Consider the following 115,343-nt stretch of genomic DNA (forward strand, 5'->3'; position numbering starts at 1 on the left):
AGCTACCGGCGAGAAAGAAACGAACAATGGAAATGCCGAAGCGATGTATTTAATGTTCCGGCTAACCGGAGAGGAAAAATGGTTTGAGCAATCCGCGGAGAAAGGATATTCCTTTGCGCAGTACTACCTGGCAAATGGTTACCGTGGTGGTAAAGGATTTTTTTCCATCAAACAGAGCGGAAGTTATTGAGCAGCTGATGAAAGCATCAGCTGAAGGTGGCTACCCTCTTGGAATGATGGGATGTGTAGAAGCTCTCGCATCAAAAAAGTACCAGCAAGGCTTGGCGTTGTTTTTAAGCCGGGTACCCGCCTCGGTCATTTGACGGTTGGCAGATCTTACAACGCTCATCGAATCAATAAATTTCTGCTCTTCAGAAGCCGCAGCCATGAACAAACGAAAAAAAAACTTCAGTGAATATCAGTACAACAAGTTTCTGAAAGAACATGACGAGGTGATTTTTTTTCAGACCAATACCTTTCAGTCTGACTCACCCGAAGAAGAGGCGACAATTCGTTCAGCGCATTTCAAACAGTTGGCATTGGACAATGCTTTTAGCCGCTTACACGGCAGGTGAGGAAATCGCCTCTCTAATACCGATGCTTGAAGTTCTCATAGAAAAATACGAAGCCAGGCAAGCCAGACTAGCGGAGCACCAGAAAAATCCCGACATATCGCCGCTCGCGATAGACGATTAGCCCGACGAATTTGAAGAATGCGTGCACGTTATCGGCTTCTGCGTTCTGCTACATCGCATTGATTTACTTCAGCGTTTTGTCCTGCTGATAGACCGTGCAGGTTATGCCGGCGACGATACGCTCTATGAAGATCTGCTGATAAAGGTGTTGCCAAACAGACACGATGTGGACCAATGGTTTCATGACGTCTATTCACATTTGATTCGGGCCATTTACGCAGTGAGCAAAGAGGACGCTACCAATTTTCTTAAAAAGTACTGCAAACAATGGTATCCCGCTTTCAAGCAAGCGCCTTGGTATGACAGTCATTTACAAGGCAAGGATGGGAATTACGCCGGTTACTGGGCGGTAGAAGCGGGAGCTATCGCCTTTTTGTACGACATCGACATCGATCACCGGGTTTATCCCAAAGATCTAGTTGAATACGCCCGAAGCCAGAAAGCCTTGAATGTATTGCGCTCGGGGATTTAGCTTTAAAACCTGCCTCATAGGAGGCAGGCGTATTCCAACAGGTATCAGACTGGCGCCTTCCAGCCCAACATCTGCTGCTGCGCCACCTGCAACAGGTCAAACCCATCCTGCGTCAGCAGATACAGCGCATGGGTAATGTGTGGAATGTCCTGGACATCACCGTTCTTGAAACACTGGCAATGCAGCGTTTCCAGCAAGTTGCTGGAGGCGCGGATGCGCTGTATAGCCGCTTCGAGAATGTCTTGGGGATTGGCCTGGGTGTCGATGACCAGAGGGTTTGAATCGGTAACGCTGCTTTTGATTGAGCGATAGCGATCGGGAAAGGGATTTATCGTTGGCATAGTAATTACTCGAGCATTAATTAGTAATCGCCAGCACCGTGACCAAACGATGGAGGCGGCTGTGTACAGGCTTGGTCAACCGCTAACACTCAAAACGGCTCGCCCGAAAGCGTCCTGCACACAGCCACCATTACAACGCACTACAAGACGTAGAAGTCCGCAGCGCGAATGATGGCACATATATGTGCAGTGTTAATCAGGTGACCAAACCTGCTCGCTGATTTTGCAGCGAAGCCAAAACAATAATCGCTAACCCCCACCTACCGAAATAAGACAAGGCGTCTGACTCTGTAGGAACACGCCTAACCTCCTGCAGCTTTTTTTTCCCACATGAAACCTCTGTCAGAAACCGCTCTAAGACAGACGGCATTCAGTCGCGTTAACCATCGCTTAACCCCGCGGTCCAACGCTGTACTCGACCGCACGCCCTCAGACTTTTCTGACGCCCAGTGCGGCAGGTTCGACCTCATCGCGTCGAGCTGACTTCAAGCCTGCACCGGAGAACATCCATGAACATGCGCACCCTGTTGCTCACCACCGCCCTCGCCTGCACCGCATTCGCCGGTCTGGCCCAGGCCGCCGATACTTCAACCTCCCAGGCTGTGCCGTACGAATACGGCATGCCGCTGCACGTGGGCAAAGTCATTGCGTTGACCGAACCTTCGACCATGGACTGCAAAGTCGTGAAGGCCGACATGAAGTACGTCGATAGCGCCACGGGCAAACCTTCAGAAATCACCTATCGGAAATTGTCTGACGCGTGCAGTTATCAGAACTGACAGAAGGCTCTGATTCGGCACTTTGCGGTAGGCGTGTGAGGGTTCTGGCGCTATGCTCTGGGGCGCCTCCCTCACTGCCGCAAGGATTCGCCATGCAGTTATCGTTTCGTGCGTTGTCGACGTTCACCGCCGCGCTGTGCTTTGTGCTGGCGCTCATATGGGGTTTGATGCCGGACCGCTTGTTGGCGATCTGGAGTATTGAATATTCGTCGGTGGCCGGATTTGTCGCGCGGCGTAGCGCAGTCTTGTTTGCGGCGTTGGGGGTGATGTTTTATCTGGTTCGCAACGAGGCGCCGTCCGCTACTCGCAGTGCGCTAAGCAACGGTTTTATTGTCGGCTGTTGGGGGCTCGCGGCACTGGGCTTCGGCGAATGGCTCAATGGCCATGCCGGGCCAGGTATTTTGCTGGCGGTGGGCGTGGAACTGGCGCTGGGCCTGGGATTTTTCCAGACCCGGCGCGCGTCGGAAGCGTTCGAAACGGCGGGTTAAAGCGCTTTTCGATCCAGATGCAAGGGCTCGACGGCCGCCCGGTGCTGCATGTCTGAACGAAGCTCGGCAATCAGGTCATTGATTTCCCGACAGCCATTCAATTGTTTGGCATTTATACCCGTCACCAATAGATCGAGCTGATCGGTATGGGTGTCGGCATAGACCTTCACCGTCATCGACAGGTCGGGCGACAGCGTGCATTGACAGCGTTTCGGTAGAAAACTGCTTTCAATGATGTTGCGTAGTTCCAGGGCAGAAAGAAACATGGCGACCCTCTCCTTAATGTGAGACTGCCAATCAAAATAATCATCGATCAGTGCTGAAATCACCCGTTGGTCTTCCGTGCGGGCCTGCAACATTTCATTAACTGACCGTTCTCTCGTAGCAACGCTGACTCATAAGTTCGTTGGTCAACTTAAAGACAGCTACAGCATAAAACATGCCCAAGATTTCGCTCGGCACCTCGTCGGCAAATCAAAGGTTTAGCAACGGTGCCAGTAAAGTGCCTCATGCAAGATGCAAGAAAGCTTGTTTGAAGCACTGCAATTTGCAGACAGCGGGCGACGGGTTTGCATAAGCCACGCATGCCAGTAAAAATGCGTTCCAACCAATTCAGTATCCGCTGACCCTAACGACACGCAAGGAGGCATCATGGGTTCTTTGACCTCAATCACTACCGTCGGGCTAATAGTTGCCGGGCTGTCGTGCACTGCACACGCAGCGAAACTCGAAGAGATTGCGCCGTTCCCCAAGGCCGACAGCGGCTTTACCCGCCAAGTCATTCATCTCGCACCACAAACCGGGGAAGACAGTTATCAGGTCGAGATTCTGGCCGGCAAGACTCTGAATGTGGACTGCAACCGTCAGCGCCTGGGCGGGATTCTTGAAGAGAAGAATCTGGAGGGCTGGGGTTATCCGTTTTATCGGCTGGAAAAAGTGATTGGCCCGATGAGCACGATGATGGCGTGCCCTGATGGCAAGACTAAAAAGGACTTCGTCCCGGTGGTCGGTGACGGGTTTATGTTGCGTTACAACAGTAAGCTGCCAATCGTGTTGTATGTGCCGAAGGACGTTGAGGTTCGTTATCGGATCTGGTCAGCGTCGAGCACGATTGAAAAAGCAGCCCAGGAATAATCCAATGCCGCCAGTTCCGACACAAAACCTTGTGGGAGTGAGCTTGCTCGCGATGACGGACTGACATTCAACTTTGATGTTGGCTGACAGATCGCTATCGCGAGCAAGCTCCCACAAGGGGATCTCGGTGCTCCACCCCTCAATGTTCGGCATTAACCACAGGAGCTGCCTTTTGATTACCTGCCACGTCAAATATGTCATCGATCCCTACCAACTCAGCGAGTTCGAAGCCTACGCCCAGGCTTGGCTCGGGATCGTCGAACGCTTGGGTGGAACCCACCACGGGTATTTCCTGCCGTCCGAGGGCGCAAGCAATATCGCTTACTGCCTGTTCAGTTTTCCTTCACTAGCGGACTACGAAAGCTACCGCCACATCGCGATGACCGACCCGGAAAGTACCGCACTGGTGACCTCGCTGGTCGAGAAAAAGTTTATCGTCAGCTACGAGCGCACGTTCCTGCGCCCGATGTTGCCCTGACACCCCCTCATGCCGGGGCGCCGCAGGCTGCGGCGCGCTCGGCAACATGCCGCAAACTGTCGAAATTGATGTTGGCGCCCGAGTCGATGGCCACATAGGTCTGACCTAGGGCGCCAGTTTGCACCACATACTTCTTGATCCCGGCCACAGCCAAGGCGCCGGACGGTTCCGTGATCGAGCGGGTGTCGTCGTAGATGTTCTTGATCGCGGCGCAGAGTTCGTCATTGCTGACCGTGAGCACCTCGTCGACACAAAACCGGCAGACCTCGAAACCGTAAGCTCCGATCTGCGCCACTGCCACGCCATCGGCGAAAGTGCCTACATTGGGCAAAACCACCCGCTCACCAGCCTGCAACGCTGCCGCCAGACACGCGGAATGCTCCGACTCGACACCGATGATGCGCACCTCTGGCCGCAGGTATTTAACGTACGCCGCGATGCCGGCGATCAAGCCACCGCCGCCCACCGGGACGAAAATCGCATCCAGAGGTCCTTGGTGTTGGCGGAGGATTTCCATGGCGACGGTGCCCTGCCCGGCAATCACATCCGGGTCGTCGAAGGGCGAGACAAAGGTGCGGCCGGTTTGCTTGGCCAGGCTCAAGGCGTATTCCAGCGCAAACGGAAAACTCTCGCCATGTAGTACCGCTTCCGCGCCGCGACTGCGTACACCGAGTACTTTCAGTTCCGGCGTTGTGCTCGGCATGACGATGGTCGCGGCAATCCCCAACTGACGGGCCGCATGAGCCACGCCCTGGGCATGATTGCCAGCGGAAGCGGTGATCACCCCGCGCGCCTTTTGCTCAGCGCTGAGCTGCACTAATTTGTTGTAGGCGCCACGGATCTTGAAGGAGAAAGTCGGTTGCAGGTCCTCGCGTTTGAGCAGGATCTGATTGCCCAACGCCTCGGACAACGCCGGCGCCGGTTGCAACGGCGTGCGCACTGCCAGCTCGTACACCGGCGCGGCGAGGATTTTTTTCACGTAGTGCTCAAGCAAGGTTTGCTGGGCGGTGGTGCTGTTCATATCCATCTCCTGTCATACCCACCCGGCGTAGGAGCTGCCGAAGGCTGCGATCTTTTGATCTTAAAAAGCAAAGATCGCAGCCTTCGGCAGCTCCTACGCCGGGTGGTGTTTGGTTCGTAACCCAGGAGACAGAAAGTAAAAACCCGCCTCTAGGGCGGGTTGGGTGCTGCAGTCGTGAGCTAGCCCGCCAAATAAGGAATGGCGGTAATAATGCTTGGCTGGCAGCGCAATACGGTGGAAGTCATGACTGGAAATTAGCCGGGCGCCGGGGGCAAGTCAATGGTCAATTTCGCAGGGTCTCTGTAGGCTGGCAATTCCGCTCATTGTTCCAAGGAAGGAAAAACCATGAAGTCTGTCGCCCTACCCCTGATTGCCTTGATCGCGTTTGCCAGCTACACCGTCTCGGTAATGCTGGCGGCTGAACAGTCGTTGATTGAGTTTGGGATCAGCCTGATGTCGCGACCGGATACGGCGCAGGTGGTGATTGATCTTTATCTGCTGGCCACCCTCGCGGGCATCTGGATGTTCCGCGACGCCCGTCAACGTGGCCAGTCCGCATGGTCGGTCATTCCTTATTTATTGCTCACCGCCATTTTCGTTTCCATCGGGCCGTTGTTGTATTTGGTGGTTCGGGGGTTGCGGGATCGCAAGGGCTCGGTCAGATCCGCTCAAGAGGTCTGATCTGGGATTTGTTGTGATGGTGAGATCGTTTTCGCGAGCAAGCCCGCTTCCACATTGTTGGAATGCATTTCAATGTGGGGCTTGCTCGCGAAGGCTATCCAACAGTCACCACCGTCACTTCGCCAATCGCCTGAGCCCCAACACCATGACCCCGGCGCCCAGCATCATCGCGGTCAGGAACAACGGATACGAAACCCACCACGGCGTCCCGGCCGTCATCATGCTGAACTCGGACATGCCGCCAATGCTCGCAATCAAATTCAACGGCAAAAACACCACGTTGATCAGCGTCAGTTTGCGCAGCAAGTTGTTCATGCTGTTGTTCATCAGGTTGCCCCGGGCGTCGATCAGCCCGGAGAACACCGTGGAATAGATTTCCGCCTGTTTGTAGCACTGGTTGTTTTCAATGATCAGGTCATCGATCAGGCTGATGGACTCGGCGCTGAAGTGTTCCTTTTCCGCGTGGTTGCGCAACCGGGTCAGTACCGCGCCGTTGCTGTGGATGGCGTTGATGTAATAGATCAGGCTTTCGCTGAGGTTGAACATTTGGATCAGGTGCTGGTTTTCCATCGAGGCGTTGAATTTCTGCTGCAACTCCCGGGCAACCAGTTTGATCACCTTCAGGTGGCCCAGGTAGTGATGGATGTTGTTGAACAGTAAATCCAGCAACACATCCAGCGGAGTGTTGAGCCGCTGGCGGGTGCCGAGCCCGTGCAGCGGCGAATCGTCGGTGGCGATCACCAGCAAGCGGCCAGGCGAAAACAGCAAGCCGCAGGACGAGACCTCGAAGGCCAGGCTACCGGCGCCGGAATAGTTTTCCGGGCGTTTCCAGATCAGGAACAGGTTGTCGGGGTGAAACTCAATGCGCGACACCTCGTCAGGGTCCAGGGCCGAAGCCAGTGCGTGTTCATCGAGCTTGAAATGACTGTGCAGTAAGTCCCGCTCGGCGGCATCGGGGTTGCTGAACAACATCACGTCGGCGTCCAGTCGTTCAACTGCGTGCAGGACGCCGTGGGTCAGTTGAAAGCTCTTGATCATCGGCCAGTCACCAGGCCTGGCCGCGACGTTTGAGCTCCAGGCGACGGACGAACTCTTCCAGCACCAGCGAGTACAAATCGTCCTGCAAATAGGCGTCTTCGATGCCGGCGTCCATGTTCGGGTTGTCGTTGACCTCGATCACCACCACTTTGTCGCCGGACTGCTTGAGGTCGACGCCGTAGAGACCGTCGCCAATCAGGTTCGCGGTTTTCACCGCCAACTCCACCACCGCGCGCGGCGCTTCGTGGACCGCCAGGGTCCGGCATTCGCCGTTGATGTCCTGGCCCTTGGCCTTGTGGTTGTAGATCTGCCAATGGCCCTTGGACATGAAGTACTGACAGGCAAAAATCGGTTTGCGGTTGAGCACGCCGATGCGCCAATCGTACTCGGTGTAGAAAAATTCCTGGGCCAGCAACAGCACCGAGTGCTCGAACAATTCGGCGGTGGCCTCCAGCAAGGCTTGCTGGCTTTCGACCTTGATCACGCCTCGGGAGAAACAGCCGTCGGGGATTTTCAACACCAGCGGAAAGCCCAGACGCTCGCCGACCCGCTCGAAGTCCTCCGGTCGTTCCTTGTAGAGAATTTCGGTGGCGGGCATGCCCAGTTGATGGCTTTTCAGCAGGTCAGTCAGGTAGACCTTGTTGGTGCAACGCAGGATCGACGCCGGGTCGTCCATGACCACCAGCCCTTCGCTCTCGGCTTTCTTGGCGAAGCGGTAGGTATGGTTGTCGACGCTCGTAGTCTCGCGGATCAGCAGCCCGTCGTACTCGGCGATGCGGGCGTAGTCCTTGCGCTCGATCAGCTCGACGTCGATGCCCAGGGTTTTGCCGACCCGCACGAAGTTATCAAGGGCCTTGGCGTTGGAGGGTGGCAACGCTTCTTGCGGGTCATGCAGAATTGCAAGGTCATAACGGGCCAATCGCCGGGAACGCGGCACACGCCAGATCTTGCGACTGAAACTGTCCAGGGAGTTGGCAAACTGATCTTCCTGATCTTCGCGCAACTTATGAAGGGCACCGGACTTTATACCTTCGATGTGCCAGCCGTTAGTTCTTCTGAACTCAACTAGCAATATCGGGCATGGGAATACTTCAAATAACTGTCGCGCCAAATCCTGCAAGGGCTCGATATTAGTCTTGCCAAAATACAGGGTTAACGTAAAGCCTTCGGTATCGCTGTAAAGATGATTGCTGAGGGCTTTTTCCAAAGGTTTATCCAAGTCGTCCAGTGCCAGGCCGTACAACGATTTACGCGTCAACTCGCTGATGGTCCGCACCGACGGAATCACCTTGTGCCCCCGGGCTTCGGCGAGCAACGAGCAGTAGTAACCGTGCCCCAGGTACTTGTAGCTGCGGCACAGGTTGATCACCTGAACCCGTTTGCCCTGCTCGTTATCACGGGTTTGTTCCAGATATTCCTGGGCCGTGACGATGTCTTCGCTGGGAAAGTAGGACGCCCAGTCTTCCTTGCGTTCGACGATGATAATCAACTGACTTGAAGTTCTGACTGCGTCATTTAAATAAGTTGCCGCCGGCAAACTTTGCTCGGATACTTCGCGCCAATGACCTTGCACCGCTGACATAGTGATTGATCCGTTGGAGAACAAGACCTTTCCTATTAAGCACGAACCTTTTCGAAAGTCCCGTTTCGTTACGCAACTTTTACGGCGGTCATATGAATCCTGTCTTTCGCTTGGCGGTAGTTGAAGACTTACCGGCGCTGCTTAAACTTGAAGAGCAGTGCTTTACCACGGACCGACTCACCAGTCGCAGTTTTCAGTGGATGATCACCAAGGCCCACGGGCAATTGCTGGTGGCTGAGCACGAGGGTGTGCTGCTGGGTTATGCGGTGGTGTTGTTCCATCGCGGCACGTCGCTGGCGCGACTGTATTCGATTGCCATTGCGTTCAGTGCCCGGGGCAACGGTTTGGGTAAACAGTTGCTGGAGCGCGTCGAAGCCTGTGCCGTTGAACACGACTGCGCTTACCTGCGGCTCGAGGTGCGTACCGACAATCCGGCGGCAATTGCCTTGTATGAACGCAACGGCTACCGGCGTTTCGCGTTGATTCACGATTATTACCAGGACCACGCCGACGCGCTGCGACTGGAGAAACGCATTCTCCAGCACCGCGACTCGCGCAATATTCAGGTGCCTTGGTATCGTCAGACCACCGACTTCACCTGCGGCCCGGCCTGTTTGCTGATGGCCATGGGCGCATTGCAACAGGGACGATTGCTGGAGCGGCGGGAGGAACTGCAAATATGGCGCGAGGCGACGACGGTATTCATGACCTCCGGTCACGGCGGTTGCAGCCCGCAAGGGTTGGCGTTGGCGGCGTGGCGGCGGGGTTTTCGGGTGCGGTTGGAGCTGAGTATGGCTGGGCCGCTATTTCTCGATGGCGTGCGCGATGAGCATAAAAAGGACGTAATGCGTTTGGTTCACGAAGAATTCACCGCGCAGTTACAGGACACCGATGTGGAGCGGGTGATCGGTGTGCCGCTGGACTTGCCACGGTTGCTGGACGCTGGCGGTCAGCCGCTGGTGTTGATCAGCAGCTATCGGCTGACCCGCTCGAAAGCGCCACATTGGGTGATCGTCACCGATTGCGACGATGAATTCGTTTACCTGCACGACCCGGATGTGGATCACAGCCAGCATCGCCAACCGATGGATTGCCAGCATTTGCCGGTGAGCCATGGGGAGTTTGAGAAGATGTGCTGTTTTGGGCGGGGGAAATTGCGGGCGGCGGTGGTTTTGTATGCCCGGAGATAGGACATGTTAAGAGCAAGATCAACAGATCGCAGCCTTCGGCAGCTCCTACATGATCAGCGTGCTTCTGTAGGAGCTGCCGAAGGCTGCGATCTTTGCTCTTTGCCTATTTCAAGCCGACCTTATACAGCGCCCCATCCTCCTCATCCGTCAACACATACAAATACCCGTCCGGCCCTTGCCGCACGTCGCGAATCCGCGCCTTGAGTTCACCCAGCAAGCGTTCTTCATGCACCACCTTGTCGCCGTCAAACTGCAGGCGAATCAGTTCCTGACTGGCCAGTGCCCCAATAAACACATTGTGCTGCCAAGGCTTGAAACGATCGGCGTCGTAAAACGCCATGCCGCTGATGGCCGGCGAGACTTCCCAGACATGATGCGGCGGTACGGTGCCTTCGGCGGTCTTGCCCTTGGCTTCCGGGATGGGCTGGCCGGAATAGTTGATGCCGTTGGTTGCCAGCGGCCAGCCATAATTTTTGCCGCGCTCGATCACGTTGATCTCGTCGCCACCCTTGGGACCGTGCTCGTTCTCCCAAATCGTGCCGCTCCATGGATTAAGCGCCAGACCTTGCGGGTTGCGATGGCCGTAGGACCAGATCTCCGGGCGGACACCGGCCTGACCGACAAAGGGGTTATCGTCCGGCACTCGGCCGTCGGGGTAGATCCGCACGACTTTGCCTTGCAGCTTGTCGAGGTCCTGGGCGGTCATGCGGTCGTTGTTTTCGCCCAGGGAGATGAACAGATAGCCGTCGCGGTCGAACACCAGCCGCGAGCCAAAATGATTACCGACCGAGAGCTTCGGCTCCTGGCGGAAGATCACCTTGAAATCCTTCAACGTGGTCAGGTCCTCGGACAGGCGCCCGCGCCCCACCGCCGTTCCGGCCTTGTCACCCTCACCACCGCCCTCGGCGTAGGACAGATACACCCTGCGGTCCTGCTTGAAGTCCGGTGACAGCACCACATCGAGCAAACCGCCCTGCCCCTTGGTCCAGACTTTGGGCACGCCGCTGATCGGCGCCGAGCGTTTCCCATCCATGCTAACCACCCGCAGGTTGCCAGGACGTTCGGTCACCAGCATGCCTTGGCGATCAGGGAGAAACGCCAGAGCCCACGGGTGTTCCAGGCCTTGGGTGATCGGCGTAACTTCAAGGGTGCCTTGTTCGCTTTTCAGCTCCTGGGGGGACGCCGCAAAAACAGGTGTTGCGGCGACGATCAATGCGCTGGCGCAGACGGTGGCCAGAAGGGTTTTACGCAACATGCACGCTTCCTTTTGTCGTTCGAATGGCTGACAGAACCTCAGTCCTGCCGTTCAACGGTTGCTGCTGTCCGAGTCCCGAGGCGGTGGGTTGGGAATGAATTTGGGGGGCGCCGTCGGGGCTGACTTGTCTTGGGGATAGCGGTTGCCAACACCGCCGTTTTCCACGGTCGGCGGACGTGGCACGGGGGCGAAGGTCGGTTGCCGGGTGGCCGGTTGCGTGCCTTGCATGCTGTTGGGATTGGCCCGGTGAATCGGGCTGTTGTAGGGGTTGTTATTGCTGCTGCCCGTCGGACTCTGGGCCTGGGCCACTTGGCCGAGCAAACCGCTCAAGGCCAGGGCGGTGCAGCCGAGCGCTAATCTGTTCATGGGGAGCCTCATTGCGGGTGCGGGAATAGAGTCTTGGATGCCACGCTACGCCCGAGGTTCGGATTTGTTAACTGAAACCTCCTTCACAGATGTAACACCCGTTTGCCGCACCGCTGATCCTCCCGCCAGGCCTGGGCGCAAGCCGCTGAAACTTTTGCGCCGGGCCGCAGGTCACCTGATCATCACTTGCGAGTAGACGACGATGGCCCGGGCAATCTGGAAAGGCGCAATCAGTTTTGGCTTGGTGCACATCCCTGTGGCACTGGTCTCGGCCACTTCATCCCAAGGAGTAGATTTCGACTGGCTCGACAGCCGCAGCATGGACCCGGTGGGTTACAAACGCGTCAACAAGGTCACCGGTAAGGAAGTCACCAAGGAGCACATCGTCAAAGGCGTGGCCTAAGAAAAGGGCCGCTACGTGGTGCTCAGCGAAGAAGAAATCCGCTCGGCGCACCCGCTCTCGACCCAGACCATCGACATCTTTGCCTTCGTCGACAGCGAACAAATCCCCCTGCAAAACATCGACACACCGGATTACCTGGCGCCGGACAAACGCGGCGGCAAGGTCTACGCGCTGCTGCGTGAAACCCTGAGCAAAACCAACAAGGCCGCCCTCGCCCATGTCGTGCTGCACACCCGCCAGCATCTGGCGGCGTTGATGCCGCTGGAATCGGCCATGGTCCTGGTGATGCTGCGCTGGCCCGCCGAGGTGCGCAGCCTCGATGAGCTGGAACTGGGCAGCGAGGTAACCAAACCCGAGTTGGCCAAGGGTGAACTGGACATGGCCAGGCGTCTGGTCGAAGACATGAGCGCCGACTGGAAACCCGAGGATTACCGCGACAGTTTCGAAGACAAGATCATGGCCTTGGTGGAGAAAAAGGCCCACGAAGGCAAGATCGAGGACGTCGAAAGCAGCGGCGGCGAAGAGGCGCGTAAAACCGCTGATGTGATTGACCTGACCGAATTGCTCAAACGCAGCCTCGGCGGCAAGGGCGCCAGCAAGCCGGCCGCTAAACCGCGCAAAGCCGCCGCCAAACCGGCCCCGGCGAAAAAAGCCACGAAGAGTTCTCGCGGCTGAGTGCCCGCGACACTCGCAGTACAAGGTCGTCCGCCATGGCTAAACCGGTGAGTGAATACACGCGCAAACGCAACTTCGAGATCACCTCGGAGCCGCCCGAATCGGCGCCGGCCAAACGCGCCAAGAAAGCGCCTTCGGCCCTACGTTTCGTGATTCAGAAACACGATGCGCGCAACCTGCATTACGACTTTCGCCTGGAACTCGACGGCACCCTGAAAAGCTGGGCGGTGCCCAAGGGCCCGAGCCTGGACCCGACGCAAAAACGCCTGGCGGTGCATGTTGAGGATCACCCGATCAGTTACGGCACCTTCGAGGGCAGCATTCCCGAGGGCCAGTACGGCGCCGGGGATGTGATTGTCTGGGACCATGGCGTCTGGCAACCGATTGGCGACCCGCAAGCCACCTATAAGGCTGGCAAACTTAAATTCACCTTAATCGGCGAAAAACTGTCCGGTGACTGGGCGTTGGTGCGCACGCACCTGCGCGGCAGCGGCGACAAGGAACAGTGGCTGCTGATCAAGGAAAAGGATCAACAGGCACGTCCCGCCAGTGAGTTTGATGTGGTCGCCGAGCTGCCAAAAAGCGTGTTGAGCGATGCCACCGTGGGCGACAAGACAGAAAGGAAAGCCGCGAAAAAGCCCAAAGCAGTCAAACCCAAACCAACCCGCCTGCCTGAACAGTTCAGCCCGCAACTGGCCACATTGGTGGACAAAGCCCCGGCCGGTGACTGGCGCTATGAAATCAAGTTCGATGGCTATCGAATCCTCGCTCGCATCGACAACGGCGAGGTACGACTACTGACCCGCAACGGCCATGACTGGACTGCCAAGTTGCCATTGCAAGCCAAAGCCCTGGCCGAGATGAAACTCGACGGCAGTTGGCTCGATGGCGAAGTTGTGGTGCTGAACGACAAGGGTTTCCCGGATTTCCAAGGGCTGCAAAACGCCTTTGAGATTGGTCGCTCCGTGGACATCATCTACTTTGTGTTCGACGCGCCATTCCTGCACGGCGTCGATCAGCGCGAACTGCCGGTGGAGGAGCGCCGCGCCGCGTTGAAAAAAGCCCTGGGGCGCAAATCCCGGCAGGTCCTGCGCTTCTCCGAAGCCTTTACGGCCAATCATCAAGACATCGTCGAGAGCGCGTGTGCGTTGTCCCTGGAAGGTGTGATCGGCAAGCGCGCCGGCAGCCCTTATGTCTCAAGGCGTAGCCCCGACTGGATCAAACTTAAATGTCGCTTGCGCCAGGAGTTCGCGATCATCGGTTACACCCAGCCGCAAGGTTCGCGCAGTGGTTTCGGCGCCCTGTTACTGGGTGTGTATGCCGGGGACGACCTGGTGTACGCAGGACGGGTTGGCACCGGGTTCAATCAGGCCAATCTGAAGCTGTTTCATGGGCAATTGCAGAAGATCGAACGCAAAACCTCGCCGCTGGCCAAGCCATTGACAGCCCCTCAGGCCCGGGGCGTGCATTGGGTGGAGCCGACATTGGTGTGCGAGGTGGAATTTGCCGAGTGGACCCGCGAAGGTGTAGTCCGGCAGGCTGCTTTCATCGCCATGCGCTCCGACAAACCGGCGACGGAGATTGTTCGTGAGCAGCCGCAATCCCCCAAGGCGAGCAAACCCGTGAGCGAAAAGAAAACCCGCAGCACTGACAGCACCGTCGCCGGGGTCAAAGTCACGCACCCGGACCGGGTGATCGACAAGGACAGCGGCACACAGAAGCTTGAACTGGTGCAGTTCTACGAACGTATCAGCGAGTGGATTCTGCCGTTTCTGCGCAACCGGCCGGTGTCGCTGTTGCGGGCGCCGGAAGGTGTCGAGGGAGAACAGTTTTTTCAGAAACACGCGGAGCGCTTGGCGATCCCCCACATCAAGCATCTGGACCCGAAACTGGACGTCGGCCACGCGCGGCTCATGGAAATCGACACCCCTGAGGCGCTGATCGGCGCCGCGCAAATGGGCACGATCGAATTGCACACCTGGGGCGCCACCACTGACCGGATCGAAACCCCGGACCTGTTTGTCCTCGACCTAGACCCCGATCCGGCGCTGCCCTGGAAAAGCATGGTCGAAGCCACGCAACTGACCCTTTCGGTGCTGGACGAAATCGGCCTGGAGGCGTTTCTGAAAACCAGCGGCGGCAAAGGCATGCACATCATCGTGCCCCTGGCGCGCAAGGAGGGCTGGGACACGGTCAAGGCATTCGCCAAAGCCATCGCGCAGTTTATGGCGCAGCAGTTGCCGGAGCGGATTACCGCGACCATGGGCCCGAAAAACCGGGTCGGCAGGATCTTCGTCGATTACCTGCGCAATACGCGAGGGGCCAGTACGGTGGCGGCGTATTCGGTTCGGGCACGGCCCGGTTTGCCGGTGTCGGTGCCGATTGCACGGGATGAATTGACGCAGATTCACGGTTCGCAGGAGTGGACCGTGGCCAATGTGCTGGAGCGCTTGGAGGGGTTGAAGGGTGATCCGTGGGCGGGATATGCCAATCGGCAGCGGATTACGGCGAAGATGTGGAAGCAGTTGGGCAGTCAGAAACCGTAGGTGATGTGCTGGATTTACCGGCCTCTTCGCGGGCAAGCCTTGCTCCTACGGGTTTGCGTAACCTGTAGGAGCAAGGCTTGCCCGCGAAGACGCCAGCCGCTTCAACGCAAAAATCAGATCAAAACGAACACGGCCAACAACCCACCAAAAATCGCCCATTTCTCCAGGTAGTACCGGGTGCGGTTGCGCTTTTTAAGCTCTTTGCCGCGCAACCGAACCTTGTAGATTTTGGTGAACAAGCGGTTGATCGCGCCGGTCCTGTCGCCCGCATCGTTCGGCGCGCCCGCCGCCGACATCACGTTACGGCTGAACCAGCGATTGAACGCCGCCGCCCAGCGGTACTTCATCGGCCGCTCGACATCGCAGAACAGGATGATGCGGTTCTGGTCCGTGGTGTTTTCGGCGTAGTGAATGTAAGTCTCGTCGAAAATCACCGCTTCGCCGTCGCGCCAATGGTAGTTCTCACCATCGACGTTGATGTAGCAGCCGGCATCGTTCGGCGTTTCCAGCCCCAGGTGATAGCGGTAGGAACCGGCGTACGGGTCGCGGTGGCGCACCAGTTTGGAGCCCGGCGGCAACTCGGCAAACATCGCAGCCTTGATCGAGCCGATGCTTTTCACCAGTTCGGTGGTGCGCGGGCAGAGTTTTTCGGCTGACGGGTGGCTGTCGCCGTACCACTTCAGGTAGAAGCGCTTCCAGCCGCTCTTGAAGAACGAGTTGAAACCGACGTCATCGTATTGGTTCGAGCGCTTGATCTCCCCGGCCCGCAGCAGGTTCTGGCCTTCGGCGCGGATGTCTTCCCAGTGGGCCTGCAACGGGCTCAGGTCCGGGAAGTCGGCCGGGTTCAGGTAGGGTTTGCCGGGGATTTTGGAGAACATATAAAGGAAGCAATTGACCGGCGCCAGAAACGTCGAGTGGTCGCTCAGTTGGCGGCCCAGTTTGTGACGCACGCGACCGCGTAAATGGACATACGCGATGGAGACAACATAAATAGCGGCAATGATGAGTTTCACGGCAATCGTCACACGTCAGAAGTGAACAAACTGCGCTCGCCGGCCAAGCGGTCTGGCGCAGTGTCTGAATACGAAACAGCGGCCCCGGTGGCACGTCCTTGAGCCCTGGACGTCACTGGCACGGGGTTGATAGATGGCATTTTAGCCACGGTTTGTAACAAATAGTTAGCATCCAGATGTGAAAATCTGTCCGCTGATACCGCCAAAGTGCCCGCGCGGTCTCAACGCCCTATCGTTTAAAGAGCCAGACCAGTACAATCGCCGCCAAACATTACGCGCCCCCCTTGGTTGATGACGGGAATGAACCCCGCCTCAGCGCACTTTCACTCGGGCCAAGCGCTCCATTGCTGCTGTCCACTTATTGCCAGATGGACCTTCCGCTTCTGCCGGGGATGCATTTCCCGTGGTCTGAATACCGGAACCGGGTACTGAATCGGTACCGCCGCACCCCTAGCTACTCTGAATGCTTCGCAGGAAAAACCTTTGATCTCTACAGCTAACATCACGATGCAGTTCGGCGCCAAGCCGCTATTCGAAAACGTTTCGGTCAAATTCGCCGCGGGCAACCGCTACGGCCTGATCGGCGCCAACGGTTGCGGCAAGTCGACTTTCATGAAAATCCTCGGTAATGACCTTGAGCCGTCCGGCGGCCAGGTCATGCTCGAGCCGAACGTGCGTCTGGGTAAGTTGCGCCAGGACCAGTTCGCCTACGAAGAATTCACCGTGATCGACACTGTGATCATGGGTCACGAAGAGCTGTGGAAGGTCAAGGCCGAGCGCGATCGCATCTACTCGCTGCCGGAAATGACTGAAGAAGACGGCATGGCTGTAGCCGAGCTGGAAACCGAGTTCGCCGAAATGGACGGCTACACCGCCGAATCCCGCGCTGGCGAACTGTTGCTGGGCCTGGGTATCGGCATCGAGCAGCACTTCGGCCCGATGAGCGAAGTGTCCCCTGGCTGGAAACTGCGCGTATTGCTGGCTCAGGCGCTGTTCTCCGATCCTGAAGTGCTGTTGCTCGACGAACCGACCAACCACTTGGACATCAACACCATCCGCTGGCTGGAAAACATTCTGACCCAGCGCTCCAGCCTGATGATCATCATCTCTCACGACCGTCACTTCCTGAACAGCGTGTGCACCCACATGGCTGACCTGGATTACGGCGAACTGCGTCTGTTCCCGGGCAACTACGACGAGTACATGACCGTGGCGACCCAGTCCCGCGAGCAACTGCTGTCGGACAACGCCAAGAAGAAAGCGCAGATTTCCGAGCTGCAATCGTTCGTCAGCCGCTTCTCGGCCAACGCCTCGAAAGCCAAGCAGGCCACCTCCCGTGCCAAGGCGATCGACAAGATCCAACTGGCCGAGGTCAAGCCTTCGAGCCGTGTGAGCCCGTTCATTCGTTTCGAACAGAACAAGAAGCTGCACCGCCAGGCGGTCATCGTCGAGCGCATGGCCAAAGGCTTCGACGGCAAGACACTGTTCAAAGACTTCAGCTTCCAGGTTGAAGCTGGCGAACGTGTGGCGATCATCGGCCCGAACGGTATCGGCAAAACCACCCTGCTGCGCACCCTGGTCAACGAACTGACCCCGGATGCCGGCACCGTGAAGTGGACCGACGCCGCCGAACTGGGCTACTACGCCCAGGACCACGCCCACGACTTCGAAGACGACTGCAACCTGTTCGACTGGATGGGCCAATGGACCCAGGGCGGCGAGCAAATCGTTCGTGGCACCCTCGGCCGGATGCTGTTCTCCAACGACGAGATTCTGAAGTCGGTCAAGGTCATCTCCGGTGGTGAGCAAGGTCGCATGCTGTTCGGCAAGCTGATCCTGCAAAAGCCGAACGTGCTGATCATGGACGAACCGACCAACCACTTGGACATGGAATCCATCGAAGCGCTGAACCTGGCGCTGGAGAACTACCCGGGCACGCTGATCTTCGTCAGCCACGACCGTGAGTTCGTATCGTCCCTGGCCACCCGCATTATCGAACTGAGCCCTAGCGGCGTGATCGACTTCAGCGGCACCTACGATGATTACCTGCGTAGCCAAGGCGTTGTTTTCTAAATAGCGGCGGCAACTGGAAAGCCCTGTCCATGTGACGGGGCTTTTTGTTGTTTGAAGATCAAAAGATCGCAGCCTTCGGCAGCTCCTACGATGAAATCCGTACCCTGTAGGAGCTGCCGAAGGCTGCGATCTTTTGATTTTAGTTAGCCTGCTTCCTTTTATTTCCCGCCCACGCCATGATGCAGCTCTCCAACCGCCGCCCGCGAACGAGCCCTTCATGTCTGCGCCGCAACTGCCCCCGCAAAGCTCCATAGCGATCACCCTGCAGATCGTCTCCATCGTTTTCTATACCTTTGTTGCCTTCCTCTGCATCGGCTTGCCGATTGCGGTGTTGCCGGGTTATGTCCACGAGCAATTGGGGTTCAGCGCGATCATCGCGGGGCTGACCATCGGCTGCCAATACCTGGCCACCCTGCTCAGCCGCCCCATGGCCGGGCGCATGTCAGACACCATCGGCACTAAACGGGCGATTGTGTATGGCTTGTCGGGGATTGTGTTGAGTGGCGTGCTGACCTTGATTTCAACGCTGCTGCAAGGTTTTCCGTTGCTGAGCCTGTTGATCCTGATCGCCGGCCGGCTGCTGCTGGGTATCGCCCAAGGCTTGATCGGCGTCGGCACCATTAGCTGGTGCATGGGCCAGGTCGGCGCCGAGCACACGGCGCGTTCGATTTCCTGGAACGGTATTGCCTCCTACGGCGCCATCGCTATCGGTGCGCCACTGGGGGTGGTGATGGTCGCCGAGTACGGGTTTGAAAGCCTCGGGATTGTCCTGTCGGTGCTGGCCTTGGGGGCGCTGTTGCTGATCCGTAATAAGCCGTCGGTGCCGGTGATTCGCGGTGAACGACTGCCGTTCTGGGCCGTGTTCGGGCGCATTGCTCCGTTCGGCGCGAGCCTGAGCCTGGCGTCCATCGGCTACGGCACCCTGACCACGTTTATTACCCTGTATTACCTCAATCGCGGCTGGACCGGCGCGGCGTATTGCCTGACGGTGTTCGGGGTGTGTTTCATTCTGTCGCGGCTGCTGTTTATCTCCGCCATCAGCCGTTTCGGCGGGTTCACTTCGGCGATTGCCTGCATGACCATCGAGACGGTTGGGCTGGTGTTGCTGTGGCTGGCGCCGTCCACCGGTTACGCGTTGATTGGCGCCGGGCTGACCGGGTTCGGCTTGTCGCTGGTGTATCCGGCGCTGGGGGTTGAAGCGATCAAGCAAGTGCCCAACTCCAGTCGAGGCGCGGGGTTGAGTGCTTATGCCGTGTTTTTTGACTTGGCGCTGGCGATTGCCGGGCCGCTGATGGGCGCGGTGGCGTTGAACCTGGGGTATTCGTGGATTTTCTTTAGCGCGGCGTTGTTGTCGGTGACCGGGCTGGGGTTGACCCTGTTACTGAAACGCCGCGCCTTGGCGTGATGCAATGACCCCGTAGGAGCTGCCGAAGGCTGCGATCTGTTGATCTTGAAAGATAAAGTCAAAAGATCGCAGCCTTCGGCAGCTCCTACAGGGGGGGCCATCGTTTTTATTGATCTGCGGTTTGCATCCCGGCCCGACTCGGTTTGCTCAGGGCGTGGGAGAAGAAACGCCCGGCCTCGGAGATCAGGTTGCGGTGAATGTCTTCGCGATCAACGCCGTCGGCATCGGTGCACAGCGCCGGCATGGCGATGATCTGCTCGTCATTGCACGGCGCCATGAACACGAAGTGCCCTGCCCCGGCCAATAATTTGAAATCCGGGGCGATCGGCAGTTTGCGCGCCAGCGCAGCGGCGTTTTTGTCGAAAGCCACCAGTTTGTCGCCGTCGCCGCTGTAGAGCAGCACCGGCACATGCACGTCCGCCAGGGTATGGCGGCCAAACTTCAGGCTCAGCGGCGCCATCAGCAACAAGGCATGCACGCGCGGATCGGCCACCGGCACCAAATCCTCACGGTCAACAATCAACTCGCCCTTGGTGTTACAGGCATCGCGGTCATCCGGGCGTTCCTGGCAATAGCGCCGCAGACGATCCAGGTCTGGCGTGGCGCCGGACAGGATCAACGCAGTTTCGCCACCGGCCGAATAGCCAATCACACCCACCTGGTCGGCATCGACAAAAGGCGCCAGCATCGAGTCGCCCAGTGTGGCAGTAATCGCCTCGGAGATTTGCAACGGCCGCCCGTACAGGTTACTCAATGTACCGAGACGGCTGTGATCCTTGGAGTTGTCACCGGGGTGGATCACTGCGACCACCACAAAGCCTTTACGGGCCAGGGACGTGGCGAGGTCGTGCAACGCCAGCGGAGTGCCGACGTTGCCATGGGACAACATCAACATCGGGAAGCGCCCGATCGCGACTTTAGTGTCTTCACCGGCCTCGACGGTGTAACCCTCGAGTTTGCTGGTGTGCTCCTGGTCGCTGGACGGGTAAAAAGCGATGGCGCGCATCGGCTGCAGATCCAGAGGATCGAGGAACGTCATCTCGTGATAGCCAACGCTCGAATAGAGATTCGGCGCAGGCCTGGCTTGCACCGTATTCAGGCTGCTGAGCACGCAAATCATTAACGTTGCACAGAGACGGACCATGGGATGCCCCACCTTTGTTACTAGACTGAAAAGCCCGTAGCACTCCGTTTTAGCGGAGAGCGCGGCCTTGTGCCAGTGTTAGCGGCCACCAAGGTCGTTGCAGAACGGGGACGTTAAACCCTCGACTGCATAACCTGGGCCACAACATAAAAAATCGTCAAAAACAAAAAAACTCTGTAACTGACCATTACCTGATCAGAATACAGAGTTTTTCGGGTATTGCCTGAGCTGTTTAGAATACTTTACGCAAGCCTTACGATCGGCTTATGCCGCAGCGAACAATTGTTCGCTGATTTGCGTGTGCGCATCGCTCATGGCTTTGGTGGGCACTTCGTCACCGTAGGCCAGGCCATGGGCGCGAACGAACTCAATATCAGTAATGCCCAGGAAACCAAACAGCACTTTCAAGTAGTCTTCATGCGCAACGCCAGTCGCCTGACCCACATGCAAACCGCCTGATGTCGAAACGATCACCACTTTCTTGCCACCGCACAGGCCTTCAGGGCCGGCTTCGGTGTAACGAAAGGTCTGACCGGCAACGGCGATGCGGTCGATCCAGGCCTTGAGTTGGGTCGGGATGGTGAAGTTGTACATCGGCGCGGCGATGACGACGGCGTCAGCGGCGAGGAATTCGGCCAGGGTCGAAGCGCTCAGTTCGGCTTCGTGCTGTTGCGCGGCGTTGCGCAGTTCAGCGGTGGTGCCGGCAGCGACCAGGGTCGTGGAAGAGAAATGGCTGATGGCGTCGGCGGCCAGGTCACGGTAAGTCACGACAGCCGAAGCGTCGGCGGCTTGCCAGGCTTTGACCACTTCGCCGCTCAACAGACGGGAAGCCGAGTTGTCACCCAAAATGCTCGAATCGATATGCAACAGTTTCATAAGTGATCTCCAGGTGAGGATCGCCACCGGGCGATCTGATGGAGGTGATCCTACAGATGAATCTAATAGCTGATTAGCCCGCAACAATGCGATAGTTCGTCCCACTGATAGAACAGTCGAGCCTCAAACCCATGCAAGACCTTAATGACCTCTACTATTTCGCCAAAGTGGTCGAAGCCGGTGGCTTCGCGGCGGCCGGGCGTTTGCTCGGGATTCCCAAGTCGCGCCTGTCACGGCGCATCGCCGAGCTGAAGGAACGCCTGGGTGCGCGTCTGTTGCAGCGCACCACCCGCCAACTCAAGTTGACCGCCGTGGGCGAGCGCTACTTGCGCCATTGCCAGGCCATGCTGCTGGAAGCGGAGATGGCCGACGAGGCGGTGGCCAGCATGTCCAGCGAACCCCGGGGACGGCTGCGAGTGTCCTGCCCGGTGGGGCTGGCCCATGAAATCCTCGCAGGGGTCATCAGCACGTTTCTGGAGAAATACCCGCAGGTTCAACTGGAAGTCATGCTGGTCAATCGCCGGGTGGACCTGGTCACCGAAGGCGTTGATGTGGCCTTGCGCGTTCGCGAATTGGGGGATGAAGATCCGTTGCTGGTGACGCGCCGGTTACGTCAGGCGCAAACACTCATGGTCGCCAGCCCGGCGTTCTTGCATGGGCGGGAGATCAAACACCCGGAAGACCTCAAGGGCCTGCCGGTACTCGGCGCGCTGGAAGCCGATCGCATGGTGCATATCCGCATGCTCGATCAGCAAGGCAAAAGCTGCGACCTGGCGCTGGAGGCGCGGCTGGGCATCGACGACTTTATCGTGCGCCGGGCCTGTGCCCTTGCCGGCCAGGGCTTCACCATTCTGCCGATGATGTACTGCGAACCGGAGTTGGCCGACGGCTCGCTGATCCAGTTGCTGCCCGACTGGTCCCTGCCTGGCGGCTGGCTGCAAGCGGTCTACCCTCATCGACGCGGGGTGATGCCGGCCGTGCGTGCCTGGCTCGACCATTTGATCGAATCATTCAATGCCTGTGGGGACCGTTTGATATGAAGGCTGGACGTATGAGCGAAGAGGATGTCGCACAATTTTGCCTGGCACTGCCCGGTGCGCGAGAGGACTACAAATGGGGCGGCGTGCGGGTGTTTTCGATTGCCGGCAACAAGATGTTCGCGTTGCAGAACCTGCGGGGCGAGTCCCTGGCGTTCAAGGTCGACAAGGATCTGTTTCTCGGTCATTGCGACCGCCCGGGCATTCACCCGGCGCCGTACCTGGCGCGAGCGCAATGGATCATCATGGCGACGCCCTACCCGCTGGGCGCCGAAGAACTGCAAGGCTTGCTGCAACGCTCCCACCAACTGGTGGTGAGCAAGTTGCCCAAGCGCACTCAGGTCGGGCTGTTGCTTTAGAAAAAAGCGAGCAAGTGCGCGCCGAGGAACAACTGGTCGATCCAGAACACCTGATGCAGCAGCACAATCAACCAGAACACCAGTTGAAACGAGACTTTGCGGGTCTTGTGCCGGAACACCTGTTGAGCCAACAAGGCGCCCGGCCAGCCACCGGCAAGTTCCACGGCGTGCAGGACGTTTTCCGGGGTGCGCCAAGTGTCGGCGCGGGCCTTACGCTTGTCGCCCCAATAAAGGAAGAACGCCAACACGCTGACCACGCCATAGGCCGCCAAGGGAATGACTGACACCGCCCGCAGCCACAATGACAGCGAACCATACAGCGGCAACGCGCACAGCACGGCGAACACCAGCAATTTCAAGCGTGGATGCTGGACCTCGCCCCCGGAACGGCGTCCGGGGTTGTTCCGTGCGCTGGAATCACTCATGGCTTGGCGGCAGCCCAATCAACCCAACCGAACTGCCAGGTCGCCAGAATCAGCAAACCGAACGCTATGCGATACCAGGCGAACGCGGCATAGCTGTGGCTGGCAATGAACTTGAGCAATGCCTTGACCGCGATCATCGCGAAGATAAACGCGGTGATGAAACCGACGGCGAACACCGGGAAGTCGGCCGGCACGAACAGGTGGCGGTACTTGAAGCCCGAATACACCGCCGCCGCGACCATGGTCGGCATCGCCAGGAAGAACGAAAACTCGGTCGCGGTCTTGCGCGACAGCCCGAACAGCAGGCCGCCAATGATGGTCGAGCCGGAACGCGAGGTCCCCGGGATCATGGCCAGGCACTGGGCGAAACCGACTTTCAGCGCATCCTGCCAAGTAATTTCGTCGACAGTTTCGGCATGCACTGCATGCTGGCGCTTCTCGGCCCACAACATGATGATCCCGCCGACGACCAACGCCGTTGCAACCGTAATCGGGTTGAACAGGTAGTGGTGAATCAGGTCGGAGAAAATCACCCCCAGTACCACGGCCGGCATGAACGCGATCAGCAGGTTGGCGGTGAAACGACGGGCACTCGGTTGGGTTTTAAGGCCGGTCACGACGTCGAGGATTTTGCGACGGAACTCCCAGACCACCGCCAGAATCGCACCCAACTGAATAATGATGTTGAAAGCGATGGCCCGCTCGCCATCGAAGTTCAGCAAGTCCGCGACGATAATCTGGTGTCCGGTACTGGAAATGGGCAAAAACTCCGTCAGCCCTTCTACAACTCCAAGAATCAGTGCCTGAAAGGCCGTCCAAAGATCCATCAATCCCCCAAAGGCGATGCGTAAAGGCATGCCCGGTAATATTTTTTAAAACGTCCACTGCGCTGAGCGTAGCTGAAGTTGCGGGCGCACAGGATCTCTACGAAACCGTAAAAATTCCGTGAAAAATCAACTTGGATTCAGGTTTTTCCGTGCGAGGCCGAAATCCTATCAGAGATGCCTGATTAACGCCGCTGCGTAATTGGACTTGCGTCGCATAGTCCCGACCGCAAAAGCGTGGTTGGATGCTGGCGGTCGTTTATGACAAGAATAAGAACCTGGAGTAACAGCGTTATGAACAGCTTGCGCAGTGTGTCGATCAGCCGACGCTTGTGGCTCATCTTGATCGTGGCCATCGTGATGTTATTGACGTTGGGCATGCTGATGCTCAAACAGATTCACGACGACCTCTACCACGCCAAGGTGCAGAAAACCCAGCATGTGGTGCAGACCGCCAGTGGCGTCCTGAATTACTACCACGACCTGGAAACCGCCGGCACCCTCACCCGCGAGGCCGCGCAGAAACAAGCGCTGACCGTGGTTCGAGGCCTGCGCTATGACCAGAACGATTACTTCTGGATCAACGACCTGACGCCGGTGATGATCATGCACCCGGCCAACCCGAAACTCGAAGGCCAGAACCTCTCGGCGATCCGCGACCCGGATGGTTTTGCGCTGTTCAATGAAATGGTCGCCATCGCCAAGTCCAAGGGCGCCGGCATGGTCGATTACCGCTGGCCGAAACCGGGCGCCAGTGCGCCGGTGGAAAAAACCTCCTACGTCAAACTGTTCGAGCCTTGGGGCTGGGTGATCGGTTCGGGCGTGTACATCGATGACATGCAGGCCGAGTTCTACGGCCAGGTCTGGCAAGCGTCGTTTATCGGCGTGGCCATTGCGCTGATCATGGCGTTGCTGGTGATCATGATTGCCCGCAGCATCGTGCGCCCGTTGCAGGAAACCGTGAACGCCATGGCCAACATCGCCAGCGGCGAAAGCGACCTGACCCGCAGCCTCGATACCCACGGTCAGGACGAAGTCACCCAACTGGCGCGGCATTTCAATGCCTTTACCGCCAAGCTGCGCCTGGTAATCAGCCAGTTGCAGGTGTCTGCCAGCGCGCTCGGCCAGTCGTCCAGCGATCTGGGTAACGACGCGGTGCAGGCCCAGCAACGCAGTCAACAGCAGTCCCAGCAAATGGAGCTGGTGGCGACCGCGATCAATGAAGTGACCTACGGCGTGCAAGATGTGGCCAAGAACGCCGAGCACGCAGCCAGCGAAATGCGCGACGCCGAATCCCAGGCGCAACAGGGCCAGGTCAACATCGATGGCAGCTTGCAGCAAATCGATAAACTCTCGAGCACCATTGATCAAGCGGTCGAAGTGATTCGCACCCTGGCCGCCGAAAGCACCCAGATCGGCAGCGTGCTGGAGGTGATCCGTTCGATTGCCGAGCAAACCAACCTGCTGGCCCTCAACGCAGCCATTGAAGCGGCCCGGGCTGGCGAACAAGGTCGCGGGTTTGCGGTGGTGGCCGATGAGGTGCGCCTGCTGGCCCAGCGCACCCAGAAGTCCACGGCAGAGATCCAGTCGATGATCGAACGCCTGCAAACCCACTCCGAAGCAGCGGTCAAGGTGATCAGCGACAGCAGCCGCGCCTCGCAACTGACCATTGAACAAGCCGGGCTGGCCGGTGCGAGCCTGAGCGCTATCGGCCAGGCCCTGCGCAACCTCAACGGCCTGAATGCGTCGATTGCCAGTGCCACGCTGCAACAGGCCCATGTGGTGGAAGACATCAACCAGAACGTGACGCAAGCGGCCGGTTTGTCCCACAGCACGGCGCTGGCGGCCGAGCAATCGAGCCTGGCCAGTGTTCACCTGAGGGAATTGAGTGAGCAGTTGAATGGGCTTCTAAAGCAGTTTCGCGTTTAGTCTTAAAAGATCGCAGCCTTCGGCAGCTCCTACAGAGATCGGCGCCGGAGGCTGCGATCTTTAGATCTTCCCGCTACAATCCGCCCCCTCTTCGATTTCCCCCAAGGAACCTCCATGTCCGGGCTTGAACTGTTTGCGGCCGCCCTCGGCGTGATCGCCGTCTGGTTGACGGTCAAACAGAACCCGTGGTGCTGGCCGATCGGCCTGGTCATGGTGCTGCTCTACAGTTGGATCTTCTTCGAAGTGAAACTGTATTCGGACATGTTGCTGCAAGTGATCTACGCCGCGTTGCAGCTCTATGGCTGGTGGCAATGGACGCGCGCAGGCGATACCCAGAACGGTCGCAAGGTCACGGAACTGGATGCCCGCTCGATAGGGCTCGGGCTGGCCGTGGGGGCCGTTGGTAGCCTGCTGCTGGGCGCGGCCATGGCGCACTGGACCGATGCCGCCCAACCCTGGCTCGACGCAGCGCTGACCGGTTTCAGCCTGGTCGCGCAGTTATGGATGGCGCAGAAACGCGTGCAATGCTGGCCACTGTGGATCTTCCTTGATGTGATTTTTGTCGGGTTGTTCATTTACAAGGGGCTGTACCTGACCGCGACCCTTTACGGCTTGTTTACCGTGATCGCAGCACAAGGCTGGCGTGAATGGCGCGCCGATCCGGCGTTGCGCGCATGAAAGTGCTGGTGCTCACCGGGCCCGAATCCAGTGGCAAGAGCTGGCTCGCCGCCGAGCTGAAAACGCAGTTCGGTGGTGTGCTGGTCGATGAGTACGTCCGCTGGTTCATCGAGCAAAATCCCCGGGACACCTGCCTGGCGGACATTCCGCAGATCGCCCGTGGCCAACTGCAATGGGAGGATGAGGCCCGGGCCAAGCAGCCGCGCTTGCTGATTCTCGACACGCATTTGCTGAGCAACATTCTCTGGAGCCAAACCCTGTTCGGCGACTGCCCGGCCTGGATCGAACACGCGTTGCTGGCCCGCCAATACGATTTGCACCTGCTGTTATCGCCCGAACTTGTCGACTGGACGGACGACGGTCAACGTTGCCAGCCATCCCTGGATGAACGCCGGGCATTTTTCAATGCCACGCAGGCGTGGCTGGAACAACATCGACAACCATTTAAAGTGCTGCAAGGGGACTGGGCGCAACGCCGGGTTCAAGCGCTGCACGCCGTCAATCTGCTGCTCGCCTCCTGACCTGCCCTTTGGGGCGAAAGCCCCAGGGTTTTCCCCTGTTTTGGGGGCAAAGTGTCCATTTCTGAAACACCCCTCCTCTGAAAAAGCCCCGTCTCAAAGCGTTTCATCATCTTGTCACGTCACTTGTTAAGTGGCTGATACACCCTTGTGCAAACCCTTGTTTTAGAGCTTTCGGTCCGCTGTAGACGAATGTGGCCGAGGGGCCGTGTCTCAGCGATGAAACAGTTCGAACATCGTCCTCTCGCACCGTTGCGCTAACTATCTGAAATACAACAACAATCAAAAAGCGGCACAGCTTTCGCTCTCTCCTTCACAACGCTGACAAGGGCCAGCCCACCACAAGAAGGAATTGCCGCCGTGGGGACTTTCAATAAAGGCTTAACTCGCCTCCTGCTGATCGGATGTGCCGCCAGTTCGGTACTCAGTCTCGACGTCCAGGCGGACGGCAACGGCGTCATCGTGCTTCAGCGGGATGTGCAACCGATTGCCATCGGCCGTAACGGCGGTAAAGACCCGTACCCGACGACCGTCAACGCCAACCCTTCGGCACGCATCGTCCAAACCACCAATAACACCGAATTGAGCGACGGCGAATTCGCCAGCATCGCCAGTGGCTCCTCGATCAGCAACAACATCAATCAGCCAGGCAGCGGCGTTCCCGGCCTGAACGTGGTCACCAACCCCAACGGTTTGCCAGGCATGAGTGCCGGCCACGGCGGCGGCAGCGGCGGCGCGATCTCGGGAACCATCAACCGCTCCCTGAGCACCGGCCTCGCCCCCCTGACCCGTATGGCTGGAGGCCAATGACATGAATCGCACCTTGATCTTCCTCGCCTTGCTCGCCAGTGCAAGTGCCATGGCCGATTCCAGCGTACCCGTGATCAACAACGCCAATCTCCAGGATTCCGGCTCGCAGTACAAAGGCAACTTCAACGTTAACCAGGCTGCCGGCGACCAAACGCAACAGACCAACACCCGCGCCATCGCCATCGGCACCAATGCCTCGGCGACTACCAGCGTCATCCAGAAAATCAACACCCCCGCCAATCCGTCGATGAACGCGACGGCCACCATCGGCGGCACCTCTTTCAGCAATGGCAACGGTGTACTGGGCGTCAACCAGAGCGCCGGGGCCAACAACCAGATGGCCAACGCCATGCGCGTCAGCATCAGTGCTAACCCGCAGAGCGTCGACGATAGCGCCCTTTCTCAACAGAACGTGGCGTTGCTACCAAGCTCAGGAGCAACTGGCACTTCAAATGGCAGTCGCCAGGTCGTTACCAGCGACCAGGCCTTCACCGGCAGCCGGGGAGTGATTCAGGTGAACCAGAGTGCCGGGGTGGGGAACCGAATGGCTAACACCCTGAGCATCCGGGTCGCTGACTGACCCAAACCGCAGTGCGATTAGAAAGTACCAACACTTAACCAACTAATAAGCACGGAGAAACACCATGAAACCTACAATGGCTCTCAAACCACTGGTTTTCGCTCTGGCAGCAGTGATGTCCATCGCCGCGCAAGCAGGCGGTAATGATAATAACGGGCACGGCAACGGCCATGGCAACAACCATGACCCTAAAGGTCCGACCCTTGAACAAATTCTGCAAATCACGGCAGGCGCTGGGGCCGCCGTGCTGGACGTGCAGAACAGCGAAGGCAATATGGTCGGCAATCAGGGCACTAAAAACGATGCCCATGTCGATAACTCGGCTAACGGCAGCAACGGCAACCTGGGGATGAACAACGCCGGCGGCGACGGCAACCAACAAGACAACGCTGCTGCACTGGCCACTGCTGACGAAAGCTTCATCTTCGGCACCGCAGTGTCCGCCTCCAGCGCCACTCAGTACAACACCGACAACAGTGTTGCCAACTACTCGAGCACTGCTTCGGCCAGCCTCAACAACGTTGGTAACGGCGGTTCCGGCAACATCGGTGTGAACAACGCCGCCGGCGACTTCAACCAACAGAAAAACAACCTGGCAATCGCAGTATCGGGCGGCCGTGTGGCTCAAGCCGCTGCTTCAGCCAACCAAAGCTCCACTGGCCTGACTGTCTCCAACTACGGCACCCAGACCTACAAAAAAGACGAGCTTAAAGGCACCTTCAATGCGGCTGGTGTATTTGTAGCCGCAGGTACTGCAACTACTAAAGATGACGACCATGGTCACGGCGGTAGCGGCGGCGGTTATGGCAACAACGACAAAGGTCATGGCGGTAACGGCGGTGGCAAAGACACCAAGTCTGACTTCGTAGCAGTAGGCGTATTCGGTCTGGCTGGCGTGACCACTCAACAAGTGCTGACTCCAGATGGCTGGAAAAACCCTGTAACCAACAGTGCTAACATCAGTAACGTTGGCAACAACTTCTCCGGCAACTCTGGCTTCAACAACGCTGCCGGCGTTGGCAACCAACAAAGCAACTCGCTGTCCATCGCTGCTGGCTGCAAAGCCTGCATGTAATCGCGATCGAAACGAAAGCCCCGAAAACGGGGCTTTTCCACAGTCCGCACAGGCGTATCGATCATGCGTAAGACTGCCCTTCTCGCCCTCCTCTGCTTCTCTGGCCTGACCCAGGCCGCACAGATGCCGATTGCCGCCCTGCCTGGCGGCGTCCTCGTCTACAAGCATGTACAGAGCGTGCGTGAGCGCAAGTTCAGCGACATCGTCGAACAAAAAACCGATTTCAGCTGCGGCGCCGCCGCACTGGCCACGGTACTGCGCCAGGCCTATTGGCTCGACGTCGATGAGGAGCACATCATCAAAGGCATGCTGGTCAACGCTGACCAGAACCTTGTTCGTACTCAAGGTTTCTCCATGCTGGACATGAAGCGCTACGTTGAAAGCATCGGCATGCGTGCCCGGGGCTACAAGATTCCACCGGATAAGCTCAACGACGTCACCATTCCGGTGGTGGTACTGATGGAAATTCGCGGCTACAAGCATTTCGTGGTGCTGCAGCGTGCCGACAAGAACTTCGTCTACATAGGCGACCCGGTTCTGGGTCACAAACGCTACTCCCACGATGACTTTGTCAAAGGTTGGAACGGCATCGTCTTCGCCATCGTCGGCCCCGGTTACGATAAAGCCAATGCTTTGCGTGATCCGCCACAGCCGCTGTCAGCGAAGAACAAGCTGGATAACTTCAACCCGGTCAAAGATGCTGAATTGATGGACTTCGGTTTCATACAGAGCGACTTCTTTTAATCGCCAAATGATGATTTTGGGGCTGGATGCTCCGGGAGCAGCAGATGAAAACCTCATACTGGTTGGCCGCCGCCTGCCTGGCAGCAAGCGCGTCTGGTTATGCCAATGCAGGATTCAAACCCATCGAAATCAACGACAACGAACTTTCCCAGTTACGCGGTCGTTACGTCATGCCGGGGCGGATCATCAGCTTCGGCATTGTCATGAGCAGTACCTGGCGCAACGCCAGTGGGGATCTGATCGGAGCATCGACCTCCATGCAGATCCAGGCAGCAACCGTAAAACCCGAATTCTATGTATCAACCATCAAGGAAACCGGTAACGGCACGACGCCAACGCTGGGCACCGGCAATGTGATTGGTGGTGCAGGCTTGAGCAGCACCCAAGGCATCACCCAGAGCGTACGCGCCGCAGGCGACAGCAATACCGCCTACAACGACGTCGCGATCAACGTCAAAGAAGCCAACCAGGCACCCGCCCTGGTGCCGGGCCAGGGCCAGGCGCTCATGAGCGGCCAGACCATCACCGGTAGCAATGCCGCTGGCAGCGTTGCCGTGTCCGCCAGCGGTGGCGGTGTACAAATGGCCATCCAGGCCAGCGGTAATCAAGGCAACTCTCTTCAACAAGTCGCTCAAGGTGGCTTGCTGCAGAACACACGGCTTCTGGGCAGCAGCAACATGGTCAACAACATGACTCAACTCAACGTTGTGCTCAATAACAATGGCCCGAGCGCTGGCGCACTGGACTGCAACCTGACTCAACTTAAAGGACTACGCACTTTGGGATATTGAACTACGCTGAGTCTCGATCATTGGGCTTAAAGGGACGGCTTATTTCATGTATCGATCAGTATCACTGCGAGCGGTTGTTTGTTTGAGCACTCTCTTTCCGGCGGCGATGCTGCAAGCAGCGCCCGATGCGGATGTGGAGACCCTGAAACAGGAACTTCTGGATTTAAAGCAACGATACGAAGTACAACAAAAGGCTCTGGCGGTCCTCGAGCAACGGGTCCGCCAGGTAGAAGATCAACCGGCAACGCCACAGCCTAAACGCTTGGCCAAGTCGCCATCTGATATGAAAGGCAATCCCAAGGTCGCCACAGGGACTGGCGCCGCAGCAGCATCGGGAGGCGCCGCCGGGGGCAGTGGCGCTTCCTACGGGCAATCTCTGGCAGACGATTCGCAACCGGCGCAGAGTGTGTCCAACCTGTATGACGAAGCCAGTGGATTCTTCGGCGGCGGCAAGTTCAGCTTTGAAACCGGCATTACGTATGCCCGCTATGACACCCGCCAGCTGATTCTCAACGGCTTCCTCGCACTGGACTCGATCTTTCTGGGCAACATCAACCTGGACCGCATCAAGGCCGACACCTGGACCCTGGACCTTACCGGCCGCTACAACTTCAACAACCGCTGGCAGTTCGACATAAACGCCCCCGTGATTTACCGCGAGTCGACCTACCAGTCCGGCGGTGCCAACAACGGCGCTGCGGGTGTGACCAGCGAAGAAACCGTCACCAAGGACCCAACCCTGGGCGACGTCAACTTCGGGGTGGCCTACAAGTTCCTCGACGAATCGGTCAACACACCGGACGCCGTGGTCACGTTGCGGGTCAAGGCGCCTACCGGCAAGGACCCGTTCGGGATCAAGCTGCGTCAATCGCCGGGCAACACCAACCTGTTCGTGCCTGATGACCTGCCGACCGGTAACGGCGTCTGGTCCATCACCCCGGGCATTTCGCTGGTTAAAACCTTCGACCCGGCGGTACTGTTCGGCACGCTCTCCTACACCCACAACTTCGAAGAATCGTTCGGCGACATCAGTTCCACGGTCAACCAGAAAACCCCGGGCAAGGTACAGATTGGCGACAGCTTCCAGATCGGTGCAGGCGTAGCGTTCGCCTTGAACGAGAAGATGAGTATGTCGTTCTCGGTATCTGACCTGGTGCAACGCAAAAGTAAACTCAAACAGGACGGCGGCGACTGGCAATCGGTGGTGTCCAGCGATGCCAACGCCGGTTACTTCAACGTCGGCATGACCATCGCGGCCACCGACAACCTGACCATCGTTCCCAACTTGTCCATCGGCATGACGGACGATGCCCCGGACTTCCAGTTCAGCCTGAAATTCCCGTACTACTTCTGATCTGCAATAACAAAGCCCCGCTGCGACTTGTATCGCAGCGGGGCTTTTGTTTGAACTTGCGTTTATCGGATCTGATGTTTGTGCAACAACCGGTAGAACGTCGGCCGCGAGACGCCTAACACTCTGGCGGCAACACTCAAGTTGTCACTGTGACGATTCAGCACGTCGCACAACGCTTGGCGTTCGGCACGGGTTTTGTAGTCTTCGAGGGTGCCCATGGGCGCGGCGATGGTTTGCTGGCTGATCAGCCCCAAGTCCCGGGCCTCGATCTGCCGGCCCTCCGCCAACACCAGGCCGCGACGTACGCGGTTGGCCAACTCGCGAACGTTGCCCGGCCAATCGTGCTTGCCCATGGCGATGAGCGCGTCTTCGCTGAAACTGCGCGGGCGCCGACCGGTTTCGTGACTGTAGAAATGGGAAAAGTGGTTGGCCAGCATCGACAAATCGCCGTGGCGTTCACGCAATGGCGCGGTGACCACTTGCAGGACGTTGAGGCGGTAGTACAAGTCTTCGCGAAAGCGTTTCTTCTCAATGGCGGCCTCAAGGTCGACGTGGGTCGCCGCCAATACCCGCACATCCACCGGAATCGGCTGACTGCCACCGACCCGCTCAATGTGTTTTTCCTGGAGGAAGCGCAACAGATTGGCCTGCAATTCCAGGGGCAGGTCGCCGATTTCGTCGAGAAACAACGTGCCGCCGTTCGCCGCTTCAATCCGCCCGACCTTGCGTTGATGAGCGCCGGTAAACGCGCCTTTTTCGTGGCCAAACAGCTCGGACTGGATCAAGTGTTCGGGAATCGCGCCGCAGTTGATCGCCACAAACGGCTTGCTGTGACGCTGGGATTGCCGGTGCAGGGTGCGGGCGACCAGTTCTTTGCCGGTGCCGCTTTCGCCACGGATCAATACCGGCGACTCGGTCGGTGCCAGTTTGCTCAGCAGTTTGCGCAGTTCGCGGATCGGCTTGCTGTCACCCAGCAGTTCGTGCTCCGGCTGATCAATGTGAATGGTGCCCTGCCCGCGCAGCCGCGCCATGCCGAAGGCCCGGCCCAACGTCACCTGGACTCGGGAAACATCGAACGGCAAGGTATGGAAGTCGAAAAACCATTCGCAGACAAAGTCCCCGACGTTTTGCAGTCGCAGGACTTCCTGGTTGAGCACGGCGATCCATTCGGTACCACTGCGGCTGATCAGCTCTTTGACCGCTTCCGGGCGTTCCAGGTGAAACGGCTGCAAACGCAACAAACCAACGTCGCACGTTCGATCGGCGGCGTTTTCCAGCGTGCAGCTGTCGACATCCCAACCCACAGAACGCAAACCCGGCAAGAGACGATGGCAATCGTCGCAAGGATCGACCACTAACAGACGTCGTAAGGCAGGCGCTTCGATCATGACTGTTCCTTGGCGCCAAATTTTAGGAAATATTATTAAAAACAGTCATTTGGCGGACCTGGCTGTAACATTAGCAAGAATTTGACAGGGCCTTGTATCGTTTGACTATAGGACTGTTAACTAATTAGTTATAAGAAGACACTTTGTTAGTTACCTAACGAGTCGAACCTTTCAGCCAGCTTTCAAAAACTGTCTGAACACTGAGTATATGAAAGAAAGTCGAATTTTCTTTGAATTGTGTGTGACCTAACCCCCTATTGAGGACATCAGTACAAGTAACCAGCCGAACGGTAAGCCCAACCGACGGCACATCACTTGATTGGGCATACAGAGAGAAGACCCCATGACCGCCCCGCTCCGTATCAACGAAGCTCTTTTGATTGCCGACCGCGCGTTCAAGCCATTTCAATGCGTGGCCTGGGCCCCACAAGACGGCAATGGCGAACTCAGCCTGAGCGTCATCGACCGCACCAACACCTGCATCGGTCGCACCCAGATCCCGAGCAGCGCCTATTCCGATCCGGCGCAACTTGAACATCTTCTGGAACAGGCCCGTGCGGCGCTGAGCGAAGATGGTTACACACTTCAGTCGTGGTCCATGCCGCATTAAAAGTTGTGGCGTAGTCAGATCAAAAGATCGCAGCCTTTGGCAGCTCCTGCGGGGAAATATATATCCCATGTAAGGAGCGTCGAAGGCTGCGATTTTTTGCTTTATTAAGCCGGCCACGCATTCATTTACATGGCAGGCTCTCCAATGGTTCAAAAAGACACTGTTCTGGCACAAAGCGACTCTCCACCTGTAACTTATGACAGTTGTGTAACTACCCATACAGGGATTGAATGTTTCGCACATGCAGTCACCCCCCGGTTTTCGGGTTGAGGTCGACTGGCAAGGAGATGCGTGCATGCCAACCCAGACCGCTTTTGCCTACCCTGCAGCACATAACGCAGCCGGGCATCTTGATAAGGATTTCGCCGCCGCCGGCAAAACCCAGGTGTATTTCGCCGGCAGTTTCTCAAGCATGGCCAACGGCATTGCCATCGATGCCGAAGGCCGCTTGCTGGTCGCGGCCAAGGTCGGCACCCACGGCGGCAGCCGGTTTGGCCTGGCGCGCCTGCTAGCCGATGGTTCGGCGGACTTTTCCTTCGGCAATCAGGGCAGCCTGATCGGCCAGTTCGCGCTGGGTTTCGAGGCCATGGCCAGCAAGGTTCACGTCCTGCCCTGCGGTTCCATTCTGTTGGCCGGCCTGCACTACGAAAACGCTCACCGCACCTTGCCGGCCCTGGCGCTGTTCGACCCCCACGGCCACCCGGTTCGCGACTTCGGCGACAATGGCCGGCAGGTGGTGCGCCTACCCGGCGATCTGTCCCAAGGCCTGCGCGACGACTGGCTGCCTCCGGGCGTGCCGGGCGCCGAAGCCTGCGATATCTGCGTGCAGGAGGACGGTCGAATCCTGCTGCTGGCCAATCATCATTTCGAATTGGCCGATCACGTCGGCCTGCTGATCCGCCTGAACAAAAACGGCACCCTCGACAACGACTTCAATGGCCGAGGGTTTGTGTTGGTCAGGCATTTGCTGATGAACACCTGGCTCAGCACGCTGATGCTGCAACCGGATGGACGAATCCTGACGGGAGGCTCGATCAACTTCCCCGAGGAAGGTCTGCTGGCGCGCTATCACACCGATGGCCGACTGGACGACAGCTTTGCCGTGGATGGCTTTATGACGTTCAAGGCGCAGGGACGCAGCGCCCAGGTCAGCCAAATCGTCCAGCAGGAGAATGGCGACTTGCACTGCTTCGGCAGCAGCCGCGACCCGATGCACTGCCTCTCGCTGAAAGTGCACAGCAACGGTCGCCCGGATAATCACTGCAACGGTGGCCAGCCGCAGTGCCTGGAAATCGGCCACAGTGGCTGTCAATGGACCGCCGCCCAGGTTCAGCCGGACGGTAGCGTACTGGCCGTCGGCGCCACTATTGGCGGCATCGAAGCTGATTTCATCCTGGCCAGGTATTCGCCACAGGGTGCTCTGGATCGCCGCTTTGCCAATGGCATCGGCTGGGTGCGCACCCGTTTGGGCCGCAGCCTGGACACCGCGACGTCCCTGGCGGTGCAGGACGACGGCAAAATCGTCGTCGGCGGTTATTCACTGGACGGCAATTACCGGGCGGTGGTGGCGCGGTACCTGAGTTAGCCAGCGAACCTTCCTACACTTGATCTTCACCTCGGCTTACGGCAAGTTGCGCGCTTCTTAATACAAGGAGTAGCCGATGTCCGGTTCAATGGCCCAGGCGTTCGCGCATAACTTTCTCGGGCACTCCCCCCGCTGGTACAAGGCGAGCATCATCGGTTTCCTGATCCTCAACGCCCTGGTGCTGTGGACCGTGGGGCCGGTAGCCGCTGGTTGGTTGCTGGTCCTGGAGTTCATTTTCACCCTGGCCATGGCGCTCAAGTGCTACCCGCTGATGCCCGGTGGCCTGCTGTTGATCGAAGCGCTGTTGCTGAAAATGACCACGGCGCAGGCGCTCTACGATGAGCTGGTGCACAACTTTCCGGTAATCCTGCTGCTGATGTTTATGGTGGCGGGCATCTACTTCATGAAAGACCTGCTGCTGTTTCTGTTCTCACGCCTGCTGCTCGGGGTTCGCTCCAAGGCCTTGCTGGCACTGATGTTCTGTTTTCTGTCGGCCTTTTTGTCGGCGTTTCTCGATGCCCTGACCGTCACGGCGGTGATCATCAGCGCCGCCGTCGGGTTTTACTCGGTGTATCACCGCGTCGCGTCAGGCAATGATCCGCGACAGGACAGCGAGTTTTCTGACGATCAACACCTGCCCAAACTGCACCACGAAGACCTGGACCAGTTCCGCGCCTTTCTGCGCAGCCTGTTGATGCACGGAGCTGTAGGCACCGCGCTGGGCGGCGTGTGTACGCTGGTCGGCGAGCCGCAGAACCTGTTGATCGGTCATGAAATGGGTTGGCATTTTGCCGAGTTCTTCTTGAAGGTCGCCCCGGTGTCACTGCCCGTGCTGGCGGCCGGCCTGGTGACCTGCGTGCTGCTGGAGAAGCTGCGCTGGTTCGGTTACGGCACGCTGCTACCGGACAATGTGCGCGCCGTGCTGGCCAACTATGCCGCCGAAGACAATGCCGAACGCACCTCGCGTCAACGCGCCGCCCTGCTGGTTCAGGGCGCGGCCGCGTTGATCCTGATTGCCGGGCTGGCGTTTCACATCGCCGAAGTCGGGCTGATCGGTTTGATGGTGATTGTGTTGATCACGGCGTTCACCGGCATCACCGACGAACACCGGATCGGCAACGCGTTTAAAGACGCGATGCCGTTCACCGCGCTGCTGGTGGTGTTTTTTGCGGTGGTGGCGGTGATTCACGATCAGCAACTGTTCACCCCGCTGATTCAATGGGTGCTGGCGCTGCCGGCGGATCAACAGCCAGGCATGCTGTTTATTGCCAACGGTCTGTTGTCGGCGATCAGCGATAACGTGTTTGTCGCGACCATTTACATCACCGAAGTGAAACAGGCCTTCATCTCCGGCCACATGAGCCGCGAGCATTTCGAAACCCTGGCGATTGCGATCAACACCGGGACCAACCTGCCAAGCGTCGCGACGCCCAACGGTCAAGCTGCGTTTCTGTTCTTGCTGACCTCGGCGATTGCGCCGCTGATTCGCCTGTCTTACGGGCGGATGGTGTGGATGGCGTTGCCATATACCGTGGTGATGGGATCGCTGGGCTGGTACGCCGTAAGCTTCTGGCTGTAACCCCCACCAACCCGTAGGAGTTGCCGAAGGCTGCGATCTTTTGATCTTGCTTTTAAAGATCAAGGTCAAAAGATCGCAGCCTTCGGCAGCTCCTACGCAAGCGTCAGTGCGATCGTTATCCGCGAGGGAGGATGTATCGCTCGATGGCCTGCGCCGCGCCATCTTCGGTATTAGGCCCGGTGACCACATCAGCCTGGCGCTTCACAGCCTCTTCGGCCTGGCCCATGGCAATCGACAACCCCGCACGATGGAACATCGCCGGGTCATTACCGCCATCACCCAGTGCCGCCGTGTGCTCCAGCGGCACACCGAGATACTCGGCCAGTGTCGCCAGCGCCGCGCCTTTATTGGCTTGCATCGCGGTCACGTCGAGATAAACCGGCTGCGAGCGGGAGACCTGCGCCTGACCTTCCACTTCGGGCAACAACAGCGACTCCAGTTCGATCAACAACTCGGTGTTGTGACTGGTGGCGACGATCTTGTCGATGCGCTCCAGGTACGGCTCGAAACTCTCGACCACCACCGGTGGATAGCCCAGACCGTGCTGTTCACGCGGAACCATCGGCCCGTGCGGGTCCTTGAGCAGCCAGTCGCCGCCACTGAACACCCAGATTTCGATGTCCGATCGGTCGGCAAACAACGCCAGCGCCGTCAAGGCAGCGGTTGCCGGCAAGTAATGCGCGACCAGCACACTGCCGTCCGGGTTGACGATGGTGCCGCCATTGAACGCCGCCGTCGGCAGATCGACGCCCAGGGCTTCGATCTGCTGCAACATGGCTTTGGGCGGGCGGCCAGTGGCCAGGCTGAACAGCACGCCGGCCTCGCGCAAGTCGCGCACTGCGTCGATAGTGCGCTGGCTCAAGCTGTGATCGGGCAGCAGCAAGGTGCCGTCCATGTCGCTGAGCAGAAAACGGATGGGATGTTTCGCGGTGTCACTCATCCGAGGCTGTGCCAGACGCGCCCGTCGCGGGTCAGCAGGTCTTCGGCAGCCTGTGGACCATCTTCACCCGCCGCATAGCTCTGCACGCTCGCGTCCTGCTGCCAGGCGTCGAGGAACGGTTGCACGGCGCGCCAGCCGTTCTCAATGTTGTCGGCGCGCTGGAACAGCGTCTGGTCGCCGGTCAGGCAATCGTAGATCAGGGTTTCGTAGCCGGTGGACGGCTGCATTTCGAAGAAGTCCTTGTAGGCAAACCCCAGCTCGATGTTGGCCATGTTCAACGCCGGCCCCGGCCGCTTGGCCAGCAGGTCGAACCACATACCTTCGTTGGGCTGGATCTGGATACGCAAGTAGGTCGGCTGCAACTCATCGACTTCGGTGTCGCGGAACTGCGCGTACGGCGCCGGTTTGAAGCAGATGACGATCTCGGTGTCGCGCACGCTCATGCGCTTGCCGGTGCGCAGGTAAAACGGCACGCCAACCCAGCGCCAGTTGTCGATCATCACCTTGAGCGCAACGTAGGTTTCGGTAGTGCTGTCGGGCGCGACGTTGTTTTCCTGGCGATAGCCCGTCAGCGGTTTGCCATCGACTTCGCCAGCGGCATATTGCCCGCGCACCGAGTTGGCCCGCGCATCTTCGACCGACCAGGGCCGGATCGCCCCGACCACTTTGGCCTTCTCGCCACGCACCGCATCGGCGCCAAAGGCTGCCGGCGGTTCCATGGCCACCATCGCCAGCAATTGGAACAGGTGATTGGGCACCATGTCCCGCAAGGCGCCGGTGTGTTCGTAAAAACTGCCACGGGTTTCCACGCCGACGGTTTCGGCGGCGGTGATTTGCACGTGGTCGATGTAATGATTGTTCCAGAAGGCTTCGAACAGGCTGTTGGAGAACCGGCTGACCAAAATGTTCTGCACGGTTTCCTTGCCCAGGTAATGGTCGATCCGGTAGATCTGCTTTTCCGACATCACCTTGAGCAAGCAGGCATTCAAGGCTTCGGCGGTTTGCAGGTCGGAACCGAACGGTTTCTCGATCACCACCCTTCTGAAGGCGTCGGGGGTTTCTTCGAGCAAACCGGCGCTGCCGAGACGGCGCACCACTTCGCTGAAGAAACGTGGCGCGGTGGCCAGGTAGAACACCGCATTGCCGGTGCCGCTGTCGGCGATTTTCGCCGCCAGGGCTTGATAAGTGCTGTCGTCCAGAAAATCGCCCTGGACGTAGCTGATGCCTTTGGCGAGCTTGGCCCACAAGACCGGATCAAGCAGCTGATCCCCTTTGCCGACCTTGCTCGCCGCTTCGGTACGAATGAAATCTTCGAGTTTCTGCGCAAAGGCTTCATCGGTAACGGCGTTGTGGTCAACGCCGATGATCCGCAATCCATCATCGAGCAGGCCGTCACGGCTGAGGTTGTACAGCGCCGGCATCAGCAAGCGCTTGACCAGATCACCGTGGGCACCGAACAGGAACAGTGTGGTCGGTGGCGCGGGTTCTGCCTTGGATTTCTTGCGGATCGAATTTGTCATTTTTTCGAGGTCTCCACATGACCGCCGAAGCCGAAGCGCTGGGCTGAGAGAATCTTGTCGCCGAAGGTCCCTTGGCCGCGGGAACGGTAACGCGAGAACAGCGAGTTCGACAGCACCGGCACCGGCACCGATTGCTCCATGGCGGCTTCGATGGTCCAGCGCCCTTCACCGCTGTCCGCGACCGAGCCGGAGTAACCCTCGAGCTTCGGATCGCTGGCCAGGGCATCGGCGGTCAGGTCGAGCAGCCACGACGACACGACACTGCCACGACGCCAGACTTCGGCGATGTCGGCGACATTCAGGTCGAAGCGCTGGTCTTCTGGCAGGTTCTCGCTGGATTTGGTCTTGAGGATGTCGAAGCCTTCGGCGAAGGCCTGCATCATGCCGTACTCGATACCGTTGTGGATCATCTTGACGAAATGGCCAGAGCCCGCAGGACCGGCGTGGATGTAGCCGCGTTCGGCACGGTCGTCGTCGGACTTGCGGTCCTTGGTACGCGGGATGTCGCCCAGGCCTGGGGCCAGGGATTCAAACAGCGGGTCGAGGCGGGTTACGGTTTCGGCGTCGCCACCGATCATCATGCAGTAACCGCGTTCCAGGCCCCAGACGCCGCCGGAGGTGCCGACGTCGATGTAGTGCAGGCCTTTTTCCGACAGGGTCTTGGCCCGGCGAATGTCGTCTTTATAGAAGGTGTTGCCGCCGTCGATGATGGTATCGCCGGCTTCGAGCAGGTTGCTCAGGGTGTCGATGGTCTCTTCGGTCGGTGCGCCGGCCGGCAGCATGACCCAGACCGCACGCGGCTTGGCCAGGCCAGCGACCAGGGCCGACAGGTCGGCAACGCCGGTGGAGCCCTCTTTCGCCAGGTTCTCGACGAAGGCGGTATTGCGGTCGTAAACAACGGTGGTATGCCCGTTGAGCATCAGGCGCCGCGCAATATTACCGCCCATGCGGCCCAGTCCAATAATCCCGAGTTGCATGTGCTGATGCTCCTTACTGCAAATAATGTGTGTCAAAGGTTATAGCCCAACGCGACCAATGTGAGTTAGTCCAGAGCGTTGGGATGAAGTTTCCGGGCATTGTGCCCGATCCAGACTGATAACGTCGGGAATCGTGCTGAAGACACAACGACCATGAAAAATAAAAAAGTTCCCTTCACCGGCAAAAGAAATCAAAATCGGCGCCGATAGTGAGGGTGTCGTCAAACGAACGACGCAATCACAGTTGATGCATGCCATTTGCGAGGTGAGCAATGGACACAATCGTTACCGCACGTCCCCCACAAACGTTGTACGTCACAATCCGTCGTGACGAACTTCGCCAACTGAAAGATGAGCGAGACACCTTGAAGCAACAGGTGGCTCAGCTTCGTCAGTTGTTGCAGCAGGCTCAATTGTCCGGGCAACCGGTTCCCGCACTGAACGCCTGATTCTCTCCTCAGATGTCCTCCTTTGTGGGAGCGGGCTTGCTCGCGAAAGCGGTGTGTCAGGCTAAATTAATATCACCTGATAAGCCGCCTTCGCGAGCAAGCCCGCTCCCGCATGGACGGCGCTCAAACAAAAATCATCGTGACCTCTGCGCCCACATGAAAAGCCATCGCGGCCAGCTCTTCCTGTCGCTTGCCTGAACGAAACTCACAAAGTTTTCACATTCGTCTGGCGATACTCCCGATCCTTGTGGCTGTTCGGTTCTCGGACAGCGGTTTCTTGTGGGTTCGTTTGATGACGCCGGTGACTCCATGACGCCGGTGGGAGTACGTACTTAATGGCATTGCTCAAACGCAGCAAAACGTCTGCGAAAGGTTTCGATTGGGCCGGGTTGATCTGGCTATTTGTATTCTTCTGGTACTTTTCCGGCATCACCCAACTGCTGATCCAGTTGACGGGCACCTCGGGCTTTAGCGGGTTCCGCCAAGCGTTCGTGATGAGTGCCGTGTGGCTTGCGCCGATGTTGCTTTTCCCCAATCGCACCCGCCTGTTGGCCGCGCTGATCGGCGTCGTGCTGTGGGCTTGCTCGATGGCCAGCCTGGGCTACTTCTTCATCTATCAGCAGGAGTTTTCCCAGAGCGTCATCTTCATCATGTTCGAGTCGAACATCTCTGAAGCCGGCGAGTACATGACCCAGTACTTTGCCTGGTGGATGGTGCTGGCGTTCCTGGCCCACACGGCGTTTGCCTACTTCTTGTGGACCCGTTTGCGCCCGGTGTACCTGCCGCGCTGGCAGGCCTTCGTCGCCGCGACCGCGATCCTGGTGGCCGTGGTCGGTTATCCGCTGATCAAGCAAACAGCCCGCACCGGCAGTTTTGCCGGCGGTTTCGAGAAGTTTGAAACCCGCATCGAGCCCGCCGTGCCTTGGCAGATGGCCGTGGCCTATCACCGTTACCTCGACACACTGGCCGGCATGCAAGACATGCTCGACAGTGCGAGCAAGATCCCGCCGCTGAAAAACCTCAAGAACACCATGGCCGACCAACCGTCGACCCTGGTGCTGGTGATCGGCGAGTCCACCAACCGTCAGCGCATGAGCCTGTACGGTTACAACCGGGACACCACTCCGGAGCTGGACAAACTCAAGGATCAACTGGCGATTTTCAACAACGTCATCACCCCGCGCCCTTACACCATCGAGGCGTTGCAACAGGTGCTGACCTTCGCCGATGAAGAGAACCCGGACCTGTACCTGTCGACGCCGTCGCTGGTCAGCATGATGAAACAGGCCGGTTACAAAACCTTCTGGATCACCAACCAGCAAACCATGACCAAGCGCAACACCATGCTCACGACCTTCTCCGAACAGGCCGACGAGCAGGTGTACCTGAACAACAACCGCAACCAGAATGCCGCCCAGTACGATGGCGACGTGATCGAGCCGTTCAACAAGGCGCTGGGCGATCCGGCGGCCCACAAGCTGATCGTCGTGCATTTGCTCGGCACGCACATGAGCTACCAGTACCGTTATCCGCCGACCTTTGACAAGTTCAAGGACCGCGCAGGGGTTCCGGCCGGCGTGAATGACGCTGAAGTGCCAACCTACAACAGCTATGACAACGCAGTGCTGTACAACGACTTCGTGGTCTCGAGCCTGATCAAGGACTACGCCAAGGCTGATCCAAACGGCTTCCTGCTGTACCTCTCCGACCACGGCGAAGACGTGTTCGACTCGGCGGGCCATGACACCCTGGGCCGTAACGAGAACAAGCCGACCGCGCCGATGTACACCATTCCGTTCATGGCCTGGGCCTCGCCGAAATGGCGTGAATCCCACGACTGGAACTTCGGTGGCGACCTGAGCCGCCCTTACAGCAGCTCGCAGTTGATTCACACCTGGGCCGACCTGGCAGGCCTGAGTTTCGATGAACTGGATCGCAGCAAAAGCCTGGTCAGCGACAGCTTCAAGCCGCGTCCGTTGATGATCGGCAACCCTTACGAACGTCAGATACGTCCGCTGATTGACTTCAGCCTGATGAAACCCAAAACGACAGAACCAGCAGTCGTTAAGCAATAACCCCGCAAACCCTGTAGGGGCGAAGCTTGCTCGCGAAGACGGCGGCACATCCAGCATTGATGTGGCCTGATACACCGTTTTCGCGAGCAAGCTTCGCTCCTGCAGTCGCTTTTCGAAACATCTTCAGATAACAATTATTCTCGTTTATCGCTAAATCTCCCCACTCCTCTTCGTCTTTGAACAAACGGAATTTTTCCCTCGACGACAAGGAGTCGGCTGCGATGTTCGCGCCTATCACCCGTTCCATGACCTTGACCCTTGGCCTGTGCAGTGCAGCGCTGAGCCCCGATTTGCTGGCCGATACCGATCCCGACAAGGACCCGGCGGCCAATGCCCTGGAGCTCGCGTCCACCAGCGTGACCGCCGAAGGACTGGGCAACACCACCGAACACACCGAGTCCTACACCACCGGCGCCATGAGCACCGCCACGCGGCTGAACCTGTCGATCAAGGAAACCCCACAATCGGTGTCCGTGATCACCCGTCAGCAAATGGACGACTTCAAGCTCGGCACGCTCACCGAAGCCATGGGCCAGACCACTGGCATCGTGGTCCAGCACAATGACTCGGACCGCGTGAGTTACTCGTCCCGTGGCTACGGCATCAATAACTTCCAGGTCGACGGGATGCTCAACACCTTCGGCCGGATGAAGTCCGATTCCGACACCATCATCTACGACCGCATCGAAGTGGTTCGCGGCGCCACCGGGCTGACCACCGGCGCGGGCGACCCGTCGGCGACCATCAACATGGTGCGCAAACGCCCGACCGCGCAGTGGCAGGCCCAGACCGGCGTCAGTGGCGGCAGTTATGACGATTACTACAGCTACGTGGACGTCGGCGGGCCGTTGGCGTTCGACGGGCGCTTGCGCGGGCGCAGCGTGTTGGCTTATCGCGACAGTCACTCGTTTCGCGACCACTACCAGATGCAACGGGAAGTCGGTTACGGCGTGCTGGAAGCCGATCTCACCGACGACACGCTGCTGGCGGTGGGTTACGACTATCAGGACAAACAGGTCCAGGGCACGTCCTGGGGCACGGTGCCTTACTGGAACTCATCCGGCGGCAAGGCCAACCTGGGACGCTCCACCAACATGGCGACCTCCTGGAGTTCCTGGCCACTGAAGGACAAGACCGCTTTCGCCAACCTCGACCAACAACTGGGCGGCGGCTGGCACCTCAAGGCCGCCTACACCCACCGCGAAAGCGAAACCGACGGCAAGGTCTACTACGGCGGTGGCGGCTTCCCCAATGATGACCGTAGCGGCATGACTGCTTACCGCGGGCACATGATCGGCACGCCAAAAATGAAAACCTATGACTTCAACGTCGCAGGGCCCTACGCGCTGTTCGGACGCGAGCATGAACTGATGTTCGGCTATGGCGAAGCCGAACGCAGTTCAGAGGCGCCCTATGCCGTGGAGGGCGCCATTCCTGCGGGCTACGACTCGATCCCCGACTGGAAATACATGGGCGGTATCGCCAAGTTCCCCGACACCGTCACCGGCCTTAAAGGCTCATCGGACAGCACCCGTCAGAAGGCCGGCTACCTGGCCACCCGCCTCAACCTGACCGACCGGTTTCATGCGGTGCTCGGCAGCCGCTACGGCAGCTGGAAAAGTTCGGAGAGCACTTACAGCTACGATAACAACCTGCAACTCAAAGGCGTCGAAACCACCTCCCAGCAGCAAAGCGACATATGGACGCCATACGCCGGATTACTCTACGACCTCACCCCCGAGTACACCGTTTACGTCAGCTACACCGACATCTTCAAACCCCAGGACAATCGCGACGCCAACCGCAAATACCTTGAACCTGTGGTGGGCAGCAACTATGAACTGGGCCTCAAGGGCAGCCTGTTGGATGAGCGCTTGAACGTCGCCACGGCGCTGTTCTGGAGCAAGCAAGACAACGTCGCCGAACTCGATGACTCGGTGCCGCCAGATCCGGTGACGGGCGAGGAGTTCTACAAGTCCGGGGGCAAGGGCCAGAAGGTCCAGGGCTTTGAAGCTGAAGTCTCTGGCGAAGTGATGACCGATTGGAACATGACGGCCGGCTACACCTACACCCACGCGGCCAACGGCGATAAACAGCGGGCCAATACCACCCAGCCATTGAACATGTTCCGCCTCTCCACCGCGTATCGCCTGCCGGGCGACTGGCATGCACTGACCGTCGGTGGCGCGGTGAACTGGCAGAGCGATATCTGGGGCAATTCCCGTCGCCCGGTCGGCCGGGATGCCGCAGGGGCGCTCATCGTTCAAAACACCAAGATCCGCCAGGAGGCGTACACCGTGGTCAAGCTGATGTCGCGCTATGAGTTCGACAAGCATGTGTCGGCGTCGCTGAACGTCGATAACTTGTTCGACAAAAAGTATTACGACAACGTCGGGTTCTACAACGGCGTGTTCTGGGGCGACCCGCGCACCGTGACGCTGAGCCTGGACTGGAAACTCTGAGCCCTGCCGTAAATCGATCGTGGGAGCGAGCTTGCTCGAGAAAGCGCCGTGTCAGGCAATATCAGAATTGGATGACTGGACGCCTTCGCGAGCAAGCCCGCTCCCACAGGGATTTGCGTCGAACACAGCACTTGAGTTTCCGTCGTTTGACCGGCGTTAACCCCGACTTAATGGGGCCTGCCAATACTGCGCCCACGCCCTTGAATCACGGATGAAAGGCACCCCGTCATTCTTAGTGGGAGAGACATCATGAAACGAGTCAGCCTGATCCTCGCAGGAATGTTCATCCTCGGTTCCACCAGCGCCTTTGCTGAAGGCGGCGCCGAGCGAATGAAGCATCACTGGGACAACTTTCCGGTCCATACGGCGCAAAGCCAGGCCGAGCCAGGCAAAAGCGCTCAACTCCGGGTCCCGGACGATCAAACCGCGCAAGTGACCGAATTCTACAAACCGTAAACCGATGGACCTCCGACGGCCCTGCTCCGCCGTCAGAGTAAACACGTTGGGCGTCCAGATGGACGCCCTTTTTTATGCCCGGGATTTACAGCGACTTGATCCAGAACAGCATGCGGCCATGTGCCGGGTCGAACATGCCGGGGGCAAAACCGAACTTGGCATAGGACGCCTGGGCGATGGCATTACCTTCCAGGACTTCGAGGGTGATCTTGCAGCAACCACGCTGACGGGCGATCTCTTCAACCTTTTGCAACATCTTCTGGCTCAGCCCCAAGCCGCGAAACTTCGACACTACCGCGACATCGTGCACATTGACCAATGGCCGGCAGGCGAAGGTCGAGAAGCCTTCAAAGCAATTGACCAGCCCCGCCGGCTCACCGCCGACGAAGGCCAACACACTGAACGCATATGGACGCTTGGCCAGTTCCGCCGGCAGTTGCCGCAACACATCCGCCGACAACGGCTCGCCGCCACCCATCGGGTCTTCGGCGTAATGGTTCAACACCAGGCAAATGGCCTCGGCGTGTATGGGATTGGTGTAGCTGGCTTGAAGTACAAGTATTTCCGCGGATTCCATTTCCACCCTCGATCACACATCAATTTGGCCATGGACCTTAGCGTGACGTTGCCGCGGCGACAACCCGGCCTGGGGCATTAAGATCAAAAGATCGCAGCCTTCGGCAGCGCCCACAGGCGCGTAGGAGCTGGCGAAGCCTGCGATCTTTCGACGTTCAATACCCCCAAATCAACTCTTCAGTCCAACCCAACTCAGCAAAATCCCCCGCCCGTAACCCCGCCTCCCCGACACAGAAAAACTCATCCAGTTGCGGCGGTTTGACCGAAGTCCCGCTGAGCATCCCGTGAACCTGCCCGCGATGGTGGATTTGGTGTTCAAACAGATGGGAAAGCATGCGCAAGCGGCTGTCATGTTGCGGTGTTTCCCGGGCGATAGTGACAAGTCGCCCAAGGTCGGCGTCGCGCAATTGCTCGCAATAGGCGATCAGACGCCGATCCACCTGAGCCTGTTCGCGCTGGAGATCGGCGCCGCTCGTAAACGGCTGTGCTTCTTTGAAAAACACGTAGCAATCAGGATGCGGTACTTCACCCCGAAGCTCACGCTCGACAGCATCCACATAGAACCAGTCACACGTCAGGATGTGATTAAGAGTCGCAACGATACTGGGGAAGAAACTGACTCGCGGCGCGGCTAATTCGGCCGCGCTCAACTGCCCCCAGGCCTTGGCCAGGCGATGATTGGCCCAGGCGTTCTGGTAGGCCATGGTCAGCAAATGGTGAGACAGCGGTTGTGTCATCTTCACGCCTCCCGGATTTTTTACACTTCGGCAAACCGTTGCAGCTGCATTTCCTGCAAGCGGCTGAGGGTGCGGCGGAACGGGAATTCCAGATAGCCCTCGGTGTACAACGCGTCCATCGGCACTTGAGCCTCAAGGTAGAGCGGCACCTTGCGGTCGTAGCACTCGTCCACCAGCGCGATAAACCGCCGCACACCGTCGTCATGCACCGACAACTGCGGCAACTCGCGGTCACCGGCCACGACCCGTTCCACACCATCCTCAGTGCCACGGGCAATCCGTCCTTCGCGCTTTTGCGCGCTGAGGTTAGGCACGTCACTCATCAGAATAGCGCTGAAGGTGTCGCACAGCGCCATGAAGTCCATGGCGGCCAGAGGCTGTTCGCACAGATCGGCGTAGCGACACCAGATTACCGTGGCGCTGGCCTGCACCACATGGACGCTGCGGTAGCCGACCTGGACCGGGTCGCTGGACACCGATTGGCCGACGGTCAAGGCCTTGAACGCTTCGGCCAGCGCACTGGGTTGCCCCGGTGCATCCACCCAATAGCGTTGCAACGCCGCGCCCGGGTGCAAGCGATGATCTTCGCCGCCATCCACCGCAATCACCTGCATGTGCTGCTTGATCGCCTCGATGGCCGGGGTAAAACGATCGCGATTGAAGCCATCGGCGTACAGCATGTCCGGAGGCTGATTGGAGGTACAGACCACCACCACGCCCTCGTCAAACATCACCTGAAACAAACGCCCGAGAATGATCGCGTCGCCGATGTCGTTGACGAACAACTCATCGAAACACAACACCCGGACTTCCTGAGCCAATTCACGGGCCAGGGCTTTCAACGGGTCGGAGGTACCGGTCAGTTGAAACGAACGCTGGTGTACCCAGCCCATGAAGTGATGGAAGTGCTGACGGCGGGCCGGCACTTGCAGGCTGTTGTAGAACTGATCCATCAACCAGGTCTTGCCCCGGCCAACCGGGCCCCAGAGATAAACCCCGGTGATCGCCTTATGCCCTTCATGCAGCGCTTCGTAGCACTTTTGCAGGGCCCAGACGGCATGTTCCTGGGCTTCGTCCTGGACGAAGCCTTTCTGTTCGATGGCGTGTTGCCAGGCGCTCAAGGGGGAATCGGAAGTCATAAGGGCCGCGGTTCAGGTCTGAAGCCACGCAGTATGCCAGCCGACCCAGCATTTGAAACACCGCAATCCCCTGTGGGAGCGGGCTTGCTCGCGAAAGCGGTGTATCAGTTGATAGAAATGCTGACTGACAGGACGCCTTCGCGAGCAAGCGCGCTCCCACATTGACCGATGTGGTGTCAGAGGGAGATGTCTAGCCGGGCGATCTTGCCCTGTTCGTTAAGCCGAAAGGTGTAGCGCAATTCCAGCGGACTGCCCGGAAACGTCCCGGAAATCAGGTTGTGCACCAGTACTTTGCCGGTACGCAATTGAACGTCGAGCACCTCGACCCGTGGCTGATAGCGTTGGGCGGTGTCCTGCATCCATTGGGCGATGGCGTGGGTGCCGACCTGATGCTCGCCTTCATCGAAGACGTTGGCATCTTCAGCGAAAAAACTGGCGACTTTTGAGGTGTCGCGAGCATTGGCGGCGGCGATGTAATCAGCGATGGCCGGTGCCAGTGAAACGGCGGGATTAGACATGGTGCAGGCTCCTTGTTGTTTGATTCTGGAGCCATGCTAAAGCAGCGCTGTGTCAGTTCTTGTCAGGAGTGAAGCGCCCGGCGTCATCCAGTTCCATCTGTTTACGCCAGGTGCGCAACAAGTCGCTGCGCCGGCCCGGATAACGCTCGCCCTGTTCGCTCGCCGCCGATATCCGGTCCGTGCGAAAGGTCCGGTAGGCGCTGCGTAATTCGCACCAGGCGACGATGATTCGTACCTCGTTCAAAAATCCCAGCGCCAACGGCCAGATCAGCCGCTGGGTCGGCACCTGATTGGCATCCGCGTAATCGATGTGGAGCTTGGCCTGATGACGGATCGCCAGGCGAAACACATTCAACGGCACGGCGTTTTGCGCGTAACCGAAACCCGGCGGGCCGGGCAACACCGTCGGGTTGTGCAACGCGTCCAGCGCCTCGGGCGCCAACACGGCGGCAATCTTCGCCAACGCATCCGCTGCCGCTTTACTCAACACCTCATCCCCACGCTGATCGACGTAACGCAAACCCAGCACGATGGCTTCGGTTTCGTCGGCGTTGAGCATCAATGGCGGCAGAAACAAGCCGCTGCGCAACACGTAACCAATCCCCGCCTCACCATAGATCGGCGCGCCGAGGGCCGTGAGTTCGGCGATGTCGCGGTACAGCGTGCGTTCGGAAATTTCCAGTTCACTGGCCAGTGTTGCGGCGGTCGCCGGACGGCTTTTACCCCGCAGCACTTGCAGCAAGGTGAGTAAACGAGTGGTTCGCGACACGGTCGGCACTCTGTGCGGGAAAGTGCTCGCAGCTTAACAAAGGCTGCTGTCAGAAACTGTCAGGAGTGAACACCCGATGGTCGCTCCTTGAAAAAGCGTCTTGACGACGGATATTACCCGCATCATATTAAATACATGTTGCTAAACATTTATATCCAGTCGCGGCATTTTTTTCAGGAGTCGTCCCATGCATTACAAAGTCTTCGGCCGTAAAACCGGCTTGCGGGTTTCGGAACTGGCGCTGGGCGCCGGCAACTTCGGCACCGGTTGGGGCCACGGCGCCGAGCGCGAGGAAGCCAAACGGATTTTCGATGGCTACCTGGAAGCCGGCGGCAATTTCATTGATACCGCCAATGGTTATCAGAATGGCCAGTCCGAGGTGATGCTCAGCGAGTTCATCGCCGCCGAACGGGATCGGCTGGTCATCGCCACCAAATACACGATGGGCACTGACCGGGTGGCGGGCATCTCCTTCACCGGCAACAACCGCAAGAACATGATTCGCGCCGTGGAAGAGAGCCTGAAACGGCTCGACATCGATCACATCGACCTGTTCTGGGCGCACATCAGCGACGGCGTCACGCCAATGGAAGAAATTCTCCGGGGCTTCGACGACCTGGTGCGCGCCGGCAAGATTCACTACGCCGGCCTGTCGAACTTCCCGGCCTGGCGTATCGCTCGCGCCGACGTGCTGGCCGAAGTGCGTGGCTTCGCGCCGATAGCGGCGATCCAGACCGAATACAGCCTGGCCGAGCGCACCGCTGAACGGGAATTACTGCCGATGGCCGAAGCCCTGGGGCTGGCCGCGACCTTGTGGTCACCACTGGGCGGCGGTTTTCTCACGGGCAAGTACCGCACCGGCGACGAGAACAACCGCGCCGCCAAACTGGGCATGTTGATCCACGCCGAGAAAAGCGCCCGGGAAACCGCCCTGCTCGATACGTTGCTGGCGGTCGCCGCCGAAATGGAGTCCAGCCCGACCCATGTGGCGATTGCCTGGTTGCGCGAAAAGGCCAAGCGTTCGACCACGGCGCTGATTCCGATTCTGGGCTCGCGCACACGTGAGCAATTGGATGCGACGCTGGGTGCGTTGAACGTGCAGTTGAGTGACGAGCAACTGGCGCGGCTGGATGGGAGCAGCAGCGTTGAGCCGGGTGTGCCCCACGCGATGATTGCCGGATCGGCGGCGCGGTATACCGGGGTTGAGACGCTGGATTTGCCAAAGATTCCGGTGGCCTAAACACAAAAGCCCTGTGGGAGCGGGCTTGCTCGCGAAGGCGGCGTCACATTCAACAGAGATGTTGACTGATCCACCGCTTTCGCGAGCAAGCCCGCTCCCACATTTTTGACGGTGTATTACCTGTCGACTTTATGTCTGGCTGCATACAGACACAGCATTTCCATCGCCAAAGTCGCTGCCGCCAATGAGGTAATGTCCGCACTGTCGTAAGCCGGCGCCACTTCCACCACGTCCATGCCCACCAGATTGATCCCGCGCAAGCCGCCAAGAATCTCCAGCGCCTGCACCGTGCTCAGGCCACCACACACCGGGGTTCCGGTGCCCGGTGCGAATGCCGGGTCGAGGCAATCGATATCAAATGTCAGGTACACCGGGTTATCCCCGACCCGCGCCCGAATCGCTTCGACAATCGCCTCACAACCCTGGCGATGCACTTGCCGGGCGTCGAGCACCTGAAACCCCATGTGATCGTCGTTGGTGGTGCGCAAACCGATCTGCACCGAGCGCGACGGGTCCACCAGCCCTTCCTTGGCCGCGTGCCAGAACATCGTGCCGTGATCGATGCGCTTGCCCTCCTCGTCCGGCCAGGTGTCACTGTGGGCGTCGAAGTGAATCAGCGACAACGTGCCATGTTTGCGCGCATGGGCCTTGAGCAGCGGATAGGTGATGAAGTGATCGCCACCGAACGTGAGCATCGCGCTGCCGGCGTTGAGGATGTGCTCGGCGTGGGCTTCGATGCTTTCCGGCACCGACTGCGGCGTGCCGTAGTCGAAATCGCAATCGCCGTAATCAATCACCGCCAAGTGATCGAACGGGTCGAAGGTCCATGGCCAATGACGTTCCCAGGCAATCCCCGTGGACGCCGCCCGAATCCCTCTCGGTCCGAAACGCGCGCCGGGGCGGTTGCTGGTGGCAGTGTCGAACGGCACGCCGCTGACGGCCACATCGACCCCGCGCAAGTCGCGGCTGTAGCGCCGGCGCATGAAACTGGTGATACCGGCGTAGGTGCTTTCGGCGGCAGTCCCGTAGAGGCTGTCGCGGGTCATGGCCTGGTCGTTTTGCACAGGGACATCCATGGTGAGTTCCTTATTATTGGCGGCTACGGAAAGTGGTCCACATGCGCGTGCGCTGGCGCATGTCCTTGAGGTTCATGCTGCGGTCGGCGTACAAACGGTCGCGAACCTCGGGTAATGGGTAGATATCCGGGTCGGTGCGCACCGCCTCATCCACCAACGGCGTTGCGGCGGTGTTGGCCGTGGCGAAAAACAGCGTATTGGTCAGTGCGGCGACGGATTCGGGGCGCAACATGAATTCGATGAACTGGCGGGCGGCTTCGGGGTGCGGCGCGTCTTTGGGAATCGCCAGGTTGTCCTGCCACACCAGCGTGCCTTCCTTGGGAATCCGGTAGGCCACTTCGTAAGGCTTGTTGGCCTTGCGCGCCTGATCGGCGGCCATGCTCGCGTCACCGTTGTAGGTCAGGGCCAGGCAAATACTGCCGTTGGCCAGGTCGTTGATCTGGCGACCGCTGGCGACGTACAGCACATTCGGCTGGAGCTGATGCAGCAACGCCTCGGCGGCTGACAGATCGTTCTTGTCAGTGCTGTAGGGATCTTTACCCAGGTAATGCAGCGCCAGGCCAATCACCTCTTGCGGCGAATCGATGATCGCAATGCCACAGTCTTTCAATTGGCTGGCGTACTCGGGTTTGAACAGCACATCCAGGCTGTTGAGCGGCACATCCGGCAGGCGTTTTTTCACCGCTTCGACATTCATCCCAAGCCCCAGGGTGCCCCAGGTGTAGGGCACGCCGTAGCGGTTGCCGGGGTCGACAGCGGCGAGTTTTTCCAGCAAGTCCGGGTCAAGGTTGGCGTACCCCTTGAGCCCTTCGTGGGGGATCACCTTCAGCGCACCCGCCGCCAAGCCACGGGCCAGGACGCTGGAGGACGGCACCACCACGTCATAGCCGCTGCCGCCAGTGAGCAATTTGGTTTCCAGGACTTCGGGCGCATCGAAGGTGTCGTAACGCACGTGGATGCCGGTTTCCTTTTCGAAGCGCTGCAAGGTCTCGGGCGCTACGTAATCGGCCCAACTGTAGAGGTTGACGACTTGTTCTTCAGCCTGGGCAGATACAGCCATGGCGAGTAACAACGCGGGAAAACACAGCTTGAAGAGAGGAGCCATGACAAACACCTGACCAGTTGGAGTGGTTGCAGCGTGCGCCGTCGGATACATTGGAAAAATATCAAGTTTGTTAACCTGACTTTATCCAGGAGTAATGTTTAATGCTCGGCCAATTCCACGATCTGGACCTGCAACTGTTGCGTCTGTTTGTCAGCGTGGTCGAGTGCGGCGGTTTCAGCGCGGCCCAGGGCGAACTGGGCCTGAGCCAGTCGAGCATCAGCCAGCAAATGGCCAAGCTGGAAACCCGCCTCGGCTATCGGTTGTGCAGTCGCGGCAAGGTCGGCTTCAAAATCACGCCCAAGGGCGAGCAACTGCTGATTGCCACACGCGCACTCTTCGAATCCATCGAAGCCTTCCGTCATCAATCCAACGGGTGGCCGGGCGTTTGATTGGCGAAGTGCGCCTGGGCCTGTCCGAAGCCCTTGATCAATCGGTGCTGCAACGGGTGGCGGATGCGATCCGGCGCTTTCGCGAACGGGATGAATCGGTGCGCATCGAGTTGATCAGCGCCATGCCCGGGGAAATGGAGCGTCTGCTGCTGCAACGACTGGACCTGGCGATCGGTTATTTCTCACAGGTGCAGAGTGCTTTTGACTACCAGGAACTGTTCAGCGAAACCCAGCATTTGTACTGCGCACCGGGGCATCCGCTGTTCAGCAATGAGGCGCCGGATGATGAGGCGCTTCAGGCTTGCGACCGAGTGGATCATCCGTATCGTTTTTTGCGCAGTGACGAACCGTTTCAGGGCAAGTTGTGTTCGGCGCGGTCGGAACAGGTGGAAGGCACCCTGGCGTTTATTCTGTCGGGGAAACACGTCGGGTATTTGCCCAGCCACTTTGCCCGAAGCTGGGAAGACAAGGGGTTGCTGCGGGCGGTGCGGGTCGGGGACATGAGTTTCGAGGTGGGGTTTCACCTGGCGCGGCATCGGGCGCAAGAGCCGGGGGATGCGCAGAAAGCTTTTGAAGAGGACTTGCTGGCGGCGTTTGGAAGCATTTGATGCAAGATCAAAAGATCGCAGCCTGCGGCAGCTCCTACATGTGTACCGCGATCCCATGTAGGAGCTGCCGCAGGCTGCGATCTTTTGCCGTTCCTCCATTCTTTCTGGCATCCTGCGCCTCCTTTTTTCTGACCTGGCCCCTGGCGCTTTCCTCGTGACCTCATCCGAACACGCAAAACCCCAGCCCCGCTCCGACCTCATCTACGGTCTCAACGACCGCCCGCACCTGACCGCTACCGTGTTCGCCGCCCTGCAACACGTATTGGCGAGTTTCGTCGGGATCATCACCCCGACCCTGATCATGGGTGGCGCGCTGGGCCTGCAAAGCGAAATCCCCTACTTGATCAGCATGGCCCTGTTCGTTTCCGGCCTGGGCACCTTCGTTCAGGCGCGGCGCTTCGGGCCGGTGGGTTCCGGGTTGCTGTGCCTGCAAGGCACCAGTTTTTCCTTTATCAGCGTGATTCTCAGCGCCGGGTTCATGGTCAAGGCCCGGGGCGGCGGCACCGATGAGATTCTGTCGACGATCTTCGGCGTGTGCTTTTTCGCCGCGTTTATCGAAGTGGTGCTGAGCCAGTTCATCGGCAAGCTGCGGATGCTGATTACCCCGGTGGTCACCGGCACCATCATCACGCTGATGGGCCTGTCACTGATCAAGGTCGCCATGACCGATATCGCCGGCGGCTTCGGCGTGGCGGACCTCGGTGCCAGTCACCACTTGGCCCTCGCAGCGCTGGTGTTGGGGACTATCGTGGTGCTGAACCGGGTCGATGTGCCGTTCCTGCGCCTCGGCGCCATCGTCATTGGCCTGACCCTCGGCTACGTCGTTGCCTGGCTGATGGGTGATGTCGATTTCGCCAGCCTGCCCGCCGTGCCGCTGGTGAGCGTGCCGGTGCCGTTCAAGTACGGCTTCAACTTCGATTGGGTGGCGTTTGTGCCGGTGGCGGTGATTTTCCTGGTGTCGCCGCTGGAAGCGGCCGGTGACCTGACGGCCAACTCGATGATTTCCAAACAACCGGTCAAAGGCCCGATTTACATTCGCCGGATCAAATCCGGCCTGCTCGCCGATGGCCTCAACTCGGCCATGGCGGCGGTGTTCAACAGCATGCCGATGGTGACCTTCGCTCAAAACAACGGCGTGATTCAGCTCACCGGCGTGGCCAGCCGTTACGTGGCGTTCTTCATTGCCGGCTTGCTGGTGCTGCTGGGGCTGTTCCCGATGATCGGCGCGGTGCTGCAACTGATGCCCAAACCGGTGCTCGGCGGCGCGGAGCTGGTGATGTTCGGCACCGTGGCCGTGGCCGGGATCAAGATCCTCGCGGAGGCTGGCCTGCATCGGCGCAACATGCTGATCGTCTCGATTTCCCTGGGCATGGGCCTGGGCATCGCGGCGGTGCCGGAGGTGTTGCGCGAATTGCCCCTGGCCTTGCACAACATCTTCGAATCGCCAATCACCGTCGGGGCACTGTGCGCGATCATCCTCAACGTATTCCTGCCCGAAGAATTCATGGCGCTGGAAGAGGATGACTTCGACCCGGAAGCATCGATCCTGCAAGTCATGGAAAACCCGCCAGCCACCGAAACGGCGCCAAGCCTGAACCGCTGAAAGGACCGTGCTACATTCCCAGCGACTCCGCTTGGCACAAGGTTGACTGAACGTTGAACAAGAAGACCGGCATCCGGGCCGCCCAGGCCCAGCAGACCCGCACGCGGATTCTCGAAGCAGCGGTGAAAGTGTTCACCCGCGACGGTTATTCCGGAGGCCGGGTCGAGAGCATCTCCCGGGAAGCCGAGTCCAACGACCGTATGCTCTATTACTACTTCGGCAGTAAAGAGCAGCTATTTATATGCGTGCTGGAACACACCTACGAGCAATTCAACAAAGCCGAGAGCCGCCTCAAACTCGACCTCAGCCAACCGCTGGTGGCATTGCAGGATCTGGTGGCGTTCGTCTGGCATTACTACGTCAAGCACCCGGAATTCGTCGCGATCCTGAGCAATGAAAACCTGCACAACGGCAAACATGCGCAGCAGTCCAGCGAGTTGCGGCGGCTGTCTGGCGAGGCGGTCGGGGTGCTGAAGCCGATCATTGAAGCCGGTCAGGCCCAGGGCTTGTTTCGCGAGGTGCTGGACATCAAGCATGTGTATTTGATGATTGCCTCGCTCTGTTATTTCTATAACTCCAACCGGCATACCCTCAGTTCATTCCTTGGGGAGGATTTGGCGGACAAGGGTCAGCAGCAGGACTGGTTGGGGTTTATTCAGGATTTGGTGGTGCGGGGGGTGATGAAGTTGCCCGAGCCGATTCTCGGGTGACAGGGCCGGCCTCTTCGCGGGCAAGCCTCGCTCCTACGGGTTCAGCGCGATGTTGAAATTAACGCTGAACCTGTAGGAGCGAGGCTTGCCCGCGAAGCTTTTAATGGCTCCCCGGATTCGCCCGCAAATGCGCAACCTTCGATTCCAACCCTTCCCACCCCGGCGCATTCCCGGCAAAGCGGCTGCGCAAATACGCCGCCAATTCCGCCACCTGGGTATTGGACAAACTGTCCTTGAACGCCGGCATGTACCCCAAATCCTTGGTCGCCGGGGTATCGATGCCTTGCAAAATGACCTTGATCAGGTTGTCCGGCAGGTCACTGTGCACATTGGTGTTGGCCGCCAGCGACGGGCTCACGCCGAACAACGTCGGCCCCAGCCCATCGGCATGACAGGCCTTGCACGAACCTTCGAACACCCGTTGCCCATTGTTCAACGACAGACTCGTCACCGGGCGCGTGGCTTTCTCCACCACGCGCGCCTCAGCCTGCGCGCCGTTGAGTGATGCCAGGTACACCGCCATCGCCCGAATATCCGCTTTGGGCAACTTCGCCAACTCAGTGACCACCGGCCCCATCGGCCCGGTCGCCACGCCATGTTCGGCGGAATAACCGGTGCTCAGATAGGCGAACAACTGATCCTCGGTCCACGGCGTCGGCGCCTTGGACAACCCGTTCAGCGCCGGCGCTTCCCAGCCATCCACCAAGCCGCCGCCGAGGAACGACGCACCGCCCTTCTCCGCCCCCATCACGTTGCGCGGCGAATGACACGCCGCGCAGTGCCCCAAACCGTTGACCAGGTACGCGCCGCGATTCCACTGCTCGCTGCGCTGCGGTTGCACGCTGATTTCACCCTTGCGCAGAAACAACGTGTTCCACCCCGCCATCAACGGTCGCAGGTTGAATGGAAAGCGCATGTCGTTAGCCTTCGCTGGTTGGCTGACCGGCGTTTGCGACATCAGGTAGGCGTACAACGCCTGCATGTCCGCATCGTTGATGTTGCGAAACGCCGTGTAGGGAAACGCCGGGTACAAATTGCGCCCGTCGCGACCGATGCCGTCGCGCATCGCTCGTTCAAACGCCGGATAGGACCAACTGCCGATCCCGGTTTTCACGTCCGGGGTGATGTTGCTGCTGTAGAGCGTGCCGAACGGCGTCTGCATCGCCAGGCCCCCGGCATTGGTCGCGCCGCCGGGCGCGGTGTGGCACACCGCGCAATCACCGACCGCCGCAAGCAACCGTCCGCGTTCCAGGGTCGCCGCCGACCAGGTGCCGGCACTTGGCGGCGCAATTGGTGCGATTTCACCGTGGAATGGCCACGCCGTCGCCGCCATGCCGAGCACCGCGCCGAACGCTGCAAACAGCGAGCCGAACAGCCACTTGGAACGCTTGGTCGGGGATTTCGGCGGCTCGTCACAAGTACCGGCGTTCAATGCCGCCAACACCCGCTCCGGGGTGATCGGCAGTTCGCGAAAGCGAATCCCGGTGGCGTCGTAAATCGCATTGGCAATCGCCGCCGCGCTCGGCACCGACGCCGATTCACCGGCGCCCATCGGCGGCTGGTCCTGACGCGGCATCATCAGCACGTCGATCTGCGGCACCTCCGGGAAAGTCAGGATCGGATAACCGCCCCACTCCTTGCTCGCCACCGTCGATTCCTCAAACGTCACCCGCTCCTTGAGCACCCGGCTGGTGGACTGAATGACGTTGCCGTGTATCTGATGCTGCACGCCGGCCGGGTTGATCATCATCCCCGAGTCATGGCCGATCACCACGCGAGTGACCGAAACATCGCCGGTCCGGCGATCAATCGCCACGTCCGCCACCCACGCCGCCCAAGCCGCGCCAAAACCGGGAAATTTGCTGTGGATGTAGCGCGCATACGCGAAGCCGCGACCGCGCAGCAACTGGTCTTCATTCGGGGTTTGCATCGGCGCGGTGCGCGGGGTCCAGGCGGCCCGTTCGGCAGTGGATTTCACCAGGTCGATGGCGCGCTCGTCGTGCAGATAACGCAACCGGTATTCCACCGGATCGACGCCGGCGGCGAAGGCCAGTTCATCGATGTACGACTCATGGGCGAAGGTGTTGGGCAGCGCCGACACCCCGCGCATCCACGAGGCGCGGACAATCGGCGCCATGTCGTTGATGGTTACGCGCATGTGTTCGTAGTCATAGGGCGGGATTGAGGTGCGGTCGCCCATTTCGAACATCGCCGCCACCGGCTCGACCCGCCCGGTCAGCAGCAGGGCCAGGGTCGGCGCGCCGTTGGACGGGTAGCTGGTCTGGAAGTCATACGCGGCGACGCTGCCATCGGCATTCAAACCGCCATCGACGTCCATCAGTTGCGCGGTGCCCTTGGGTTCCCACAGGTGTTCTTGCTCGCGGGTCAGCTGTACCCGCACCGGTTTGCCCACAGCACGGGACAACAGCAAGGCATCGGCACACACATCATCCGCACAGTTGCGCCCGTAACAGCCGGACGCTTCCATGCGAATGATCTCGATGGTTGTCTCTTCGCACTCCAACAACCAGGCGAGATCGGCCCGCAGCAAATGTGGATTCTGGCTACCGGACCACACGCGGCTGCCGGATGGCTGATAGTCCGCGACGCCGCAGGACGGGCCAATCGAACCGTGCATTTGATACGGCCACAGATACGTGCGCGGCATGCGCTGACTGGCGCCGGCCAGGGCGTCGTCAACGTTGCCCTGATCGAGCACCACCCGTTGCACACGCGGGTTATCGCGGATCGCTTGCTCGACATCATTCAGATCCGGCAAACCCTGATTCCAGGCTTTCCAGGTGATGTTCAAGGCCTGGGCAGCCTTGATTGCCTGTTCCTCGCGCAGCGCCACCACGCCGACAAAATCCCGAATCACCACCACCGCGACGATCCCGGCAATGTGCGCGATGGAGGACTCATCAACTTCCAGCAGGCTATTGCCGACAAAATCACCGCAATCGAGCCCGGCATAGGGCGGCCGAATCACCCGGCCATGGAGCATGTCCGGCACGCGCATGTCGTGGACGTAGGTCAACTCGCCCGTGGCTTTACCCGGAATGTCCACCCGGGCGGCCCCCTTGCCCACCAGTCGATAGTCTTCAGCGGGTTTCAGTGGTGCCGTGCCGGAGATGCGCAGTTCGATGTGTTCGCCACGGACCAGTTCGGCATACGTCGCGGTACGGCCATCCGGCGCGAGAATCACCCCGGCGTCGACTTTCAAAATGCCGGGCTCTACAGCCCAGCGCTCGGCCGCCGTTTCCAGCAGAAAGCGCCGGGCTTCGGCGGCGGCATTGCGCAGCGGAATCGCGGAAATCTGCAACGTCGCACTGGCAATGGTCGCGCCCTGATTCGGCGCACGCTCGGTGTCGCCGAGCACCATGCACACCTGCTCCAGTTGCAGGTCGAGTTCTTCGGCGACGATCTGCGCCAATGAGGTGCGGATGCCCGTGCCGAGGTCGACATGACCGTTGAACGCATACACGCGCCCGTCATCGCTGATGGCAATGAATAACCCCAGTTCCTTGGGCTTGATCAACGGAGTACCGCCCTTCGCCACCGGGCCGGACGGCGGCAGGATGTCATCGACGATCAACAGCACGCCGGTCTTGGCCAGCAGTTGGTCGCGGGTCGGGATGGAGTCAGTCAGGGTCATTGATCCACCTTCAAGGCATTTGACGGGCGGCACGCAGCACCGCGCGGAGGATTTCGATATGGGTGCCGCAACGGCAGAGGTTGGCCGAGAGCTCGTTGCGGATCTGGGTTTCGCTGGGGTGCGGGATGCGGTCGAGCAAGGCCTTGGCGGTCATGATCATGCCGTTGAGGCAGTAGCCGCATTGCGCCGCTTGTTCGTCGATAAACGCTTGTTGCACCGGGTGCGGATCGGCGCGGGTGCCGAGGCCTTCGAGGGTGACGATGTGCCGATCCACCGCGCCGGCCAGGGGAAACACGCAGGAACGCGCCGCCACCCCGTCGATGATCACCGTGCACGCCCCGCACTCGCCCAGGCCGCAGCCGTACTTGGGGCCGTTGAGTTGCAGGTCATTGCGCAAAATCAGCAATAACGGGGTGTCCGCCATGGCGGTGACAGTGCTGGTGAGGCCATTGACCTCAAGCGCTACGGTAATTTCCTGGCTGCTCATTCGCTTCGCCCGCTTCGTTTGATGAAGTGGCTACTACACCAAAAGGTCGAAAAAAACGTCGCGGCCCAAATGGGGTTGTGGCGACGCGACACACTCGACTGGTGAAGTAGCTACTACATGAAACAGGAGCAAAAACGATGCCAGCCACAGAAAATCAAATGTGTGTGTGCGTGGGCTTGCTCGCGAAAGCGGTGGGTCAGTAGACAAAAATACTGACTGACACGACGCCTTCGCGAGCAAGCCCGCTCCCACAGGTCCCGCGAGTTAGTCTTGCGGATCGTCAATCATTTTGCGCAGCAGGAACAACACCGCAACCCGTTCTGCCGGGTTGAGATTGCTCAGGGTCAACTCGGTGATTTTCCCGGCGCAGGGCACGGTTTGTTGCACCAAACGGTCGCCCGCTTCGGACAGGCCAACGATGACTTTGCGCCGGTCTTGCGGGTCGGGTTCGAGGGTAATCAGTTCCCGGGCCTTGAGCCGTTCAACGATGCCGCGAATGGTCGCCTGGTCCACGGCGGTGGCCTTGACCAGTTCGGTCAGGGAGCTGGGACCGTGATCGCGCACGGCGCACAGCGTCACGAACTGCACCGCCGTAAGCTGGGAATCGCCGACATTCTGCTGAAAAATCGCCATGTGCCGCTGATAGGCCTTACGCAGCAAATGCCCGACTTGTTCGGAGAAAACGTAGGAAGAATCAGGAGTTTCAGGCACGGCGGACTCGAAAAGACGATGAGGGGTGGGGAGGCATGATGGACAGGTTAGATGGCGGACTCAAGAGAAGCCCCATTGACCGAGTATTCACACCCCCCGTAGGAGCTGCCGAAGGCTGCGATCTTTTGATCTTGTTTTTAACAATCAAAGTCAAAAGATCGCAGCCTTCGGCAGCTCCTACGGGGGTGTTCCTGCGAACTTAGCGAGCCCGGGAAGCCTCCGGCGCCACCACATCCCCGCCAATCACCACCGCCAAATCATCCAGGTACACATCGCAATTACGCAGCGGAATGTCCAGGTGGCACGGGGTTTTGCGCTTGCCGCCGACTTCGGTGTTCGGCCCGGTGGAGAACAGGAAGTTGCCGTAGAACGCACGGGCGTCCATGCACATGCCGTCATTCTTGTCGTGCAGGCCCATGGCGGTCCACTGGGCTTTTGGCTGCAAACCCCAGCCGATGTGGGAGATGCCGTACACCTCCGGATCGTTGAAATACTTCATGTAATCGCGCAGGTATTCGGCCTCGAAACCACCGTGGATCGAGGTGATAAAGCCTTTGTCGATTTCCAGGGTGATCTTCTCCCGGGTGTAGGTCTTGAACGGCAGCAGGATGTCGCCAACGTCCAGCACCAGCACGCCTTCGGCGGTTTCTTCGTTGGGCCAGGAGAACAGAAAACCGCTGGGCCAATGATCCCAACGCCCCGGCGCATCGGCGAAACCGTATTCGGTGACCGCCGGATATTGCCCCAGCGCCGCGCGGAAATCGCTGCCGGCGCGGGACGTGACGTGGATCGAGCGCGCCTGTTTCAGCAGCTTCTCCGCCGCCATCACCCGCACCTTATCCGCTTCGGTCGGCAGCATCCGCGCCAGCACTTCCGGGGGCTCGACGGCCAATAGAATCCGCGTGCCGGTCTTGAGGATCTGTTCCTGCTCCGGTGAGTGCAGCAGCATCATCGTGTCAACGATCAGGTCCGCCGCTTCCAGCGCCCGCTGCGCCGCGTGATTGCCAGTCAGCGCGGTGTCGCCGCAGTAGGCCGTCATGTCGTTGCCCATGGCCGTCGGGTGGTTGAACGACGGCAATTCCACCGCATACACCTTGGCGCCCAACCGCTGGGCAGCGTCCATCGCGGCACGCACGGTGCGCGGGTTGGAATAGTGGCTCTTGAGCACGGCGACGCTCTGGGTCGGGTCGACCTTCGACAGCTTCAACACGTGTTCAAACATCTGGGTCAGTTCGCAATCGCTTACCGGCATGTTCCTCTCTCCTCAATCGTCTGCTGCGCACCAAGTCGAGGCACCCCGCCTCACCCTAGTGCATTTTTATAGCGTATACGCCACTTATTAGCGATAAGACCTTAAATGACATCGGATTGCAAGAGCCAGACCACAACGTTACCAACCCACGCAACCCCAACAAACAAAGGTTACATTCGGTGACTACCGATAAAAACCTCTGAACATTAAATTTTCCAGGCGGGTCTTTCTTTTTCAAAAATACAGCGCATACACTTTAAAAACCTTGCGGCGACCCCGCCAGCGACCATTCGAAGAAGAGGAACAAGCCCCATGGCCCCCACACAAAAAATCGCCATCGTCGGTGCAGGTCTTGGCGGTGCAGCCGCCGCGACGTTGTTGCAACAAGCCGGGTTTCAAGTGGACATCTACGAACAGGCCCCGGAGTTCTCCCGCCTCGGTGCCGGCATCCACATGGGCCCCAACATCATGAAAATCTTCCGGCGCATGGGCATCGAGCAGCAGCTCGACCTGATGGGCTCGCACCCGGATCACTGGTTCAGCCGTGACGGCTTGAGCGGCGATTACCTGTCGCGCATCCCGTTGGGGGATTTCGCTCGCAAGGAATACGGCGCGTCCTACGTCACCGTGCATCGCGGCGACTTGCACGCCTTGCAGATGTCGACCATCAAACCGGGCACCGTGCACTTCAACAAACGCCTGGAAACCCTCGAAGAAACCGACAACCAGGTGCGCCTGACTTTCAGCGACGGCGAAGTCACCTACGCCGACATCGTGATCGGCGCCGACGGGATCAATTCGAAGATTCGTGAGGAGCTGCTGGGCGCGGAAAAACCGCTGTACAGCGGCTGGGTCGCGCACCGGGCACTGATTCGTGGCGACCAACTGGCTAAATACGATTTGAAGTTCGAGGACTGCATCAAGTGGTGGACCGAGGACCGGCACATGATGGTCTACTACACCACCGGCAAGCGCGACGAGTACTACTACGTGACCGGCGTGCCGCACCCGGAGTGGGATTTCCAAGGCGCGTTCGTCGATAGCAGCCGCGAAGAAATGTTTGAGGCGTTTCAGGGTTATCACCCGACCGTGCAGGCCTTGATCGAGTCCACTGAAAGCGTGACCAAATGGCCGCTGCGCAACCGCAACCCGCTGCCGCTGTGGAGCCGTGGTCGCCTGGTGTTGCTCGGCGACGCCTGCCACCCGATGAAACCGCACATGGCCCAGGGCGCCGGCATGGCCATCGAAGACGCGGCGATGCTCACTCGCTGCTTGCAGGAAACCGGCCTGGGCGACTACCGCACCGCGTTTGAACTCTATGAAGCCAACCGCAAGGAACGCGCCTCCCGCGTGCAGTCGGTGTCCAACGCCAACACCTGGCTGCGCACCCAGGAAGATCCGGCCTGGGTCTACGGTTATGACTTGTACGCCCAAGCGCTGAAATCGGGGGTGGCCGCGTGAGTACGTTCATCCATGGCGGCAACGTCCAGGCCAACGGCATTCGCCAGCATTACTTGCGTTACGGCGGCAAAGGCCCGGCGCTGGTGCTGATTCCGGGCATCACCAGCCCGGCGATCACTTGGGGCTTTGTCGCGGAACGCCTCGGCGAGCATTTCGATACTTACGTGCTGGATGTGCGCGGTCGCGGCCTCTCCTCCACCGGCCCGGAACTCGACTACAGCGCGGACGCCTGCGCCGACGATATCGGGGCTTTCGCCGCAGCCATGCAGCTCGACAGTTACCACTTGGTCGGCCACTCCATGGGTGCTCGTTTTGCGGTGCGCAGTGCTGTGAAGCATCCGGCCGGCGTGAAGCGTCTGGTGCTGATCGATCCGCCGGTGTCCGGCCCCGGTCGTCGTGAGTACCCGAGCAAATTGCCGTGGTACGTCGATTCGATCCGCCAGTCGTTGATCGGGATGGACTCGGAAGCGATGCGTGCTTTCTGCGCCACTTGGACCGATGAACAACTGCAACTGCGCGCCGAATGGCTGCATACCTGCTACGAACCGGCGATCGTGCGCGCCTTCAACGATTTCCATGACGTGGATTTCCATCAAGACCTGCCGAAACTTCAACAACCCGCACTGCTGATGATCGCTGGCCGTGGCGGGGTGATTGCCCCCGAGGACGAAGCGGAAATCCTCGATCTGCAACCGAACATTCGCGGCGTCCACGTTGCCAACGCCGGGCACATGATTCCCTGGGATGACCTGGAAGGCTTCTTCAGCGCCTTCGGTGACTTCCTCGGCCCACGCCTGAACTAATCGAATTCGGAGACTTTTATGCTCACGCCTTACCGCATCGGCCAGATTGTGCCGAGTTCCAACACCACCATGGAAACCGAGATCCCGGCGATGCTCACCGCGCGCCAGTTGATCCGCCCGGAGCGCTTCACCTTTCACTCCAGCCGCATGCGCATGAAGCAAGTGCGCAAGGAAGAACTGGCGGCGATGGACGGTGAGTCCGACCGCTGCGCCGTAGAACTGTCCGACGCCAAAGTGGATGTGCTGGGTTATGCCTGCCTGGTGGCAATCATGGCCATGGGCCTGGGTTATCACCGTCAATCCGAGCAGCGGCTGCGCAAGGCCACAGCGGACAACGACGCCAACGCCCCGGTGATCACCAGTGCCGGCGCCTTGATCGAAGGCCTGAAAGTCATGGGCGCCAAACGCATCGCCATCGTCGCGCCGTACATGAAGCCGCTGACGGAATTGGTGGTCGATTACATCCGCGAAGAAGGTTTTGAAGTGGTGGACTGGCGGGCGCTGGAAATCCCCGACAACCTGGCCGTGGCCCGGCACGACCCGGCGAACCTGCCCGGCATCGTCGCGGGCATGAATCTGGAGGGGGTGGATGTGATCGTGCTCTCGGCCTGCGTGCAAATGCAGTCGCTGCCGGTGGTGGCGCAAGTCGAAGCGCAAACCGGCAAACCGGTGCTCACCGCCGCCATTGCCACCACCTACGCCATGCTCAAGGCCCTGGACCTGGAACCGATTGTTCCCGGTGCGGGCGCCCTGCTCTCCGGCGCCTACTGAGAGGTGAGTGACATGAGCGAACAAACCGCCAACGACAACTATCAAGGCGTGTGGGGCCAGCGCATTGGTTTCGGTCAGAAAGCCGCGTTGCTGATGATCGATTTCATGCGCGGCTACACCACCGAAGGCGCGCCGCTGTTCGCCCCCGGTGTGGTCAGCGCCGTGGCTGAAAGCGTCGAGCTGCTGGCCAGCGCCCGGCGTCAAGGCATAGCGGTGGTGCACACCAATATCCGCTACCATCCCGGCCATTTCGCCGACGGCGGCATTTGGGTAAAAAAGGCGCCGGTGATGAAGGACATGGTCGAGGGCAATCCCTTGGCGGCGTTCTGCGTAGAGGTGCTGCCAACGGCGGATGAAGTGGTGATCAGCAAACAGTACGCCAGTGCGTTTTTCGGCAGCAGCCTGGCCTCGATGCTGCACGCCCAAGGGATCGACACGGTGGTGCTGGCCGGTTGTTCCACCAGCGGCTGCATTCGGGCGACCGCCGTGGACGCTGTGCAGCACGGCTTCCGCACCATCGTCGTGCGCGAGTGCGTCGGCGACCGCCACCCGGCGCCGCATGAAGCCAACCTGTTCGACATCGACAGCAAGTACGGCGATGTCGTCAGCAAACAGGAGGCCATCGCCCACTTCGAAAAAATGTAATGCGTGCCACAAGAACCGCGCCATAGAGCGCTGGTCTTGGTAAAAAACTGAGGCGCAACCCTTGTAGGAGCAAGGCTTGCCCGCGATGGCGGCCCCAAGGATGTCATCGCGAGCAAGCTTCGCTCCTACGGTGATCCGTTGCAGGAGCAAGGCTTGCCCGCGATGGCGGTCTCAAGGATGTCATCGCGAGCAAGCTTCGCTCCTACGGTGATCTGTTGCAGGAGCATGGCTTGCCCGCGATGGCGATGTCACTGACGTCATCGCGAGCAAGCTTCGCTCCTACACAGGGTGTGCGACCTCAGTCTTCTGACACTGCCTTTGGACGTCGCTTTTGCAGCGCGCCAGAGCGCTGGAAAAAGCGGCTGTATAAAAACCATAAGTCACCGCCAGGAGACACCCAATGCCCATTGCGAACGCAGCACCTGCGACCACGGTCGCCGACCCGATTCAAGCGCTTTACCACAAGATCACCTGGAAACTGATTCCGTTCCTGTGCTTTTGCTACCTGGCCGCGTACCTCGACCGGATCAACATCGGCTTCGCCAAATTGCAGATGCTTGACCAACTGCACTTCAGCGAAACCGCGTTCGGCCTCGGCGCCGGGCTGTTCTTTGTCGGCTACATCCTGTTTGAAGTACCAAGCAACCTGGTACTGGAAAAAGTCGGCGCGAAGATCTGGATCGCCCGGATCATGATCACCTGGGGCCTGCTCTCGGCCTGCACCATGCTGGTCACCTCCACGACCCAGTTCTACATCCTGCGTTTCCTGCTCGGCGCCGCTGAAGCAGGCTTCCTGCCGGGCGTTTTGTATTACCTGACCACCTGGTTCCCGACCTATCGACGGGGCCGCATCATTGCCCTGTTCATGATCGGTTTGCCGCTGTCCAGCGTGATTGGCGGGCCGCTGTCCGGTTGGGTCATGAGCCATTTCGACAATTTTGGTGGCCTGCACGGCTGGCAATGGCTGTTCCTGATCGAAGCGGTACCCAGCGTGTTGCTTGGCGTGCTGACCTTCTGGGCGCTGCCCAACAGCTACCAACAAGCGAAGTGGCTCAACAACGACGAGAAAACCCTGCTGGAACAGGAACTGCGCGCCGACGAAGCCAGTGCCGGTGACAGCAAGCACAGCTTCCGCGACGGTTTTTTCAACCTGAAAGTCTGGATGCTCGGCGGCATCGATTTCTCGATCCTGCTCAGCGCCTATGCCATGGGGTTCTGGATGCCGACGTTCATTCGTAACGCCGGGATCGTCGACACCTTCCACATCGGCATTCTGACTGCGCTGCCAAGCGTCGCCGCGCTGCTGGGTATGCTGCTGATCGGCGCCAGTTCGGACAAACACCGCGAACGCCGCTGGCACATCATCGTGCCGTTCCTGGTCGGCTCGGCGGCCATGGCCACAGCGCCGTTCTTCGTGCACAACGTGGTGGCGACCGTGGCGCTGTTTGCCATCGCCTCGGCGGCGATCATCGGCGCGGTGCCGGTATTCTTCAGCCTGCCGGCGACCTTCCTCAAAGGCACGGCGGCGGCGACCGGGTTTGCTTTGGCGTGCTCCCTGGCAAACATCGCGGGGCTGGTCAGCAACTCGTTGATGGGCGTGGCGATTGACGTGACCGGCAGCAGTGCCGGAGCGCTGTGGTTCTTTGCCGGCTGCCTGATTCTCAGCAGCTTCCTGGTGATCGCCTTGCCAGCCAAACTGGTAAACCGCTAAAACTGCGCCCCTGCCATGTAACGCACGGTGCCTCTGTAGGAGCTGCCGCAGGCTGCGATCTTTTGATCTTGATCTTGAAAAAAGCAAGATCAAAAGATCGCAGCCTGCGGCAGCTCCTACGGGGAATGTGGCAGTCATCCAATACAAATGATCAGGTGAGTATCCATGCAAGGTTTGATCAAACGCTGTGCCCTGCTCGTCGCCGCCGGCCTGTGCGCCGGTTCTCTGCAAGCGGCGGAAAAAGTCATCTTCGACACCGATTTCAACGTCCTCAACGATGACGGCCAGGCCTTCATCATGCTCGCCCAGCTTCACGCGCAAAAACGCATCGACCTGCTCGGCATGACCCTGGTCAGCGGCAACGCCTGGGTCGACCAGGAACAGGTCGATGCGCTCAAAGCCGTGGAACGCATGGGCGTGGAAAAACAGGTCGGCGTGTATTCCGGCGCGGCGTATCCGCTGCTGCATGACTTCGCTTCCTATGAGCAGGAAAAAGCCTTGTTCGGCGCCGGTTGGCCGGGGGCGTTCAAGGCGCCGCGTCCGACGGCCGCCGCGCAACTGGTCGCGCCGCCGGATGGCTTGGCCACCCACACGAAACTGCGCAAGGAAACCGCTGCCCAGTTCATCGTCGACAGTGTGCGCGCCAATCCCCATGAAGTGACGCTGCTGGCCGTCGGGCCACTGACCAACATTGCGCTGGCGATCCGTTCCGCGCCGGACATCGTGCCGCTGATCAAACGCATCGTGTACATGGGCGGTGCCCTGGAGATACCGGGCAACACCACCCCGGCTGCCGAGTTCAATTGGTGGTTCGATCCCGAGGCGGCGAAGATCGTCCTGCGCTCGCCCATTGAGCACGTGATATTCCCCAACGATGTCTGCGAGAAAGTCACCTTTGATGCCTCGGTGTACAAACGGGTCATCGCGCAACCAGGGCCGATTGCCGATCTGTACAAACACGAATTCGGCCCACTGTTCGACAAGGACCCGGCGTATCACAGTTTCACCTGGGACAGCCTGCCCGCGTTGTTTCTGGTGCAACCGGACATCGTCACCGAGTCCCGGGAGTTGTGGGTCGATGTGGACGCCCAGTTCGGCGCCGATTACGGCCGGGCGCTGGGCTACAAGAAAAGTCCGCCAGTGGGCACGCAAAAAGCCAAAGTGGTGTTCGCCATCGATCAGAAAAAATTCTGGGATGGCTACGTGAACCTGGTGACCTTACCGACACCAATCAAGGGCAACTGACGCCGCCGACAATCATGAACAAGTGACAGCCTGCGGCGAACCCCTCACAGTGAGCGTGGTCGCACAGGTGAGCCGCCAGTGATTGTTCACTGGCGGCTCAGTCCCTTTTTCTGTCGAGAGCCCCTCCATGCGCAGACTTCTTGCCCTGTCCCTTTCCCTGCTGTTGCTCTCCCTGAGCGCCTGCGCGCTGTTCCCCAATCGCGACCCGCTGAACATCAACGTGGTCGGCATCGAGCCGCTGCAAAGCCAGGACCTGGAAGTGCGTTTCGCCGTGAAGATTCGCGTGCAAAACCCCAACGAAACCCCGATCGACTACAACGGCGTGGCGCTGGACCTGGAAGTCAACGGCCGGCCATTGGCGTCCGGCGTCAGCGATCAAACCGGGACCATCCCGCGATTTTCCGAAACCGTGCTGACGGTGCCGGTGAGCGTCTCGGCGTTTTCGGTATTGCGCCAGACCCTGGGCCTGAGCCAGACCCAAACCCTCGACAACCTGCCCTACGTGCTGCGGGGCAAACTGGCCGGCGGGTTGTTCGGCACGATGCGTTTTGTCGATACCGGCAAGCTCAGCTTCCCGGGGTCGAGTGCGGCGACCTGGTAAATTGGCCCGCCGCGTTATCGTTGAGTACAGATTCACAAGGAAGCCAGAACCCATGGACGCCACACCCACGCTCTACACCGAACGCCTGATCCTGCGCCCGCTGGAACTGGCGGACGCCGACGCCATCCAGCAACAATTCCCCCATTGGGACGTGGTGCGCTACCTCAATGCCTTGGTGCCCTGGCCGTATCCGGCCGACGGCGCGCTCAGCTACCTGCGCGATATCGCCCTGCCGGCGATTGCCCGGGGCGAAGAGTGGCACTGGTCGATACGCCTGAAGTCGGCACCGGAGCAACTGATCGGCAATGTCAGCCTGATGGACCAACCGGATAACAACCGCGGATTCTGGCTCGCGCCAGACTGGCAGGGCCGGGGCTTAATGACCGAAGTCAGTGCGGCCGTCACCGAATACTGGTTCCAGACCCTGGGCCGACCGCTGATGCGTGTGCCGAAAGCCGCGCCCAATATTGGCTCGCGCAAACTCTCGGAGCGCGGCGGCATGCGTTTGATCCGCAGCGACGAAGACAACTTCGTCAGCGGACGCTTCCCGCGAGACATCTGGGAAATCACCCGCGAAGAATGGCTGCAACTATCAGGCAAATGACATCCCCGTAGGAGCTGCCGAAGGCTGCGATCTTTTGACTTTGATCTTTAAAAACAAGATCAAAAGATCGCAGCCTTCGGCAGCTCCTACGGGGGGTAGGGGGTTAGGGGGTTAGGGGGTTAGGCGGTGAAGCGCACGCCGGGTTTGGCCCGTTCATCGACGCTCAACTCGAATATATCCGGGCGCGCGTAGTGCCCGACCACGTCGAAGTCGTAACGGGCGCGGATCAATTCGTCGGTGTCGATTTGCGCCGTCAGCAAACCGGGTCCGCCCCGCAGCGGCCCGGCCAGTAAGTCGCCCATCGGCCCGACGATCACGCTGCCGCCGGCAATCAACGGCCGATCCGCCGGCCAGTTGGCGATCTCCACGCCCAAGGCCTCGGGCGAGTCCTGCACCTGGCAGGCACTGACCACAAAGCAGCGACCCTCATGGGCGATGTGACGCATGCTGACCTGCCACATCTCCCGTTCGTCCACCGTCGGCGCGCACCAGACCTCCACACCTTTGGCGTACATCGCAGTGCGCAGCAGCGGCATCATGTTTTCCCAGCACACCACCGCCGCGAGCCTGCCGACCTGGCTGTCGATCACCGGTAAGGTCGAGCCATCGCCCTTGCCCCAGATCAGCCGTTCGGTGCCGGTCGGCATCAGTTTGCGGTGCTTGGCGACCAGTCCGGCCTGCGGATCAAAGTACAGCGCGGTGCAATGCAAGGTGCTGCCTGCGCGTTCGATCACGCCAATCACCAGATTGGCCCCGGTACGCGCAGATAGCCCGGCCAAGGCTTCGGTTTCAGCGCCCGGCACGTCGATGGCGTTGGCGAAATAGCGGGCGAACGCTTCACGGCCCTCCGGCAAGCGGTAACCCAGTTGTGTGCCGAACGCCTCGCCTTTGGGGTAGCCGCCCAGCAGCGCTTCGGGCATCACCACCAGCGCCGCGCCGGATTCGACGATGGCGTTTTCCCAGGAAAGGATCTGTTCCAGGGTGTCGCCCTTGCCACCGGGCAAGGCGCCGATTTGCAGGGCGGCAACGATTGACTTGGGCATCGCGGTAACTCCGTGGGCAATGAGGTGTTGCTCATTCTCGGCCGTCGCCAGATCATGAATAAAGCCCCATTCACTGCTGAATGATATGAACCCAATGAATATCGCCAACATTGACCTCAACCTGCTCAAAGTCTTTGAAGCCCTGCACGAAGAGTCCAGTGCCAGCCGTGCGGCGTTGCGCCTGGGGGTGACGCAATCGGCGGTCAGCGCGGCGTTGCGCCGATTGCGCGAGGTGTACGGCGATCAATTGTTCGTGCGCACCGGCCGAGGCCTGGCACCAACCCTGCGGGCCAATCAATTGAAACCGGTGGTCAGCGACGCCCTGAACAAATGCCGGCAAAGCCTGGCGATGGTTGATCCGTCGGCCCATCACTACGATGGCCGTTCGGTGGCCGTGGGTTTGTCGGATGACTTTGAGATCGCCTACGGGCGCCAGTTGATTGAGGAAATCGCCCGTCGGGCGCCGAAACTGCGGCTGATCTTCCGCCAGACCCACAGCCAGATCGTCGGCCATGCATTGCTGGAGCGCAGCATCGACCTGGCAATCACCGCTGGCGGCTTTGCCGAGCGTTTGCTCAGTCGTCAGGTGCTCGGTGAAGGGGGTTATCTGTGCCTGGTGGACCCGCTCAGCCTGGCCGACGGGCAACAGACCCTCAGCCTCGACGAGTTCGTGGCGCGGGAACACATTCTGGTGTCGTCCGGCGGTTTTATCGGGATCACCGATGAGGGGTTGGCGGCGCTGGGGCTAAGTCGGCGGGTCTGCGCCTCGACCACGCATTTTGCCGCGTTGCCGCACCTGCTCAAGGGCAGCCGGGCAGTGGCGACCATTCCGGCCCACGCCGCGCAAAGCATCGCGGCGCTCAGTGGCTTGGCGCTGCTGCCCTGCCCTTTGGCGTTGCCGCGTTACCCGATCGAACTGGGCTGGCGCACCAGCACGCAGCTTGATCCGGTGGTGCTGAAGGTGCGCGAAGCGATTGTCGCGATTTTTGCGTGAAACCCGTTACTTGGCGGCCATCAGGCGATTCACTTCACTGCGCACCATGTTGGCGAATTCGGGCGGCGACATGGCGTCGAGTTCCGCGCGAACCCATTCGGCCCATTTGCCTTTGCGCTTGGCCCGCTCACCGAACAACCGCGCAGCTTCGCCCTTGGACTTGCCCAGGTTGCTTTGCCAGAGGTCGAACAGACGGGATTTTTCGTCTTCAAGCGCAGCGCGCTCGGCAAGGGGTTTGTCGGCCAGATTGAAGCTCATGGGAAATACCTGCGGCGTAAATAGGCGACATCTTACACTGTAGGAGGAAATCGCCGACCCTGGATTTTTCCGAAGGATTGAGCCTGCACGCAAAATAGCTGCAACTTTTTCAATCCCTCAAGACTCCATTGTTCACTGTACATTTATCAGCAAGGAGTTACTCAATGGCCCGCAAAACCGCCGTACAAGCCGCCGCAGACCAAATCAAGGATCAGGCATTCAGTGAACTTCAGGCGCTGATCGAAGAATCGGACAAACTGCTGAAAAGCAGCGCCTCGCTGGTCGGTGAAGAAGCCGACAGCCTGCGTGGGCAAGTCGCCCAGAAACTGCAACAGGCGCTGGAATCAGTCACCAGCGTGCGTGACCGGACCAAGCCTGCGGTGGACGCCACCGAAAACTACATCGGCGGTCATCCATGGCAAACCGTGGCCATTTCCGCCGGTTTCGGCCTGGTGGTCGGGTTGCTGCTCGGTCGTCGCTAACCGCACACCACCCTCCCTGTGGGAGCGGGCTTGCTCGCGAAGGCGGTGTGTCATTCAGCATCAATGTTGAATGACACACCGCCTTCGCGAGCAAGCCCGCTCCCACCGTTAAAAACCAGCTTACAGCCCCGCCAGCTCCCGCAGATTCGCCAGCACGTCAGCCTCCAACGAAATACCTTCAGCGCCAGACCTGGCGCGCTGATGGTGACGCCGATCCCCCGGCAAGCGCTTGAGCCCTACTCCATGCATCTGCCGCACCAGTTCCTGGCTGCGCTCGGCGAAGTTCTGGCCGGCGGCTTTGCTCGGATCGATCACGATCAGCAGTTGCCCGGTCCATGGGGTCTTGGCCCCCGGGTGGTTCGACCAATCGAATTCGAACGAGAAATTGCCACCGGTCAACGCCGCCGCCAGCAGCTCCACCATCATCGACAGCGCCGACCCTTTGTGCCCGCCGAAGGGCAGCAAAGCGCCGCCTTCAAGGATCGCTTTGGGGTCCTGGGTCGGCTGACCGAGGCTGTCCACGCCCATGCCGGCCGGCAAGCGCTCGCCCTTGCGCGCGGCGATCTGCACATCGCCATGGGCAATGGCGCTGGTGGCCAGGTCGAAGACAATCGGATCGCCATCCGCCCTCGGCGCGGCAAACGCAATCGGGTTGGTGCCGAACAGCGGACGATCGGCACCGTGGGGCACCACGCAGGTCATGCTGTTGACCACGCTCAGGGCCACCAGGCCTTCATAAGCAAAAGGCTCAACATCCGGCCAGAGCGCGGCGAAGTGATGGGAGTTGCGAATCGCCAACACCGCAATCCCGGCGCTACGGGCTTTTTCCACCAGCAAGGCACGAGCGGCGGCCAGTGCCGGTTGGGCGAACCCATTGCCCGCATCGACCCGGACAAACCCCGAGGCCACGTCTTCCACCACCGGCACGGCCTGACCATTGACCCAGCCGCTTTTCAGCGTCGATACGTAACCCGGAATGCGGAACACGCCGTGGCTGTGGGCGCCGTCGCGCTCGGCGCCGGCACAGTTGAGAGCCAGTGTGTGGGCGACCTCGGCCGAGGTGCCATGGCGTACAAAAACATGCTCGAGCAACTGGACGAGTGAATCGAAATCGATGGTTTGCGCGTTCGAACTGACGGGTGTTGCGGTCATCTGAGGCTCCAGTTTTATTATTGAGTTCGGGCAACAGGCTGAAACGGGGCTGCTCGGCAACCCACAAAAATATCGCCGATTAAGCGCTGTTTTAGAGGCGTCCTGTCAAGCCTCGAAAGAATGTTCGGTTCAAGCAATATGTACCGCACCGAGACTCGATGCCGGCCCTACTGTTTTTCTTCAAGCCAACTGCCTGCGGTCCCGCCCGTAGCAGCACTCCGAGGAAAAACCATGACGGCTACCCCGCTCCCGTATTTTTTTGACGAAGCCTCCCTGGCTTCCAATGCCAAGCAGCCTGGCGAGCGTGAAAAAGCGCTGGGCTTTACGACTGCTGACCTCAAATGGCTGAAGGCGGTTTACCTCCCCACCCAGGCCGCCCGTGGGGCTCATGTCCCCGGAATGCAGGTTGACCGATTGATGCTGACCCCGACCATCGCCCTCGCGGGAGCCTTCGCCATGAGCCGGCCCGACGATGGCGAGGTCACGCTCTACACCCCGTGGAAGGGCTTGATCAAGTTTGCCGACATGGCCGACCTCAAGGCCAAGGTCCTGCAATGGCTGGACGCCGCCGCCGGCAAGCGTGAGTTGCTGCGTTATCTGTCCATCGAGCAGCGCAGGACAGTGCTCGCGGCGGGGACGCTGACCCTGACCACAGAGCCGATCGACGGCGCGGTGCTTCAGGATCAGGAAACGATCATCGTGGCCAATCAACAGCACAACCTCACGGCCATGCTCGGCGAACTGCTGAAGACGCCCTCGCTGCGCACAATGATTGACGACTCGCTGAAAATGACCCTGGCCAGGCACTTCCCGACGCTGGATCAGCGCCACACCCGGCTGGACAGTTTCGGCGCGCCCATCAGCCCCGGCATTGGCAGCGCCGACAATCGACCCAGGCTGTCCTCACTGTCGTTGAGCGAGGCCGTCTTGCATTACTACCTGACCAATCAGTGGCCGGAGGCTGACTTGCGGGTCTTCAAAAACCCCGCGCACGGAACCAGCAGCGATGCCGATCACCAGGCCTGGGAAAGCGCCACCAAGGAGATCGCCCAGAGCTTTACCCCACACCTGCGCAGCCAACTCGAAACCTTCTGGAACAGCCCGATGAACAGCGGGCAGTCGCGGGCGGACTTTTTTGCGCAAAACCTGCAAGACAGCTATTGCGTGGAGCTCCTGCTCAAGCGCCAACAAGGCGTTCTGACCACCGAGGAGTACCTGCAACTGATGAACGTCAACCTGGCCGGCACAGCCGACGCGCCCGCCACGGGTTACACGGTGCGAATCGACAAAGTCCTCGTCATGCCGCCCTTACGTCCGCCCATGGCACTCGCCGCCATACTGATGATTGGCATCTCCGATACAGCGACGTTCCTGTACCGCCAGGCTCGCGGCATAGAGACCAATGGCAACCTGGCAGGCATCAAGAATACGTTGCAGGCCATGACGAACAGCGAGGGCCACGACGATAACCTGCTCAACGTTCTGGCCCATGAAGAACGCGGCCAGTTTATCTTGCTGGAACCCCACGAACGGCTGATCACCGGCGAGGCGATCGCCGGCCCGGTGTTTGCGCAATTGATGGCGGATATTCGCGCCAAGCAGTTGAGCAACCTCGGTTACGCCCTGAGCCGCTACCGTGAAAGCGCAGGGACCCTGGAACCTCACGCGCTACTCGATAACGCGCTGGATGTGCGGGGCTTGATCGATCAGCGCCTGCGCAGCATAGAGGCCAACGGACGCTGGAGTACCCGTGCGGACCAGCGCTGGAGCGCGCAACCGGCCACGGTGCGTGCGGACTCGGCCAAACAACAGTTGGCACTGCTGGCCAGCGTCGATCACGCACTGGAGCAACAACTGGAAAAACACCCGGCCATTGACGCTGCGACCACGACGCTGGTGCAGGCCGAAGACAGCGTGCGCGCCTCGCTGGCGCTGCTCAAACCCAAGTTTGCCCACACGCTGTCGACGGCGTTGCGCAGCGAGCTCAAGCTGCGAACCATCGCGCGGACACTGGGCGCCGTCGAGCAGTCCATTGTGCAGACAGTGCTCGACACGCCCGAGCGGCTCAAACGCGGCGCCTTGAATGGTTTTCTGCCGGACGTGTTTTCCCTGGCACTGAAAACCGCCACTTCGACCGATCTGCTGCACCTGGCCAGTTGTTTTGTCTTGAGCGAGCGCGGCGGCCTGGACCCGCAACATTCTGGCAAAACCATTCTGTGGACCCCGGCCCTCGGTTTTGAAGCGTTCGCCTCGCTGACACCTTTGCTCACGGAACTGGGCAGACGCCTGGCCAGTGACACCGAACGCCTGGCGATCCTGGAAAACCTCGACCGTAGCGAACGACACCCCGGTCAGGCCTTCACCCTGGCGCCACTGCAACTGATTGAAGGGCACTTTCTTGATGAACTGCAAAAACCCCATGTGAAGCTGGCTAAAACGTCGGTCGAACATGCGCTGGCCTCGGCCCTGCCCACGACCGAACGTGCCGACTTGCTCAGCCTGCTGGCACTGGACAAGCCAATGACCGGATTGGCGCGGGCGACGGCAATTGCCCAGTCGCTGATCACCCGGCAAAAGCTCCCGGCATGGCTGAGCAATGCCTCCCTGGAAGATCAGATCCTGCATACCGAACTGCTGGCGCAGTACCTGAATCACGCGCCCGACGACAAGGACTACCTCAGCGGCATTCGCAGCCTGCGGCGCACGGCTCATCAGGCACTCCAGACACAACTCGCCGCCGACACATTCACGGTTGATCCGGATCATGTAGAGATACAGATCAGCACCCGCGCGATGTCAGCCACTCGAACGCAAACCTTGACCGAGTTTGCCCTGATTCACCTGCATGAGCTGGACAACCTCAAGTTCAAACCCGTGTCGCTCACTGCCTCGAAGCTGCCTGCCGGGATGGATGAAAGCTATGTCCGCAGCCTGATACGGGATCTCAAACTCGGTGAACATCAACGCACGGAATTGAACTTGGCGTTCGCCGAGCAGCACGCTGATGCGTCAACCCGTAAAAAGCGCTTCACCGCACAATTGCCTTGGCAACTGCTGCACTACGCCCATTCGGAGAAGCTCCAGGAGCGCTTGAGCGAAACCGGGTTTGATCTGATTCGGCAAGTCATCGACATGCCGGATGCCATCGCCCGTGACGCGGTGGGCGGTAGCAATGCCGTCATCCGTGCGCTTGGGCTGCTGGGCGCCAAAGGTGAGGCGGCCATCAACGTGCCGGGGGTCTATCTGATCGGACCGAAAAAGGACGCCGCCGGGCCGCAGATCCTGCTGGCCCCCTACAGCCCGGAACACGGGATCAAAGAGTACGAAAACGAAAACGCAGTGCTGGCCGAATTGAAAGCCGCCGGCGCCTTGCAGCGCTGGGTGCTGGATGGGCTGGCGGCGGTTGATCAAGTCCGGTGCCGGACCCGCTTGGGCGCCACCCCCAGCCTTGCATCGCACGCCCTCAAAGGCCCGTTGTTCAAACAGCTGTTCAACGATAACGCTCAACTGCTGACCCGACTGCTCGGCTGCCAGGCGGACAGCAGTCGGCAAAGCGAATGGGCGACCCTGAAACGGGTGTTGGGCGAAGACCTTGATCAGGCGTTTACCTTCATGTCCGGCAAACTCGCCTATCCGATCACCGTGTGGCGCAGTTACCGCGACATCAAGACCTCAGCCGAAGATCTGCAGGCGCATAAGTGGGGTCGTGCGCTAAGGGCGTTCATCAGTGGCATGACGCAGTTGGCGATGTTGCGCAGTTCGATGGAACGTCGCGAACCGGCGGCGTCCGCCGACGACACCGCCACTCAATGGCAGCGTATCGACAGCACGGCCCCGGAACGCACACGATTGCAGCGTCACGAAAGTACCGAGGTGGATTTGGGCTCACTGACGCTGGACGCCAGACTGGGGCTCTACACCCAATCGACCAGCAAACAGCACTACGCGCCGATTGAGGGCAAGGTGTACCCGCTCAAGAAGCGTGGCAGTCGCTGGATTGTCCGCAGTCACAATGTGGACGGGCCCTATGTCCGGCAAGACGCGTTGAAAAAATGGGGGTTTGAGGCGCAAACGCAGACGCCTCGCTACAGCCTTCTCAAGCGGTTCAAGACCTGGAACACCTTGAATCATGGAATGAATGTCGAAGCCAGCGGGATGCCGGAAATCCGTCAGCTCTTCCCCGTCAGGGCGCGGCTGATCGATGAGGCGCTCGACCTTTCGACCACCTACGCCTGGAACAGCTTTCGCAATCTTCAATGGTTAAAGACTGTGGTGGCGCAAACGACACCCATTCATCAACTCATCAAGGATTTTCTCGATGTGCCCACGGTGCTGCCAGGGCATATAACGATGATCGAAAAAGTGGTCCAGCCGCTCCTGGGAGGACTGCTGGACCCGACGCTGCGCCAAGCCAAATCCAGCCGTTTTGTCGTCGGCAGAACGAAAGACGATCCGGAAAATATCTTTGCTTTTGCAATCCCTTCGGACCAGCAGAAGAGGCTTTATCTGGCGGAGAAGTTCTTTCTGCCCAAGTTCGATTACTACCTCAACTACCTGACAGACCCGTCTTTTCCCGTCAACGTTCATGCCCGTGCAACAGCGTTGATCCATGAGCTGTCACACCTGCTTTGCAAGACCGAGGACATTGCCTACCTGGACTCGCCCCGGCCGTTTGCCGATTTGATCGAAACCACCAATAGCCGCGCCATAACGCTAAAAGAAACACTGAATCAAATTCAGCGCACGTCGCTGTCGAGGCTATCGCCCCTGAACGAGCTCTTCGCGATTTTCAATACGGACAGCGGGGTTTGGGAGGATCTGGGGGCTACGTCTTTCGAGAACAGTGACCGCGCACACGCCAAAGTACTGGAGTTAAGCGGTCAAACGACCTTGAACGACGCCCGCAAATCCTTCAAGAGCGATCCAATGGTCCGGCTGGCGGTACAACTGGGTAATGCCGACTCGGTGGCCTGGCTGATCAGCCATCTGGGGCGCAAGCTCTACACCAGCACGCCATGAAACAAGGCATCAGGGCACTGTAGCGACAGTGCCCTGAACGGTTTAATCCTTCTGATCGCGCAGTATGTTGCCGGAGGCGCCGTCGATACGGAACTCATAGACCACGCCATCGGCCTTGCGCCCTTCGCCCTTCCAGTAGCCATTGTTATCGGCTTCGATTTCATAGACCTCGACATAACCGGCCTTGGTTTTGGCCGTTTCGATGGCCTTCTCGATCGAGATCCAGCCCGCCCCTGGGCGATCGGCCATGGCGGCGCCGGCACTCAGCAACGTGGCAGCGGCAATGACGGCGGCAAAGGTTTTCTTGATCATTTTTTCACTCCATTTGTGGATACTGCGTGGTGAAGTCCTGTTTTTAGGGCCTTGCGGTGAAAAATAAGTTCCACTTTGATGGGTAATTGCCATGACGGATGTTCTCGTCACGTCGCCCTCAAGGTTAGAATGCAGCAAATCAGGATGAGTCAATGACCGAACACGCCCTCACGGAAGCCGAATACGACGCCATCACCGATGCCGCTGCGCACTGGTGCATGCGTCTGCACGCCACCGACTGCACCGCCGAGGAGCGTGAAGCGTTCGAACAATGGCGCGACGCTGATCCGCTTCATGCCTTCGAGTTCGAAGCCATGCTGGAGATCTGGGACGTCGCCGGCGATCTGCCACGCCCGGAAACGGCCCTCCCGCTGCCGCCCGCCAAATCCTCGTCGTCCTGGCGTACCTTCGGCATTTCGGCGGCGGTCTGCGCCCTGGCACTGCCATTGGCGGCGTACAGCGGCTGGAACCTTGGCTGGTTGCCCAACGGCTATCAGCACTTCGAAGCCGGCAACAATGTTCGCCAAGTCACGCTGGGCGACGGCAGTCAGGTGGAGCTGAACCTGGGCAGTGAACTGACCTTCCTCAACTACAAGGATGAACGCCGGGTCACGCTGAAAAAAGGTGAAGCGTTCTTCAGTGTCAGCCACGACATGACTCACCCGTTCATTGTCCGGGCGGCCGAAGGCAGGATTCGGGTGACGGGCACCAAGTTCAATGTCTGGCTGTATGAAGATCAGGTGCGGGTTAACCTGATTGAAGGCTCGGTGCTGGTGTCCAGCAACGACGCACTCAGCAGTGACGGCTTGCGCCTGGGCCCGGCGATGCAGGCCCGCTTCCAGCACGGCGACTTCATGCCGCAGATCAGTCAGACCTACGCCAACGACAGCTCACTGGCCTGGCGCAGCGGCAAACTGGTGCTCGATGACCTGCCGCTGAGCGATGCCTTGCCGCTGATCAATCGCTACCTGGCCAAGCCGGTGATGGTCGCCGACAAAACCACCGCGTCGATCCGCATCGGCGGCATCTACAACATCAAAGAACTCAATAACCTGGTGGCATCCCTGCCCCGGGTGTTGCCGGTCTACCTGACCCGCAATGAAGACGGCAACCCGGTCCTCAACTCGATTCCGCAGCAAGCCCCAAAAAGCTGAAGGCCGCAACCCTTGAGGGGTGCGGCCTTCCTGTTTGCTGCAATATCAACGGTGCTTACTGCGCCGCTACCTTCCCGGCTTTTTCATCCGACTCGCGAATCGTGCGGACCTGATACTGCGGATCAGCCTCGATCTGCTGCTCGGTGAACGGCAACACACTCAACTGCTTCTTCGAGAAGGCCTGCGTCTGGTCCCGGGAATACTTCGATGCCGGGTCACTGGACAACGAAAACGCCAGCAAACCCTGAGCGTGCGGACCCTTTTCGTCGAAGGTCACGATTTGCAGGTAACTGGTGCCGCTGACCACTTCGAGTTTACCGTCGGTTCGCGGAACACTCTGGATCGCGTTGTAGATCCCCAAGGTGCCCGGCCCGCCATGGATCGGCGTCTGTTGACCACCGCTGCTGACCACCTGAATCTCGCCCCAGCGACTGTCGGCGTTGAGCCCCATTTTGTTGACCTGTTCCACCGACGCCAGCATCGCTTCGCGGATCGCCTTGGCCACTTCCGGCCGATCAATCGCCAGGCCACGAGGCGTGTGCTCAGCGTCTTTTGGATCAAAGGCTACGCGCCAGATATCCGGAGCTTGTTGCAGCGCCTCCATGACACCCTGGAAATGCACCAGGCCCAGGCCGCTGTCCAGATTCGCCCGGCCGTCCCACGCGTTGAGGCTGGCACACACCGGTTTAAGTGCAGCCCCATCGGCGCCCGGATCGGCGCTACAGAACTGCAACAGGTCCGGCATGACTTGCGCCGCCAGATAGACCTGATCATCCATCACCATGCGCTGCAAGTCCGCCGCCACCACCGGCCCGGCCTTGGCCAGCGCGCCGAGGCGATCCAGGGCAAAACGCGAGCGCAGCCCCAATGGCTGACTGTCCTGACTGATCAGGGGCGAGAAACCGCTGAGCGGTTGCGCCGGGTTCGCCAGCCACGCCGAGTCGTTGGAATGCTGCACAAAATCTTTGCGCAGCAGCTGCGGCAGTTTGTCCGCCGCGTAGATGCCTTTTTGCGCCGCATTCGGATCGATGTCCCAGGCGCAGGCGCTGTTGGCGCCATCGAGCACGATCATCTGCAAGCCGATGCGCGGATCGCTGCACTTGGCCAGTTTGTCGGCGTTGACGTTCGGCACCACCGAGAGGTTCATGTACAGCGTTTGTCCCTGATCGTCCGCCGCCAGGGTGTTGACCCACGGGATACCCTGGATCTTGTGCACCGAGGCCTGCAAATCCTTGAGGCTGGTGGCCTGGTTCATTGCGTACCACTGCTGCAAGACGCGGTCATTTTCCAGGTTGGCATCGCGCAGGCTGTAGGCAAATTGGTTGTCCCAATCGAGCTTGCCGGGCCATTGCACAACAGGGCCGAATACCGAGCTGTAGACCACGTGGGAAATCGCTTTGATCTGGCCGTCAGGCTGTTTCACGTTCACCGTCAGGGTCTGCTTGTCCAAGGGCAATGACTTGCCATCGAGCAGGTAGCGGGTCGAATCCTTGGGGTCCAGTTGCAGGCGATACAGGGTGAAATGCTTGGACGAATCGACCGTGTGGGTCCAGGCCAGGTGCTGGTTGAAACCGATGTTGATCATCGGCAGACCGGGCAAGGCTGCGCCCATCACATCCAGCTTGCCGGGAATGGTCAGGTGCATCTGGTAGAAGCGCATCCCGCCCACCCACGGAAAGTGCGGGTTGGCCAGCAACATGCCGCGACCGTTGAACGAGCGCTCGCTGCCAATCGCCACCGCGTTACTGCCTCGGTCGAGGGCAAACCGCTGCTGACGCGCATCCGCAAGCTGGAACGCCTGAGCCCCCGCCACCTGCGCGACGGCGGCTGGCGGCGTGGCGCCGGCCAGGGCTTCGGCAAACTGTCCGACTCCGCCTTCGACCAGCAAGCGCCGCGTGAGCTTCACCAAATCCTGGGTGGCAATCGGGCGCACCCATTCACCTTGGCACTGCGCCGGCAAACCCTGGGCCTGACGCTCGGCCAGCGAACGGTTGTAGCCCGCCACATAACCGTCGATAAGGTCGCGCACTTCAGGGGTTTGCGCCTGCCAGAAACCGGCCACCGCTTGCGGGGTATTGAGCCAGTTGAAAAACAAATCGCTGGCCAGGTTAGAGCGTTCTTCGAGGGTGAACTGATCCGGGCCGAAGTAGCGTGAACGCTCGCCGTTGACGGTCACGATCTCGTTGGCCATCAGGCACAGGTTGTCCTGAGCGTAGGCATAGCCGATGCCGTAGCCGAGCCCGCGTTCGTTTTCGGCGCGAATGTGCGGCACGCCAAAACTGGTGCGGCGAATATCGACGCCCGAGGTTTGCGGCTGACTGCGGGCGCTTGCCGCAAGACTCAGCGCGACCAGCGCCGCTGCAAGGCTTAACCGGGTTAACTGCCTGTAAATAATCACGCTCGCTCCTGATCCAGGAAAAACTGAAACCAGGATGGGCCTGCGACTTGATGACGGTACAGCGGCATCGGACCCAGCCTGGGAAAAATCACAGCCCGCGTCTACACGGAATGTGCCTGGCCTTAGGAACGAAATGAACCACAGGATATTTAGCCCGAATCCCCTTTTCTGGCGGTCGCTCACGTATCGCTCACACCTTCGCGACAAATTTTCTACATCCGGGGCTTCATTATTTGTGTTGCTCGTTCGTCTTAATGATTGAGAGCACCATCACTTTTTCCTGATCAGGCTCTGAAAAGGAGTTTTTGCATGTACAACTCGCGACTGCCAACGGACGGTAGCCATGCGTCAATGGGTGTTTCCATGAGCCCTGGCGCCGGAATGTTCGAACAAAGGGCCGAGCGCCACGGAAACGAACGAATCAGATTGCTGCTCAAGAGCTTTGGCCTGAGAACCAGCCTGATTCGCCTGAAAGTCATCGACGCCTTGCTGAACGCCGCCGAAAGCGAGCGCAATCTGGGCGTGCGCGGCGTTCACGCCTATTTGCTGGACCTGGATATCCCACTGTCCTTTTTAAGTGTGCGGGAAGTGTTGAAGCGCTTGTGCAGCGAGGGGGTGATCACCTTCAACGCGGACAAGAGCTACAGCCTGCATCCGCAGGCTATCGCCATTCTCTACAGCGATCCGGAGTCGAGCGCGTCGCTCAAGGCTTGACCTTGCGACGCATCACGCCGTTGACCACCACCACGACCACCGCCACGCCGATGGCGATGTACTGGAACAGCTTCTCACTGATGACCCCTGTGTTTTGCAGATACGACAGGCCAAACATGATGGCCAGCACGACCAGGGAAATCAGAATCGAGTATTTCAAACGTTGCGACTGGGTCATTGCGGGTTCCTGAACCTTGAAATGTATCCGGTTTGTATCCGTTTGCATGCCAAGCCCCTACCTTCGGACGGGGATGAACGGCAGCAAACGAAGTCTCATGTTACAGCCGATGAAGAGATTTGGCTTCAATGCGGCTTCAACCATGAGGATTTTGAAATGCTCCGTCGAATCACACTGCTGATTCCCCTGATCGCTCTTTTGTCCCTGAGCGGCTGTATCATTTTCCCCCACGGAGGCTGGCACGGTGACCACCATTATGATCGTGGAGGACCGGGTTATTACCAACACCGGTAATCCATATCCTGAATAACGCGTCAGACAAATAGTCTTTTTTAATGAGCCTGAAGAAATGCCCGCCCTGTTGCGGGCATTTTTCTTACAACCGATTTTTCCCACTCATGTAAGTTTGGATCCATAACATCCGTTGCCCATTACGCAACCCGACAACTTGCAACACATGGCAACCCATTGAAATCCCAAGCATCAAACGCTCGCTAGAGCCCTGCGTACTCCGTGACTACTCTTGATTGCCCGTTATAGGAGCTCATCCTTAAACGTTAAATATCAATAAGGAAGTCATGCGCACCTCATCAACAAACATCCGTTCTTTTCAACTATCAGGTTTTTGCCTGGCCATCGCTGTATTCGAACTCCTGACGTATATGGCGAGCGATTTGATCATGCCCGCCATGTTGACCGTGACCGAACAATTACAGGCCAGCCCGGAGCACGTGCCTTATGCATTCACGCTGTATCTGACTGGGGGTGTTCTGCTGCAATGGCTGGTTGGCCCGTTGTCGGATCAATACGGACGGCGCCCGCTGCTGCTCCTGGGGGCTGCGCTGTTTGCCACCGCGTGCGGCGCGGCGTATTGGGTGCAGGGCATCGGGGCGTTCAACAGCTTGCGACTGATTCAAGGCATGGGACTGGGCTTTGTCATTGCGGTCAGTTATCCCGCCTTGCAAGAGCTATTCGAGGAGGCCGACGCCGTGCGGATCATGGCGTGGCTCGGGAACATCGCCCTGCTTTCGCCGCTGTTGGGCCCGTTGCTCGGCAGCTTGCTGCTGCAATGGCTCTCGTGGCGAGAGCTGTTTCTGGCATTGGGCATTGCGGCGCTGGCGGTCTGGCTGGGGTTGTATGCGTTCATGCCACGCAACCCGCGCAGCCGAGAAAACGTCGAGCCCTTCGACTTACACGACACCGTGCGCCGTTATGGCAGGTTGTTGCGCAACCGGTCGTTTGTGTTGTCGTCCATCGCCCTGGGCCTGATGAGCTTGCCCCTGATTGCCTGGATCAGCCTGTCACCGCTCTTATTGATCCAGGGTCAGGACCTGTCGCCGTTGCAGTACGGGCTCTGGCAGATTCCAGTCTTCGGCGCGGTCATCCTCGGCAATCTGCTGCTTGACCGACTGATTGGCACAACCGCCCTGCCGCAGCTCATCCGCTACGCACTCTGGCCTTTTTGCGCCGGGCTTGTCGCACTGCTGAGTGCCGGTTTCTACGGCACCTCGACCGGGTTGCTGGTGGCGTGCCTGGCGATCTACGCCGTCGGCCTGGGCATGAGCAACGCTGCGCTGTATCGGCTGGCGCTGTTTTCCAGCGAAGACAGCAAAGGGCTGGTGTCGGCCATGATCGGCATGATTTCGATCTCGATCATGGGCGGCGCCGGGTCGCTGATTGCAGCGCTCGGGGCCGGGGACAGCCTTGAGTCGTTCGCCTGCATTGCCGGTATCGCCGGGCTCGCCTGCCTCGTGCCATTGCAACACTTCCTGCGGCATTGCAGCCCCCCCGTCGCCACCTGAACCAAAAAGGACTTTTGATGATGCCCCTTCCCTACACCGACGCCCTGTGTGCGCTGGCGCAGCCCTACGACCTGGATAAAGTTCCACCAGGACTGTTTGATCGTGCCATGGCTGAAATCAGCCTGTTTCACTGCCACCACACCCCCGGCTATGAGCGCTGGCTGAACACCCATGGCCTTGATCCACGGGCTCTGGAGCAACTGGACGACTGGTCACGACTGCCAGCGATTTTCGCCAATTTCTTCAAGCAACAATTGCTGTTGAGCCGCACGGGTGAAGACGCCCTGGAATTGACCTCGTCCGGCACCAGCGGCCAGAAAAGTCGCATGCGCTATGACGCGCGCAGCATCGCCGCCGCCCAAGGCATGGTGACGAAAATTTTTCAGCACTATGGCTGGGACACCCCGGACACCCCGTGCAACTACCTGTTGCTGAGCTACGAACCCGAGGTCGACAACCGCCTGGGCACGTCCTACACCGACCAATTCCTGTGCCGTTATGCGCCGATCAATCAAGTCGTCTACGCCTTGCGTCGCACCGGCAATGGTTACGAATTCGATCTGTTCGGCGTGATCCGCGCCTTGCAGGCGTTCGCCGAAGAGCAACTGCCAGTGCGCATTTTTGGCTTTCCGGCGTTTCTCTGGCAGGTGCTGCAACGCATGGAAGCGACCCAGTTACCGCCGCTCGAACTACCTGCCGAGTCCCTGGTTTTTCTGGGGGGCGGCTGGAAAAACCACGTCGCCCAGGAGATTCCGAGGGCGCAACTGTATGAACGGATCGAACGGCAATTGGGCATCGCGCCTGACCGCTGCCGCGACGGCTATGGCGCCGTAGAGCACGCGGTGCCCTATATCGAATGCGCCCATCATCATTTTCATGTACCGGTTTACTCGAAGGTTTTCGTGCGTAATCCCTCTGACTTCAGCGTCCAGCCTTACGGCCAACGCGGCCTGCTGGCCCTCGTATCCCCCTACATTTCGTCGAGCCCGGCCCATGCCGTGGTCATGAGTGACCTGGCCAGCGTGCACCCCGGCGCCTCATGCGGTTGTGGCCTGCCCACCGACTGGTTCGAGCTGCACGGACGCGCCGGCACCCACCCCGGCCGAAGCTGCGCCATGGCGGCGGCCGAACTGATCGGGAGGGTTTGACATGTACCTGATTAATGGCCAATTGCACGCCGAACTCTGCCTCGATAGCGCCCTGGACAGCCTGCATCAAGTCTTGCCCCGCCTGCTGATGACACCGCTCGACAGTGACACCGTCGTGGCCTCGGCCACTCGTTTCGCCAGCCAATTGCTGGCCGGTGAACTCGACTTCGGACTCGATGATGAACAACGCCAAGGGCTGATCGAGTTCTGCCAACCCGAGCACCTGAACAGCAAACTCGAACGCGAACTGGGCGTACAACCGCGCTCCTTGAGGCGGATCGATTACGTGCAATCACGCTTCGAGAGTTGGCACCCGTTGGGGCTGGTGGTGCATGTCACGCCGGGCAATGCGCCGATGCTGGCGTTTTGCGCGGTGCTGGAAAGCCTGCTGGCCGGCAACATCAACTGGCTACGCCCCAGCTCCAGCGACCAGGGGCTGACGGCTCGCTTGCTTGACGCCCTCGGCCAGTGTGACCACAGCGGCAGGCTGGCCGATTACATCGCGGTGTTGCCTGTCGACACTGCGCAGATTGCACGCCTGTGCACCCGCGCCGATGCGGTGGCCGCGTGGGGCGGCGAAACCGCGCTCAAGGCGATTCGTCAGCACTTGCCCGGCGGATGTCGCTGGATCGATTGGGGGCACCGGATCAGTTTTGCTTATCTTTGCCCCGAAGCGGCGCAACCCGACGCCCTCGATGCTTTGGTCGATGAAGTCTGTCGCCTGGACCAACAGGCCTGCTCCAGCCCGCAATGGGTGCTGGTGGACAGCGATGACCCGGCCGTTCTGCAAGAAATCGGCGCACGTCTGGCCGAGGCGTTCGAACGTCGCGCAGCCCGGTGGCCGGCATTGGAGCCCACGTGTCAGGAAGCGTCGGAAATCACCACTCGCAGTACGATGGCGCGGCTTGAACAGTGCTTTGCCGGCCACATCGGCGAGGTCTGGAACGGGCCGGGTTGGCGAGTCATCTGGGAGCATCATCGGACGCTCGCGCCTTCACCGCTGTTTCGCAGCCTGATGCTCAAGCCGGTGCCGCAGCACCTGATCGCCGAAACGCTGCTGCCGTGGCGTACGGTCCTGCAAAGTTGCGCATTAATCTGCTCGCCCGCGCAGACGGCCGCGCTGGTGCGCACACTAGTCAATGCTGGCGTCACCCGCATCGCACCTGCGCAGTCGATCCACGAGGGTTACGCCGGTGAGCCCCATGATGGTGTGTACGCCTTGACGCGTCTGAGTCGCCGGCTCTCGGTGAGCCTGCCCCCGGAGGTGCTTGGCAGCCATGCCACCCTCGACGCATTACCCGAAATCCCGGACGTGGCGGGCCTGCCGATCATCGACAAAAATGCCTTCCAGGCCCAGCCGATAAACCCCACCGCCCAACTGTACTTTCGTTCCGGCGGCAGCAGCGGTACCCCGGCACTGGCCGGTTACAGCTACCGAGATTTCCAGCGGCAAATGCGCGCGGCAGCCGACGGGCTGTTCGCCGCCGGACTGGACCCGTCGCAGGACCGGGTCATGAATCTGTTTTATGGCGGCGGCCTCTACGGTGGCTTTTCCAGTTTTTCCTGGGTCTTGCAGCAGATGGACGCCGTGCATTTGCCCATGGGCGCGCCCCATGACGACAATTTCAGTGAAATCGCCCAACTGATCGTGCAACAACGGGTCACCGTGCTGATGGGCATGCCCAGCACCCTGCACCGGTTGTTTTTAAAGGAACAGACGACCCTGCGGGCCTATGCAGGTATTCGCAAGGTGTTCCTCGGCGGCGAGCACCCGGGGCAGGCCAGCCGCCAGTTAATGGAAAGCTGCGGCGTTTCGACGATTCGTTCGGCAATCTACGGCTCCGTCGACGCCGGCCCGCTGGGGCACGCCTGCGCTGCGACCACTGATGGCGTGTTTCATTTGATGAGCGATACCCAGCACCTGGAAATCGTTCATCTGGAACAGGATGTCGCCGTCTCGGGCCTTGAGGTCGGGCGCCTGCTGTTCACCTCGCGCGCTCGTCAAAGTCAGACCGTTCAACGCTACGAGGTGGGTGACACCGGTCGCTGGGTGGCTGGGGTTTGTCCCTGCGGATTGAGTTCGCCACGGTTCGAATTGCTGGAGCGACACGGCCAATGGCTGCGGCTCGGCACCGAGTTCATTTCACCGGCCCAACTGGCCCGATGCGTCGGCATGCCCATTCAGATGGTGCTGGATTACGCCCCCGACGGCGTTGAACGCCTGTTGGTCCGCGCCGATGCCGACGCGCAATGGGTACGCGAACAACTGCTGTGCATTACCGCGCTGAACACCTCGGTTACTGAAGCACTGTTACTACTGGAAGTTAATACCTGTGCGGCGACTCAATTTGAACGAAACAAGCGCAGCGGTAAAACGCCGTTAGTTATCGACCGACGCCAACAACAATAATTTTCATCAATAAAAAACCGTGTGCAACATGCCTGATACCTGGACCCGAACGCCCATGAAAGAACTTTTTTCGCTTGAGCAGTTAATACAGTACATACGCGAACACTCGCGCTTTTATAACCAGCACCTTAAACATTTGGCTTTAGAAGATTTGACGTTAAACGATATTCCGTTGATCGATGCCAACAACTACTGGGTGGGCAGCCATGACCTGAATGACTGGCCGGTACTGACAGCACCTGTCGACGATGCGTTGGTGTTTAAAACCGGCGGTTCAACCGGCCAGGGCAAACTGGCGGTCTACACCCACGCGGAATGGCAAACCATGGTCCGCGCATTCGGTGAAAGCCTGTCGATGCAACTGACCGATGGAGACCGGGTCGCCAACCTGTTTTTTTCCGGTGATCTCTACGCCAGTTTCCTGTTCATCCATGACTCACTGGCCCACGTCAGGGTTTCGATCAGTGAGTTCCCTTTCACCGGCAATGTTGATCTTCAAGGACTGGCCGAGGCCATTGGCGCCCACCGGATCAACGTGTTGGCCGGCGTACCGGCACAGCTGCTGAAGTTTGCGGCGCACCTGACGGCGCATCAGCGTGTTTTGACGGGCGTTGATACCCTGCTCTATGGAGGGGAAAGCCTTTTTGCCGATCAACTGGCGATCTTCGCCCGGGCCTTTCCCAACGCACGGGTCAGCTCCATTGGCTATGCCAGCGTTGATGCCGGGATTATTGGCAGCAGCGACCGCGACTGTGCGCTGGGCGAGCATCGGGTGTTCGAACCACAGACCTTGCTGGAAATCATCGACGAACACAGCGGCGAGGTGATCAATGAATGCAACCGTGTGGGGCTGTTGGTCGTCACCAACCTGAGTCGGCGGTTGATGCCTCTGTTGCGATACCCGGTGGGCGACCGCGCCTGCTGGCTGGAGCCCCCCGCCAGCCCAAGACGCAAGTTCGCCCTCAGGGGACGCAGCGTCCATAGCCAGCGTGTACGTGTGGGTGTGTTGTCGCTGTTCACCGATGAGCTGCAGGACATCGTCCAGCGTGTGGCCCAAAGCGATCAGTGGCAACTGCGCCTCGAACACCTCGGGCACAAAGATTTGCTGAGCGTTATCTGGGTCCCCGAGGTGAATGCCGAGGCCATCGAGCAGACAAATCGGCTGCTGCACGAAGCGCTCCTCGCCCACTCCCCCGGCATTGGCAGCCTGCGTCAGGATGGCTTGCTGGAATTCCAGGTCAAACCTTGCGCCATCAGCGACCTCACATTGCACCCACGCTCGGGCAAACAACTGCGGGTCCTGGATTTGCGGGATTACACGTGCACACCGGAGCCCAGGTTGTGAATCCGTTGATTTTCCGCCCCTTCAGAGCCTCCGATGCCAAATCCGTCAGTCAGTTGTTTCGCCTGATCTACGCCGATCATTACGTACAGCCACAGGTGTACTTGCCGAAGCTGATCACCCAGAACAATAACGACGGGCGTTGGCAATCCATGCTGGCTGTGGAGGGGTCGCGGGTCCTGGGGCATGTCGCGTTGTGCCGCGATGGCGACGCCGACAGCCCCGAACTGGCCATGGGCGTTGTGCACCCGGCCACTCGCGGACAGAACATCGCGACCCGCCTGAGTCGCGAGTTACTGGAGCAATCGGCCGCGGCGGGCGACACGTGCGTGTTGATCAAACAAGTCACCCAGCACCCTTACAGCCAACGCATGGCGCAAACGCTGGGCTTTCATAGCACCGGTTTGCTGCCGGATTACGTGCCGTCACCGTTTGCCGAACCGATGGCCGAAAGCATTGTGATTGGTGTCCATCTGCCCAAGGGGCACTGCCGGCCACTGCCTGATATTGCGTGGCCGGGAGATTGCCGGGCCTTCATGCAACATCTGGGTTCAGTGTTTGGCGTCGGCAACACCGGAGCGGTTTGCCCTTCGCGCCCGCTGCAAATGACACGGCATCAGCAACGGGTCGATGTGGTCATTGAGCGCCTGGACAAACGCCTGTTCGATCATCTGACTCAACTGCCTGACGATTGGCTGATTTCACTCAGGCTTGCCCTGTCACAGCACTTTGCCGTGGACTTTCAGCGTTTGACCGCTCAAGGATTCGCTTTCACCGGCGTGCTTCCAGCACCTGAACAGGGCGAGTGGTCTGCCCTGTTTCATCGAGGTGCCCAGACACGTGACCTGAACCTGCATTGCCCGCACATGCAACAGTTGCACGACAACCTGCAGCACGCCGTGCGCACCCAGGCAATCCGGCGGGCCAATCGTTCAGCGGCCTGAGTCGCTTCGGTAAAAGTGCTGGCCGGGCTGGGCGCACAGTTCAACCAGCCAATCGACAAACACCCGCACCCGCCGGGATAACTGGCGGTGAGGCGGGTACAGCGCGGTCAACGGCATGCCTGGCGGTGGCGCGTCACCGAGCACCTCGCACAGACGCCCCTCCTGCAATTGCCGGGCAACGTGATAGTAAGGCGCCTGGACCAGCCCATACCCGGCCTCACACGCGGCCATGTAACCATCGGCGCTGTTGACCGACACCTGCTTGGGCAGATTGACCGGGTGCACCTGCCCCTCGACCACAAACTCAAGCCCGAAGCGTGCGCCGGTGGTGGCGGAGAAATACTCCACCATCTGATGCCCCTCCAGGTCCGCCAGGGACCGGGGCGTGCCATGCCGCTGCAAGTACTCGGGGCTGGCGCACGTCACTTGGTCGAGCAGCACCAGCGGCCGCGCCACCAGCGAATCATCAAGCGGCGAACCACCGCGCAGCACACAGTCCACGCCTTCGCGAATCAGGTCCACCGTGCGGTCATTCAAACCGATTTCCAGTTCGATCATCGGGTACTTGGCCGTGAATTGCGGCAACGCCGGAATCACGATCAGCCGTCCGATCCCCGCTGGCATGTCCACGCGCAGCAAGCCTTTGGGGTTGTGCCGGGCGGCGGAAAACACCGCTTCGGTTTCCTCAAGGTCCGCAAGCAGTCGCACGCAACGGGGGTAATAAGCAGCGCCATCGAGGGTCAGGCTGATTTGTCGGGTGGTGCGTTGCAGCAACTGCACACCCAGATGGGCTTCCAGTTGCTTGATCAGAATCGTCACCGAAGCCCTCGGCATTTGCAGGCTGTCCGCCGCTTTGGCGAAACCGCCCAATTCGACGATCCGGGTGAACACGCGCATGGCGCTAAGACGGTCCATGTTCTGAAGTACCGGGCAATTATTTAGAAATGATGAATAGTGATAGCAGATTTAGCCGGTTTATCCGATTTCTGTCGAGGTTAACAATGGCGGCTCACATTCATAGGGAGCTGATTTCATGCAAACACGTCAATTGGGCAAAAACGGACCGCACGTAAGCGCCATCGGCCTGGGCTGCATGGGCATGACCGATTTCTACACCACCGGCACCGACACCCGCGAAGCCACCGCCACCCTGCACCGGGCGCTGGAACTGGGGATCAACCTGCTCGACACCGCCGACATGTACGGCCCGCACACCAACGAAGAGTTGATCGGCAAAGCCATCGCCGGCAAGCGCGACCAGGTGTTCCTGGCCAGCAAGTTCGGCATCGTTCGCGACCCGGCCAACCCGACTGCCCGGGGTGTCGATGGGCGCCCGGAATACATTCGCCATTCCATCGACGGCACACTCAAACGCCTCGGCGTCGAGACCCTGGACTTGTACTACCAACACCGTATCGACCCGCAAGTCGCCATCGAGGAAACCGTCGGCGCCATGGCTGAACTGGTGAAGGCCGGCAAGGTGCGTTACCTGGGGTTGAGCGAAGCCTCGGCCGCGACTTTGGAGCGGGCGCACAAGGTGCATCCGATCAGCGCGTTGCAAAGTGAATACTCGCTGTGGAGCCGCGACCAGGAAGACAACGGTTGCCTGGCGACCTGCCAGCGTCTGGGTATTGCCTTCGTCCCCTATAGCCCGCTCGGGCGCGGCTTTTTGACCGGCGCACTGAAAAGCCCGGAGGACTTTGCCGCCGACGACTACCGTCGCTTCAGCCCGCGTTTCCAAGGGGATAATTTCGCGAAAAACCTGCTGCTGGTGCAGCAAGTCCAGGCGTTGGCCGCTGACAAGGGCGTGACTGCCGGGCAACTGGCGCTGGCCTGGGTGCTGGCGCAAGGCGACTACCTGATCCCGATTCCCGGAACCAAGCAGCGTAAATACCTGGAGGAAAATGTCGCGGCACTGGAAGTAAAACTCAGTGCCGGCGAGTTGCAGGGGCTGGAAGCGATTTTCTCCCCCGACGCCACTGCCGGTTTGCGTTACCCGGAAGCGGTGATGCAAATGCTCGACCGCTGATCCCGCGACGTCTGCCCCGCTCAATGCAGTGAGCGGGGCAGAAGATCATTTGTCCTTTTTCTTGACCGTCGTGCCGTTACCTTCGCCGTAGGTCTTCAAGTTCTGCAGCACGTAAATAGCTTTCTTGAACTCAGGCACCAGGTAGTTGGCGTACTTGTTGCCCTTGAGGTTGTTGTTCTGGATGGAGTCCAGTTGCGTGGCAAAGTAATCCAGCGCATTGAACTTGGCATCGGGGTCGTTCGGAATACCAAATTTGTCGAATTTGTCGCCGGCATTGAGCAAGGTCAGCGCGGTCACATCGCCGATGATGCCGTTCTGCTTGAGGAAGGTGCTCATGTTGCCCAGTTGCTTGGCCGAGATGTTCGTCGGATCGAAGCCCTTGACCTGCTTGAACAGTTGCAAGCTATCCATTTTCGTCCGATCGAGGATCGTCGGGTTGGTGCCGACCATGCTCAGGATTTCCCGCACCTTGGCGCTCTGGGACACCGGTTTGGCATTCTCCGAACCCTGGCGTACCAGCAGGCCCGATTTAGCAGTCCAGTTGCCGACCAAACCAATAGTCATGACCGCACTCCTTTCGACTGACGCATAAAAAATCCTTGTTAGAGCAAGATGATTGCGGGGAAGTATCGGCGCGAAACGACAGTACTCCTATTAATATTTCGACTTTTTACAAATTTCGTACATTTTCGATACAAATCACCAAGTGCCCGGTTTCATTGGCCTATAGCAAATTTATTTCTGGGTCTTGCCGCCCTGCTGATTGTCATTTATTACAGATTTATTCCGTTTGTAGCGGTTTTGACACTCACCTCTTATTGACCGTCTGTCCCCCTTGAGTCCTTTCTTGCACGTCCGTACTAAAGCTCGCCCCCGGCAGGCCGATAAGCCCTGGATACCCCGACTTCCAAACCCAACAATAAAAACGCAGCACAAGGACCGGTCCCATGCCCGCATTCCGTACCATTCAGGCTCGCTACACGCTGTTTCTGGTCCTGTTCATCCTGCTGCTATCGGTGCTGACGGTGGTCGGCATCAGCCAGTTGGTCGCGCCGAAACTGCGCCACACCGAAGAACAGGTGGCCCTCAACCGCATTGCCGAAGTCGCCGAACAAATCCAGGGCGAACTGAACAAGGTGCAGGCCCAGCAACGCAGCATCACCCAGACCATTCCCCTGCTCGACAGCGCCGCGATCGATACGGTGTTGCCCGGCCTGGTGGACCAGTACGGCGAACTGAAAGTATTCGGCGGCGGGATCTGGCCATTGCCCGGCCAGCGTGAAGCGGGCCGCAACAAGTTCAGTACCTTCTGGCACCGTGACAGCTCCGGCAAACTGGCCGTGAACACGTTCTGGAACAGCGACGCCGCGCCCAATTATTACGACCAGACCTGGTACAAGGGCGGCATGGCCACCCCGCGCGGCCAGTGCGCCTGGGCCGCCGCCTATAAAGATGACGCCAGCGCCGAACCGCGCACCAACTGCGCCATGGCCATTCAGAAAAACGGCGCGGCGTATGGTGTGTCGACCATCGACGTGACCCTGGGCTTCTTCAATGACCTGATCGCGCGCAAGGAAAAAGACCTCGGCGCCGAGATGCTGATCGTCGAGGCCGACGGCAAAATCATCAGCAACAGTTCGCGCATCAGCGGCCCGATTGTGTTGAAGAACATCAGCGAACTGGCGGCTAACTCGCCGTTCGCCAGCCAGGTCAAGGCCGGGCTGCAAAACCGCGATCAGGCGCAGCGGGTCGAATTCGACAACAAGGGTGAAGCCAGCACCTTCTTCATGCGCCCGATCGAAGGCACGCCGTGGTATCTCGCCACCGCCCTGCCGACCAAACTGATCACCGCCCAGCGTGACGATGTACTGAACACCTTGAGCCTGTTGCAGATTCCCATGGTGATCCTGCTGGTGCTGCTGCAGATCTACGCGATCCGCCAACTGATCCAGCGCATGAAAATCCTCAAGGCCAACATCGACGCGCTGTCTGCCGGCGACGCGGACCTGACCAAGCGCATCACCATTCGTGCGGAAGACGAACTGGGCGCCATCGGCCATTCGGTCAACGCCTTCATCATCTATTTGCAGAACATGATCGGCGAAGTCACCCAGGCCACTGGGGCCATGGCTTCCAGCCTGGACAACCTGCAACGGACCTCGGCGCACACCAGTCAGATCCTGGTGCGCCACGCCTCGGAAACCGATCAGACCGTTACCGCCATCACTGAAATGAGCTCCACCGCCGACAGCGTGGCGCAGAACGCCGCCGAAACCGCCGCGTTCACCCAGCGCGCCAGCGAACATGCGGACCGTTCCCGGGTCGTGGTGGGCGAAGCGTCCAGCAGTGTCGTGGCGTTGATCGATGAAGTGGCCAGCGCCACCCATAAAGTCGAAAACATGCAGCAGGATGCGCAGCGGATCACCGAGATTCTCGGGGTGATTGGCGCGATTGCCGGGCAAACCAACCTGTTGGCGCTCAACGCCGCGATTGAAGCGGCCCGCGCCGGTGAACAGGGTCGCGGTTTTGCGGTGGTGGCCGATGAAGTCCGCGCCCTCGCCGCCCGGACCCAGGCCAGCACCTCGGAAATCAACGAAATGCTCAAGCGCCTGACCCAAGGCGTGAGCTCGTCGGTGTCAGCGATGGAAAACACCCAGGCCAGTTGCCAGTCCGCCGCCGATGCGACGGCGCGGGTCAACTCCGGGCTGGATGAAATGGCCGGCTCCGTGAGCCACATCAACAGCCTGAGCACACAAATCGCCACCGCCGCCGAGCAGCAAAGCGCGGTGACTGAAGAGATCAACCGCAGCATGGTGCAAATCCGCCACATGGTGGATGAGTTGGTCAAAAGCGGTCACGCCAGCGAGCTCAATACCCAGCAATTGCTGGAAGCCAACAGCCGCGTGAGTGCAATCATGGGCCGGTTCAAAGTCCGGTAATGATCTGACTGAGAGGCAGCTCCCCGTGGCGAGGGGGCTTGCCTCCTCGTCACAGCAAACCCGGTCGCCACAAGGGCTCAGCGTACGTCGTAGTACTTCGAAACACTCTCGCCCCGTTTTGTTGGCTAAAGTAGTCAAAATGCCTCTTTTTTTGACCGCCACCCGAGTCGAGACCCTGCCATGCGAACCCACCTGCGTCTGGTCGCCCTGAGCGCCCTGTTTATCTCTTCCCTGGCCCAAGCGGCCGACCTGATTCCTATTGAAGTGCACCGCGACGCCAATTGCGGCTGCTGCAAAAAATGGATCAGCCACCTGGAGGCCAACGGCTTCAAGGTCGAGGACCACGTCGAAGCCAACATGAGCGAATTCAAGCAGCAGCACGGCGTGCCGCCGCGCCTGGCGTCCTGCCACACCGCGTTGATCAACGGCAAATTTGTCGAAGGCCATGTGCCGGCCGAGCAAGTGCTGGCCCTGAGCAAACGTGATGACCTGCTCGGGGTGGCTGCGCCGGGCATGCCGATGGGCTCGCCCGGCATGGAAATGGACGGCATGAGTGACGCTTACCAAGTGATCGGCCTGACCAAGACCGGCACTGACGTGGTGGTGGCGGACTACCCCGCCCATTGATCTTCAGCGCTTACACCGGGCTGTTTTTAGCGGCGTTCGGGGCGGCGACGCTCCTGCCATTGCAGTCCGAAGCACTGCTGGTGGGTTTGCTGGTCAGTGATCGCTATTGGCTGTGGTCGCTGCTGGCGGTGGCGACCCTGGGCAATGTGCTCGGCTCGCTGGTGAACTGGTGGCTGGGGCGCGGCGTCGAGCGCTTTCGTGAACGGCGCTGGTTCCCGGTGAGCCCCGGGCATCTTGAAACCGCCCGCAAGCATTATCGGCGCTACGGTCATTGGTCCTTGCTGCTGAGTTGGGTGCCGGTAATCGGCGATCCGCTGACCCTGGTGGCCGGCGTCATGCGCGAGCCGCTGGGGCGTTTCCTGCTAATCGTGACCGTGGCCAAGGGCGCGCGCTATGCGGTGCTGGCCCTGATCACACTCGGTTGGATGTCCTGAACGTTCACCGAAGGGCAGTGCCTAATTTCCATCTGGAATGCGCGCAACTGTGGGAGCGGGCTTGCTCGCGAAAGCGGTGCAACTGTCAATACAAATGCTGAATGACACAGCGCTTTCGCGAGCAAACCCGCTCCCACATGGGTGCCATTTGACCGATAGATTAATGTCGCCGTAATCGCACCCTTGCAGCATCGGCGCATTTGCCCTGGAGTTTATCTATGCCCCCTTCCCGCTGGCTGCCCTGCCTGTTGCTGAGCGCCGCATTGCCCGTCCTGGCCCACGCCGATGGTCCGGAGTACGGCCCGGAGCTGCAAGGCTTCGAGTACCCCTACACGGTCAAGCATTTTGCTTTTCAGTCCCAGGGTAAATCCCTGCAAATGGGCTACATGGACGTCGCCGCCGATGGCAAAGCCAACGGCCGCAGCGTGGTGCTGATGCACGGCAAGAATTTCTGCGGCGCGACCTGGGACAGTTCGATCAAGGCCCTGAGCGAGGCCGGTTACCGGGTGATCGCCCCGGACCAGATCGGCTTCTGCACCTCCAGCAAACCGGACAACTACCAATACAGCTTCCAGCAACTGGCGACCAACACCCAAAAGCTGCTCAAGGCCCTGGGCATCCAGAAAGCCACGCTGCTCGGCCACTCCACCGGCGGCATGCTCGCCACCCGCTATGCCCTTCAATACCCGGAGCAAGTCGAGCAACTGGCGCTGGTCAATCCCATCGGTCTGGAAGACTGGAAAGCCCTGGGCGTGCCCTATCGCACCGTTGATCAATGGTATGAACGGGAACTGAAAGTCAGTGCCGACAGCATTCGCACTTACGAACGCAATACCTATTACGGCGGACGCTGGAAGCCCGAGTTCGATCGCTGGGTCGACATGCTCGCGGGCCTGAACAAAGGTCCGGGGCACAAACAAGTGGCGTGGAACTCGGCGCTGATCTACGACATGATCTTCACCCAACCGGTTTTTTACGAATTCAAGAACCTGAAAATGCCGACCTTGCTGCTGATCGGCACTTCCGACACGACGGCCATCGGCAGCGACATCGCCTCCGCCGAGGTCAAGTCGAAGCTCGGTCACTACGATGTGCTCGGCAAGCAAGTGGCGAAACTGATTCCCCACTCGACCCTGGTGGAATTCCCGGGTATGGGCCACGCGCCGCAGATGGAAGAGCCGACGCAATTCCATCAGGCCCTGCTCGACTGGCTGAACAAAACCAACCCTGTTCGTTGATGAGGTAAGGCTGATGGCTGTGCAGATTGCGGTGATCGATGACTGGCAAGACGTGGCCAGCGGCGTGGTGGACTGGTCAGTGCTGGAGAGTATTGGCGAAGTCGGTTTTATCCATGACTACCCGGCCGACAGCGCCGCCATGGCTGAACGCCTGGGCGCTTTCGAAGTGATTTGCGTAATGCGCGAGTGCACCCGGTTCGACGAAGACCTGCTGCGCCGTTTGCCGAAGCTGAAACTGCTGGTCACCGGCGGCATGCGCAACGCGGCGCTGGACCTCAAAGCCGCCGCCGCGCTGGGTATCCAGGTCAGCGGCACCGACAGCTACAAGCACGCCGCACCGGAACTGACCTGGGCACTGATCATGGCCGCGACCCGCAACCTGGTGGTCGAAGCCAATGCGTTGCGCGCCGGCCAGTGGCAGCAAGGCCTGGGCGGCGACCTGTACGGCAAGACCCTGGCCATTCTCGGTTTGGGCAGCATCGGTAAACGGGTGGCGCAGTTCGGTCAGGTGTTTGGCATGCGGGTGATCGCCTGGAGCGAAAACCTCACCGCCGAACGGGCCGCCGAAGTTGGCGTGACCTATGTCAGCAAGCAGGAATTGTTCGAACAGGCCGATGTGTTGTCGGTACATCTGGTGCTCAGCGACCGCAGTCGCGGGATCGTTGACGCCCAAGCACTGGACTGGATGAAACCCACCGCGCTGCTGGTCAACACGGCCCGTGGGCCGATTGTCGATGAAGCGGCGCTGATCAAGGCGTTGCAGAAAAAGCGCCTGGCCGGCGCGGCGCTGGATGTGTTTGAGCATGAGCCGCTGCCTGAACTGCATCCGTTCAGGACACTGGATAACGTGCTGGCCACGCCCCATGTCGGGTACGTCAGCCGGCAGAATTACGAGCAGTTCTTTTCCCAGATGATCGAGGATATTCAGGCGTGGGCGGCGGGTGCGCCGGTTCGGCTGCTCACCTGAGACCGCGTTATCGTTCATCGCGAGCAAGCTGTGCGCCGCCCTCTGTAGGAGCAAGGCTTGCCCGCGATGAGGCCCTCACAATCACCCCCTACCCTTCAAAGCCCCTGTGCACCAACACAGTGCAAAACCCCATTCCGCCCTTGCACATTACTGTGTCGTCCACGTGACATTTTGGCCCGCCAACCCAAATAAACCTGCACTTCGTCGGTGCGTTTACCCCGCGAATCGGCACGTCCGTACCTCTTTAAACCGATTGTCGAACAATTTTGCCATCTGGCCTGTGACGCTCTTAGTTCTGGCCTAGACTGATTTTCGCGAGGCGAAACCGGTCGGTCACAAAGAGGTAAAAAAGTCGAAACTTTTACTTGTCGCGACGGGTCAGGTTAAAGGTAGGGCCGTTACGACTGGTGCAATCCTTGCAATAGCCCTTTGTGTAGCCCTTTCACCCTTTGTGCTTCAGCGTATCGGGCAGCTTTGCTCTTCGATGCGTAGCGCGTTCGCGCCCGGCCACAGGATTTGGCCACGAACACCGTTTGTGCCAGGCCAGAATTAGATCAACAACACGGGAGATTCATATGATCAGTGCGGCTTTAGATATTCAGGGAGAACGTGCTCATCAGCAGGTCGGCGAATCGAGCGCCGTGAATGCCCCGAGCAGCAAGACGATCAGCGCTCCCAAGGCACTTGTTCCAGCCGCCAGTCAGAACCCCAACAAGAAGAAAGTCTTGTTTGTGACCTCGGAAATCGCCGATCTGGTGAAAACCGGCGGTTTGGGTGACGTGTCTGCCGCGCTGCCGCGCGCCATGGCTCATCTGCACGATGTTCGTGTGTTGATCCCCGGCTATCCGCAAGTGCTGCACAGCGAGAATCCGATTCATATCATCGGCGAGCTCGGCGGTCATGCTGCCTTGCCACCCTGCAAGATCGGGCGCATGGACATGCCCGATGGCCTGGTCATCTACGTGTTGATTTGCCCTGAGCTCTACGAGCGCGAAGGCTCGCCCTACGGCGCCAACAACGGTCGCGACTGGCCGGACAACCATATTCGTTTCGCCCGTTTGGGCCTGGCGGCTGCCGATATCGCCGCCAATCTTGCGCAAATCCACTGGTGCCCGGACCTGGTGCACGCCCACGACTGGCCGGCCGGCCTGGCCCCGGCGTACATGCACTGGCGCGGGCAGCGCACCCCAACCTTGTTCACCATCCACAACCTGGCCTATCAGGGCGTGACCAGCCTCGGCTCCTGCCCGGAACTGGGCATCCCGATGCACGCGCTGCAACAGGAAGGCATGGAGTTCTACGGCAAGATGTCGTTCCTCAAGGCCGGCATGGCTTATTCGAGCCACATCACCACGGTCAGCGCCACCTACGCCCAGGAAATCACCACGCCAGCCTTCGGCTGCGGCCTCGACGGTTTTCTCGCCGCCAAGACCCAGCAAGGCCTGCTCAGCGGGATTCCCAACGGTATCGATGAGAGCTGGGACGCCGCCACCGATCCGCACCTGTTCTGCCCGTTCACCATCGGCGACTGGGACGGCAAAGCGGTCAACGCCGATCACGTGCGTGAACTGTTTGGCCTGGAAGATTCCGAAGGTCCGCTGTTCGCCGTGGTCTCGCGGCTGGTCTACCAGAAAGGCCTGGACCTCACTGAAGCGGTGGCCGAATACATCGTCGAAAACGGCGGCCAGATTGCAATCATCGGCCGGGGCGAACCGGAAGAAGAACAAGCAATGCGTGAACTGGCCCTGCGCTTCCCTGGCCAGGTCGGCGTGCGCATCGGCTTCAACGAAACCGACGCCCGGCGCATGTTCGCCGGCAGCGATTTCCTGCTGATGCCGTCGCGTTACGAACCCTGCGGCCTGAGCCAGATGTACGCCCAGCGCTTCGGCTCGTTGCCGGTGGCGCGCAATACCGGCGGCCTGGCCGACACCATCGAAAACGGCGTGACCGGTTTCCTGTTCGACGAATCCACCGTCGAGAGTTACCGCGAGGCCCTGAGCCGCGCGTTCAAGGTCTTCGCTTTCCCCGATCTGCTGCACGCCATGCGTTGCCGCGCCATGGCCGCACCGTTCAACTGGTGCAAAGCGGTCGAACCCTACGCCGAACTCTACGAACAATTGGTGGCTAAAGCCCTGGGTAAATCGGGCCACAAATAAACAAGAGGTTTTCAAAGATGCCGTTACGGACCCTTGAAACCTGGCCCCACGGCGCAATCATGCTGGACGCAGAACACACGCGTTTTGCCTTGTGGGCGCCAGATGCGTTTTACGTCAGTGTCGAACTGGACAATGGACAATCCTTGCCGCTACTGCCCCAGGCCGATGGCTGGTTCGTGATCAAGACCCGCTGCCCCGCCGGCACGCGTTACCGCTACAACATCGACGGCGAACTGGAGGTGCCCGACCCGGCCTCCCGTGCCCAGGCCGGGGACCTCGACCGCCACAGCGTGGTGGTCGATCCCCTCGCCTACCACTGGCAACACAGCGCCTGGCAGGGTCGGCCGTGGAATGAAGCGGTGATCTACGAACTGCACGTCGGCGCCCTCGGCGGTTTCGCTGCCGTCGAGCAGCACCTGACACGCCTGGTGGAACTGGGCGTCACCGCCATCGAACTGATGCCGCTGGCGCAGTTCCCCGGCGAGCGCAATTGGGGTTACGACGGGGTCCTGCCCTACGCGCCCCAAGCCTCCTACGGCACACCCGAACAACTCAAACACCTGATCGACACCGCCCACGGCCATGGCCTGGCGGTGCTGCTCGACGTGGTCTACAACCACTTCGGCCCCGACGGCAATTACCTGCATCACTACGCCAAAAGCTTCTTTCGCGAAGACAAACACACGCCGTGGGGCGCGGCCATCGACTTCCGCCGCCGCGAGGTGCGGGACTTCTTTATCGAAAACGCGCTGATGTGGCTGTTGGAATACCGTTTCGACGGGTTGCGCCTGGACGCGGTACACGCCATCGAAGACCCGGACTTCCTCCAGGAACTGGCGCGACGGGTGCGTCACCAGACCGATCCCGGGCGCCACGTGTGGCTGACCGTGGAAAACGAACACAATCAGGCCAGCCTGTTGGAGCAAGGTTTCGATGCGCAGTGGAACGATGACGGCCACAACGCCTTGCACGTTCTACTGACCGGCGAAACCGACGCCTACTACGCCGACTATGCGCACAACCCCACCGAACAACTGGCGCGCTGCCTGAGCCAGGGTTTCGTCTTCCAGGGCCACCTCACCCGCCACGGCGAGCCACGGGGCGAGCCCAGTGGTCACCTGCCGCCCAGTGCCTTCGTGCTGTTTCTGCAAAACCACGACCAGATCGGCAATCGCGCCTTCGGTGAACGGCTGCATCAACTGGCCCCCACCGATGCGCTGAAGGCCGCCACCGCGCTGTTGCTGTTGTCGCCGATGATTCCACTGATGTTCATGGGCGACGAGTTCGCCGCCGAGCAACCGTTCCTGTTTTTCACCAGCCACCACGGCGAATTGGCCGAATTGGTCCGCGAAGGCCGGCGTAACGAATTCGCCGCGTTCAGTGCGTTCAAAGATCCTGAAAAACGCGAACAGATCCCCGACCCGAATGCCCCGCAAACCTTCGAGGACTCGCAACCCAGACATGCGGGTAACCCGGCGCAGCAAGCCATGCACGATCTGTATCGGCAACTGTTGCAACTGCGTCATCGGCACATCGTCCCACACCTGCCCGGCGCTCAGGCCTTGGGCGCCGAAGTGCTGGGCGAAGGTGCGGTGACAGCACGCTGGCGGCTCGGCAACGGCAGCCTGCTGCGCATTGACCTGAACCTCAGCGACACGCCGGTGGTCCACACCCCACAGGCCGACGCGTTGCTGCTGTTCGAACACCCGCCCGCGTCCGGCCTGTTGAACCAGGGCAGCCTCGCCCCGTATTGCGCGCTAGTCAGCCTCACGGCCGCAACCCCTTTGCTACCCCCGGATGGAGAGCGCCTATGAGCGACGCGCAACTGGAAATACTGGCCAGCCGTGCTGGCCTGGCCGTCGACTGGATCGACGCCAATGGTCGCCCACAAAAAGTCGCCCCGTCGGTGCTCCGCGCCGTCCTGACCGGCCTCGGCCACCCCGCCAGCAGTGCTCAGGAAATCGACGCCAGCCTGTTGCAATTGCAGCACGTGCAACAGACCCGGCACTTGCCGCCGCTGATCACCACCGACGTCGGCCAAGGCCTCGACCTGGCGCGTTTTTTCGCGCCTGAAACGCCCTGCGAGGTGCATCTTGAAGACGGCTCGCGCCTGCACCTGAAACTCGATGCCGAGGCGATCCTGCCGGGTTTGATCCCGGTCGGCTACCAGCATGTCAGCATCGACGGACAATCTTTCACCCTGGCCGTGGCCCCCGAGCGCTGCTACAGCGTTGGCGATGCCGTCGACAGCCCGATCCCCCGCACCTGGGGCTTGAGCGTGCAGTTGTATTCGCTGCGCCGCCCCGGCGATGGCGGTTTCGGCGATACCCAGGCCCTGGAAGACCTGGCCCGAGTGGCCGGCGAGCGCGGTGCCGAAGCATTGGCCATCAGCCCGATGCACGCGATGTTCAGCAGTGACACCCATCGCTACAGCCCATATTCACCGTCCAGCCGTTTGTTCCTCAACAGCCTCTACGCCGCACCGGGAGCGATCCTCGGCGAACGCGCCTTGCGCGATGCGATCGACGCCACTGGCCTGGCCGAACAACTGCAACACCTGGAAGCCTTGCCACTGATCGACTGGCCGGTGGCAGCCGAAGCCAAACATCAACTATTGCAGGCGCTCTACGAAGGCTTTGTCCAGGGCGAACACCCCTTGCACGAAGACTTCAGCAGTTTCCGCCATGCCGGCGGTGAAGCACTGGAAAACCACTGTCGCTTTGAAGCGATCCAAGAGACTCGCGCCGCCCGTGGTGAAGACCTCGACTGGCGTCACTGGCCGCAAGAATGGCAAGACCCGCGCAGCGCCGCCCTCGCCGATTTCGCCGAGGAAAACGCCGGGCGCATCGGCTTCTTCGCCTTCTGCCAATGGCTGATCGACCGCTGCCTGGCCCGTGCGCAAACCGCTGCGCGCAGCGCCGGGATGGGCATCGGGCTGGTCGCTGATCTGGCGGTCGGTGCCGACGGCGGTGGCAGCCAGGCCTGGAGTCGCCAGGACGAATTGCTCGCCTCGCTGACCGTCGGCGCGCCGCCGGACATCCTCAACCGCTCCGGCCAGGGCTGGGGCATTTCCGCGTTTTCCCCCGAAGGCCTGGTGCGCAACGGTTTTCGCGCATTCATCGAAATGCTGCGCGCCAATTTCGCCCACGCCGGAGGCCTGCGGATCGACCACGTCATGGGCCTGCAACGCTTGTGGGTGATCCCAAACGGTGCATCCCCCGCCGACGGCGCTTACCTGTATTACCCGGTGGACGACCTGCTGCGCCTGTTGTCCCTGGAATCCCATCGGCATCAGGCGATTGTCCTCGGTGAAGACCTGGGCACCGTGGCCGAAGGCCTGCGGGAAAAACTCATCGCGCGCTCGATCCTCGGCATGCGGGTGTTGCTGTTTGAACAGGACAACACCCACTTCAAGCCAATCCTCGACTGGCCGGACAACGCCCTGGCGACCACCAGCACCCACGACTTGCCAACAATCAACGGCTGGTGGCATGGCCACGACATCGACTGGAATGCCCGCCTCGGGCTGATCGACGCCAACGGTGAAATCGAATGGCGGCGCCACCGCGAACGGGAGCGTGAAGGCCTGCGTCGGGTGCTCGGCGAAGACCCGCAGAATTTCCGTGAAGAACACCACGAGACCGATCAGGTGCTCGACGCCGCCATCCGCTTCCTCGGCCATACCCGCGCGCCGCTGGTGTTGCTACCGCTGGAAGATGCCTTGGGCATCGAACAGCAAGCCAACCTGCCCGGCACCACCGACACCCACCCCAACTGGTCGCGGCGCCTGCCCGGTGACAGCGAAGCCTTGCTCGATGACCCGGACGCTGCCCGGCGCCTGGAACTGCTCGCCTGCGCGCGGCTTCAGGCGGGCGAGCGTGACCAATGAATCAAGCCCTTATCCAGCCGCTGCGGGCGACCCTGCGGTTGCAATTTCATAAAGGTTTTACCCTCGACGATGCGGTGCCGCTGGTGCCGTACTTCGCCAGCCTCGGCATCAGCCACATTTACGCCTCGCCGCTGCTCCGCGCCCGGGCCGGCTCCATGCACGGCTACGACGTGGTGGACCCGACCAGCGTCAACCCGGAACTCGGTGGCGAAGCGGCGTTGCGCCGTTTGGTCGAGGCCCTGCGCCAGCAGAACATGGGGTTGATCCTCGATATCGTCTCCAATCACATGGCCGTCGGCGGTGGCGATAACCCCTGGTGGCTGGACTTGCTGGAATGGGGACGGCTGAGTCCTTACGGCGAGTTTTTCGACATCCAGTGGCATTCCGCCGACCCGTTGATGGAAGGCCAGTTGCTGCTGCCATTCCTGGGCAGCGACTACGGCGTCGCGTTGCAGGACGGCACCCTGCCCCTGCACTTCGATGCCGAGCATGGCGCTTTCTATGTCCAGCATTACGATCATCACTTCCCGATCTGCCCGAAAAACTACGGCGAACTGCTCAAGCCTGACGAGCACCTGAATGCCGAGCAGACCGAGCAGTTGAAATACCTGGCCGATCGTTTTGCTGCGCTCAGCTATCAGACCGATGCCCACAGCCTGGCGATTCCCCTGCAAGCCGAACTGCGTGAACTGGCGGGCGACCCGGCCATCCTGCACACCATCCAACAGCACATCAGCACGTATGACTCACTGACAACAGAAGGCTTCCAAAACCTGCACAACCTGCTGGAGCGCCAGAGTTATCGCCTGGCCAGTTGGCGCACGGCGGCGGACGACATCAACTGGCGGCGCTTTTTCGATGTCAATGAACTCGGCGGCCTGCGGGTCGAGCGTCCGGCGGTGTTCGAAGCCACCCACGCGAAAATCTTCGAGTTGATTGCCGAAGGTTTGGTGGACGGTCTGCGCATCGACCACATCGACGGCCTCGCTGACCCTCGGGGTTATTGCCGAAAACTGCGGCGTCGGGTCGATAGCCTGTCACCGCAACGGCATTTGCCGATCTACGTCGAGAAGATCCTCGGCGAAGGCGAAACCCTGCACCGCGACTGGTCGGTGGATGGCACCACCGGTTATGAATTCATGAACCAGTTGTCGTTGCTGCAACACGACCCGGCCGGCGCCGAAACCCTGGGGGAACTGTGGAGCCGCCACAGTGAACGGCCCGCCGAGTTTATCGTCGAAGCGCGACTGGCCCGTCAGCAAATCCTCAACGGTTCCCTGGCCGGGGATTTTGAAAGCGTCGCCCAGGCCTTGCTGCAAGTGGCCCGGGATGACCTGATGACCCGCGACCTGACCTTGGGCGCGATTCGCCGGGCGTTGCAGGAATTGATCGTGCATTTCCCGGTGTACCGCACCTACATCAGCCCCCGTGGCCGCTCGGCCGAGGACGACGTGTTTTTCCAGCACGCCATGGACGGTGCTCGGCAAACCTTGGGCGAGGCCGACTGGCCAGTGCTCGATTGCCTGGCCGGCTGGCTCGGCGGCGAGCCTTGGCGCAAACGTCCGGTGGGCCGCCAGCGCAAGATCCTCAAGCACGCCTGCGTGCGTTTTCAGCAACTGACGTCGCCTGCGGCGGCCAAGGCTGTGGAAGACACCGCGTTTTATCGCTCGGCGGTGTTGCTGTCGCGCAACGACGTGGGGTTCAGCACCGAACAGTTCAGTGCGCCGGTCAGCGATTTCCACGACGCTTGCCAACAGCGTTTCGACGCCTTCCCGAACAACCTGCTGGCCACCGCGACCCACGACCACAAGCGTGGCGAAGACACCCGCGCGCGCCTCGCGGTGTTGAGCGAGCGCAGTGGCTGGTACGCCGAACAGGTCGAGCATTGGCGAACCCTGGCCCGCGCACTGCGCAGCGATGACAGCGCCCCCTCGGCCGGCGATGAGCTGATCCTTTATCAAGCGATTCTCGGCAGTTGGCCGCTGACCTTGCGCAGCGACGATCAACCAGCCCTTGAGGACTACGCCAAGCGCCTGTGGCAGTGGCAGCAAAAAGCCCTGCGCGAAGCCAAGTTGCAAAGCAGTTGGAGCGCACCGAACGAGGCCTACGAACAGGCCTGCGAAGCCTTCCTCAATCGGCTATTGCTCAGCGCCGAAGGTCAGCTGTTGCGCTGCGCCCTCGGTGAAGCAGCCCAGGCGATTGCCACGCCCGGGGCGCTGAACGGATTGGCGCAAACCTTGCTGCGAATGACTGTGCCGGGGGTGCCGGACCTCTATCAGGGCGATGACTTTTGGGACTTCACCCTGGTCGACCCGGACAACCGCCGGCCGGTGGATTACGCCAGCCGTCAGCAGTCGCTGCAAGCACCGTTCGAGGTGCCCGAACTGTTGGCGAACTGGCGTGACGGGCGCATCAAGCAACGCTTGATCGCCGCTACGCTGAACCGGCGGGCCGAACATGCCGAGCTGTTTCGCCAAGGGACCTATCAAGCCCTTGAAGTGCTCGGCAGCGAAGCCCATCGCGTGTTGGCGTTTACGCGCACGCACGAAGGAAAACGCGCCATCGTGATCGTACCGATACGCTGTGCCGGGTTGCTGGAAAACAGTGCCGTACCTCGGGTTGACGCGCTGCTGTGGGGCGATACTCGGGTGAAATTACCGTTCGCCGCCCCGGACGAAAACCTGAAGGGACTTTTTTCAAACGCAGTAGTCACAAATCACAGGGAGCTGAGTATCAGCGCCGCGCTGGGGGACTTCCCGGTCAATCTCTTTATCCAAACTATCGACATTTGAGTTCAGTTCAGGAGCATTGCGATGAGTACCGAAGATAAACGCGTTCGTGAATTTGCCTATCAAATCTGGGAATCCGAAGGAAAGCCCGAAGGTCAGGACGCTCGCCACTGGGAGATGGCGCGCAAGCTGGCCGAAGCGGAAGCACTGGCACCGAAGAAATCACCGAAGGCTGCCGCCAGCAAAGCCGCTGCCGCGAAACCGGCCGCGGCCAAGGCTGATTCCAAGCTAAACGGTGTCGCGGGCAAACCCTCGGCAGCGAAAGCCAAAGTCAAACTTGCTGCCGCAGCAAAGGTCACTCCGCCGGGTGAAAAAGCCGCCGAGAAAAAACCTCGCACGGTGAAAAAACCACCAGCGGTTTGACGCTTCACTGAATTGTCCTGATTGAACTCGTGGCGAGCCCACTCGCCACTGTGGGCGCACTCGCCCGGAATAAAGAGCATTACGCATTCCCCCGTAGGAGCTGCCGAAGGCTGCGATCTCTTGATCTTGCTTTGAAAAGTCAAAAGATCGCAGCCTTCGGCAGCTCCTACAAATTGAGACCGACCGACACGATACCGTTTTTGTCACCCCTTTTTTGCAGGAGCATCTATGACCAGTCCGAAAAAACCCGCGCCAGAACCTCAAGCCGAGGCCTCGCGAATCCGTGAAGGTTTGCCCTTCCCGCTGGGCGCGACCTGGGATGGCCTGGGGGTCAACTTTGCGCTGTTTTCCGCCAACGCCACCAAAGTCGAACTGTGCATCTTCGACGACGCCGGCGAAGTGGAACTGGAGCGCATCGAGCTGCCGGAATACACCGACGAGATCTACCACGGCTACTTGCCAGACGCCCATCCAGGGCTGATCTACGGCTACCGCGTCTACGGTGCCTACGACCCGGCCAACGGCCATCGTTTTAACCACAACAAATTGCTGATCGACCCCTACGCCAAGCAATTGGTCGGCCAGTTGAAATGGTCCGAGGCCCTGTTCGGCTACACCATCGGCCATCCCGACGCCGACCTCAGTTTCGATGAGCGGGACAGCGCGCCCTTCGTCCCCAAATGCAAAGTCATCGACCCGGCGCACACCTGGGGCCACGACCATCGGGTCAGCGTGCCGTGGGACAAAACGATCATTTATGAGACTCACGTGCGCGGCATCAGCATGCGTCACCCTTCCGTCCCCGAGAACGTGCGTGGCACCTTCGCCGGGTTGATGGTCGATGATGTGCTCGAACACATTCGCAAGCTCGGCGTGTCGAGCGTGGAATTGCTGCCGATCCACGCGTTCGTCAACGACCAGCACCTGTTGCACAAAGGCATGACCAATTACTGGGGCTACAACAGCATCGCCTTCTTCGCCCCGGACCCGCGCTACCTGGCCAGCGGCAAGATCGCCGAGTTCAAGGAAATGGTCGCGCACCTGCACGAAGCCAATCTGGAAGTGATCCTCGACGTGGTCTACAACCACACCGCCGAGGGCAACGAGCAAGGCCCGACGCTATCGATGCGCGGGATCGACAACGCCTCGTACTACCGCTTGATGCCGGATGACAAACGCTTCTACATCAACGATTCCGGCACCGGCAACACCCTGGATTTGAGTCACCCGTGCGTGCTGCAAATGGTCACCGACTCGTTGCGCTACTGGGCCACGGAAATGCACGTGGACGGTTTCCGCTTCGACCTGGCGACCATTCTCGGGCGTTATCACGACGGTTTTGACGAGCGTCACAGCTTCCTCGTCGCTTGCCGCCAGGACCCAGTATTGCGCCAGGTGAAGATGATCGCCGAGCCCTGGGACTGCGGCCCCGGTGGTTATCAGGTCGGTGGTTTTCCGCCGGGCTGGGTCGAATGGAACGACAAATTCCGCGACACCGTACGCGCGTTCTGGAAAGGTGATGACGGCCAACTGGCGGACTTCGCCAGCCGCATGACCGCTTCCGGCGAGATGTTCAACCAGCGCGGGCGCCGGCCGTATGCGTCGGTGAACTTCATCACCGCCCACGACGGTTTCACCCTCAACGACCTGGTGTCCTACAACGACAAACACAACGAAGCCAACGACGAAAACAATCAGGACGGCAGCAACAACAACCTGTCCTGGAACCACGGCGTCGAAGGCCCGACCGATGATCCGGAAATCAACGCGTTGCGTCAGCGGCAGATGCGCAACTTCTTCGCCACGCTGCTGCTGTCCCAGGGCACGCCCATGCTGGTGGCCGGCGACGAATTTGCCCGCACCCAGGACGGCAACAACAACGCCTATTGCCAGGACAGCGACATCGGCTGGGTCAATTGGGACCTGAGCGAGGACGGCAAGGCGTTGCTCAAGTTCGTTAAACGCCTGATCAAGTTGCGCCTGGCGTATCCGATCCTGCGTCGCGGACGCTTCCTCGTCGGCAATTACAACGAGGACATCGGCGTCAAAGACGTGACCTGGCTGGCTCCGGACGGCAACGAGATGAGCACCGAACAGTGGCAGGAAGGTCACGGCCGCTGCCTCGGCATGCTGCTCGACGGTCGCGCCCAGGAAACCGGCATCCGCCGCAAGGGTGGCGATGCGACGTTGCTGCTGGTGGTCAACGCCCATCACGACATCGTCAACTTCAGCCTGCCGGAAGTGCCGGACGGCGGTCACTGGACCTGCATGATCGACACCAATCAGCCATCGATTCGCGGCCAGGAACGCTTTGAGTTCGGTCACGAATATTCGGTCACTGGCCGCTCGCTGTTGCTGTTCGAATTGCAGCATGAGGATGAAGAGTGAAATGGACCTTCAAGCGTTTCTTCAACACTCGCCACCGGACTACGCCGATACCCAGGCCCTAGGCCGATGCCTGCGGGCACTGGTGGAGGCCGGTCTCGATCAGCTTCCATTGCCCGGCAACGGCCAGACACTGGAGCGGTTTCAGCGTCTGGCCGAGGTCGGCGGGCATGATCTGGGGTTGTGCAAGTTGTATGAGGGGCACACCGACGCGTTGGCGATTATCCAGCAACTCGGCGGTTCGCCAACGCCCGCCAGCACCTGGGGTATGTGGGCCGCCGAACCGCCGCAAGCCAGGGTTCGGGTCACGCCCTCAGGGCACAGGGTGCTGCTCAACGGGCGCAAGGCTTGGTGTTCGGGCGCGGCGGTGCTCAGCCATGCCTTGCTCACCGCGTGGGATCAGCAGGACCGTCAGCAACTGGTCGCGGTGGCGCTGGATCAACCCGGCGTGAATGTTACGACCGACGGCTGGCAAGCGGTGGGCATGGGCGCCACCGGCAGCGTCGAGGTGCTGTTTGAAGGCGCCGAGGCGCAAGCCATCGGCCATCCCGGCGACTACTTGCAGCGACCGGGTTTCTGGCAAGGCGGGATCGGCATTGCCGCCTGCTGGTATGGCGCGGCGCAGAGCATTGCCGAGCGCTTGCGCCGCCACTGCGCAACCCGTGAAGAACCCCATGCCCTGGCCCACCTCGGCGCCGTCGACAGTGCCTTGCACGCCGCCGTTGAAGTATTGCGCGTGAGCGCGTTGACCATCGATGCGGCGCCCACGGAAGACGCTGAACTACTGGCCCGGCGTGCCCGTGCGGTGGTCGAGCACAGCGCCGAACTCGTCATCCAGCACGTCGGTCACGCCCTCGGCGCCGGGCCGTATTGCAAGGATCGGCAGTTCGCCCGCTTGATCGCCGATTTGCCGGTGTTCCTGCGTCAAAGTCATGCCGAACGGGACCTCGCCGCCCTCGGCCAGAAAATCATCAACGAGGCATGGACGCTATGAAAACCAATCCCATCGTTGGCCAGGGCACGCCCCTGCACCTGTGGCAAACCTCCAGCCACCTGGCGCAGTTGCCGGTCATCGACATTCTGGAGCTGGTTCCCGAGGGCGCCCGGGCCGTGATTATCGCCCCGCACCCGGACGATGAAGTGCTCGGCTGTGGTGGTTTCCTGCAACTGCTGGCCGCCGCTGGCCGAGCGTTGCAATTGATTTCGGTGACCGATGGCAGCGCCAGTCACCCCGGCTCCCGGCGTTGGCCAGTGGAGCGCCTGAGCGCCGTGCGCCCCCAGGAATCGGTCGAAGCCCTGCATCGACTCGGCCTGCCGCTGCACAGTCTGAAATGGCTGCGCGGTGGTTTTGCCGACAGCCAAGTGGCGGCGCGGGAAGCCGAGTTGAGCGCGTTTATCGAGCGACACCTGCGGCCCGACGACGTGGTCTTCACCACGTGGCGCGAGGACGGCCATTGCGATCATGAGGCCGTGGGGCGCGCCAGTGCCGACGCGGCGAAACGGGTCGGCGCGACCCTGCATGAATTACCGGTCTGGACCTGGCACTGGGCAACGCCGGAAGACAGCTTTGTGCCCTGGCATCGTGCGCGAAAGATTCTGCTGGCGCCGCACCTGGTCGCCCGCAAGCGCCATGCGATCCATGCGTTCGCCAGCCAGTTGGAAGGCGACCCGCAGGTCGGTCTGCCGCCCGTGCTCGCGCCCTATGTGCTGGACCGATTGCTGCAACCGTTTGAAGTGGTGTTTTTATGAGTGTCGAGGATCGCTATTTCGACGGTTTGTTTGCGGGCAATGACGACCCTTGGGCGTTCCGCGAACGCTGGTACGAACAACGCAAACGCGCCATCACCCTCGCCGCCCTGCCCCGGCCCCACTACCGCGCGATCTTCGAGCCCGGTTGCGCCAACGGTGAACTTAGCGCTGCACTGGCCGCCCGCTGTGATCGCCTGCTGTGCTGCGACACTGCCGCTGCCGCTGTCGCATTGGCCCGCACGCGGTTGAGCCTGTTCGACCACGCCGACGTTCGTCAAAGCCGTTTACCGACGGAGTGGCCCGAGGAAAAATTCGACCTGATTGTGATCAGCGAAGTCGGCTATTACCTGGACGCCGACGACCTCAAACGCTTGATCGCCCAGGCCGAACATTCACTCACGGCGGACGGCCAATTGCTCGCCTGCCACTGGCGCCCGCCCATCGACGGTTGCCCGCTGAATGCCCGCCAGGTCCATGACCTGCTCCACGAACATTTGCACCTGCCGCGCCTGGTCTTGCATCAAGAGGCGGATTTCCTGTTGGAACTCTGGAGCCGAGAACCCCGCTCCGTGGCGGCTCTGGAGGGCTTGCGATGATTGGCATCTTGATACCGGCGCACAACGAAGAAGACTTGATCGAAGAATGCATACGCGCGGCCCTGCGCGCCGGGTGCCACGAGCGACTGGAAGGTGAAACGGTGCTGGTGCTGGTGGTGCTCGATAGCTGCACCGATCGATCTTCGGCGATTGTCGAGCGCTACCCGGTGCACAGCCTGACGATCGAGGCACGCAATGTCGGCCAGGCCCGGGCCGCTGGGGCGCGGTTTCTGCTGGAGCGCGGGGTGCGCTGGATTTCCTGCTCGGACGCTGACAGCCGAGTGGCCAAGGACTGGCTGGTGGCGCAACTGGCCCTGGGCGCCGACGCGGTGTGTGGCACGGTCACGGTCGATCAGTGGAACGTCGCGTTCGATGAAGCGGCGCAGATTCGCTATCACCAGGGTTATCAGGCTCGCGATGGCCATCGGCATATCCACGGCGCGAATTTGGGCATCAGTGCCGAGGCCTATGAACGTGCCGGCGGCTTCGAACCGCTGGCCTGCGATGAAGATGTGCAACTGGTGCGGCAACTGGAACGCTGTGGCGCGAACATCGCCTGGAGCCACCGCCCGCAGGTGCTGACCAGCGCCCGGCTG

104 protein-coding genes and 1 pseudogene (1 of these 105 running past the window's edge) are annotated in these 115,343 nt (G+C 59.9%); 70 read left to right on the plus strand and 35 right to left on the minus strand.

The window, feature by feature from the left end; translation table 11 throughout:
* The 3 genes from V5E99_RS02100 to V5E99_RS02110 form a co-directional block, all read left to right on the plus strand.
* The coding region (locus V5E99_RS02100; protein ID WP_499800541.1) for a hypothetical protein at positions 1 to 190 on the plus strand (190 nt) is incomplete at its 5' end.
* A gap of 196 nt (positions 191 to 386) precedes the next feature.
* Complete coding sequence (locus tag V5E99_RS02105; protein ID WP_499800542.1) at positions 387 to 575, plus strand: hypothetical protein; 189 nt, start codon at positions 387 to 389, stop codon at positions 573 to 575.
* A 142-nt stretch (positions 576 to 717) separates the two neighbouring features.
* On the plus strand, positions 718 to 1,167 hold the full coding sequence (locus tag V5E99_RS02110) for a PoNe immunity protein domain-containing protein (RefSeq protein WP_499800544.1): 450 nt from the start codon (positions 718 to 720) through the stop codon (positions 1,165 to 1,167).
* 44 nt (positions 1,168 to 1,211) lie between these two features.
* Here V5E99_RS02110 and V5E99_RS02115 read toward each other — a convergent pair whose 3' ends face one another.
* Entirely contained in the window at positions 1,212 to 1,508 is a 297-nt protein-coding gene (locus V5E99_RS02115) for a hypothetical protein (RefSeq protein ID WP_499800546.1), read from the minus strand.
* Between the two features lie 509 nt (positions 1,509 to 2,017).
* Here V5E99_RS02115 and V5E99_RS02120 point away from each other — a divergent pair.
* Together V5E99_RS02120 and V5E99_RS02125 are read left to right on the plus strand one after the other, a co-directional pair.
* Complete coding sequence (locus V5E99_RS02120; protein WP_499800548.1) at positions 2,018 to 2,287, plus strand: DUF2790 domain-containing protein; 270 nt, start codon at positions 2,018 to 2,020, stop codon at positions 2,285 to 2,287.
* A gap of 92 nt (positions 2,288 to 2,379) precedes the next feature.
* Complete coding sequence (locus V5E99_RS02125) at positions 2,380 to 2,775, plus strand: hypothetical protein (RefSeq protein WP_499800550.1); 396 nt, start codon at positions 2,380 to 2,382, stop codon at positions 2,773 to 2,775.
* Here the strand turns inward: V5E99_RS02125 and V5E99_RS02130 are convergent.
* Positions 2,772 to 3,134 (minus strand): DUF1652 domain-containing protein, encoded by a 363-nt coding sequence (locus tag V5E99_RS02130; RefSeq protein WP_499800552.1) that lies wholly within the window; start codon positions 3,132 to 3,134, stop codon positions 2,772 to 2,774. The genes V5E99_RS02125 and V5E99_RS02130 overlap by 4 nt on opposite strands.
* A gap of 292 nt (positions 3,135 to 3,426) precedes the next feature.
* On the opposite strand from V5E99_RS02130, the gene eco reads away from it, so the two are divergent.
* Positions 3,427 to 3,909 carry a serine protease inhibitor ecotin gene (gene eco, locus V5E99_RS02135; protein ID WP_499800554.1) on the plus strand — a complete coding sequence of 161 codons (483 nt, stop codon included), beginning with the start codon at positions 3,427 to 3,429 and terminating at the stop codon, positions 3,907 to 3,909.
* A gap of 172 nt (positions 3,910 to 4,081) precedes the next feature.
* On the plus strand, positions 4,082 to 4,387 hold the full coding sequence (locus tag V5E99_RS02140) for an NIPSNAP family protein (protein ID WP_499800555.1): 306 nt from the start codon (positions 4,082 to 4,084) through the stop codon (positions 4,385 to 4,387).
* 7 nt (positions 4,388 to 4,394) lie between these two features.
* On the opposite strand, the gene ilvA is transcribed toward V5E99_RS02140, so the two are convergent.
* A complete protein-coding gene (gene ilvA, locus V5E99_RS02145; protein WP_499800557.1) occupies positions 4,395 to 5,408 on the minus strand; it encodes a threonine ammonia-lyase, biosynthetic in 1,014 nt (337 codons plus the stop codon).
* A 345-nt stretch (positions 5,409 to 5,753) separates the two neighbouring features.
* Here ilvA and V5E99_RS02150 point away from each other — a divergent pair, with 345 nt between their 5' ends.
* Positions 5,754 to 6,089: a DUF2834 domain-containing protein gene (locus V5E99_RS02150; RefSeq protein WP_499800558.1), complete on the plus strand. Its 336-nt coding sequence runs from the start codon at positions 5,754 to 5,756 to the stop codon at positions 6,087 to 6,089.
* 114 nt (positions 6,090 to 6,203) lie between these two features.
* On the opposite strand, the gene V5E99_RS02155 is transcribed toward V5E99_RS02150, so the two are convergent.
* Together V5E99_RS02155 and V5E99_RS02160 are read right to left on the minus strand one after the other, a co-directional pair.
* Complete coding sequence (locus V5E99_RS02155; protein ID WP_499800560.1) at positions 6,204 to 7,127, minus strand: magnesium transporter CorA family protein; 924 nt, start codon at positions 7,125 to 7,127, stop codon at positions 6,204 to 6,206.
* A 7-nt stretch (positions 7,128 to 7,134) separates the two neighbouring features.
* Positions 7,135 to 8,616 (minus strand): RimK family ATP-grasp domain-containing protein, encoded by a 1,482-nt coding sequence (locus V5E99_RS02160; RefSeq protein WP_499800562.1) that lies wholly within the window; start codon positions 8,614 to 8,616, stop codon positions 7,135 to 7,137.
* Positions 8,617 to 8,801: 185 nt separating this feature from the next.
* Between V5E99_RS02160 and V5E99_RS02165 the strand changes: the two genes are divergently transcribed.
* Complete coding sequence (locus V5E99_RS02165) at positions 8,802 to 9,899, plus strand: GNAT family N-acetyltransferase/peptidase C39 family protein (protein ID WP_499800564.1); 1,098 nt, start codon at positions 8,802 to 8,804, stop codon at positions 9,897 to 9,899.
* 103 nt (positions 9,900 to 10,002) lie between these two features.
* Here V5E99_RS02165 and V5E99_RS02170 read toward each other — a convergent pair whose 3' ends face one another.
* Complete coding sequence (locus V5E99_RS02170; RefSeq protein ID WP_499800566.1) at positions 10,003 to 11,154, minus strand: PQQ-dependent sugar dehydrogenase; 1,152 nt, start codon at positions 11,152 to 11,154, stop codon at positions 10,003 to 10,005.
* Between the two features lie 51 nt (positions 11,155 to 11,205).
* Entirely contained in the window at positions 11,206 to 11,520 is a 315-nt protein-coding gene (locus V5E99_RS02175) for a hypothetical protein (RefSeq protein WP_499800568.1), read from the minus strand.
* A 202-nt stretch (positions 11,521 to 11,722) separates the two neighbouring features.
* Between V5E99_RS02175 and ku the strand changes: the two are divergent.
* Positions 11,723 to 12,598, plus strand: a pseudogene (gene ku / locus V5E99_RS02180) (non-homologous end joining protein Ku).
* Between the two features lie 35 nt (positions 12,599 to 12,633).
* Positions 12,634 to 15,144, plus strand: coding sequence for a DNA ligase D (gene ligD / locus V5E99_RS02185; RefSeq protein WP_499800570.1), 2,511 nt, complete (start codon positions 12,634 to 12,636; stop codon positions 15,142 to 15,144).
* A gap of 113 nt (positions 15,145 to 15,257) precedes the next feature.
* On the opposite strand, the gene lpxO is transcribed toward ligD, so the two are convergent.
* Positions 15,258 to 16,157: a lipid A hydroxylase LpxO gene (gene lpxO, locus V5E99_RS02190; RefSeq protein ID WP_499800572.1), complete on the minus strand. Its 900-nt coding sequence runs from the start codon at positions 16,155 to 16,157 to the stop codon at positions 15,258 to 15,260.
* Between the two features lie 483 nt (positions 16,158 to 16,640).
* On the opposite strand from lpxO, the gene V5E99_RS02195 reads away from it, so the two are divergent.
* Together V5E99_RS02195 and V5E99_RS02200 are read left to right on the plus strand one after the other, a co-directional pair.
* Positions 16,641 to 18,230 (plus strand): ABC-F family ATPase, encoded by a 1,590-nt coding sequence (locus tag V5E99_RS02195; protein ID WP_499800574.1) that lies wholly within the window; start codon positions 16,641 to 16,643, stop codon positions 18,228 to 18,230.
* Positions 18,231 to 18,447: 217 nt separating this feature from the next.
* Positions 18,448 to 19,635 (plus strand): MFS transporter, encoded by a 1,188-nt coding sequence (locus tag V5E99_RS02200; RefSeq protein ID WP_499800576.1) that lies wholly within the window; start codon positions 18,448 to 18,450, stop codon positions 19,633 to 19,635.
* A gap of 106 nt (positions 19,636 to 19,741) precedes the next feature.
* Here the strand turns inward: V5E99_RS02200 and V5E99_RS02205 are convergent, their stop codons facing one another.
* Positions 19,742 to 20,779 (minus strand): alpha/beta hydrolase family protein, encoded by a 1,038-nt coding sequence (locus tag V5E99_RS02205; protein WP_499800577.1) that lies wholly within the window; start codon positions 20,777 to 20,779, stop codon positions 19,742 to 19,744.
* A gap of 264 nt (positions 20,780 to 21,043) precedes the next feature.
* Positions 21,044 to 21,655 carry an FMN-dependent NADH-azoreductase gene (locus V5E99_RS02210; protein ID WP_499800578.1) on the minus strand — a complete coding sequence of 204 codons (612 nt, stop codon included), beginning with the start codon at positions 21,653 to 21,655 and terminating at the stop codon, positions 21,044 to 21,046.
* 131 nt (positions 21,656 to 21,786) lie between these two features.
* On the opposite strand from V5E99_RS02210, the gene V5E99_RS02215 reads away from it, so the two are divergent.
* A complete protein-coding gene (locus tag V5E99_RS02215; RefSeq protein ID WP_499800579.1) occupies positions 21,787 to 22,695 on the plus strand; it encodes a LysR substrate-binding domain-containing protein in 909 nt (302 codons plus the stop codon).
* 11 nt (positions 22,696 to 22,706) lie between these two features.
* Positions 22,707 to 23,051 (plus strand): MmcQ/YjbR family DNA-binding protein, encoded by a 345-nt coding sequence (locus V5E99_RS02220; protein WP_499800580.1) that lies wholly within the window; start codon positions 22,707 to 22,709, stop codon positions 23,049 to 23,051.
* On the opposite strand, the gene V5E99_RS02225 is transcribed toward V5E99_RS02220, so the two are convergent.
* Together V5E99_RS02225 and V5E99_RS02230 are read right to left on the minus strand one after the other, a co-directional pair.
* Positions 23,048 to 23,476 carry a DUF1294 domain-containing protein gene (locus V5E99_RS02225; RefSeq protein ID WP_499800581.1) on the minus strand — a complete coding sequence of 143 codons (429 nt, stop codon included), beginning with the start codon at positions 23,474 to 23,476 and terminating at the stop codon, positions 23,048 to 23,050. The two genes, V5E99_RS02220 and V5E99_RS02225, sit on opposite strands and share 4 nt — an antisense overlap.
* Positions 23,473 to 24,303, minus strand: a complete 831-nt coding sequence (locus V5E99_RS02230) for an undecaprenyl-diphosphate phosphatase (protein ID WP_499800582.1) — start codon at positions 24,301 to 24,303, stop codon at positions 23,473 to 23,475. Before V5E99_RS02230 ends, V5E99_RS02225 begins: the two co-directional genes overlap by 4 nt.
* 291 nt (positions 24,304 to 24,594) lie before the next feature.
* Between V5E99_RS02230 and V5E99_RS02235 the strand changes: the two genes are divergently transcribed.
* From V5E99_RS02235 to fapF, 9 genes are all read left to right on the plus strand, one after another.
* Entirely contained in the window at positions 24,595 to 26,229 is a 1,635-nt protein-coding gene (locus tag V5E99_RS02235; RefSeq protein WP_499800583.1) for a methyl-accepting chemotaxis protein, read from the plus strand.
* A gap of 114 nt (positions 26,230 to 26,343) precedes the next feature.
* Entirely contained in the window at positions 26,344 to 26,907 is a 564-nt protein-coding gene (pnuC, locus tag V5E99_RS02240; protein WP_499800584.1) for a nicotinamide riboside transporter PnuC, read from the plus strand.
* Positions 26,877 to 27,428, plus strand: a complete 552-nt coding sequence (locus V5E99_RS02245) for an AAA family ATPase (RefSeq protein ID WP_499800585.1) — start codon at positions 26,877 to 26,879, stop codon at positions 27,426 to 27,428. The genes pnuC and V5E99_RS02245 overlap by 31 nt, the downstream gene beginning before the upstream one ends.
* A gap of 357 nt (positions 27,429 to 27,785) precedes the next feature.
* Positions 27,786 to 28,235: a functional amyloid chaperone FapA gene (gene fapA, locus V5E99_RS02250; protein WP_499800586.1), complete on the plus strand. Its 450-nt coding sequence runs from the start codon at positions 27,786 to 27,788 to the stop codon at positions 28,233 to 28,235.
* Position 28,236: 1 nt separating this feature from the next.
* The gene (gene fapB, locus V5E99_RS02255) at positions 28,237 to 28,815 is read left to right on the plus strand and encodes a fibril amyloid subunit FapB (protein ID WP_499800587.1); all 579 of its coding nucleotides are present in this window, start codon (positions 28,237 to 28,239) and stop codon (positions 28,813 to 28,815) included.
* Positions 28,816 to 28,879: 64 nt separating this feature from the next.
* Positions 28,880 to 29,890, plus strand: coding sequence for an amyloid-like fimbrin subunit FapC (fapC, locus tag V5E99_RS02260; RefSeq protein WP_499800589.1), 1,011 nt, complete (start codon positions 28,880 to 28,882; stop codon positions 29,888 to 29,890).
* A 63-nt stretch (positions 29,891 to 29,953) separates the two neighbouring features.
* The gene (gene fapD, locus V5E99_RS02265) at positions 29,954 to 30,634 is read left to right on the plus strand and encodes a fibril amyloid maturation endopeptidase FapD (protein WP_499800590.1); all 681 of its coding nucleotides are present in this window, start codon (positions 29,954 to 29,956) and stop codon (positions 30,632 to 30,634) included.
* 44 nt (positions 30,635 to 30,678) lie between these two features.
* A complete protein-coding gene (gene fapE, locus V5E99_RS02270) occupies positions 30,679 to 31,425 on the plus strand; it encodes a fibril amyloid subunit FapE (RefSeq protein WP_499800591.1) in 747 nt (248 codons plus the stop codon).
* A 46-nt stretch (positions 31,426 to 31,471) separates the two neighbouring features.
* On the plus strand, positions 31,472 to 32,779 hold the full coding sequence (fapF, locus tag V5E99_RS02275; RefSeq protein WP_499800593.1) for a fibril amyloid transporter FapF: 1,308 nt from the start codon (positions 31,472 to 31,474) through the stop codon (positions 32,777 to 32,779).
* A gap of 62 nt (positions 32,780 to 32,841) precedes the next feature.
* On the opposite strand, the gene V5E99_RS02280 is transcribed toward fapF, so the two are convergent.
* Positions 32,842 to 34,167, minus strand: a complete 1,326-nt coding sequence (locus tag V5E99_RS02280; RefSeq protein ID WP_201197549.1) for a sigma-54 dependent transcriptional regulator — start codon at positions 34,165 to 34,167, stop codon at positions 32,842 to 32,844.
* A gap of 343 nt (positions 34,168 to 34,510) precedes the next feature.
* Here V5E99_RS02280 and V5E99_RS02285 point away from each other — a divergent pair, with 343 nt between their 5' ends.
* The 3 genes from V5E99_RS02285 (at position 34,511) to nhaB (ending at position 37,941) form a co-directional block, all read left to right on the plus strand.
* Positions 34,511 to 34,777 (plus strand): hypothetical protein, encoded by a 267-nt coding sequence (locus tag V5E99_RS02285; protein WP_499800594.1) that lies wholly within the window; start codon positions 34,511 to 34,513, stop codon positions 34,775 to 34,777.
* A 295-nt stretch (positions 34,778 to 35,072) separates the two neighbouring features.
* Positions 35,073 to 36,362 (plus strand): NHL repeat-containing protein, encoded by a 1,290-nt coding sequence (locus V5E99_RS02290; RefSeq protein WP_499800596.1) that lies wholly within the window; start codon positions 35,073 to 35,075, stop codon positions 36,360 to 36,362.
* Between the two features lie 76 nt (positions 36,363 to 36,438).
* Complete coding sequence (nhaB, locus tag V5E99_RS02295) at positions 36,439 to 37,941, plus strand: sodium/proton antiporter NhaB (RefSeq protein ID WP_499800597.1); 1,503 nt, start codon at positions 36,439 to 36,441, stop codon at positions 37,939 to 37,941.
* Positions 37,942 to 38,056: 115 nt separating this feature from the next.
* On the opposite strand, the gene V5E99_RS02300 is transcribed toward nhaB, so the two are convergent.
* From V5E99_RS02300 to gnd, 3 genes are read right to left on the minus strand one after another with little or no spacing between them, the layout of a single operon-like run.
* Positions 38,057 to 38,881 (minus strand): HAD family hydrolase, encoded by an 825-nt coding sequence (locus V5E99_RS02300; RefSeq protein ID WP_499800599.1) that lies wholly within the window; start codon positions 38,879 to 38,881, stop codon positions 38,057 to 38,059.
* Positions 38,878 to 40,401 carry a glucose-6-phosphate dehydrogenase gene (zwf, locus tag V5E99_RS02305; protein ID WP_499800600.1) on the minus strand — a complete coding sequence of 508 codons (1,524 nt, stop codon included), beginning with the start codon at positions 40,399 to 40,401 and terminating at the stop codon, positions 38,878 to 38,880. The genes V5E99_RS02300 and zwf overlap by 4 nt, the downstream gene beginning before the upstream one ends.
* Entirely contained in the window at positions 40,398 to 41,378 is a 981-nt protein-coding gene (gnd, locus tag V5E99_RS02310) for a phosphogluconate dehydrogenase (NAD(+)-dependent, decarboxylating) (protein WP_499800602.1), read from the minus strand. The genes zwf and gnd overlap by 4 nt, the downstream gene beginning before the upstream one ends.
* A 272-nt stretch (positions 41,379 to 41,650) precedes the next feature.
* Between gnd and V5E99_RS02315 the strand changes: the two genes are divergently transcribed.
* The 4 genes from V5E99_RS02315 to V5E99_RS02330 all read left to right on the plus strand — a co-directional run bounded on the left by V5E99_RS02315 (position 41,651) and on the right by V5E99_RS02330 (position 46,820).
* Positions 41,651 to 41,827 carry a DUF6026 family protein gene (locus V5E99_RS02315; RefSeq protein WP_499800604.1) on the plus strand — a complete coding sequence of 59 codons (177 nt, stop codon included), beginning with the start codon at positions 41,651 to 41,653 and terminating at the stop codon, positions 41,825 to 41,827.
* Between the two features lie 335 nt (positions 41,828 to 42,162).
* On the plus strand, positions 42,163 to 43,902 hold the full coding sequence (locus V5E99_RS02320; protein WP_499800606.1) for a phosphoethanolamine transferase CptA: 1,740 nt from the start codon (positions 42,163 to 42,165) through the stop codon (positions 43,900 to 43,902).
* Positions 43,903 to 44,123: 221 nt separating this feature from the next.
* Positions 44,124 to 46,364 (plus strand): TonB-dependent siderophore receptor, encoded by a 2,241-nt coding sequence (locus tag V5E99_RS02325; protein WP_499800608.1) that lies wholly within the window; start codon positions 44,124 to 44,126, stop codon positions 46,362 to 46,364.
* A 249-nt stretch (positions 46,365 to 46,613) separates the two neighbouring features.
* Positions 46,614 to 46,820, plus strand: a complete 207-nt coding sequence (locus V5E99_RS02330; protein ID WP_499800610.1) for a hypothetical protein — start codon at positions 46,614 to 46,616, stop codon at positions 46,818 to 46,820.
* Positions 46,821 to 46,905: 85 nt separating this feature from the next.
* Here the strand turns inward: V5E99_RS02330 and V5E99_RS02335 are convergent, their stop codons facing one another.
* The 5 genes from V5E99_RS02335 to V5E99_RS02355 form a co-directional block, all read right to left on the minus strand.
* Entirely contained in the window at positions 46,906 to 47,397 is a 492-nt protein-coding gene (locus V5E99_RS02335) for a GNAT family N-acetyltransferase (RefSeq protein WP_499800612.1), read from the minus strand.
* 154 nt (positions 47,398 to 47,551) lie between these two features.
* Positions 47,552 to 48,133, minus strand: coding sequence for a DinB family protein (locus V5E99_RS02340; protein ID WP_499800614.1), 582 nt, complete (start codon positions 48,131 to 48,133; stop codon positions 47,552 to 47,554).
* A gap of 20 nt (positions 48,134 to 48,153) precedes the next feature.
* Positions 48,154 to 49,272: a cell division protein ZapE gene (gene zapE, locus V5E99_RS02345; RefSeq protein ID WP_499800616.1), complete on the minus strand. Its 1,119-nt coding sequence runs from the start codon at positions 49,270 to 49,272 to the stop codon at positions 48,154 to 48,156.
* 176 nt (positions 49,273 to 49,448) lie between these two features.
* Positions 49,449 to 49,790, minus strand: coding sequence for a nuclear transport factor 2 family protein (locus V5E99_RS02350; protein ID WP_499800618.1), 342 nt, complete (start codon positions 49,788 to 49,790; stop codon positions 49,449 to 49,451).
* A 52-nt stretch (positions 49,791 to 49,842) separates the two neighbouring features.
* Positions 49,843 to 50,559, minus strand: a complete 717-nt coding sequence (locus tag V5E99_RS02355) for a helix-turn-helix transcriptional regulator (protein ID WP_499800620.1) — start codon at positions 50,557 to 50,559, stop codon at positions 49,843 to 49,845.
* Between the two features lie 187 nt (positions 50,560 to 50,746).
* On the opposite strand from V5E99_RS02355, the gene V5E99_RS02360 reads away from it, so the two are divergent.
* Complete coding sequence (locus V5E99_RS02360) at positions 50,747 to 51,799, plus strand: aldo/keto reductase (protein ID WP_499800622.1); 1,053 nt, start codon at positions 50,747 to 50,749, stop codon at positions 51,797 to 51,799.
* 116 nt (positions 51,800 to 51,915) lie between these two features.
* Here the strand turns inward: V5E99_RS02360 and speB are convergent, their stop codons facing one another.
* Together speB and V5E99_RS02370 are read right to left on the minus strand one after the other, a co-directional pair.
* Positions 51,916 to 52,875, minus strand: coding sequence for an agmatinase (gene speB / locus V5E99_RS02365; RefSeq protein ID WP_499800624.1), 960 nt, complete (start codon positions 52,873 to 52,875; stop codon positions 51,916 to 51,918).
* 13 nt (positions 52,876 to 52,888) lie between these two features.
* The gene (locus V5E99_RS02370) at positions 52,889 to 53,980 is read right to left on the minus strand and encodes a polyamine ABC transporter substrate-binding protein (protein ID WP_499800626.1); all 1,092 of its coding nucleotides are present in this window, start codon (positions 53,978 to 53,980) and stop codon (positions 52,889 to 52,891) included.
* 101 nt (positions 53,981 to 54,081) lie between these two features.
* On the opposite strand from V5E99_RS02370, the gene V5E99_RS02375 reads away from it, so the two are divergent.
* From V5E99_RS02375 to V5E99_RS02390, 4 genes are all read left to right on the plus strand, one after another.
* A complete protein-coding gene (locus tag V5E99_RS02375) occupies positions 54,082 to 54,369 on the plus strand; it encodes a LysR family transcriptional regulator (protein ID WP_499800627.1) in 288 nt (95 codons plus the stop codon).
* Positions 54,366 to 54,977: a substrate-binding domain-containing protein gene (locus tag V5E99_RS02380; protein ID WP_499800629.1), complete on the plus strand. Its 612-nt coding sequence runs from the start codon at positions 54,366 to 54,368 to the stop codon at positions 54,975 to 54,977. Before V5E99_RS02375 ends, V5E99_RS02380 begins: the two co-directional genes overlap by 4 nt.
* Positions 54,978 to 55,131: 154 nt before the next feature.
* The gene (locus tag V5E99_RS02385) at positions 55,132 to 56,580 is read left to right on the plus strand and encodes a nucleobase:cation symporter-2 family protein (protein ID WP_499800630.1); all 1,449 of its coding nucleotides are present in this window, start codon (positions 55,132 to 55,134) and stop codon (positions 56,578 to 56,580) included.
* Between the two features lie 53 nt (positions 56,581 to 56,633).
* The gene (locus V5E99_RS02390) at positions 56,634 to 57,290 is read left to right on the plus strand and encodes a TetR family transcriptional regulator (protein ID WP_499800632.1); all 657 of its coding nucleotides are present in this window, start codon (positions 56,634 to 56,636) and stop codon (positions 57,288 to 57,290) included.
* Positions 57,291 to 57,390: 100 nt separating this feature from the next.
* Here the strand turns inward: V5E99_RS02390 and V5E99_RS02395 are convergent, their stop codons facing one another.
* The 4 genes from V5E99_RS02395 to V5E99_RS02410 form a co-directional block, all read right to left on the minus strand.
* Positions 57,391 to 60,945: a molybdopterin cofactor-binding domain-containing protein gene (locus V5E99_RS02395; protein ID WP_499800633.1), complete on the minus strand. Its 3,555-nt coding sequence runs from the start codon at positions 60,943 to 60,945 to the stop codon at positions 57,391 to 57,393.
* Positions 60,946 to 60,955: 10 nt separating this feature from the next.
* A complete protein-coding gene (locus V5E99_RS02400; RefSeq protein WP_499800634.1) occupies positions 60,956 to 61,432 on the minus strand; it encodes a (2Fe-2S)-binding protein in 477 nt (158 codons plus the stop codon).
* A 264-nt stretch (positions 61,433 to 61,696) separates the two neighbouring features.
* Positions 61,697 to 62,143 carry a MarR family winged helix-turn-helix transcriptional regulator gene (locus tag V5E99_RS02405; protein ID WP_499800636.1) on the minus strand — a complete coding sequence of 149 codons (447 nt, stop codon included), beginning with the start codon at positions 62,141 to 62,143 and terminating at the stop codon, positions 61,697 to 61,699.
* A 199-nt stretch (positions 62,144 to 62,342) separates the two neighbouring features.
* Entirely contained in the window at positions 62,343 to 63,395 is a 1,053-nt protein-coding gene (locus tag V5E99_RS02410; RefSeq protein WP_499800638.1) for a 2,5-dihydroxypyridine 5,6-dioxygenase, read from the minus strand.
* Between the two features lie 312 nt (positions 63,396 to 63,707).
* On the opposite strand from V5E99_RS02410, the gene V5E99_RS02415 reads away from it, so the two are divergent.
* The 8 genes from V5E99_RS02415 (at position 63,708) to V5E99_RS02450 (ending at position 71,236) form a co-directional block, all read left to right on the plus strand.
* Positions 63,708 to 64,856, plus strand: coding sequence for an FAD-dependent monooxygenase (locus V5E99_RS02415; protein WP_499800639.1), 1,149 nt, complete (start codon positions 63,708 to 63,710; stop codon positions 64,854 to 64,856).
* Entirely contained in the window at positions 64,853 to 65,659 is an 807-nt protein-coding gene (locus V5E99_RS02420) for an alpha/beta fold hydrolase (RefSeq protein ID WP_499800641.1), read from the plus strand. The genes V5E99_RS02415 and V5E99_RS02420 overlap by 4 nt, the downstream gene beginning before the upstream one ends.
* Before the next feature lie 18 nt (positions 65,660 to 65,677).
* A complete protein-coding gene (locus V5E99_RS02425) occupies positions 65,678 to 66,430 on the plus strand; it encodes a maleate cis-trans isomerase family protein (protein ID WP_499800643.1) in 753 nt (250 codons plus the stop codon).
* Between the two features lie 12 nt (positions 66,431 to 66,442).
* Positions 66,443 to 67,075, plus strand: coding sequence for an N-carbamoylsarcosine amidohydrolase (locus tag V5E99_RS02430; protein ID WP_499800644.1), 633 nt, complete (start codon positions 66,443 to 66,445; stop codon positions 67,073 to 67,075).
* 400 nt (positions 67,076 to 67,475) lie between these two features.
* Positions 67,476 to 68,786 carry an MFS transporter gene (locus V5E99_RS02435; RefSeq protein WP_499800646.1) on the plus strand — a complete coding sequence of 437 codons (1,311 nt, stop codon included), beginning with the start codon at positions 67,476 to 67,478 and terminating at the stop codon, positions 68,784 to 68,786.
* Positions 68,787 to 68,951: 165 nt separating this feature from the next.
* A complete protein-coding gene (locus V5E99_RS02440) occupies positions 68,952 to 70,031 on the plus strand; it encodes a nucleoside hydrolase (protein WP_499800647.1) in 1,080 nt (359 codons plus the stop codon).
* Positions 70,032 to 70,158: 127 nt separating this feature from the next.
* Positions 70,159 to 70,632, plus strand: a complete 474-nt coding sequence (locus V5E99_RS02445; protein ID WP_499800648.1) for an LEA/WHy family protein — start codon at positions 70,159 to 70,161, stop codon at positions 70,630 to 70,632.
* Between the two features lie 52 nt (positions 70,633 to 70,684).
* Entirely contained in the window at positions 70,685 to 71,236 is a 552-nt protein-coding gene (locus V5E99_RS02450; protein WP_499800649.1) for a GNAT family N-acetyltransferase, read from the plus strand.
* A 119-nt stretch (positions 71,237 to 71,355) separates the two neighbouring features.
* Here the strand turns inward: V5E99_RS02450 and V5E99_RS02455 are convergent, their stop codons facing one another.
* Positions 71,356 to 72,279 (minus strand): carbon-nitrogen hydrolase family protein, encoded by a 924-nt coding sequence (locus tag V5E99_RS02455; RefSeq protein WP_499800651.1) that lies wholly within the window; start codon positions 72,277 to 72,279, stop codon positions 71,356 to 71,358.
* 85 nt (positions 72,280 to 72,364) lie between these two features.
* Here V5E99_RS02455 and V5E99_RS02460 point away from each other — a divergent pair, with 85 nt between their 5' ends.
* Positions 72,365 to 73,273 (plus strand): LysR family transcriptional regulator, encoded by a 909-nt coding sequence (locus V5E99_RS02460; protein WP_499800653.1) that lies wholly within the window; start codon positions 72,365 to 72,367, stop codon positions 73,271 to 73,273.
* A gap of 6 nt (positions 73,274 to 73,279) precedes the next feature.
* On the opposite strand, the gene V5E99_RS02465 is transcribed toward V5E99_RS02460, so the two are convergent.
* On the minus strand, positions 73,280 to 73,531 hold the full coding sequence (locus tag V5E99_RS02465) for a hypothetical protein (protein ID WP_010460650.1): 252 nt from the start codon (positions 73,529 to 73,531) through the stop codon (positions 73,280 to 73,282).
* Between the two features lie 164 nt (positions 73,532 to 73,695).
* Between V5E99_RS02465 and V5E99_RS02470 the strand changes: the two genes are divergently transcribed.
* Positions 73,696 to 74,013 carry an ElaB/YgaM/YqjD family protein gene (locus tag V5E99_RS02470; RefSeq protein ID WP_499800655.1) on the plus strand — a complete coding sequence of 106 codons (318 nt, stop codon included), beginning with the start codon at positions 73,696 to 73,698 and terminating at the stop codon, positions 74,011 to 74,013.
* Positions 74,014 to 74,133: 120 nt separating this feature from the next.
* On the opposite strand, the gene V5E99_RS02475 is transcribed toward V5E99_RS02470, so the two are convergent.
* The gene (locus V5E99_RS02475) at positions 74,134 to 75,165 is read right to left on the minus strand and encodes an Ldh family oxidoreductase (RefSeq protein WP_499800657.1); all 1,032 of its coding nucleotides are present in this window, start codon (positions 75,163 to 75,165) and stop codon (positions 74,134 to 74,136) included.
* Positions 75,166 to 75,396: 231 nt separating this feature from the next.
* Here V5E99_RS02475 and V5E99_RS02480 point away from each other — a divergent pair, with 231 nt between their 5' ends.
* On the plus strand, positions 75,397 to 80,184 hold the full coding sequence (locus tag V5E99_RS02480) for a hypothetical protein (RefSeq protein ID WP_499800659.1): 4,788 nt from the start codon (positions 75,397 to 75,399) through the stop codon (positions 80,182 to 80,184).
* Between the two features lie 42 nt (positions 80,185 to 80,226).
* Here the strand turns inward: V5E99_RS02480 and V5E99_RS02485 are convergent, their stop codons facing one another.
* A complete protein-coding gene (locus V5E99_RS02485; protein ID WP_499800661.1) occupies positions 80,227 to 80,496 on the minus strand; it encodes a PepSY domain-containing protein in 270 nt (89 codons plus the stop codon).
* A gap of 152 nt (positions 80,497 to 80,648) precedes the next feature.
* Here V5E99_RS02485 and V5E99_RS02490 point away from each other — a divergent pair, with 152 nt between their 5' ends.
* Positions 80,649 to 81,650, plus strand: a complete 1,002-nt coding sequence (locus tag V5E99_RS02490; RefSeq protein WP_499800662.1) for a FecR family protein — start codon at positions 80,649 to 80,651, stop codon at positions 81,648 to 81,650.
* A 55-nt stretch (positions 81,651 to 81,705) separates the two neighbouring features.
* Here V5E99_RS02490 and pvdQ read toward each other — a convergent pair whose 3' ends face one another.
* Positions 81,706 to 84,048, minus strand: coding sequence for a bifunctional acylase PvdQ (pvdQ, locus tag V5E99_RS02495; RefSeq protein WP_499800664.1), 2,343 nt, complete (start codon positions 84,046 to 84,048; stop codon positions 81,706 to 81,708).
* A 309-nt stretch (positions 84,049 to 84,357) separates the two neighbouring features.
* On the opposite strand from pvdQ, the gene V5E99_RS02500 reads away from it, so the two are divergent.
* Positions 84,358 to 84,762, plus strand: coding sequence for a hypothetical protein (locus V5E99_RS02500; RefSeq protein WP_499800666.1), 405 nt, complete (start codon positions 84,358 to 84,360; stop codon positions 84,760 to 84,762).
* On the opposite strand, the gene V5E99_RS02505 is transcribed toward V5E99_RS02500, so the two are convergent.
* Positions 84,752 to 84,940: a hypothetical protein gene (locus V5E99_RS02505; RefSeq protein WP_150732786.1), complete on the minus strand. Its 189-nt coding sequence runs from the start codon at positions 84,938 to 84,940 to the stop codon at positions 84,752 to 84,754. The genes V5E99_RS02500 and V5E99_RS02505 overlap by 11 nt on opposite strands.
* 662 nt (positions 84,941 to 85,602) lie before the next feature.
* Here V5E99_RS02505 and V5E99_RS02510 point away from each other — a divergent pair.
* The 5 genes from V5E99_RS02510 (at position 85,603) to V5E99_RS02530 (ending at position 92,586) form a co-directional block, all read left to right on the plus strand.
* Positions 85,603 to 86,742, plus strand: coding sequence for an MFS transporter (locus V5E99_RS02510; RefSeq protein WP_499800667.1), 1,140 nt, complete (start codon positions 85,603 to 85,605; stop codon positions 86,740 to 86,742).
* A gap of 20 nt (positions 86,743 to 86,762) precedes the next feature.
* Positions 86,763 to 87,890: a LuxE/PaaK family acyltransferase gene (locus V5E99_RS02515; RefSeq protein WP_499800668.1), complete on the plus strand. Its 1,128-nt coding sequence runs from the start codon at positions 86,763 to 86,765 to the stop codon at positions 87,888 to 87,890.
* 1 nt (position 87,891) lies between these two features.
* Positions 87,892 to 90,300: an acyl-CoA reductase gene (locus V5E99_RS02520; RefSeq protein ID WP_499800670.1), complete on the plus strand. Its 2,409-nt coding sequence runs from the start codon at positions 87,892 to 87,894 to the stop codon at positions 90,298 to 90,300.
* Positions 90,301 to 90,451: 151 nt separating this feature from the next.
* Positions 90,452 to 91,645, plus strand: a complete 1,194-nt coding sequence (locus V5E99_RS02525) for an AMP-binding protein (RefSeq protein ID WP_499800672.1) — start codon at positions 90,452 to 90,454, stop codon at positions 91,643 to 91,645.
* Positions 91,642 to 92,586 carry a GNAT family N-acetyltransferase gene (locus tag V5E99_RS02530; protein ID WP_499800674.1) on the plus strand — a complete coding sequence of 315 codons (945 nt, stop codon included), beginning with the start codon at positions 91,642 to 91,644 and terminating at the stop codon, positions 92,584 to 92,586. Before V5E99_RS02525 ends, V5E99_RS02530 begins: the two co-directional genes overlap by 4 nt.
* On the opposite strand, the gene V5E99_RS02535 is transcribed toward V5E99_RS02530, so the two are convergent.
* A complete protein-coding gene (locus tag V5E99_RS02535; protein WP_499800676.1) occupies positions 92,575 to 93,501 on the minus strand; it encodes a LysR family transcriptional regulator in 927 nt (308 codons plus the stop codon). The genes V5E99_RS02530 and V5E99_RS02535 overlap by 12 nt on opposite strands.
* Before the next feature lie 118 nt (positions 93,502 to 93,619).
* Between V5E99_RS02535 and V5E99_RS02540 the strand changes: the two genes are divergently transcribed.
* Positions 93,620 to 94,615, plus strand: coding sequence for an aldo/keto reductase (locus V5E99_RS02540; protein WP_499800678.1), 996 nt, complete (start codon positions 93,620 to 93,622; stop codon positions 94,613 to 94,615).
* Between the two features lie 45 nt (positions 94,616 to 94,660).
* On the opposite strand, the gene V5E99_RS02545 is transcribed toward V5E99_RS02540, so the two are convergent.
* The gene (locus V5E99_RS02545) at positions 94,661 to 95,179 is read right to left on the minus strand and encodes a hypothetical protein (protein WP_499800680.1); all 519 of its coding nucleotides are present in this window, start codon (positions 95,177 to 95,179) and stop codon (positions 94,661 to 94,663) included.
* Between the two features lie 383 nt (positions 95,180 to 95,562).
* On the opposite strand from V5E99_RS02545, the gene V5E99_RS02550 reads away from it, so the two are divergent.
* The 15 genes from V5E99_RS02550 to V5E99_RS02620 form a co-directional block, all read left to right on the plus strand.
* Positions 95,563 to 97,554, plus strand: a complete 1,992-nt coding sequence (locus V5E99_RS02550; protein ID WP_499800682.1) for a methyl-accepting chemotaxis protein — start codon at positions 95,563 to 95,565, stop codon at positions 97,552 to 97,554.
* A gap of 180 nt (positions 97,555 to 97,734) precedes the next feature.
* Positions 97,735 to 98,181 carry a DUF411 domain-containing protein gene (locus V5E99_RS02555; protein ID WP_499800684.1) on the plus strand — a complete coding sequence of 149 codons (447 nt, stop codon included), beginning with the start codon at positions 97,735 to 97,737 and terminating at the stop codon, positions 98,179 to 98,181.
* Positions 98,178 to 98,615: a YqaA family protein gene (locus V5E99_RS02560; RefSeq protein ID WP_499800685.1), complete on the plus strand. Its 438-nt coding sequence runs from the start codon at positions 98,178 to 98,180 to the stop codon at positions 98,613 to 98,615. Before V5E99_RS02555 ends, V5E99_RS02560 begins: the two co-directional genes overlap by 4 nt.
* A 218-nt stretch (positions 98,616 to 98,833) precedes the next feature.
* Positions 98,834 to 99,853 carry an alpha/beta fold hydrolase gene (locus V5E99_RS02565; protein WP_499800687.1) on the plus strand — a complete coding sequence of 340 codons (1,020 nt, stop codon included), beginning with the start codon at positions 98,834 to 98,836 and terminating at the stop codon, positions 99,851 to 99,853.
* A 13-nt stretch (positions 99,854 to 99,866) separates the two neighbouring features.
* On the plus strand, positions 99,867 to 100,820 hold the full coding sequence (locus V5E99_RS02570) for a D-2-hydroxyacid dehydrogenase family protein (protein WP_499800689.1): 954 nt from the start codon (positions 99,867 to 99,869) through the stop codon (positions 100,818 to 100,820).
* A 575-nt stretch (positions 100,821 to 101,395) separates the two neighbouring features.
* A complete protein-coding gene (gene glgA / locus V5E99_RS02575) occupies positions 101,396 to 102,976 on the plus strand; it encodes a glycogen synthase GlgA (RefSeq protein WP_499800691.1) in 1,581 nt (526 codons plus the stop codon).
* Positions 102,977 to 102,993: 17 nt separating this feature from the next.
* Entirely contained in the window at positions 102,994 to 104,790 is a 1,797-nt protein-coding gene (gene treZ / locus V5E99_RS02580) for a malto-oligosyltrehalose trehalohydrolase (RefSeq protein WP_499800692.1), read from the plus strand.
* Positions 104,787 to 106,865 (plus strand): 4-alpha-glucanotransferase, encoded by a 2,079-nt coding sequence (gene malQ, locus V5E99_RS02585; protein WP_499800693.1) that lies wholly within the window; start codon positions 104,787 to 104,789, stop codon positions 106,863 to 106,865. Before treZ ends, malQ begins: the two co-directional genes overlap by 4 nt.
* On the plus strand, positions 106,862 to 109,657 hold the full coding sequence (locus V5E99_RS02590) for a malto-oligosyltrehalose synthase (RefSeq protein WP_499800695.1): 2,796 nt from the start codon (positions 106,862 to 106,864) through the stop codon (positions 109,655 to 109,657). Before malQ ends, V5E99_RS02590 begins: the two co-directional genes overlap by 4 nt.
* Positions 109,658 to 109,678: 21 nt before the next feature.
* Entirely contained in the window at positions 109,679 to 110,017 is a 339-nt protein-coding gene (locus tag V5E99_RS02595) for a DUF2934 domain-containing protein (RefSeq protein ID WP_499800696.1), read from the plus strand.
* A 228-nt stretch (positions 110,018 to 110,245) separates the two neighbouring features.
* Complete coding sequence (gene glgX, locus V5E99_RS02600) at positions 110,246 to 112,405, plus strand: glycogen debranching protein GlgX (RefSeq protein ID WP_499800698.1); 2,160 nt, start codon at positions 110,246 to 110,248, stop codon at positions 112,403 to 112,405.
* 1 nt (position 112,406) lies between these two features.
* The gene (locus tag V5E99_RS02605; protein WP_499800700.1) at positions 112,407 to 113,396 is read left to right on the plus strand and encodes an acyl-CoA dehydrogenase family protein; all 990 of its coding nucleotides are present in this window, start codon (positions 112,407 to 112,409) and stop codon (positions 113,394 to 113,396) included.
* Positions 113,393 to 114,151 (plus strand): PIG-L deacetylase family protein, encoded by a 759-nt coding sequence (locus V5E99_RS02610; protein ID WP_499800701.1) that lies wholly within the window; start codon positions 113,393 to 113,395, stop codon positions 114,149 to 114,151. The genes V5E99_RS02605 and V5E99_RS02610 overlap by 4 nt, the downstream gene beginning before the upstream one ends.
* Positions 114,148 to 114,747, plus strand: coding sequence for an SAM-dependent methyltransferase (locus V5E99_RS02615; protein ID WP_499800703.1), 600 nt, complete (start codon positions 114,148 to 114,150; stop codon positions 114,745 to 114,747). Before V5E99_RS02610 ends, V5E99_RS02615 begins: the two co-directional genes overlap by 4 nt.
* Positions 114,744 to 115,343, plus strand: the 5' portion of a protein-coding gene (locus V5E99_RS02620) for a glycosyltransferase family 2 protein (RefSeq protein WP_499800705.1). The gene runs 60 nt beyond the window's last position; the window shows 600 of its 660 coding nt (coding positions 1-600); the start codon lies at positions 114,744 to 114,746; the stop codon falls past the right edge of the window. The genes V5E99_RS02615 and V5E99_RS02620 overlap by 4 nt, the downstream gene beginning before the upstream one ends.

Origin of the sequence: Janthinobacterium sp. LPB2021202312-11-4 (assembly GCF_037049705.1) — a bacterium.
In the GTDB taxonomy this organism is placed as follows: Bacteria; Pseudomonadota; Gammaproteobacteria; order Pseudomonadales; family Pseudomonadaceae; genus Aquipseudomonas.

Bases quoted from the DNA above. Each gene is read 5' to 3' on its own strand.
- V5E99_RS02555 (WP_499800684.1), top strand. From the start codon at position 97,735: ATGCGAACCCACCTGCGTCTGGTCGCCCTGAGCGCCCTGTTTATCTCT.
- fapD (WP_499800590.1), top strand. From the start codon at position 29,954: ATGCGTAAGACTGCCCTTCTCGCCCTCCTCTGCTTCTCTGGCCTGACC.
- fapE (WP_499800591.1), top strand. From the start codon at position 30,679: ATGAAAACCTCATACTGGTTGGCCGCCGCCTGCCTGGCAGCAAGCGCG.
- V5E99_RS02330 (WP_499800610.1), top strand. From the start codon at position 46,614: ATGAAACGAGTCAGCCTGATCCTCGCAGGAATGTTCATCCTCGGTTCC.
- V5E99_RS02335 (WP_499800612.1), bottom strand. From the start codon at position 47,397: ATGGAATCCGCGGAAATACTTGTACTTCAAGCCAGCTACACCAATCCC.
- fapB (WP_499800587.1), top strand. From the start codon at position 28,237: ATGAATCGCACCTTGATCTTCCTCGCCTTGCTCGCCAGTGCAAGTGCC.
- V5E99_RS02280 (WP_201197549.1), bottom strand. From the start codon at position 34,167: ATGATCGAAGCGCCTGCCTTACGACGTCTGTTAGTGGTCGATCCTTGC.
- V5E99_RS02340 (WP_499800614.1), bottom strand. From the start codon at position 48,133: ATGACACAACCGCTGTCTCACCATTTGCTGACCATGGCCTACCAGAAC.
- zapE (WP_499800616.1), bottom strand. From the start codon at position 49,272: ATGACTTCCGATTCCCCCTTGAGCGCCTGGCAACACGCCATCGAACAG.
- V5E99_RS02245 (WP_499800585.1), top strand. From the start codon at position 26,877: ATGGCGCGCCGATCCGGCGTTGCGCGCATGAAAGTGCTGGTGCTCACC.
- V5E99_RS02360 (WP_499800622.1), top strand. From the start codon at position 50,747: ATGCATTACAAAGTCTTCGGCCGTAAAACCGGCTTGCGGGTTTCGGAA.
- V5E99_RS02225 (WP_499800581.1), bottom strand. From the start codon at position 23,476: ATGAGTGATTCCAGCGCACGGAACAACCCCGGACGCCGTTCCGGGGGC.
- treZ (WP_499800692.1), top strand. From the start codon at position 102,994: ATGCCGTTACGGACCCTTGAAACCTGGCCCCACGGCGCAATCATGCTG.
- V5E99_RS02465 (WP_010460650.1), bottom strand. From the start codon at position 73,531: ATGAGCTTCAATCTGGCCGACAAACCCCTTGCCGAGCGCGCTGCGCTT.
- V5E99_RS02500 (WP_499800666.1), top strand. From the start codon at position 84,358: ATGTACAACTCGCGACTGCCAACGGACGGTAGCCATGCGTCAATGGGT.
- V5E99_RS02370 (WP_499800626.1), bottom strand. From the start codon at position 53,980: ATGGCTCCTCTCTTCAAGCTGTGTTTTCCCGCGTTGTTACTCGCCATG.
- glgX (WP_499800698.1), top strand. From the start codon at position 110,246: ATGACCAGTCCGAAAAAACCCGCGCCAGAACCTCAAGCCGAGGCCTCG.
- V5E99_RS02540 (WP_499800678.1), top strand. From the start codon at position 93,620: ATGCAAACACGTCAATTGGGCAAAAACGGACCGCACGTAAGCGCCATC.
- V5E99_RS02320 (WP_499800606.1), top strand. From the start codon at position 42,163: ATGGCATTGCTCAAACGCAGCAAAACGTCTGCGAAAGGTTTCGATTGG.
- V5E99_RS02490 (WP_499800662.1), top strand. From the start codon at position 80,649: ATGACCGAACACGCCCTCACGGAAGCCGAATACGACGCCATCACCGAT.
- V5E99_RS02115 (WP_499800546.1), bottom strand. From the start codon at position 1,508: ATGCCAACGATAAATCCCTTTCCCGATCGCTATCGCTCAATCAAAAGC.
- speB (WP_499800624.1), bottom strand. From the start codon at position 52,875: ATGGATGTCCCTGTGCAAAACGACCAGGCCATGACCCGCGACAGCCTC.
- nhaB (WP_499800597.1), top strand. From the start codon at position 36,439: ATGTCCGGTTCAATGGCCCAGGCGTTCGCGCATAACTTTCTCGGGCAC.
- V5E99_RS02510 (WP_499800667.1), top strand. From the start codon at position 85,603: ATGGCGAGCGATTTGATCATGCCCGCCATGTTGACCGTGACCGAACAA.
- V5E99_RS02400 (WP_499800634.1), bottom strand. From the start codon at position 61,432: ATGAGCAGCCAGGAAATTACCGTAGCGCTTGAGGTCAATGGCCTCACC.
- V5E99_RS02425 (WP_499800643.1), top strand. From the start codon at position 65,678: ATGCTCACGCCTTACCGCATCGGCCAGATTGTGCCGAGTTCCAACACC.
- V5E99_RS02485 (WP_499800661.1), bottom strand. From the start codon at position 80,496: ATGATCAAGAAAACCTTTGCCGCCGTCATTGCCGCTGCCACGTTGCTG.
- pnuC (WP_499800584.1), top strand. From the start codon at position 26,344: ATGTCCGGGCTTGAACTGTTTGCGGCCGCCCTCGGCGTGATCGCCGTC.
- V5E99_RS02325 (WP_499800608.1), top strand. From the start codon at position 44,124: ATGTTCGCGCCTATCACCCGTTCCATGACCTTGACCCTTGGCCTGTGC.
- V5E99_RS02120 (WP_499800548.1), top strand. From the start codon at position 2,018: ATGAACATGCGCACCCTGTTGCTCACCACCGCCCTCGCCTGCACCGCA.
- V5E99_RS02520 (WP_499800670.1), top strand. From the start codon at position 87,892: ATGTACCTGATTAATGGCCAATTGCACGCCGAACTCTGCCTCGATAGC.
- V5E99_RS02595 (WP_499800696.1), top strand. From the start codon at position 109,679: ATGAGTACCGAAGATAAACGCGTTCGTGAATTTGCCTATCAAATCTGG.
- V5E99_RS02410 (WP_499800638.1), bottom strand. From the start codon at position 63,395: ATGCCGGTAAGCGATTGCGAACTGACCCAGATGTTTGAACACGTGTTG.
- eco (WP_499800554.1), top strand. From the start codon at position 3,427: ATGGGTTCTTTGACCTCAATCACTACCGTCGGGCTAATAGTTGCCGGG.
- V5E99_RS02315 (WP_499800604.1), top strand. From the start codon at position 41,651: ATGGACACAATCGTTACCGCACGTCCCCCACAAACGTTGTACGTCACA.
- zwf (WP_499800600.1), bottom strand. From the start codon at position 40,401: ATGACAAATTCGATCCGCAAGAAATCCAAGGCAGAACCCGCGCCACCG.
- V5E99_RS02170 (WP_499800566.1), bottom strand. From the start codon at position 11,154: ATGTTGCGTAAAACCCTTCTGGCCACCGTCTGCGCCAGCGCATTGATC.
- V5E99_RS02210 (WP_499800578.1), bottom strand. From the start codon at position 21,655: ATGAAACTGTTGCATATCGATTCGAGCATTTTGGGTGACAACTCGGCT.
- V5E99_RS02205 (WP_499800577.1), bottom strand. From the start codon at position 20,779: ATGGTCCGTCTCTGTGCAACGTTAATGATTTGCGTGCTCAGCAGCCTG.
- glgA (WP_499800691.1), top strand. From the start codon at position 101,396: ATGATCAGTGCGGCTTTAGATATTCAGGGAGAACGTGCTCATCAGCAG.
- V5E99_RS02475 (WP_499800657.1), bottom strand. From the start codon at position 75,165: ATGACCGCAACACCCGTCAGTTCGAACGCGCAAACCATCGATTTCGAT.
- V5E99_RS02615 (WP_499800703.1), top strand. From the start codon at position 114,148: ATGAGTGTCGAGGATCGCTATTTCGACGGTTTGTTTGCGGGCAATGAC.
- V5E99_RS02435 (WP_499800646.1), top strand. From the start codon at position 67,476: ATGCCCATTGCGAACGCAGCACCTGCGACCACGGTCGCCGACCCGATT.
- V5E99_RS02155 (WP_499800560.1), bottom strand. From the start codon at position 7,127: ATGATCAAGAGCTTTCAACTGACCCACGGCGTCCTGCACGCAGTTGAA.
- V5E99_RS02125 (WP_499800550.1), top strand. From the start codon at position 2,380: ATGCAGTTATCGTTTCGTGCGTTGTCGACGTTCACCGCCGCGCTGTGC.
- V5E99_RS02200 (WP_499800576.1), top strand. From the start codon at position 18,448: ATGTCTGCGCCGCAACTGCCCCCGCAAAGCTCCATAGCGATCACCCTG.
- V5E99_RS02350 (WP_499800618.1), bottom strand. From the start codon at position 49,790: ATGTCTAATCCCGCCGTTTCACTGGCACCGGCCATCGCTGATTACATC.
- V5E99_RS02445 (WP_499800648.1), top strand. From the start codon at position 70,159: ATGCGCAGACTTCTTGCCCTGTCCCTTTCCCTGCTGTTGCTCTCCCTG.
- V5E99_RS02440 (WP_499800647.1), top strand. From the start codon at position 68,952: ATGCAAGGTTTGATCAAACGCTGTGCCCTGCTCGTCGCCGCCGGCCTG.
- V5E99_RS02590 (WP_499800695.1), top strand. From the start codon at position 106,862: ATGAATCAAGCCCTTATCCAGCCGCTGCGGGCGACCCTGCGGTTGCAA.
- V5E99_RS02570 (WP_499800689.1), top strand. From the start codon at position 99,867: ATGGCTGTGCAGATTGCGGTGATCGATGACTGGCAAGACGTGGCCAGC.
- V5E99_RS02130 (WP_499800552.1), bottom strand. From the start codon at position 3,134: ATGTTGCAGGCCCGCACGGAAGACCAACGGGTGATTTCAGCACTGATC.
- V5E99_RS02105 (WP_499800542.1), top strand. From the start codon at position 387: ATGAACAAACGAAAAAAAAACTTCAGTGAATATCAGTACAACAAGTTT.
- malQ (WP_499800693.1), top strand. From the start codon at position 104,787: ATGAGCGACGCGCAACTGGAAATACTGGCCAGCCGTGCTGGCCTGGCC.
- V5E99_RS02235 (WP_499800583.1), top strand. From the start codon at position 24,595: ATGAACAGCTTGCGCAGTGTGTCGATCAGCCGACGCTTGTGGCTCATC.
- V5E99_RS02470 (WP_499800655.1), top strand. From the start codon at position 73,696: ATGGCCCGCAAAACCGCCGTACAAGCCGCCGCAGACCAAATCAAGGAT.
- ilvA (WP_499800557.1), bottom strand. From the start codon at position 5,408: ATGAACAGCACCACCGCCCAGCAAACCTTGCTTGAGCACTACGTGAAA.
- V5E99_RS02450 (WP_499800649.1), top strand. From the start codon at position 70,685: ATGGACGCCACACCCACGCTCTACACCGAACGCCTGATCCTGCGCCCG.
- V5E99_RS02300 (WP_499800599.1), bottom strand. From the start codon at position 38,881: ATGAGTGACACCGCGAAACATCCCATCCGTTTTCTGCTCAGCGACATG.
- fapC (WP_499800589.1), top strand. From the start codon at position 28,880: ATGAAACCTACAATGGCTCTCAAACCACTGGTTTTCGCTCTGGCAGCA.
- gnd (WP_499800602.1), bottom strand. From the start codon at position 41,378: ATGCAACTCGGGATTATTGGACTGGGCCGCATGGGCGGTAATATTGCG.
- V5E99_RS02515 (WP_499800668.1), top strand. From the start codon at position 86,763: ATGCCCCTTCCCTACACCGACGCCCTGTGTGCGCTGGCGCAGCCCTAC.
- V5E99_RS02605 (WP_499800700.1), top strand. From the start codon at position 112,407: ATGGACCTTCAAGCGTTTCTTCAACACTCGCCACCGGACTACGCCGAT.
- V5E99_RS02375 (WP_499800627.1), top strand. From the start codon at position 54,082: ATGCTCGGCCAATTCCACGATCTGGACCTGCAACTGTTGCGTCTGTTT.
- V5E99_RS02565 (WP_499800687.1), top strand. From the start codon at position 98,834: ATGCCCCCTTCCCGCTGGCTGCCCTGCCTGTTGCTGAGCGCCGCATTG.
- ligD (WP_499800570.1), top strand. From the start codon at position 12,634: ATGGCTAAACCGGTGAGTGAATACACGCGCAAACGCAACTTCGAGATC.
- V5E99_RS02545 (WP_499800680.1), bottom strand. From the start codon at position 95,179: ATGACTATTGGTTTGGTCGGCAACTGGACTGCTAAATCGGGCCTGCTG.
- V5E99_RS02230 (WP_499800582.1), bottom strand. From the start codon at position 24,303: ATGGATCTTTGGACGGCCTTTCAGGCACTGATTCTTGGAGTTGTAGAA.
- V5E99_RS02175 (WP_499800568.1), bottom strand. From the start codon at position 11,520: ATGAACAGATTAGCGCTCGGCTGCACCGCCCTGGCCTTGAGCGGTTTG.
- V5E99_RS02165 (WP_499800564.1), top strand. From the start codon at position 8,802: ATGAATCCTGTCTTTCGCTTGGCGGTAGTTGAAGACTTACCGGCGCTG.
- V5E99_RS02415 (WP_499800639.1), top strand. From the start codon at position 63,708: ATGGCCCCCACACAAAAAATCGCCATCGTCGGTGCAGGTCTTGGCGGT.
- V5E99_RS02455 (WP_499800651.1), bottom strand. From the start codon at position 72,279: ATGCCCAAGTCAATCGTTGCCGCCCTGCAAATCGGCGCCTTGCCCGGT.
- V5E99_RS02215 (WP_499800579.1), top strand. From the start codon at position 21,787: ATGCAAGACCTTAATGACCTCTACTATTTCGCCAAAGTGGTCGAAGCC.
- V5E99_RS02610 (WP_499800701.1), top strand. From the start codon at position 113,393: ATGAAAACCAATCCCATCGTTGGCCAGGGCACGCCCCTGCACCTGTGG.
- V5E99_RS02430 (WP_499800644.1), top strand. From the start codon at position 66,443: ATGAGCGAACAAACCGCCAACGACAACTATCAAGGCGTGTGGGGCCAG.
- fapF (WP_499800593.1), top strand. From the start codon at position 31,472: ATGTATCGATCAGTATCACTGCGAGCGGTTGTTTGTTTGAGCACTCTC.
- V5E99_RS02480 (WP_499800659.1), top strand. From the start codon at position 75,397: ATGACGGCTACCCCGCTCCCGTATTTTTTTGACGAAGCCTCCCTGGCT.
- V5E99_RS02550 (WP_499800682.1), top strand. From the start codon at position 95,563: ATGCCCGCATTCCGTACCATTCAGGCTCGCTACACGCTGTTTCTGGTC.
- V5E99_RS02285 (WP_499800594.1), top strand. From the start codon at position 34,511: ATGACCGCCCCGCTCCGTATCAACGAAGCTCTTTTGATTGCCGACCGC.
- V5E99_RS02150 (WP_499800558.1), top strand. From the start codon at position 5,754: ATGAAGTCTGTCGCCCTACCCCTGATTGCCTTGATCGCGTTTGCCAGC.
- V5E99_RS02535 (WP_499800676.1), bottom strand. From the start codon at position 93,501: ATGGACCGTCTTAGCGCCATGCGCGTGTTCACCCGGATCGTCGAATTG.
- V5E99_RS02220 (WP_499800580.1), top strand. From the start codon at position 22,707: ATGAGCGAAGAGGATGTCGCACAATTTTGCCTGGCACTGCCCGGTGCG.
- V5E99_RS02460 (WP_499800653.1), top strand. From the start codon at position 72,365: ATGAACCCAATGAATATCGCCAACATTGACCTCAACCTGCTCAAAGTC.
- V5E99_RS02505 (WP_150732786.1), bottom strand. From the start codon at position 84,940: ATGACCCAGTCGCAACGTTTGAAATACTCGATTCTGATTTCCCTGGTC.
- V5E99_RS02395 (WP_499800633.1), bottom strand. From the start codon at position 60,945: ATGACCCTGACTGACTCCATCCCGACCCGCGACCAACTGCTGGCCAAG.
- V5E99_RS02290 (WP_499800596.1), top strand. From the start codon at position 35,073: ATGCCAACCCAGACCGCTTTTGCCTACCCTGCAGCACATAACGCAGCC.